The organism is Roseovarius sp. ZX-A-9 (assembly GCF_028369135.1).
Lineage (GTDB): Bacteria > Pseudomonadota > Alphaproteobacteria > Rhodobacterales > Rhodobacteraceae > Roseovarius.
The window spans coordinates 1-112907 of the sequence record NZ_JAPWHW010000012.1 but is presented as its reverse complement, the minus strand read 5'-3'; the positions used below and the strand labels follow the sequence as shown (position 1 = coordinate 112907).

Genomic DNA, 112907 nt, shown 5'->3' with positions numbered 1-112907 from the left:
CGCGGCCGCCGCCATCGTGGACTATGCCGAAATGCACGCGAACAGCGACACCGGCCGCGTGCCGTTCCGTGAATGGCCGCAAGGGGTAAAGGGGCATTTCGTGACCCGCCACCCGCCCCTGCCGAATGCCGACGACGCCTGACCGATGAGCGTCTTTGCCTGCCTTTTCCTCGCGCTCGCGCTTGACGCCGCACTGGGCGAGCCGCGCTGGCTGTGGTCGAGGGTGCCGCATCCGGCGGTCCTGATGGGGCGCGCCATCGCAACGCTTGACCGGACCTGCAACACTGGCGCCGCGCGCCGCGCAAAGGGGATCGCGGCGCTGGCGGTGCTGTGCGCCGGTGCCGTGGTTGTCGGTCTGGTGCTGGGCGCACCGGGCGGGATCGTCAGCGCTTTGGTGGTTGCTGTTCTGGTGGCGCAACGCTCGCTGATGGATCATGTCGGTGCCGTTGCCGACGGCCTGCGCGTGTCGCTGGGCGATGGGCGGCGCGCCGTGGGCCAGATTGTCGGGCGTGATACGGCGCAGATGGGGCGCGAGGATGTCAGCCGCGCCGCCATCGAATCGGCGGCAGAGAATTTCAGCGATGGGGTGATCGCCCCGATCTTCTGGTTCCTGGTCGCGGGGGTGCCGGGCATCGTCCTTTACAAGATGGTCAACACTGCCGACAGCATGATCGGCCACCGCACCGAGCGGTATCGCGAATTCGGCTGGGCGGCGGCGCGGCTGGATGATGTGCTGAACTGGGTTCCCGCGCGGCTGACTGCCTTGTTGATCGCGGCGCTTAGCGGCGGGATGGCGGCATGGGCGCAGATCGCGGCAGATGCGCGGCGGCACCGTTCGCCCAATGCAGGCTGGCCCGAGGCGGCGCTGGCGCGGGCGCTGGGCGTGGCACTGGCCGGTCCGCGATCCTATGACGGGGTGCTGCGCGATTACCCTTATGTCCATCCGCACGGGGCGCGGCAGGTTGGTCCGACAGAGATCGACGCAGCGACCGGGCTGCTCTGGCGGATCTGGGGCGCGGTGCTGGCGCTGGCACTGGTTGGCGCGCTGCTGGGCTGAGGCGTTTTCTGCATATGGGGCGCTGACGCTGCGCGATCCCAAAGAGGCAGGCCACCGCACGCCCGTAAGGTGTTTTCCGGTTTTGCCTTTTTCTTTGATTCAAATGTAGCGCGAAACCCTCTAGGCTGCCTCTCGTACACTATATGACGAGGCCCCAATGCGTTTTTTCAAATGTCTTTCCACCGCTCTTCTCATCGGCGCCGCCGCACCCGCGCTGGCCGCCACGCCCTGCGGCGGCTCTTTCAGCGGCTTCGTGAACTCCATGGCAAGCGAGGCCGTCGCGCGCGGGCATGATGCCGGGACGGTGAAGCAGTTCTTTGGCGCGGTGCGGCAGGACCGCAAGGTGCTGAACGCGGACCGCGCGCAAGGCGTGTTTCAGAAGCCCTTTATCGAATTTGCCCAGCGCCTTATCAGCTCGAACCGACTGAACACGGGCCGCGCCAAGGCCAAGCAATACAACAGCGTTTTCCGCCGGATCGAGCAGCAATACGGCGTCAGTCGCGGTGTCTTGCTGGCATTCTGGGCGTTCGAGACGGATTTTGGCGGCTTCCAGGGCGATTTCAACACGCTGAATGCGCTGGTCACGCTGGCGCATGACTGCCGCCGGCCGCATCTGTTCCGGCCGCAGGTCTTTGCGGCGCTGGAGCTCTTTGAAAAGGGCGATTTCGATCCGCGCCGCACCACCGGTGCCTGGGCGGGCGAGATCGGCATGGTGCAGATGCTGCCCCGCGACATTCTGGAAAATGGCGTAGATGGCGACGGCGACGGTCATGTGTCGCTCAAGACGTCGGCCCCGGATGCGCTGATGTCAGGGGGCAAGATGCTGTCCAGCCTGGGCTGGCGCAAGGGCGAGCCGTGGCTGCAGGAGGTCGCGGTTCCGGCAAATCTGGATTGGTCACAGACCGGGTTGCGCACCACCAAACGCGCCTCGGAATGGGCCGCGATGGGCGTAAAGCCACGCCACGGCAAGATCGCAGGAAACCTGCCTGCCAGCATCCTTCTGCCGCAGGGGCGCAAGGGGCCAGCCTTCCTCGCCTATCCGAATTTCAGGGTCTATTTCGAATGGAATCAGAGCTATACCTATGTTCTGACCGCCGCCTATTTTGCCAACCGGCTGGAAGGCGCGCCGGTGATGACCCATGGCAACCCCGAGCGGGGGCTGAGCAGTGCGCAGATGAAAGAGTTGCAACGCAAGCTGGCCGCGCGCGGCTACAGCGTGGGCAAGATCGACGGCATTCTGGGCGCCGGGACACGCGCCGCCGTTCAGGATGCGCAACAAAAGCTTGGCCTGCCCGCCGATGCCTGGCCGACGACTGCGCTGCTCTCAAGGCTTTGATTTCGGCCCGTGACCCTGACCTGCCGCGCGGCCTGCGCGGCAGACACCCCGGCATTGCAGAAATCGCGGTGCCGGGGCCTTTCACGGCAACGTGATCCTGCATTACCGCCTCATTTGAAACTTTCCGCACGCCCCATCCGTATCTCTGAGCACCACGCTTGAAACGGCAGTCCTGCCGCAAGCGCGAACCGGAAAGAGAGATCGATGCGCGATGCAATCCAGATTGGGCCGCTTGCCCCCGCTGCCCCTGCCCGCGCATTTGGCGTGCGCCTGTCGCCCGCCGCCTTCGGCGCGCTGCTGGCCTGGGGCGCAGTGTTGATCTATGCCGCCTCGAACTCGATCGTCGCACTGCTGGTCGAGATCGGCGCGGCCAACACGCTGCCCGGTGGGCGCAATGCCATCACTTATGCGAACCTGCTGGTGCTCGGGTCGATCATTTCGCTGGCCCCCATCGCACTGCTTTACCGGCGTGATCTGACCCGCGCCAACCTGCGCCGTCTGACCCGGCACGACTGGCGCATCCTGTTGCTGTCGGCGGTGCTGTCATCGGCGCTGACGCCGGGCCTGTTCTTTTATGCGCTGGAGCATACGAGCGTCACCAACGTGGTGCTGATCGGCCGGATCGAGCCGCCGCTCTTTCTGCTGGCCACCTGGGTTTTCCTCAAGGAACGGCTGAACCCCTACGCGTTGCTGGCCGGGCTGGTGGCACTTGGCGGGGCAGCCCTGATCATCGGGGCGGGCCATCAGGGCGGGTTCACCTTTGGCAAGGGCGAGGTCGCCACGGTTGCCGCCACGCTGTCGTTCATTGCCTCGACGCTGGTCACGCGCACCGGCCTGCGCGCTGTGCCGGTCGGCATCTTTTCAACCTTCCGCACAGTGATCGGCACCGCCATCTACGTGCTGCTGACGGTGTGGTTGCGCGGCAGCGCGCCGTTTCAGGACATTCTGTCGCCGGTATTGTGGAGCTGGGTCTGGCTTTATGCCGGGGTGGTTATCGTCGCGGGGCAACTGATCTGGACGCTGGCACTGAAACATGCGCGGGCCGAGGATGTCTCACTGGCCACGTCCTTCTCGCCGCTGGCCGCGATCGTGTTTGCGATGGTGCTGCTGGGCGAGGCCCCCGGCCCCGGCCTGCTGCCCGGCGCGGCGATCATCCTGCTGGCAATCGTGATCGGCCAGCGTGGCAGGCAGGACGCGCCCGAGCCCCTGTGCCCGCAGCTCTGTGCCTCGCAACCCGAAAGCCCCCGGCCAGCGCTCCGGCCCCCCGTGGCGCAGATCGAGCAGGGCCCGGACACACTGCCCCGCATTGCCGCCTGGCCGACATGGCGCGGCGGGACATCTGACGCGGGGGGCGCCCCGCCAACGCAGCAAACCCGCCGGGCAAGATGGCGTCGCAGGGAGGAATGAGTATTGCATCCCGCATGACTGAATTCGATGACGGCGGCCTTGCCCCAGACGTGAGGCTACGCGGCGCCGGCTTAGCAGGATCTCTAATTGGCGGTGCCGCCGGTCGCGCGCAATCTAGCAGTGTCAGGCAACCATCGCCGCAGCCTTGCGCAGGTCCACAGACACCAGTTGCGAGACGCCCTGTTCGGCCATCGTAACGCCAAAGAGCCGGTCCATCCGGCTCATTGTCACGGCGTTGTGGGTGATGGTCAGGAACCGGGTTTCGGTCCGGCGGCACATCTCGTCCAGCATATCGCAGAATCGCGCCACGTTGGCATCATCCAGCGGTGCATCGACCTCGTCGAGCACGCAGATCGGTGCGGGGTTGGCAAGGAACACGGCAAAGATCAGCGCCAGCGCGGTCAGGGTCTGTTCGCCCCCCGACAGCAGGCTGAGCACGCTGAGCTTCTTGCCCGGTGGCTGGCACATGATTTCCAGCCCGGCATCAAGCGGATCGTCGCTCTCGACCAGCACCAGATTGGCCTCGCCGCCGCCAAACAGATGCTTGTACAGCAGCGAAAAGTTGCTGTTGACCTGTTCGAATGCCGTCAGCAAACGTTCGCGGCCCTCGCGGTTGAGCCCGGCGATGCCACCGCGCAGCGCCTTGATCGCCTCTTCGAGATCGATCTTTTCGGCCACCAGCGTGCTGTGCTCTTCCTCGACTTCCTTGGCGTCTTCCTCTGCGCGCAGGTTGACCGCGCCCAGCGAATCGCGCTGGCGCTTGAGCCGATTCACATCGGCCTCAAGCGTGTCCGACGCGCGCATGTTGTCGGGGTCTGCATCCAGCGTTTCCAGCAGCGCCTCGGGCGTGCATTGCTGGTCCTCTTCGATCCGGGCGGTGGCGGCGGCGCGCGCCTCACGGGCGGCATCGGTGCGGGCCTCGGCGCGGGCGCGGGCCTCGCGCGCCTCGGAGGCCGCGCGCTCGGCGTCGCGTTCGGCAAGGCTGGCAGCGCGGGCGGCGGATTCGCCCGCCGAAAGCGCATCGGCGGCGGCGGCGCGGCGCGCACTTGCGGTGCTGATATTGCCCGCCATCTCGGCCCGGCTTTCGGCGATCTGCGCTGGCACGGCCATCGCTTCGCTCAGTTCCGCCTCGGCGGCCACCTTACGCTCGGCCAGTTCGGTGCTGCGCTTTTCCGCAGTTTCCAGCCGGTGCTTCCAGCCGCTGGTTTCCTTGGCCACTTCCTGCGTGCGGCGCAGACGCGCTTCGCCCTCGCGGCGCAATTCGTCATGGGCGGAGCGGCGCGATATCATGGTGATGCGCGCGGCTTCGACCGTCATCTTGAAATCCTCGACGCGGGCGCGCATCGCGTCCAGATCGCCCAGATCCGCCAGCCCCTTTTCGGCCTCGGCGCGTTGCTTGCGGGCGGCCATCGCCTCTTCTTCATGGCGAGTCACCGCCAGCCCCAGCGCTTCGAGCTTGGACGCCGCCAGATTGCGGTCGGCCTCGGCCCGGCTGAGGGCGCGGTTTGCCTCGTTCACGGCCGTATCGGCGGCGCGGCGGGCGGCGCGCGCGTCCTTGTCTGCCTGGGTGCGTTGGGCCAGTTGCGCGCCCAGCAATTCGTGGGCACCGCGCGCGCCGTCGGCACGGGCCGTGGCATGTTCCAGCAGTTGTTTCAGTTCTTCCAGCCGATTGAGCTGCTCCAGCCGGAGGGCGGCAGCGGTCGGGGCATCCTCGGCCCAGGCGCGGAACCCGTCCCAGCGCCAGAGATCGCCCGCCAGCGACACCAGCCGCTGACCGGGCCGCAAATCCGGCTGAAGATGCGGGCCATCCTCGGCCTCGATCAGGCCGATCTGCCCCATCCTGCGCGCCAGCACGCCGGGTGCCGTGACGTGACGCGACAGCGGTGTGACCCCGCCCGGCAGCGGCTGCGGCGTCTCGTAATCGGGTAGGACCGCCCAGCCCGAAGGGCCGCTGTCGTCCACCTCGGGGGCGCGCAGATCATCCGACAGGGCAGCACCCAGCGCCTTTTCGAAACCCGGTTCGACCTGAAGCCGGTCGAGGATCTGACCACCATCGCCGGTGTCGCGATCCACCAGCCGGGCCAGTGCTGACACTTCGGCACTGAGCGCGTTCACCTCGCCCTCGGCCTCGGACCGCTCGGCGCGGGCATCGGCCTCGCGCGCCTGGGTTTCGGCGCGGGCCTCATCGGCGGCGATCAGCGCAGCTTCTGCCGCCTCGGCGGCCTGCATCGCTGCGGCTTCGGCGGCGCCTGCGGCTGCGTGCTCGGCGCCAGCGTGCTCCAGCGCCTCGCGCTGGGTGGCGGCGGCGGCGCGGGCGCGCTCGGCCTCGGCCTCGCTGCGGGCCAGCAAAGTTTGACTGTCCGACAACAGGCGCTGCGCCGACTGGTGGCGCGCGGCAAGGCGGGCCACATCCTCGGTCAGGGCGCTGAGATCGCTTTCGCGCTCTTGCAAGATGGCGGCGGCATCCCGCGCTTCCTCAGCGGCGGCCTCCAGCCGTTCGTCGTGACCTTCGCTGGCGCGGGCCAGTTCGCGCGCTTCCCATTCGAGCCGCTCGATGGTTTCGCCCGCGTCGCGGTTGAGGCCGCTTTCGCGGTCGATATCCCGGGCCAGTTGCTCGATCCGCGAGGTGAGCGTGTCGATGCGGGCACGGGCGGCTTTCTCCTGATCGTCGAGCGCGCCGCGTTGCACTTCGAGCCGTTGCAGCACGGCGGCGGCAATCGCCTCTTCCTCGCGCAGGGCGGGCAGTGCATCATCGGCTGCGGCACGCGCCTTGGCTGCCTCGCGGGCCGCGCTTTCGGCGCGAGAGGTGGCGGTCGTCCGTTCGCGCAACTCGGCCTGTGCTGCCGCCAGCGCTTCGTCCGCCTCTTTCCAGCGACGATAGAGCAACATCCCCTCGGCCTGGCGCAACTCTTCACCGATGGCGCGATACCGGGCGGCCTGCCGCGCCTGCCGCGCCAGTTGTGCCAATTGCGCGGCCAACTGTTCGATCACGTCATCGACGCGGGTCAGGTTGGTCTCGGCGCCGCGCAGCTTCAGTTCGGCCTCGTGACGCCGCTGGTAAAGGCCCGAGATACCTGCCGCCTCTTCGAGGATGCGGCGGCGCGATTTCGGCTTGGCGTTGATCAGCTCGGAGATCTGCCCCTGCCGCACCAGCGCGGGCGAATGCGCACCGGTGGACGCATCGGCAAAGAGCATCTGCACATCCCGCGCGCGCACATCCTTGCCGTTGACCTGATAGGCGCTACCCACGTCGCGGGTGATGCGGCGGGTGATCTCGATGTGATCGGAATCGTTGAACCCCGCCGGGGCGAGCCGGTCCATGTTGTCGATATGGATCGTGACCTCGGCAAAGTTGCGCGCCGGGCGCGAAGCGGCACCGGCAAAGATCACGTCCTCCATGCCCCCGCCGCGCATCGCGGTCGGGCGATTCTCGCCCATCACCCAGCGCAGCGCCTCCAGCAGGTTGGATTTGCCGCAGCCGTTCGGCCCCACGATACCCGTCCGCCCATCGGCGATGACCAGGTCGGTGGGGTCAACGAAGCTCTTGAAGCCCGTCAGTCTGAGTTTCGAAAAGCGCAATTCGGCTGCCAGCCCGTCTTCGGGCGCCCCTAGGTTACATCAGGATTGGCGCTTAATGTGGCGATCCACCCGCAGGCATGTCAACGGCAAACCCCACGATATGGCCATTTCGCGCCACTTATCCACAAGATATTGCGCAAATCAGGCCGCCTACCGCTGGATATCGCTACCGGGTCGCTCCCTGCCGCGCCAGTTCGGCACCGAGCGCCGCATTTACCGTCCCGAGAAGGCCTCGGAAAGCGCCGAATTGTCGCGCCGGGCAGCGCCACATGCTTGTGGTTGCGCGGCGATATGCGCATGCTATGGGCAACACCTAAAGGAGACCGTCATAGATGAAAATCATCGTTATGGGCGCAGGCGTCATTGGCGTGACCACAGCGTATTATCTGGCCAAGCAGGGTGCCGAGGTTGTCGTGCTGGATCGCCAGGACGGGCCGGGGCTGGAGACCAGCTATGCCAATGCCGGACAGCTAAGCTATGGCATGACATCGCCCTGGGCCGCGCCGGGCATTCCGATGAAGGCCGTGAAGTGGATGTTCATGAAGCGCCGCCCGCTCTTCATATGGCCGCTGATCAGCCCGACCATGTGGAAATGGTGCGTGCAGATGGTCCGCAACTGCAACGATGCCAGCTATCGCACCAACAAGGGGCGCATGGTGCGTGTCTCCAGCTATTCGCGCGACGTGATGCCCGACCTGATCGCCGAGACCGGCATCGAATATGACGGGCGCGAGCAGGGAACGTTGCAGTTGTTCCGCACCCAAAAGCAGGTGAAGGCGTCTAAGGCAGACCAGGACATCCTTGCAGAATATGATTCGCCCTACGAGGTGCTGGACCGCGATGGCTGCATCGCCGCAGAACCCGCCCTGGCCGAGGTGAAGGACAAGTTCGTGGGCGGCCTACGACTGAGCGCCGATCGCACCGGCGACTGTCGGCTCTTTACCATCGCGCTGACCAAGAAATGCGTCGAGATGGGGGTCTCGTTTCAGTACGGGCAACCGATCAGGTCGATCGCCATCGAGGATGGAAAAGTCGCGGGCGTGGATACCGAGATCGCCGGGCGGATCACCGGGGATGCCTATGTGTGCGCCATGGGCAGCTATGCGGTGAACGTGCTGAATCCGATCGGGATCAGGCTGCCGGTCTATCCGGTCAAAGGCTATTCGGTGACGCTGCCGGTGACAGATGACGCCTATGCACCGCAATCCACCATCATGGACGAGACCCACAAGGTCGCGATCACCCGTCTGGGGGACCGTATCCGCGTGGCTGGCACGGCCGAGATTGCGGGCTATTCCAACCGTCTGGGCCCGCATGCGACCGACACCGTGAAACACGTGATCAGCGATCTCTTTCCGCGCGGCGGGGACATCACCCAAGCCGAAGGCTGGACCGGCCTGCGGCCAATGACCCCTGACGGAACGCCGGTTCTTGGGCCGTCGAAATACAGCAACCTCTTCCTCAATACCGGGCACGGAACGCTGGGCTGGACAATGGCCTGCGGCTCGGGGCGGGCAGTGGCCGATGTGGTGCTGGGCAAGACACCGGAAATCTCCTTTGACGGGCTGACGGCCGAGCGCTACGCCCGCTGATCCGTGACGCGCCGCGCGCCCGATATGCCGGAATCGTTCTTGACGCATTGCGGGCGGCGGGTCATACCGAAGAAGCTAAGGTTCCCCAAGGGCGCAAAGCGCCTGGGGATGAATTGGGAATGAAGTGACGGTGGACCCATGCAGGGCACCCAGTCTTCAGCCGCCCCCGCGACTGTCAGCGGTGAGCCCCTGCCACATGCCACTGGGCCGATTTCGGTCCGGGAAGGCGGCAGTAAGGTGATGACCCGTGAGCCAGGAGACCAGCCCTAGCTTGGTTCAAACGCGCCTCGGGTGAGAGGCGAGAAGGAGACGACAACATGACTGCACTGGTTCAATCCACCGCAAAATCTGCCCTGCTGCCCGCCATCATGGCGCTGGGTCTTGGCTTGGGAATCATCATGATTTCGGGTCACGTTCAGGCATCGGCGCTGCATGACGCGGCCCATGATGTGCGCCACGCTACCGGCTTTCCCTGCCACTGAGATCAGAATCCATTGCATCTGGCGACAGATGCAATGGACGCTGCGATACAACGTCTGAGCCGCGCGGTGGTCTTGCCGCGCGCCAGCTGCCTCAGTTCGTCATGGGACTTTAATTAATGTTTTCAAAAATCGTGACCAGCGCGCTGTTCGCTGGTTTCTGCGCGGGGCTGATTGCGGCCTTGTTGCAGATCGTTTTCGTGCAGCCTGTGCTGCTGCATGCCGAGCTCTACGAGGGTGGCAAGCTGGTGCATTTCGGCGCCGATCCGGTCAGCGCGCATCCCGACCTTGGCGGCTTTGATGTCATGCGCAGCGGGCTGTCGGTGTTGTTCATGGCGCTGACCTATGTGGGCTATGCGTTCATTCTCGTCGCAGCGATGAGCCTTGCGGCGGATCGCGGCGCGCAGATCAATGCGCGCACCGGCCTGATCTGGGGCATCGCGGGCTTTGTCACCTGGCATTTCGCACCGGCCTTTTCGCTACCGCCCGAAGTGCCGGGCGTGGCAGCGGCGGATGTATTCGCGCGCCAGATCTGGTGGTGGGGCACGGCGGCGGCAACCGGCATCGCGCTGGCGCTTATTGCCTTTGGTCGCACTCCGGTCGCCTGGGGCGCTGCGATTGCCCTGCTGGTCGCACCGCATATCATCGGCGCTCCGCATCCCGACAGCTTTACCGGCCCGGTCCCGCCAGAGATCGCCGCGCTCTTTGCCGCGCGCGCGCTGGGGTTCGGCTTTGCCACATGGGTGGTGCTGGGGGGCCTGTGCGGCTATTTTTGGCAGCGCGAAAACGCTGACGCCTGAGCCAACCGCCCCGACCGGCCGCATGGTCGGGGCATATCCACGACGGAGAGCGCCATGCCCAAAACCCTCATGTTCGCGATCATCGGCCTGTTTTTCGGCACCGGGTTCGGGTTTTTGCTGGCCGCCACAACTGGTGCGGAACTGGTGGGGCACGACCACGGCACGGACGCTGCCCACGATCACGCCGCGCATGACCACGGTGACGGGATGGCGGGCCATGACATGCACGACCAGTTGGTCGAAGCCGAAGCCCCCCTGCCCAGCCTGATGCTGCATGTCCTTCCCGACGGACCGCAGAGCCGCAACCTGCACATCATGGTCAGCAATTTCACCTTTGCGCCGCAAAACGTGAACGGCGATCATGTTCCGGGCCAAGGCCACGCGCATGTCTATGTGGACGGTGTGAAACAGCCGCGGGCCTACAGCCCCTATGTGCATCTTCAGGCCCTGCCCAAAGGCACCCACGAAATTCGCGTCACGCTCAATGCCAACACGCACGGTCAATTGGCGATCAATGGCACGCCGATCGAGGCGACAACGCAGATTACAATCGAATGACCGCTCAGGCAGGCACCCGCCCCACAAGGCAATGGCGCAACCGCCCGGCGCCGCGCGCATCCTCGATCCAGCCATCGGGGCTGGCGGCATACATGCGGGCAAAAGCGGTCAGGTCTGCCAGATCGGTTGCCGGCACCACATCGCCAAACAGATACGTCGCCTTGCCCGTGGCCCGGAACGCCACGCTGAGCGGGCGCGCGCAGTTGGACATGCAGTCCCAATCGCCCACGTCATATTCCAGCCCCGCCGCCGCCAGCGCATCGCGCACCGCAGCGGCAAACGCCTTGCCATCCGCGCCGTCGCACGTAGAACAGATCACGATCCGGTGCGTCATCGCCGCCTCCCTTGCGGAATCCGGCCTAGGCGATCCCCCAAACCCGCGCAAGCCCCTCTGAGGAGCCATCCCATGCACGCAAAAATTCCCGCCACAGTCGTTACCGGTTTTCTCGGCGCCGGCAAGACCACGCTGATCCGCCACCTGTTGGAACATGCCAAGGGCCGCCGAATCGCGCTGATTATCAACGAGTTCGGCGATCTTGGGGTCGATGGCGACCTGCTCAAGGGCTGCGGCGACGAGACCTGCAGCGAGGACGATATCATGGAGCTGAGCAACGGCTGCATCTGCTGCACCGTCGCGGATGATTTCATCCCCACCATGCAAAAGCTGCTGGACCGCGAGAACGCCCCCGATCACATCGTGATCGAAACCTCTGGTCTGGCGCTGCCGCAGCCGCTGGTGCGCGCCTTCAACTGGCCCGAGATTTCGACCCGAGTCACCGTCGATGGTGTCGTCACCGTGGTGGATGGCAAGGCAGTCAGCGAGGGCCGGTTCGCCCATAACACCGCCGCCGTCGACGCCCAGCGCAAGCTTGACGAAAACCTTGACCATGAGACGCCCCTGTCCGAGCTGTTCGAGGATCAGATCGCCTGCGCGGACATGATCGTCGTCAACAAGGCCGATCTGCTGTGCGCGGATGAGGCCGATGCGCTGGTCGCCCGCCTGCGCGGCGCGGCCCGCGACGGCGTGCAGGTGGTCAAATCCACCATGGGTGCGCTGCCGGTCGATGTGCTGCTGGGCCAGGGGATCGGCGCCGAGGCCGATCTCGATGCGCGTCACGAGGTCTACCACCATCATCACCATGATGACGATGATCATGACGACGATCACCATGATGAGAACCACGAACACAGCCATGGCCACGACGAGTTCGAGAGCTTTGTCGTCACCCGCCCCGAGATCAGCGACCCGGCGCAGTTCGCAGCACAGGTGGCGGATGTGATCCGCGCCCATGACATCCTGCGCCTCAAGGGCTTTGCCGCCGTCACTGGCAAACCGATGCGCCTGACGTTGCAGGCGGTCGGACCGCGCGTTGATACGTATTTCGACCAGCCCTTCGGCAATGCCCCCCGGCAGACGCGTCTGGTGGTGATCGGCCAGTCCGGCCTTGACCGGGCGGCCATCGAAACAGCTCTCTGTGCCTGACGCCATGCTGATCGTTGAACCCGGCCACCCACTGGACCCAGGCCCCCGCGCCCTGCTGGAGCAGAGCCACGCCCTGATGACCACGCTGTTCACGCCCGAAGAAAACTATTTTCTCGGTTTCGAAGCCCTTTGCGCGCCCGAGGTACATTTCCTGATCGCACGCGAGGGCGCGGAAATTCTCGGCACTGCGGCCCTGGTGGACAAGGGCACCTATGGCGAATTGAAATCCATGTTCACCAGTCCCGCCGCACGCGGCAAAGGCGTCGGCGCGGCGCTGATGCGCGCGATCGAGGATCACGCCCGCGCCGCCAAGCTGCCGGTACTGAAGCTCGAAACCGCGCAGAGACTGGCCGAGGCGGTCCGCCTCTATGAGCGGCACGGTTTTACCGAATGTGATCGCTTTGGCGACTACGTGCCCAATGATGCCTCCTACTTCATGCAGAAACGGCTTGACTGATGCATTTGCTCGCCGCCACTCCCGGCGCCATCGACGACGGCAAGGAACCGGTCGATCTGGGCCAGAGTCCCGCCGATCTGGTGGTGATCTCGGCTGCCGACACCGAACTGGCCGCCCTGAGTGCGGCGCGGGGAGAAATGGACGCGCCCCCCACCCTGCGGCTGGCAAACCTCACGCATTTGCAGCACCCGATGTCGGTCGATCTGCATATCGACAATTGCGCCGCCAAATCACGGCTGGTGGTCGCCCGCGTCCTTGGCGGCACCGGCTACTGGCGCTACGGCACCGAACAATACGCGGCACGGCTGCACGCGGCTGGCGTGCCACTTGCGCTGCTGCCCGGCGATGACAAACCCGATGGCGAATTGCGCAGTCTCTCGACCGTGCCCGACCGCGATTACGACGCGCTCTGGTCCTACCTGGTCGAGGGCGGTCCGGAAAATTCGCAGAATTTCCTGCACTACACGCAGATGATGCTGGATGGCGGCGCGCCGCCCCCGGCCCCCGCGCCGCTGCTGCGCGCCGGGGTCTACTGGCCCGGTGCAGGCCTTTCGGATCTGGATGCCGCGCGCGCGGCCTGGACGGATGGTGCGCCGGTCGTTCCGCTGGTCTTTTACCGGGCGCTGGTTCAGGGCGCGGGCCTCAATCCGATCAACCGTCTGGTCAAATCGCTTTTGCGCGAGGGTTTGAACCCGCTACCCGTCTTCGTCGCCTCTCTCAAGGATCCCGTTTCGGTCGCCACGCTGGAACATCTCTTTGCCGAAGCACCACCTGCGGTGATCCTGAACTGCACCGCCTTCGCCGTCGGCTCACCGCATGACGGAGATGACAGCCCGCGCAACCCGCTGACGATGGCGGCGGCAAATGCCGCACCGGTGTTTCAGGTCGTGCTGGCCGGCTCATCAGAAGAGGCGTGGGCCACCGGCCTGAACGGCCTGTCGGGGCGCGATATCGCGATGAACGTGGCCCTGCCCGAGGTCGATGGCCGCATCCTGAGCCGCGCGGTCAGCTTCAAGGGCGAAGCCTTCTTTGACGAGGCCACCGAATGCCCCATCGCCGCCTATCGCGCGCAAGGCGACCGCATCGCCTTCGTCGCGCAGCTCGCCGCGAACTGGGCGCGGCTACGCACCACGCCCGCGCCAGAGCGCAAGGTCGCGCTGGTGCTTGCCAACTATCCCAACAAGGACGGGCGGCTGGCCAACGGTGTCGGCCTTGATACACCTGCGGCGACAGTTCATGTGCTCGGCCTGTTGCAGCAGGCGGGCTACCGGATCGAAGACGCGCCCGAAGACAGTGACGTGCTGATGCAGGCGATCATGGCCGGGCCGACCAACTGGCTGACCGACCGCGCGGACAGAGAGGGCGGCGAGACCCTGCCGCTCGATATCTACCGCAGCCATTACGACGCGCTCCCATGGGCGCTCAAGCAGCAGATCACCGACCGCTGGGGCGCGCCCGAAGACGATCCTTTCTTCGTGGCTCAGAACGCCACGGCAACCGCCACAGCGGGGTTCAAGCTGTCGATCCTGCGCTACGGCAACGCCGTTGTCGGCCTCCAGCCTGCGCGCGGCTACAACATCGACCCGACCGATACCTATCATTCGCCCGACCTTGTGCCGCCACATCACTACCTGGCGTTCTATTTCTGGCTGCGGCACGCCTACGGCGCGCAGGCCATCGTGCATATGGGCAAGCACGGCAATCTGGAATGGCTGCCGGGCAAGGCGCTGGCGCTGAGCGCGGAATGCTGGCCCGAAGCGGTGCTGGGGCCGATGCCGCATGTCTATCCCTTCATCGTCAACGACCCCGGCGAAGGCACTCAGGCCAAGCGGCGCGCGCAGGCGGTGATCGTCGATCACCTGACCCCGCCGCTGACCCGTGCTGAAACCTACGGCCCGCTGCGCGACCTCGAAGCGCTGGTGGATGAATATTACGAGGCGGCAGGCGTCGATCCGCGGCGCATCGCACATCTGCGGCGCGAGATCCTGTCGCTGAGTGCGGCCACCGGCCTGGACAAGGACGTGGGCTTTACCGGCGCTGACGAAGATGGCGATCTGGCTAAGCTCGACGCGTATCTGTGCGAATTGAAAGAGGCACAGATCCGCGACGGGCTGCATATCTTTGGCCAATCCCCGACCGGGCAGCAAGAGATCGACCTCGCCATCGCGCTGGCACGGGTGCCGCGCGGGCAGGCCAAGGGTGGCGATGCCTCGCTGATCCGGGCGCTGGCGGCGGATGCGGGGCTCGACTTCGATCCGCTGGATTGCGACATGGCCGCCCCTGCAACCGAGAAACCAAAAGCCCTGCAAGCGCTTTCAACCGATCCCTGGCGCAGCAACGGTGACACGGTGGAACGGCTGGAGCTGCTGGCGCAACAGCTATTGCGGGACGGCGGGTGGGGCGACGCGGGCCCTAGCCCGCAAGCGACCGCCGTCCTGCACGAGATCGAAACGCGCATCCGCCCCACCCTCGCCGCCTGCGGGCCGGACGAAGGAGCGGGCCTTCTCACCGCCCTTGCCGGGCAGTTCGTCGCCCCGGCGCCATCCGGCGCCCCCACACGCGGACGTCTGGACACCCTTCCCACCGGGCGCAATTTCTACTCGGTTGACAGCCGCGCCGTGCCCACCCCCACTGCCTGGGCGCTGGGGTGGAAATCGGCCAACCTGCTGATCGAGAAACACCTGCAAACCCATGGCGACTGGCCGCGCAGCCTGCTGATCACCGCCTGGGGCACCGCCAACATGCGCACCGGTGGCGATGATATCGCACAGGCGCTGGCTCTGATGGGGGTCAAGCCCACATGGGACGCCGCCAACCGCCGCGTGACCGGGTTCGACATCCTCCCCCAAGGGGTTCTGGGCCGCCCGCGGGTCGATGTCACCCTGCGCATCTCGGGGTTTTTCCGCGACGCCTTTCCGCAACTCATCGCGCTGGTGGACAGCGCCGCCCGTGCGGTGCAGGCACTGGATGAACCCGCAGACCTGAACCCTGCCGCGGCGCGCGCGCAAAACGGCGAGACACGGACCCGCGTCTACGGCTCCAAGCCCGGCGCTTACGGGGCGGGCCTGCAGGCGATGATCGACGAACGGCTCTGGGCGGAAAAATCCGATCTGGCGGACGCCTACCTTACCTGGGGCAGCTACGCCTACGGCGCAGGCAGCGAGGGGGCCGCCGATCGTGCGGGATTCGAGGCGCGGCTCAGCCAGGCGGACGCCATCGTGCAGAATCAGGACAACCGCGAACACGACCTTCTGGACAGCGACGACTACTACCAGTTCGAAGGGGGGGCCGCGGCCGCGGTCAGCACGCTTCAGGGCCGCGACCGCCCGATCTATCACAACGACCATTCCCGCCCCGAACGCCCGCTGATCCGCACGCTGGAAGACGAGATCGGCCGCGTCATACGGTCCCGCGTGGTCAATCCCAAATGGATCGAAGGCGTCAAGCGCCACGGCTACAAGGGTGCGTTCGAGATCGCCGCGACGGTCGATTACATGTTTGCCTTCGCGGCGACCACGGGGGCGGTCAAGGGCCACCATTTCGATCTGGTCGAAGCCGCGTTTCTGGAAGACCCGGACACGCGTACCTTCATCGAACAGCATAACCCCCCTGCCCTGCGCGAGATCGCTGAGAGGCTGCAAGAGGCAATTGACCGGGGGCTGTGGGCACCACGCTCCAATTCGGCGCGCGCCCGGATCGACGCCCTGCGCACGGGGGCCCCTGCGCCCTGATGCCCGGGCGCGGCCTGTCTCAGTAGACCGGCACGCAAATCAGATCAGCATGGGCATCCTCCAGATCGAGCAGCCCGCAATCAAGATATTGCGGCGCGGGCTCCGGCAACGGCCGAAGCGTGCCACCACAATCAAGATCGGCGGTCATTATCACCTGATCGCCGCGCAACCTGCGCACCTTGCAGCCCGACGCGGCCTCGATCGCAGCCACGCCACGCGGCGCTGTGGCGGCCAGTCGCGGCGCCCATTCGGAATTGACCCGGATCGCCTCGGCGCGGCTTTCGGTCATGCGCACGTCAAAGAGGCTTTGCCCGACCTTCACGCGCACCGGGGGAACTCCGTGAAATTCGAGCGCGGGCGTGTCGCACGCCGCCAGCAACATTGCCAACGCCAAGGGGCCAAACCTGATCATCCACGCACCATCGCCCGGCCTTGGTTAACAAATGGTTGCGCCCTCCACCGCTTGCACCTTGCCCGCCGCGCGCCCTATGCTCGCGCCGAACAATCAAGGGGTGCCAGACATGAGCGAAGATGCCGACCGCCACGCAATAAAAATGGCCAAGAAGAAGGCCGCACGCGACAAGATCATGGCGACCAAGACCGACAAGAAGGGCTTGATCATCGTGCATACCGGCAAGGGCAAGGGCAAATCCTCGGCCGCGTTCGGGATGATTTTCCGCTGCATCGCCCATGACATGCAATGCGCCGTGGTGCAGTTCATCAAGGGCGGAATGAGCACCGGCGAACGGGACATGATCCTGTCCAAGTTCTCGGATATCTGCGCCTTTCACACCATGGGCGAAGGTTTCACCTGGGAGACACAGGACAAGACCCGTGACACCGAGATGGCGCAGGCCGCGTGGGACAAGGCCAAGGAACTGATCCGCGACCCGGCCAATACCATGGTGCTGCTGGACGAGATCAACATTGCGCTGCGCTACGACTACATCGACATCAATGACGTGGTGACATTCCTCAGCACGGAAAAACCCGAGATGAATCATGTCGTCCTCACCGGGCGCAATGCCAAGGAGGAGTTGATCGAGATCGCAGATCTGGTCACCGAGATGGAGCTGATCAAGCACCCGTTCCGATCCGGCATCAAGGCCCAGATCGGGGTGGAGTTCTGAGCCCCGGCCCGCGCATCTTCTGGCCGAGACAACAACGTCGGGGGCAGAGCCCCAAGCTTTAGGACCAATCAAATGCCAAGACACCGCGTTTTGACTGAATTCGGCATGGGCACCTCGCTACGGCGACAGGACTATACCCAAGCCGCGCGGCGCGCCCTTCAAGACGCGCTGTGGCACAATTCGATCAACATGGCAGAGCTTTTCGGCCAGCCCAAGGAGGCGATGCTGATCGATGTCGAAATCGCCGTTCAGCAGCCCGAGCGCGTCGATACCGCCGCGCTGGCCGATGTGTTTCCCTACGGCCAGATCAGCATCACCTGCGGCTTTGGCGGGCTCGACATCCCGCGCCCGGACGGCGCGCCCACGGTGATCGCCAATGCCGCCATTTCCGTCAGCTTTGACATGGAGCGCCGCCCATGACCGACCAGCGTTTCATCATCGAAATGGGCATGGGCAACGATCTGCACGGCATGGATTACCAAAAGGCCGCCCGCCGCGCGATCGAGGATGCGATCCGCCATTCCACCCTGCCGATCTTTGGCAGCACCGGGCTGGAGCCGGGCCAGATGCGGGTCGCGGTGACGGTCGGGGTTCAGGATCCGGCCAAGCTTGATACCGATGCACTGGCCGAAGGTCTGCCGCGCGAGCGCGCCACGGTGCGCGCGGTCAAGGGCGGGCAGAACGTCACCAACCCCGAGACCGGCGAAACGCTGGTGATCGCCACGGCGGCGGTCGAGGCCTTTCTGCCCTATCAAGGGGATCGCTGGACCAGCGGCTGAGCCCTTGCACGGGACGCAGCGCGCTTGCCCGTCATGCAATCCGGTCATATGATCTGACCAATTCACGCGAGCGCCCTGATGCCCTTTCGACCCGTAATCCCGGAAAAACTGTCGACTGCCGTGACCCGGCAGATCGAACAACTGATCCTGCGCGGCATCCTGCGCCCCGGCGAACGTCTGCCGCCCGAACGCGAACTGGCCGAACGTCTGGGGGTGTCGCGCCCCTCGTTGCGCGGGGCGGTGGCGGCCCTGTCGGCCAAAGGGTTGCTGACCACCCGCGCCGGTGCGGGCATATTCGTCGCGGATGTTCTGGGAAATGCTTTCTCGGATGCCTTGATCCGTCTTTTTGCCGAGCATGACGAGGCGGTATTCGACTACATCGCCTTTCGCCGCGATCTGGAGGGGCTGGCCGCCGAGCGCGCGGCGCGGCGCGCCTCGGACACTGATCTGAAGATCATCCAGACCCTGATGGACAAGATGGAGCGCGCCCATCTGCGGCCTGATGCGCAGGACGAGGCGCGGCTGGATGCCGAATTTCACCTGTCGATCATCGAGGCGAGCCACAACGTGATCATGCTGCACATGATGCGCTCGATGTTCCAGTTGCTGCGCGAGGGAGTTTTCTACAACCGTCAGATCATGTTCCGCCAGCACAGCACCCGCGCCATGCTGCTGGACCAGCACCGCGCGATCAACGCCGCACTTCAGGCCCGCGATCCTGCCGCGGCCCGCGCTGCGGTCGAGGCACATCTGGGCTTCGTCGAAGCCGCCCTTGCCGATCACAACAAGGCCGCCGCCAATGAGGCTGTCGCGCAACAGCGGTTTGAGCACGAAAAGCAGCGCTGAACTCTCTGGCGGTCGGGACATCACCTGCCGAAGTGCGGCAGGTGATGCGGAGAGCGCTTAACTTGTGGGGTGTTGGCCCGGATTTGTCGCCTTTTTTGCTTCCACAGTCGCCTTGGCCTTGGCTTGGACAACCGCCTTGGCATGTGCCTCGGCAATGGCCTGTGCCTGTGACTTTGGCTGAGTGAAATCAGCATGCACAGGATTCGGCAGGTGATCCAACGTCGCCCCGGTCGAGGCGTCAACGGCAACACCAATGATCCCGCCAGCGATAACATTGGCCGCCCCTGTCGCTACGCCCGCACCACCGAGCTTGCTTGCGACATTGATCGTGCGCGTCTCACGCCCATGCTGGAACACGGCCGTAAAGGCCTTCTTGCGCTTGATGTCGATAGTACAAGGAGTGGTGCAGCCCACCCCCATGGATGTCGTCATATGCGCGCCGTTGGGCTCCGAGGTGAAGACGACGTCTTCTGAATTGCCACGGGTAACGGTGGAGCAGGCACTGGTGGTGAGCGCTGCCGCCATCAAAGCGGCAACGATGGGGAATCGGGACATAGGGGAACTCCAGGAAGAAAAATATAAAAGCAACAATAGCTTGGCCATGGCGGCTCACCCGTCGATTAGACATCCCGGCTCGCGAGCGCAACCACAGCCTGTGCGAAATATCCGTGAGCGCACTCGTTTTCGTTGCGTAAACTCGCCAATGCGAGGCAAGGATTTTGGCCTCTCAAAATTTTACCAATTGATAAAATATTTTTCTGTGAGATACTGATTCGACATTATCCAGTAGCCAGAGGATCACTCCCGTGACAGATAACGCCCTTACCCCCGGAATCGTTTCGGGGCGTCTGACGCCCGAGGACTACGCCGAAAACTTCTCGGATCTGCATCCGCGGCTCGACGATCACGAAGCGCTGGTGGCCGCCGATCGGTGCTATTTCTGCCATGACGCACCCTGCATCACGGCATGCCCCACCGATATCGACATTCCGCTGTTCATCCGCCAGATCGCCACCGGCACGCCAGAGGCGGCAGCCCGGACCATCTTCAGCCAGAACATCATGGGCGGCATGTGCGCCCGGGTCTGCCCCACCGAGACACTCTGCGAAGAGGTCTGCGTGCGCGAGGTGGCCGAAGGCAAACCGGTCCTGATCGGTCAGTTGCAACGCTACGCCACCGACACGCTGATGGAAGAGGGCGTGCACCCGTTCACCCGCGCAGCCGCCACCGGTAAATCCGTGGCCGTGGTTGGCGCGGGCCCTGCGGGCCTGTCCTGTGCACACCGCCTGGCGATGCATGGCCATGACATCACGCTATACGATGCGCGCCCCAAGCCGGGCGGGCTGAACGAATACGGCATCGCGACCTACAAGACGGTCGATGGTTTCGCCGCGCGCGAAGTGGACTGGCTCTTGCAGATTGGTGGCATCACCGTCGAGACCGGCAAGGCACTGGGCCGCGATCTCACACTCGATGCCCTGCGCGAAAGCCATGACGCGGTGTTTCTCGGGATCGGTCTGGGCGGTGTGAACGCGCTGGGGCTGGAGGGCGAGGACAAGGGCGGCCTGCAAGATGCGGTCGATTTCATCTCTGACCTGCGGCAGGCCAGCGACGTGGCAAACGTCCCCGTGGGCCGCGATGTGGTGGTGATCGGCGGTGGCATGACCGCGGTGGATGCCGCCGTGCAGGCCAAGCTTCTGGGCGCGCTCAATGTCAGTCTGGTTTACCGGCGGGGCCGCGAACGGATGAACGCCAGCGCGTTCGAGCAGGACCTGGCCGCCTCCAAGGGTGTGCGAATCATCACCAATGCCAGCCCGCGCGCGGTGATCGGCAATGGCGCGGTGCGCGAGATCGAGTTCGAATACACCGATGACGACCTGTCCCCCACTGGCCAGACCTTCCGCCTGGCGGCCGATCAGGTGTTCAAGGCCATCGGTCAAACATTGCAGGGCACCGACCTGCCGGCCCTAGAGGGAGGCAAGATCGCCGTGAACGAGGCGGGCCGCACCAGCGTGGCGGGCGTCTGGGCAGGCGGCGATTGCGCCACGGGCGGCGAGGACCTGACAGTCACGGCCGTTGCCGAGGGGCGCGACGCGGCAATGGATATTCATGCCAGCCTGACGGAAGCGGCGGGCTGAAGCCCGCCCTACGCAGTACGCAAGGGAGCAAGACAATGGCCGATCTGACCAGTACCTTCATCGGAATCAAATCTCCAAACCCGTTCTGGCTGGCTTCCGCGCCGCCAACGGACAAGGAATACAACGTACGCCGGGCGTTCGAAGCAGGCTGGGGCGGCGTGGTGTGGAAAACGCTTGGCGAGGCCGGCCCGCCGGTCGTCAACGTGAACGGGCCGCGCTACGGCGCGATCTGGGGCGCGGACCGGCGGCTGCTGGGGCTCAACAATATCGAGCTGATCACCGACCGGCCGCTGGAAGTGAACCTGGAAGAAATGAAGCGCGTCAAACGCGACTATCCCGACCGCGCGATCATCGCGTCGCTCATGGTGCCGGTGAACGAAGATGCCTGGAAAGAGATCCTGCACCGGGTCGAGGATACCGGCTGCGACGGGGTTGAGTTGAACTTCGGCTGCCCGCACGGGATGAGCGAACGCGGCATGGGCAGCGCCGTGGGCCAGGTGCCCGAATATGTCGGCCAGGTCGCGCATTGGTGCAAGAAACACAGCGACCTGCCCGTGATCGTCAAGCTGACACCCAACATCACCGATATCCGCAAGCCGGCGCAGGCCGCCAAGGAAGGCGGCGCGGATGCGGTTTCGCTGATCAACACGATCAACTCGATCACCTCCGTGGATCTTGATCTGTTCTCGCCCGAACCGACGATTGACGGTCAGGGCGCGCATGGCGGCTATTGCGGCCCGGCGGTCAAACCCATCGCGCTGAACATGGTGGCCGAGATTGCCCGCGATCCGGCAACACGCGGCTTGCCGATCAGCGGCATCGGCGGGGTCACTACCTGGCGCGACGCGGCGGAATTCATGACGCTGGGGGCGGGCAACGTACAGGTCTGCACCGCTGCGATGACCTACGGGTTCAAGATCGTGCAAGAGATGATTTCGGGCCTCAGCCAGTGGATGGATGAGAAAGGCATGCAAAGCACGTCCGAGATCGTGGGGCGCGCGGTGCCCAACGTGGTCAACTGGCAGGATCTGAATCTCAATTACATTGCCAAGGCAGTGATCGACCAGGATGCATGCATCAATTGCGGGCGGTGCTATGCGGCCTGCGAGGACACCTCACACCAAGCGATCTCTATGTCGGAAAACCGTGTTTTCGAAGTGATCGACGAAGAATGCGTGGCCTGCAACCTCTGCGTCAATGTCTGCCCCGTTGAAGGGTGCATCACGATGCAGCAGATGGCCCCCGGCACCACCGATCCGCGCACCGGGAAAGTGGTGGAGAAAGACTATGCCAACTGGACCACGCACCCGAACAACCCCGGCAGTTGCGCCGCCGAGTAGCACCTGAGACTTTTCGCGAAAAATCTTGAGCAAAGAAAATTCACGAATTTTCTTAGAATAGAATGCGGATCAGTTCATTGTGACAGATCACGATGAGCCGATCTGCGGCTTCGATCATGTGAAAGCCGCGCCGTCGCACTTCCAGCTCAACCCGGCCATAGCCGACTTCCCGTTCAATCCATGCGCGCGATCTGCGCAGCACGCCACCCGATTGCGCAGCGCGCGCTGCGAACATCTGGTCGAGCCAAAAATCGGCATCCGTGATACGGGTCATATTCTGCATCCAGGCCGCCCGCACCGATCGTGTTTAGCACGGGGTTAAGGCGTCAGCATCCTTCGGAACAACGCATCGAGATGCGCGCGCGCGCCTGAATGCACCTCCGTGCTGTCCATCAGCACCCCCACCTGCGCCTCGAAATCCGCGTAATGCTGGGTGGTGGCCCAGATCGAAAAGATCAGGTGACGCGGATCCACCGGTGCCAGCGCACCGGCATCGATCCAACGCTGGATCAGTGCCGCAGTCCGTTCGACCAGTGGATGCAGATCGCGCTTCAGGTGCGGACCGATACGCGGCGCGCCTTGCAATATCTCATTGGCGAACAAGCGGCTTTCGCGCGGGAACTCCTGGCTCATCTCCAGCTTGCGATGCACATAGCGCATCAACTCTTCCAGCGGATCGCCCTCGGGGTCGACCTCCCGCAGCGGCGCCAGCCAGCGATCCATCAACTGGTCCAGCAGCGTGACGTGGATATCTTCCTTGCCCTCAAAGTAGTAGAGGATATTGGGCTTGCTCAATCCCGCTTCGTCCGCGATCTGATCAAGTGTGGCCCCGCGAAACCCATGTTTCGAGAAGACTTCCAGCGCGGCATCCAGAATCCGCCCACGATTGCGCAGTTGAATGCGGCTCATCGTGATATCCTCTGTGGGCGCTGCATCGCCCGGAATATGCTGCATGATCTGCGCCTCCCCGGCTCTTGCGCGGGCTACGGGCCCCGGAAACGACCAAAATATGGGCCGCAAGGTTCAACCTAGCCAGAAGCCTGCTGTTCCCCAAGACTATTCTTGACACTCTGGGGCTGCTCCGCAATCGTATCTTTACCAATTGGTAAAAAAGCATACGGCCAATTTGGCGATAACGCGACGAAGACAGCAAGGAGGTAGGGGCATGCCCGCACCCGGTGAGAATCTTAGGATCAATGGCGATCGGCTGTGGGACAGCCTGATGGAAATGGCCAAGATCGGTCCCGGTGTGGCAGGTGGCAACAACCGCCAGACCCTCACCGATGCGGACGCCGAAGGGCGCGCGCTGTTCCAGAAATGGTGCGATGATGCGGGCCTGACGATGGGTGTCGATACGATGGGCACCATGTTCGCACGCCGCGAAGGCACCGACCCCGACGCGCTGCCGGTCTATGTGGGCAGCCACCTCGACACGCAACCGACGGGCGGCAAATATGATGGCGTTCTGGGCGTTCTGGCCGGGCTGGAGTTGATCCGCACGCTGAATGATCTGGACATCAAGACGCGCCATCCGATCGTCGTGACCAACTGGACCAACGAAGAGGGCACGCGTTTCGCCCCCGCCATGCTCGCCTCGGGCGTCTTTGCCGGGGTCCATACCGAAGACTGGGCCAAGGCCCGCGAGGATGCAGAGGGCAAGAGTTTCGGCGCGGAGCTGGAGCGGATCGGCTGGAAAGGCGACGAACCGGTAGGCGCCCGCAAGATGCACGCGTTTTTCGAGCTGCACATTGAACAGGGCCCGATCCTGGAGGCCGAAGGCAAGGATATCGGCGTCGTCACCCACGGTCAGGGCCTGAGCTGGACCCAGGTTACGATCACCGGCAAGGACAGCCATACCGGATCGACGCCGATGCCGATGCGCAAGAACGCCGGCCTCGGCATGGCGCGGGTTCTGGAAAAGGTCGAGGAAATCGCGCTGGCACACGGGCCACACGCGGTGGGTGCTGCAGGCCATATCGATATCTACCCCAACTCGCGCAACGTGATCCCCGGCAAGGCAGTCTTTACCGTCGATTTCCGCTCGCCCGATCTGGACACCATCAACGAAATGGTCAGCCAGATGAAGGAAGCGACACAAAAGATCTGCGATGACATGGGGCTCGGCGTCGAATTCGAAGTCGCTGGCGGCTTCGACCCCGTGACCTTCGACGAGGGCTGCGTCACTGCCATCCGCAACGCCGCCGAACGGCTGGGCTATTCGCACCGCGACCTGATCTCGGGCGCGGGCCACGACGCCTGCTGGATCAACCGTGTCGCCCCCACGGCCATGGTGATGTGCCCCTGCGTGGACGGGTTGAGTCACAATGAGGCCGAAGAGATATCGAAGGAATGGGCCACCGCTGGCGCGGATGTGCTGATGCATGCTGTGGTAGAGACGGCGCAAATCGTGGATTAATGGGGGCCAGCCCCCCAAACCCCCGGGAAATTTCCGGCCAGAAGATAAAACCGGGAACAGCAATGAAGGGAGAGTCGCCATGACCACCAAAGTCATCAAGAACGGCACCGTCTGCACCGCAGATCGCACGTGGAAAGCCGACGTGCTGATCGAGGGAGAGACGATCAAACAGATCGGTGAGGACCTGAAAGGCGACGAGTATATCGACGCCGAAGGCGCCTATGTCATCCCCGGCGGGATCGACCCGCACACCCATCTGGAAATGCCCTTCATGGGCACCACCGCCGCCGAGACCTTCGAGACCGGCACATGGGCGGCGGCCTGCGGTGGCACCACGATGCTGGTGGATTTCTGCCTGCCGGGCGCTGATGGCTCCATCAAGAACGCGATCAACGAATGGCACCGCAAATCCGCGCCGCAGATCTGCAGCGACATCGGCTATCACATGGCGATCACCGGCTGGAACGAGGATGTCTTCAACGAGATGAAGGATGCCGTCGAGATGGGCGTCAATTCCTTCAAGCATTTCATGGCCTACAAAGGCGCGCTGATGATCGAGGATGACGAGATGTTCGCCTCGTTCAAACGCTGCGCCGAACTGGGCGCGCTGCCGATGGTGCATGCCGAGAACGGCAACCTGGTCGCCGACATGCAGCAGAAATACTTTGACGAGGGCATCACCGGGCCCGAAGGCCATGCCTACAGCCGCCCGCCCGAATTCGAGGGCGAGGCCGCCAACCGCGCCATCTGCATCGCCGATGCAGCGGGCGTGCCGCTCTATATCGTGCATGTCAGTTGCGAGCAGGCGCATGAGGCGATCCGGCGCGCGCGGCAAAAGGGCATGCGCGTCTATGGCGAGCCGCTGGCGCAGTTCCTGACACTGGACGAGAGCGTCTATTTCAACACTGACTGGGACTATGCCGCGCAGCGCGTCATGTCGCCGCCCTTCCGCAACAAGTCACATCAGGACAGCCTTTGGGCCGGGCTGCAATCGGGATCACTGCAAGTGGTCGCCACCGATCACGCGGCGTTCTCCTCTGCGCAGAAACGCGCCGGGCGTGATGATTTCCGCATCATCCCCAACGGCTCCAACGGGCTGGAGGAACGTATGCCGGTGCTGTGGACGCATGGGGTGGAGACCGGGCGGCTCACGCCGAATGAATTCGTCGCGGTAACCTCCACCAACGTGGCCAAGATCCTGAATATCTATCCCCGGAAAGGGGCCATCGTCGAAGGTGCGGATGCCGATATCGTCGTCTGGGACCCCAAGATATCCAAGACGATCTCGCATTCCAATCACCACTCGATCCTTGATTACAACGTGTTCGAAGGCTTCGAAGTGACGGCCAATTCGCGCTACACGATCAGCCGCGGAGAAGTCATCTGGGGCTGGGGCCAGAACAGCCAGCCGCAACCCGGCCGCGGCAAGTTCATCCCGCGCCCGGCCTTTCCGTCGGCGCATCAGGCGCTGTCGAAATGGAAGGCGCTCACCGCACCGAAAATGATCCAGCGCGATCCACTGAACATTCCGGCGGGGATTTAATGGTCAACGCATTGCAGGAGGCCACCGGAGACCTTCTTCATCTGGGTGGCCCAAAGGTCATTTCCGCCAAGGATCTGTCGCTGACCTTTCAAACCAACGACGGTCCGGTTCACGCGCTCAAGGACGTGAGCCTTGATGTGCACAAGGGAGAATTCGTCAGCTTCATCGGGCCGTCAGGCTGTGGCAAGACGACATTCCTGCGGGTCATGGCCGATCTGGAGCAGCCCACCGCCGGGACAATCACGGTCAACGGCACCAGCCCCGAGGAAGCGCGCCGCGCGCGCGCCTATGGCTACGTCTTTCAGGCCGCCGGTCTCTATCCGTGGCGCACCATCGGCGGCAACGTCCGCCTGCCGTTGGAGATCATGGGCTATGACAAGGCGGCGCAGGCCGAGCGCGTGAAACGCGTGCTGGAACTGGTCGAACTGGCCGGGTTCGAGAAGAAATTCCCCTGGCAGTTGTCGGGCGGCATGCAGCAACGTGCCTCGATCGCCCGCGCGCTCGCCTTTGATGCCGATATCCTGCTGATGGACGAACCTTTCGGCGCGCTGGACGAGATCGTGCGTGATCACCTCAATGAGCAGCTTCTGCAGCTTTGGGCCAATACGCAAAAGACCATCTGTTTTGTCACCCACTCGATCCCCGAGGCGGTTTACCTCAGCACAAAGATCGTGGTCATGTCGCCGCGCCCGGGCCGTATCGCCGATGTCATCGACAGCCCGTTGCCACGGACACGCCCGCTCGATATCCGCGACACGCCGGAGTTCATCGAAGTCGCCCACCGCGTTCGCGACGGGCTGCGTGCGGGGCATGAAGATGACTGATCACCGCCCTGCCCCGCCTGCCCCTGCCCTTTCAACCAGGCGGGGGACTTTCACCTTTCACGGTCATCGGCTCCTCAGCCTGTACCGTGCAATCAGTACAACCCAAAATCCTTTCATCTTTCTAAAAATACCTGAGAACTTCGCCTGCTTCAGGCCGAGCGATTCAGGTATTTGCGGAAAGATGAAATTAGAGACAGCGTGATGCGCAACCTTCTGCCTATCCTGACGGTCGTGGCCACGATCTTTGCACTTTGGTATGGCGCGGCGATCGCGCTCAATGCGCCCTGGGCCAAGGACAAGGCCACGCGGGCCGGGGTCGAGCTGAGTTTTTCAGAGCTGGTGGCCGACACCTGGAGCCAGAAAAAGCCGAAGCTGCCCGCGCCGCATCAGGTCGGGGCAGAGATCTGGAAGACCACCGGCGCGATGGTGCTCAAGGGGCGCGGTTTTTCCAAGCGATCCTTGTTCTATCACAGCTGGGTCACTTTCAGCGCGACGGCTTTGGGGTTCTTGCTGGGCACCATCCTGGGGACCTTGCTGGCCATCGGGATCGTCTATAACCGCACCATGGACATGAGCGTGATGCCCTGGGTGATCGCCAGCCAGACCATCCCGATCATTGCCATCGCACCGATGATCATCGTGGTCCTCAATGCTGTCGGCATCTCGGGGTTGCTGCCCAAGGCGATGATCTCGATGTATCTGTCATTTTTCCCGGTCGTGGTCGGCATGGTCAAGGGGCTGCGCAGCCCCAGCGCGATGCAGCTTGACCAGGTGCGCACCTGGAATGCCAGCGCGGCGCAGACCTTTTGGTACCTGCGCCTGCCATCGTCGATGCCGTATCTCTTTACTTCGCTCAAGATCGGGATTGCCGCCAGTCTGGTGGGGGCCATCGTGGGCGAGTTGCCGACGGGGGCCGTGGCCGGGCTGGGCGCGCGACTGCTGGCAGGCAGTTACTATGGCCAGACCATCCAGATCTGGAGCGCCCTGCTGATGGCCGCCGCGCTGGCCGCGCTGATGGTGGGTATCATCGGGATGGTTCAACGCTATACTCTGCGCCGCATGGGGATGGCATGATGGGCTGGTTGTTGTCAGGGCTGATAGCGTGGATCGCAGGCTGGAGCCTGAATGTGTGGTTGGCGCGCCGTCCATCCTGGCGTGTGTCGCAGGTGGCGGTGCCGATCATTTTCGGGCTGACATTGATCGTGGTCTGGGAATGTGCGGTGCGCGGGCTCGGTCTATCTAAGGTTCTGCTACCCGCGCCGTCACTGATCGCACAGACATTCATCGCCTCGACCGGGCTCTTGTGGCGGGATTTCGTGCAAACGGTCATCAAGGGCGCGCTGTCGGGTTATATCATGGGCTGCTGCGCTGCATTCGTGATGGCGATCGCCGTGGACCGGTTTCCGTTTCTCAAGCGCGGGCTGTTGCCCGTCGGCAATTTCGCCGCCGCCCTGCCGATCATCGGCATGGCGCCGATCATGGTCATGTGGTTCGGCTTTGGCTGGGAATCCAAGGCTGCCGTGGTGGTGGTGATGGTGTTCTTTCCCATGCTGGTGAACACCGTGCAGGGGTTGGAGGATACCGACTCGATGCAACGCGATCTCATGCGCACCTACGCGGCCGGCTATTGGAAAACCCTGTTCAAACTGCGCCTGCCCGCCGCGATGCCGTTCATCTTCAATGGGCTGAAGATTGGCACCACGCTGGCGCTTATCGGCGCGATCATCGCCGAGTTTTTCGGCTCGCCGACACTGGGCATGGGCTTTCGCATCTCGATCTCGGTCGGGCAGTTGGCAATCGATCTGGTCTGGGCCGAGATCGTCGTCGCCGCACTGGCGGGCAGCGCGTTCTACGGCGGGGTTGCTTTGATCGAGAAAGCAGTGACATTCTGGCATCCGTCACAACGGGGTCGCTGACCGCCTCTTTTCAACGATTACGACAGTTACAATAGGGAGAAAAAAGATGAACAAACTCACAGCCACGTTCGGGATCGCCGCGCTCGGCATCTGGGGGGCTGCCGCCGCGCAGGCCGCCGATGACGTCACGCTGCAACTGAAATGGGTCACACAATCGCAGTTCGCGGGCTACTATGTTGCCCAGGACAAGGGCTTTTATGACGAGGAAGACCTCAACGTCACGATCAAGCCCGGTGGGCCGGACATCGCGCCCGCGCAGGTGATTGCAGGGGGCGGCGCCGATGTCGTCATCGACTGGATGCCGTCGGCCATGGCCAGCCGCGAAAAGGGGCTGGAACTGGTCAATATCGCGCAGCCCTTCAAGTCCTCGGGGATGATGCTGACCTGTCGCAAGGATGCAGGTATCGAAAGCCCGGCAGATTTCGCGGACAAGACGCTGGGCGTCTGGTTCGGCGGCAACGAATACCCATTTCTGAGCTGGATGAGCAAACTGGGCCTGGCCACCGACGGCTCGGCTGGTGGTGTGACCGTGCTCAAGCAGGGGTTCAACGTCGATCCTCTGTTGCAGGGTCAGGCGGCCTGTGTCTCGACCATGACGTATAATGAATACGGGCAGATCATCGATGCCGGCCTTACACCGGAGGAGCTGGTGGTGTTCAAATACGAGGATCAGGGCGTCGCGACGCTTGAGGATGGCATGTATGTGCTGGCCAAAAACCTCGAAGATCCCGAGTTCGTCGATCGTATGGTTCGGTTTGTCCGCGCCTCGATGAAGGGCTGGAAATGGGCAGAGGAGCACCCCGAAGACGCGGCGATGATCGTTCTGGACAATGACGCCTCGGGCGCACAGACCGAAGAGCATCAGATCCGCATGATGAGCGAGATTGCCAAGCTGACCGCAGGCAGCAATGGCGCGCTCGACCCCGCCGATTTCGAGCGCACGATCCAGTCGCTGCTGTCGGGCGGGTCCGATCCGGTGATCACCGCGCATCCGGGTGATGCGGCGTGGACCCATGCCATCACGGACAAGGCGCTGAACTAAGCAGCAAACGCCTGAAACCACCGGGGCCGCCCATCCAACAAGGATTGGCGGCCCTTTTCATGTCCGGGGATGAGAAGTTTCGCGAAGACAGAGGGCCCAGTTTTCCCAGATCACACCCTGCGCCCTGCCTACCCCGTAGCGGGCCGCCCCGCATGCAGCTTGCCAACTCAACATGCCTCCACATAAGATGGGTCCTGTCCCAGATCCCTTTCCGGTGACGAACATGCTTCTTGAACTGCCCGTATCCATGCGGCGTGTCGGCTCTGCCCTTGCATTGTCTCTTGCCAGCATTCTGACGATGACCTGCAGCGTCCATGCGGATGGGCATGACCATTCGGTTGTGCTCTGTGGTACGGATGCGGGGTTTGACCTGCAATCGCTGAATATCCTCAGCGGCACGGGGACGCCTTCCATCGACCAAGCGCTGGTGCAAGAGCTTCAGGCGCAGTCACGGTTCTTCCGGCTGCGCCCGGCATTTTTCGTCTATTCGGGCGGGATACAGAACGCGATGGCCACGCCAGAGGTTTTCCCCCAGACGCCGGGGACGGATGGCACCGTGCTCTACCAGCTGGACCTTTTGACCGAACATCTGAATTCGGCCTATTACGGCGGCTCGATCGTGGCGGGCGTCATCGCGCATGAATTCGCGCATATCATCCAGTTTTCCGACCCCGCCCTCTATCGCCGCCTATCCAAGGCGCATTCGACGGTGAAGTTCCTGGAGCTGCACGCTGATTTCATCGCCGGCTATTACATGGGGACCAAGTTCGGCCACAAGCCCGAGGATCTTGAAACCCTCGCGCGCAAGATTTTCGAACTGGGCGACAACAATTTCACCAATGTCGGCCACCACGGCACGCCCCAAGAGCGCCATGTCGCTTTGCGCGCGGGCTTTCGATTTTACACCACGAACCCAGATAGCGACATTTCCGCCGCGCTGACCGAGGGTGAAGCCTTTGTGACCAGCGTTTTCCCAGATTTCTAGAATGTGAGAGCCATGAGATATTCAATCGCCTTGTTCGCCATCCTTTTCATGTCCGCAGCGACCGCCCAGACCGGGGATGATTGTTATCCCGGCCTTGGCCTGTGCGAGGATCAGGTGACGGCCCAGATGCCACTTCCCAACAGGATCAATATCGGCACGCCCGAAGACAACGCCACGACGAACCAGGGAGGCCAATCGAACCAGAGCGGTCAGTCAAACCAGACGGGTCAATCGAACCAGAGTGGCCAGACGACGCAGGTGCCGGCCAAGCCCGCGAACCCAATCTGCGTTGTCTACGATGTGCGCCCGCCTGACGCCTGGCTGGCGCTCCGGACCGAGCCGAGTTCCAAAAGCGGCACGCGGCTCTACAAACTACCATCGGGCACGCGCATCGAGATGCTGGGCCCAAAGGAACGGGCGTGGCACCTCGTCCGGGTGCCTGACGGCACTATCGGCTGGGTATCGTGGCAGACCAAGCGTTGGATCGCGTGCTGAACCCCAGCAGCGCCGCTGCGATGTCTACGCTTGTTCGGTCCGGCTGATCCTTGCGCCCAGACCGGCCATCAGCGGTTCGAAAATCGGGAATGATGTGGCGATCGGGCTGCCGTCATCGACGCTGACCGGGGCCTGCGTTGCCATGCCCAGCACCATGAACGCCATGGCGATGCGGTGGTCCAGATGGCTGGCACAGGTGGCGCCGCCGGGGACATTGCCGTGGCCGCGCCCGTGCACGATCCACCAATCCTCGCCTTCTTCCACCTCAACGCCATTGGCGCGCAGGCCGACCGCCATAGCGTCGATCCGGTCGCTTTCCTTGACGCGCAGTTCCTTGACCCCGCGCATGACGGTCGGGCCGTCGGCAAAGGCGGCAACAACCGACAGAACCGGGTATTCGTCGATCATGCTGGCGGCACGGGCCGGGTCAACTTCGATCCCCTTGAGATCCGGCGAGAAACGCGCGCGCAGATCGGCCACCGGCTCGCCGCCTTCAAGGCGCTCGTTCTCATAGCTGAGGTCCGCGCCCATCTCGCGCAGCGTCGTGAAGAGGCCCGCGCGCGTTGGATTGAGGCCGATGCCAGGCACCAGCACGTCAGAGCCTTCGACGATCAGCGCGGCACAGACGGGAAAGGCCGCCGATGACGGGTCGCGCGGCACGGCAATGGTCTGCGGCTGCAACTCTGGCTGGCCGGTGAGGGTGATCACCCGGCCGGCTTCTGTTTCTTCGGTGCTAATCTGCGCGCCAAAGCCCGCCAGCATACGCTCGCTGTGGTCGCGGGTTGCTTCGCGTTCGATCACCACGGTCTGTCCGGGCGCGTTCAGCCCCGCCAGAAGCACCGCGGATTTGACCTGAGCTGACGGTACCGGCACCTCGTAGCGCACCGGCACCGGGTCCGCCGCGCCAACGATGGTCATTGGCAACCGCCCGCCCTCACGCCCCACGCTGCGTGCGCCAAACAGCGCCAGCGGGCCAGTGACCCGCGCCATCGGGCGCCCGTTAAGCGAGGCGTCGCCGGTAAACGTCACGGTGATCGGCGAGGTCGCCATGGCGCCCATGATCAGCCGCACACCGGTGCCCGAATTGCCACAGTCGATAACGTGATCGGGTTCGGCAAATCCCCCCGTGCCGACGCCATGCACCGACCATGTGCCGCCGCCATGATCGATGACCTCGGCACCGAAGGCGCGCATGGCGCGGGCCGTGTCCAGCACGTCCTCGCCCTCGAGCAGACCCGTGATGCGGGTCTCACCCAATGCCATCGCCCCCAGGATCAGCGACCGGTGCGAGATGGATTTGTCGCCCGGCACCTCCGCAGTGCCCGTAAGCGGGCCGCATTTCGCGGAAGACATGGGGATGGGGCTGCCGTGACCAGACATTTGCGCGTGCCTTTCGAAAAACGGAGGAGGCAGGCCGGGGCGGAACCCCGGCCATTGGTCGTTATGTCGCTTAGCGGCCGCCCGCTTGCGAACCGTCACAGGCCGCGACGATGATTACTTCGACCAGATATTCCGGCGTGGCCAGCTTGGCTTCGCCGCAGGCGCGGGTCGGAGCGTTGCCCTCGGGCACCCAGGCATCCCAAACTTCGTTCATCTCGGCGAAATCAGCCATGTCGGCCATCCAGATGGTGGCCTGCAGGATGCGGGTCTTGTCACTTCCGGCCTCGGCCAGCAGAGCTTCCACATTCGCCAGGCAGGTGCGGGTCTGATCGGCGACGCTGTCACCGGCATTGCCCACCTGCCCCGCCAGATAGACGACATCGCCATGCTTGACGATCTGGCTCATGCGTTGGTTGGTGTGGCTGCGGGTAATCATGGTCATATTATTTTTCCTTTGTTGAGGTTGGGTTGTTCTTGCCCAGCGATAGAGTGTGTTCGCGCAGCCAGGTCATGAAACCGCGCGGATCGTTATCGAGCATCTTCATGCGCTCGGCGCTGATCGGCGCACCGACGACCGGCTTCTGCGGGCGGTTACAGCTGTGCACCACCTCGTGCAAGAGCAATCCCTGCCGCAGCGTCGCCGATATGCGATTGGCAATCTGGTACCAGCGGCTGTTGCAACCGGGAAAATAGATCGGCACCACCGTGGCGCCTGACCGGCGAATCATCTGCGCGGTAAAGACGTTCCATTCCCGCTCGATCGCGGGGCCGAGAAACGTGTCCGAATTGGCCACGACACCCGAGGGAAAGACACTGATCAGCCCGCCTTCCTTCAGGTGGGCCATTGCCTTGGCGCGCATTTCGACTGATTTGCGCTGCGCGTCCGGCTCGTGCGGGAACGGGACCGAAATCATGTAGCTGGCCGCGACCTCGTCAATGCCTGTCAGCAGGGCGCGCGTCAGGATCTTGTAATCGGTACGGCGCCGGCCAATCAGATCGGCCAGGATCATGCCGTCCACCAGCCCATGCGGATGGTTGGCAACCGCCACCACCGGCCCCTCAAGCGGGATGTTCAGCAGCTCGCTGTCCGGGGTGAGCAGGTCAATGCCCATGGTGCCCAACGCAGCGCGCCAGAACGGCTGGCCGGTGGGCGCGCCGCGTTTCTCGAAAGTGCGGATCATCCGCAGGATCGTCAGCTTGCCGGTGAACAGCTCGATCGCGCGGATCGCAAAGGCCGTCAGAGGTTTATCAAAGGAATTGGCATAGGTCAGGCTGCGACGGTCATACTTGGTAAATTTCACCGTCCCGGCAGGCACCTCGCCCTTCCGATCATCACTTTGCTTCTCCACTAGGACAGTCCCACCTCGTCCGGCGCCAGTCAGCGCTTACATATCTTCTCCGAAGCGACTCGCGACCAGCGTCGTGATGGCATCCACCAGCGCCCCGGCATCGGGGCCGCGCGTTTCAAGTTCAATAGTGGTTCCATTGGCGGCTGCCAACATCAAAAGCCCCATAATGCTGTCACCACTAGCCGATTGACCATCGTGGAAAACTTCGGCAGTGGCATCGAAACCTTCGACCACTTCCACGAATTTGGCGGCCGCACGGGCGTGCAGGCCTTTCACGTTCACGATTTCCAGCGGACGTCTGATTGCGTCGGACATGGTTATTTCACCGATATGTTCTGGCTGTCTAAATATTTGCGCCCGGCATTGAGCGCCTGGCGTACGGCTTCGGGCAATGGCTTATCCCGACTTTTCGCCAATTTTATCAGTAATGGCAAGTTTGCCCCGTAAACAATCCGGCGGCCCTTTGGCTGGCAGGCCTTGAGCGACAGGTTCGATGGCGATCCACCGAACATGTCGGTGACGACCACGACCCCGGTCCCAGTGTCCACATCTTCTGCGGCGGCGCATATTTCAGCTTGCTTGGCACCACGATCATGGTCGGCTTCGATGGTGATCGCGCGCATTCCGGGCTGCGGGCCGACAACATGCTCTATTGCAGCCATATACTCACGCGCGAGGCCGCCGTGCGCCACGATGACGATCCCGATCAAGGCTTACACCCCTTTACCGTCCGCCGGTATCTTTCGGATTGTCCGAAGTTCCGGCGGCGCGACGTTCCAATTCCCGATGCCTAGTTGACACCTGCCAGCCCGCCTCTGCAAGGGCCGCAGTCAAAGATTCTGCGATTGCAACCGACCGGTGCTGACCGCCGGTGCATCCAAGCGCGATCGAGAGGTAGGATTTGCCCTCGGCCTCGTAAGCGGGCAGCAACAATTGCACCAGGTCGAGCAATTTTGCCTTGAACGGCTCGCAGAGCGGATCACCGGCCACATAGGCGGCCACCTCGGGGTCGCGCCCGTCAAGCGCGCGCAGCGACGGCTGCCAGTAGGGATTGCGCAGGAACCGGCAATCCAGCACGAGGTCGGCACTGCGCGGCAGGCCACGCTTGTAAGAAAACGAATGCACCGAAACCGCGAGGGCGCGCCCGGTGGTTGGGCCGAACCAATCGGTCAACGCCGCGCGCAATTCATGCGGGCTGAGTTCGGAGGTATCGATCAGCAGGTCGGCCCGTGCCCGGATCGGGCCAAGCAGATCGAATTCGCGCTCGATGCCGGCCCGCGCGCTTTCGTCAGGGGCCAGCGGATGGCGTCGGCGCGTCTCTGAAAAGCGGCGCAGCAGGACTTCGGCACTACAATCAATATAGAGCAGTTGCATCTTTCTGTCCGCGATCCGGTCCAACTGGTCGATCGCCTCGATCAGGGCGTGGGTGGAAAAATCGCGGTTGCGCGCGTCCACACCCAGCGCCAGCGGCCGTGTCGGGATCGGATCGCCCATCAGGCGCGGCAACAGCGACAACGGCAGGTTGTCGATCGCCTCATAGCCCATATCCTCCAACGCGCGAATCGCCGTGGTGCGGCCCGCGCCGGACGGGCCGGTCACTAATACAAGGGATGGCGCGCTCTGCGTTTGCGACATTTGAGATGCTCCATCAAAGCAATAGGTGACGCTTAAACGTCACTCATATCACGCCCGGCGAAACATGCATCAACAGGTTACGCCGAACGTCCCTCTATAAGGTATAGCTTGAGCGCGGCGGGAAAATGGGCCGCATCGATTTTTCGCACAACAGGAAGCGAAATCCCGCAAATGTGATCGGTGTGAAACTGTGGCAGGCGTTCGGTCTCATCGTGATCCATGTCGACGATCAGCGCCACCGCGCATGGCGGGGCGACGGGCGCCTTCAGAATACCGACGCCGCGCGCCTCAATCTGGCCCAGGATCGCCTCTGGTCCGGCGGCCATCAGCCTCGTCCCTGCCCGCCACAGGCACGTCCGGTCATCCGCGACCAATCGGGCGCCAAGCCCGATCATTTTCAGCGCAAGTGACGACTTCCCGCTCCCGCTCCGGCCCCGGATCAACAGCGCCCGCCCCTCCAGCGCAATGCAGCTTGCGTGCACGGTGATGGCATTCGGGGGGATGGTGCGTTTGGGCGCGCCCATATCGTTTGTCAGACAGGCAGGCCGACGACGAACCGCGCGCCGAGCGGGTCCGAGGTGATATCCGCGTCGGTCGGGCGAATGTTTTCGGCCCAGATCACGCCGCCATGCGCCTCGACGATCTGCTTGGAGATCGCCAAGCCCAGCCCTGAATTATTGCCGAAATCCTTGGCATCGCGATGCGAATAGAACCGCTGGAAAATCTTGGTCAGCGCCTGATCGGGAATGCCCGGCCCGGTATCCTCGACCACGACCAGCACCCGGTTTTCGCGGCGCCGTGCCCAGATGCGGATCGCATCGCCATCTTCGCAAAAGCTTGTCGCGTTCGAGATCAGGTTGACGAACACCTGTGCCAGCCGCGCTTCCAATCCGCTGATCACGATCGCTTCCTTGGGGAAATCGGTGATGAAATCGATGCCCTTACCCCGTGCCTCTTCGCCCAGATATTGGCCAAGGTTGCGCAGCATGGTCAGCAGATCGAAGGCTTCCTCCTCTTCCTTGACCAACTCGCTGTCAAGGCGCGAGGCGTTCGATATGTCGCTGACCAGCCGATCAAGGCGGCGCACGTCATGTTCGATCACATCCAGCAGTTTCTCGCGCTGATCCTCGCGCTTGGCGACGCGCATGGTGCCCACGGCAGAGCGTAGCGAGGCGAGCGGGTTCTTGATCTCGTGCGCCACGTCGGCGGCAAATTGTTCGTTGCTGTCGATCCGGTTGTAGAGCGCCCCGACCATGCCGCGCAATGCGCCGCTGAGACGACCGATCTCATCGGGACGCGCGGTCAGGTCGGGAATGCGAATACGCCCCTGCCCGTGTTTGCCGCGATTGCGCGCGCCGCCGATCTCGGCAGCGGCGGCCAGATCGGCCAACGGATGTGCAATGGTCGATGCCAGGATCAGGCTGAGGCCGATGGAGACCAGCGTCGCGATGATGAACATCTGCAACACGCGCTCGCGCTCGGCCATCACCAGCTTGTCAATCTCGCCCGTCGGGCTGACCAGAGCAACCATGCCGATGGCCCGCCCGTCATGTTCGATCGGCGTGGCAACGGAAAAGACCGTTCCCCCGGCAACTTCGCCCGATGAAACCTGCGTTCCGGCTGTCAGAACCAGCGGCACCTGGGCGCGCACGGTGTTCTCGAGGCTCTGCCTCGGTGGGGGATTGCGCGAGATGAACGGAGCGGACACCCAGCCCCAGACCTTGCTCAGCGCATCGGTGATAAGCGTGGGATGCTCGACCGCGCGGTCGTCGGTGCGCGCCTGCTTGCCCACCACATGCCCGGCCAGATTGCCACCTGCGTCGAACACGAACACTTCGGCGCCCTTAAGGATATCGAGCCCTGCCAGCGTCTCTTGTACGTCGATGCCGTCGCCGGTCACCAGATTCACCGGCGCGGATGAGGGCAATTGCGCCTCGAACACGTCGGCCACCAGTTCGGCCTCGCCCCTCAGGCCGTTGGCGCGTTGCTGCGCCAGCCCGTCGCGCGAGGAATTGAGGTAGAGAATGCCCGCGACCAGGATATTGAGCGCGATCAGGTTGAAGGTGATGATCTTGCGCGTCAGGGGCGAAGAGCGGAGCGAGGTCATCCCGCGCCGCGCGCGCCGCGCGCGCACTTCTTCCTCTACGCTGTCCGGGGCGACAAAATCTTCGCCCAGAACCACATCTCCATCCCGGCCTTTGGCAGGTCGGTGTGCCGTGTCACGCACGTTGATCCCCTCGACCAGAGCCACGGTTATTCTTCGTTATATCTGTAGCCTATACCGTAGAGTGTCTCAATTGCCGAGAATTCGCTATCGACCGAGCGCAGCTTCTTGCGCAGGCGCTTGATGTGGCTGTCGATGGTACGGTCATCCACGTAAACCTGATCGTCATAGGCCACGTCCATCAGCTGATCGCGGGATTTTACGAAACCAGGGCGCTGCGCGAGGGCCTGAAGCAAAAGGAATTCGGTCACGGTAAGCGACACGTCCTGGTTTTTCCAGCTGACCGCGTGGCGCAGCGGGTCCATCCGCAATTCGCCGCGTTCGATGACCTTGCCCTCTTCGGCTTCGCTGGCAGGCAGGGTGCCGTCGATCGCATCCTTACGGCGCAGCAATGCGCGAATGCGCTCGACCAGAAGCCGTTGCGAGAACGGCTTTTTCACGTAATCGTCCGCGCCCATGCGCAGACCGAGAACTTCGTCGATCTCGTCATCCTTGGAGGTGAGAAAGATCACCGGCATCGAGGATTTCTGCCGCAGGCGCTGCAACAGGTCCATCCCGTCCATCCGCGGCATCTTGATATCAAGAACCGCCATATCGGGGAGTTTCTTGCTAAATGCGTCAAAGGCCTGCTGGCCATCATTGTAGGTTTCAACCTCGAAACCTTCGGCTTCAAGGGTCATGGAAACCGATGTCAGAATATTCCTGTCATCGTCCACAAGGGCGATCTTCGACATTGGTGCTGTCCTTGTACTGCTCGGGTTATTGTTGTTTTTTTCACTATATGGGCCGGTTTCTTCTTTACAATCAATCCAAAACTGCGAATCAGGCCACATTCCCTCCACATTTGGGCCATAAAATCGTGAAGGATGGCTAAAATGCCGCGCCCGAATAGGTCGCATTTGCCACAATCCGGCGTCGCTCCGCCGATGCGGCGCACTGGTTGCGCTAACGTCATCTTGGTTGCGCTAACTGCGTAAAAGCGGCCTGTTCATTTGCAGAAACGTCATGTTAAGACGCGGCCAACCGGGTGCAGAACACCGTACATTACGACGGGCCAACCTGTACCCCCGATAGCCGCCGAACTCGGCGATGACCCAAATTGGAGACATACGGGATGACTATGGGACGGGTAAATCCGAGCTTTCGACTTGAGGATCAGGGCATCAGCGGACTTGCTGAAGTACACTACAACCTGATCGAAGCGGCGCTGGTAGAAGCCGCGCTGAAAAACGGCGAAGGCACGCTGGGCCGTGGCGGCGCCTTCCTAGTTTCGACTGGTAAGTTCACCGGACGCTCTCCCAAGGACAAGCATGTTGTCGTGACCGATGGCGTCAAGGACACCATCTGGTGGGACAACAATGCCCCGATGTCTACTGAAGGGTTCGATGCACTTTTCAACGACATGATCGCGCACATGCAAGGCGGTCGCCTTTACGTGCAGGATCTGGTCGGTGGTGCCGATCCCGCACATTCGATCAAGGTTCGCATGGTGACCGAACTGGCTTGGCACGGCCTTTTCAGCCGTCACTTGCTGCGCCGTCCTGATCGCGACACGCTAGAGCATTTCATCGCCGACTATACCGTCATCAACTGCCCCAGCTTCAAAGCGGACCCGAAAAAGCACGATTGCCGCTCTGATACGGTGATTGCGATGAATTTCGAGCGCAAGATCATCCTGATCGGCGGCACGGAATACGCGGGCGAGAACAAGAAATCGGTCTTTTCGCTGCTCAACTACCTGTTGCCCGAAAAAGGCATCATGCCGATGCACTGCTCGGCCAACCACGCCAAGGGCAACCCGGTCGATACCGCGATCTTCTTTGGCCTGTCGGGCACCGGCAAGACGACCCTGTCGGCAGACCCTGACCGCACGTTGATCGGCGACGACGAACATGGCTGGTCAGATCGTGGAACCTTCAACTTCGAGGGTGGCTGCTATGCCAAGACGATCAACCTCAACCCCGAGGCCGAACCCGAGATTTATGCGACCACCAGCAAGTTCAGCACGGTGATCGAGAACATGGTGTTCGACGAGGAAACGAGGGAACTCGATTTCGAGGATGACAGCCTGACAGCCAACACGCGCTGCGCCTATCCGCTGGAATACATCTCGAACGCATCCAGCACGGCCATCGGCGGGCACCCCAAGAACATCATCATGCTGACCTGCGATGCTTTCGGCGTATTGCCCCCCATCGCGCGGCTGACCCCGGCACAGGCGATGTATCACTTCCTGTCTGGCTTCACCTCCAAGGTAGCCGGCACCGAGCGCGGCGTGACCGAGCCGGAGCCGACATTCTCGACCTGCTTCGGTGCGCCCTTCATGCCGCGCCGCCCCGAGGTCTACGGCAACCTGCTGCGCGCCAAGATCGCCAAGCACGGCGCAACCTGCTGGCTGGTCAACACCGGCTGGACCGGCGGCGCCTACGGCACTGGTTCGCGTATGCCGATCAAGGCCACCCGTGCGCTGCTGACCGCAGCCCTCGACGGGTCGCTCAACACCGTGGAATTCCGCAAGGACCCGAATTTCGGCTTCGAGGTGCCAAAGGACGCTCCGGGCGTACCAACCGTACTGCTGGACCCGCGCCGGACATGGGACAAGCCGGACTCGTATGATCGTCAGGCGGCCAAGCTGGTCGACATGTTCTCGAAGAATTTCGAGCAGTATGTTCCCTATATCGACGACGACGTGAAAGCAGCCGCCATCGGCTAAGTCACTTCTCGATCTTTCGGGCCAAAGCCGACCGGTTTTGGCCCGAAAGTCAGGGCGTCAGATCATTTCGCCCATTTGCTGAATGTCGCCACGGCGGTCACCGAGATGCAGAAGAGCGGCACCGCCGCCAACTGATCGGTACGCCCCCCCCGGCACACGCGATCTAGGCTCGGACCTGCTCGCGCCTCAGCCCATCAGCCAGAAACCCAAATAGAGCGCCCCGCCCCCGGCAAGGACGGACCCGATCACGCTGCGGGTTTTCCACGCGACCACCGTGGCGGCCAGCGCGGCCATCAGGCGCGGCGGATCGATCTGCCCGCCCGTCGCGGGCGGCCACAGAACCAGCGGTGCAATCAGCGCCGGAAGCACGGCTACGGCAGTATAGCGCAGGTGCCTCAGCAGCCACACGGGCAAGGACCGGTTGCCGACCAACCCGATAAAGACGAAGCGAAGCAGGAAACTGCCGAAGCCCAATGCCAGGATCACGGTCCACAGGGAAAACTTGTCGATCATGACAATTCTATCCTTCGTTCGATTTCAGCGCCGACGGCCATGCCGATCATTCCTGAAACGATGATCCCCAGCGAATAGGGCAACCACGTCAGCAATAGCGACGCAACGATCCCCGTCAATGCGGCGGCGCGGTGCGCACCGGTGCGCATCATCGGCACGACCAAAGCAATGAACGTGATGGGGACCGCGAAATCCAGCGCCAGTTCAGGCGGGATTGCCTCGCCCACCAGCGCGCCGACACCGGTGAAAACGATCCAGTTCGGCATGATCGGGGTCGCCGCGCCAAAGTAGAAGGCCAGTCGCTGGCGCAGTGTCCAATGCGGATTCTCCTCGAAGGCAGAAACCGAGCAGGCATAGGTCTGATCGACGACGCAATACGCCACCGCCAACCGCACCGGCAGGGATGCAGACCCCAGATGCGGTGTCAGGGCCGCCGAATACATTGCCAGCCGCAGGTTCACCGTCAGGGCTGCCGCAACCACGATCACCGTCGGTACATGCTCGGTGAGCAATTGCAGCGCAGTGAATTGTGCCGCCCCGGCGAGGGCGAGCGTAGACATTACCAGCGCCTCAACGATGTCCAGCCCGGCCTCGGTGGCGACGACACCGAAAAGCACGCCGAAGGGGGCAAGGATAATGATAAACGGAAGCCCGGCCGCGATGCCTTGCCTGTAGGGAGATTTGGTGCTTTGCATGTGGAGGGTCCGTTCCAGCCGAGTTCCCACCGCCTACCCTGAAACCGAAGGAGGCACAATTGCCGCCCCGCCCCAAATCTGACGCCAATACCGCCGCCTATCTCATCGCCCCAAATCCCGCCGCGCCGGGGTTGACGCGGGCGGTTCAGGGCACCGATCACGAGGGGCTGACCCAGACGATCAACGTGATCGAGGAACGCCCGCTGACGATCTTTCTCAATGCGCAGGAAATCGTGACGGCGATGACCATCGGCGACTATCCCGAATATCTGGCACTGGGGTTCCTGCGCAACCAGGGCATGCTGCAGGACGACGAAGCGGTGTTGCGTGTCGATTACGACGAAGAGCTGGAGACCGTGGTGGTGCGCACTGATGGGAAGACCACCTACGAGGAGAAGCTGAAGAAGAAGACCCGCACCAGCGGCTGTGCTGTCGGCACCGTCTTTGGCGACATGATGGAGGGATTGGAAGGGGTGCAATTGCCCGACTCGCGCGTGAAAACCTCTGATCTCTACGCGCTGGCGCATCTCATCAACCGAACCCCGTCACTCTATCTGGAAGCGGGCGCGATCCACGGCACCGTGCTCTGCGAAGGGGCGCGGCCACTGGTCTATATGGAGGATGTCGGGCGGCATAACGCGGTGGACAAGATCGCCGGATGGATGCTGTCCGAAGGTGTGAGCGCGCAAGACAAGCTGCTCTATACCACCGGGCGACTGACCTCCGAAATGGTGATCAAGACCGCGTTGATGGGCATCCCGGTACTCGCCTCGCGCTCGGGCTTTACCGCATGGGGGGTCGAGATTGCGCAACAGGTCGGTTTGACATTGATCGGGCGGATGCGTGGCCAGCGGTTCATCTGCCTGAGCGGCGAGTCCCGGCTGGTCCGCGACGCCGATCCTGCGCATGTTGTGGAGGAAGACCGCAAACATCGACGCAAGGGGGCGGACCAATGACAGCAGATTCCGCAAATCTCTGCACGATAAGCCACCGGGACAGCGTTTGTTTTTCTGCGCCCTGTGTAGAGGTGGCGCGATGAAACAGCCACTTGCGATCATTCTGGCGGGCGGGTTGGCCACGCGCATGGGCGGGGGCGACAAGGGGCTGCTGCCTTTGGGCGAGGGCACGCTGCTGAGCCATGTCATCGACCGCATCGCGCCGCAGGTTGCGGGGCTGGCGCTCAACGCCAATGGCGATCCGGCACGGTTCGCCGCGCTTGGCCTGCCGGTTCTGCCCGATCCGGTGGGCGGCTTCGTCGGCCCGTTGGCGGGTGTTCTGGCGGGGCTCGACTGGGCCGCCGGACAAGGGGCAGAAACGGTGGTGAGCGTTGCTGCCGATACGCCGTTTTTTCCCTGCGACCTCGTCCCGCGCCTGATGATGGCCGCCCAGGGGATGCAGGTACCGCTGGCACTTGCCGCGACGCCCGATGGCCGCCAGCCGACCTTCGGCCTCTGGCCGGTCGCGCTGCGAGACGATCTGCGCGCGGCGCTGCAGGACGGGCTGCGCAAGGTGGTGCTGTGGACGGATCAGCACGACGCCCGGACAGCGCAGTTCGATGCGCAAGGCGACCCCTTTTTCAACGTCAACACCCCCGAGGATCTGGCCCGCGCGCAGGCCATCCTGGAGGGCGCAGCATGAAGCTCTACGGTGTCACCGGATGGAAGAATGCCGGCAAGACCGGCCTGATGGAGCGGTTGGTGGCGGATATCACCGCGCGCGGATTTACGGTATCGACGGTCAAGCACGCACATCACAGCTTTGACGTTGATCATCCGGGCAAGGACAGCCATCGCCACCGCACCGCGGGCGCGACCGAGGTGCTGCTGGCCTCGAAAAGCCGCATCGCCCTGATGCACGAATTGCGCGACGCAGCCGAGCCGCCACTCAAGACGCTATTGGCGCGGCTCTCGCCGGTCGATCTGGTGTTGGTGGAGGGCTACAAGCGCGACGCCCACCCCAAGATCGAAGCCTATCGCGCCGTTACCGGCAACCCGTTGATCGCACCCGGCGATCCGACCATCCGCGCTGTCGCCAGCGACACGCCGCTTGAGCTGGACCGCCCGCTGTTCGATCTGGATGACACGACCGCAATCGCCGATTTCATCCTTGCCGAGGTCGGGCTTTGACGGGGTTTGACGTCACGGTCGTGGTCGATTGGTCCGCGCGCTCTGCCCCCAGCCCGGCGCGGCCCAGTCCGGACGCGATCTGGATCGCGGTGGCGCGGGATGGCAATGTGACCTGCCACTATCACCGCACCCGCGATGCGGCCTTCACCGCGCTCTGCGCCCTGTTCGATGCAGCCATCGCGGCGGGTGAGCGTGTGCTGGCCGGGTTCGACTTTCCCTTTGGCTATCCGGCGGGTTTCGCCGAGGCCGTGACAGGCAGCGATGATCCATTTGCCGTCTGGGCAATGCTGGCCGACCGCATCGAGGACGGCCCGGACAATGCCAACAACCGGTTCGAGGTCGCCCGCGCCCTCAACGCCGCCCTGCCCGGTGTCGGCCCGTTTTGGGGCTGCCCCGCCGCGCTGTCGGATGCTGTTCTGCCCGCGCGGGGCAACACGCGGCATGGGCACGGCCTGCCCGAACGCCGCGCGGTCGAGGCCCGCATCCTCTCGGCCCAGCCCTGCTGGAAGCTCTACACGACAGGCTCCGTCGGATCGCAGGCACTGGTCGGCCTGCCGCATCTGCACCGCCTGCGCAGTCGCTACCGCGCGGCCTTGTCAGTCGCCCCCTTCGAGCCGCCGGAGACCCAGATCGTTCTGGCCGAAGTCTACCCGTCTCTGCTGGCCGATGAGATCGAGCTGCGCCGCGCGCCGGACGAGATCAAGGACCGCGCGCAGGTTCGGGTGCTTGCCAACGCGTTGAGCCAGATCGACCCGTCGCATCTGGACGCCATGCTGCGCGAAGGCGACACGCGCGAGGGCTGGATCCTCGGCATCGGCCATGAAGACGCCCTCTGCGCTGCCCTTCCCGCGCGCGTGCCGCTCGCACCTCCACCGCTGCGTGACGATTGTTTTGCGATGCCCGCCGGGGTGCACTGGACGCCGGTGGACGAAGCGCTGGATGCGCTGCGAGCCCGGCTGCGCCCGGTGGTGGGGCGCAGTATGGTGGCGCTGGTGGATGCGGCGGGCCGCGTGCTGGCCGAACCGGTCAAGGCACTGCGATCCAATCCGCCTGCGCCCAACACAGCGGTAGACGGCTACGGGTTTGCCCACGCCAGCCTGCCACCCGGCGATCCGGTCCTGCCCCTCTGCGAGGGCCGCGCCGCAGCCGGCGTGCCCTTTACCGGGCGGGTCCCGCCCGGCAGCGCGATCCGCATCCTGACGGGGGCGATCCTGCCCGAGGGCGTCGATACTGTCATCCTCGAAGAGGATGTGCGCAGCGATGGCCAACGAATCGCCTTCCGGGGCGGGATCCGGCCCGGTGCGAATACCCGCCGCGCGGGCGAGGATGTTCGCGAAGGCGCTGAGCTTCTGCCTGCGGGCCGAGTCCTGACCCCCGCCGACCTGGCCTTACTGGCTGCCACGGGCACGGCGCGCGTGCCGGTGCATGACCGGCTGCGGGTGGCGATCCTGTCAACGGGGGACGAACTATGCGAGCCCGGCGAGGCGACGGGGCCGGGCCAGATCTACGACGCGAACCGCCCCATGCTGCGGGCGCTGATGGCGCAGATGGGGTTTGCCGTACATGATCTGGGCCGCGCCCCCGATGACCGCGCTGCACTGCGCGCCGCGTTCGACCGAGCCGCCGACATGAGCGATGCAATCCTCACCTCTGGCGGCGCTTCGGCGGGGGATGAGGATCACGTTTCGGCGCTTCTGAAAGAGGACGGCGCACTGGACCATTGGCGAATCGCGCTGAAACCCGGCCGCCCGCTGGCATTGGGCATGTGGCGGGGCACGCCGGTGTTTGGGCTGCCGGGCAATCCGGTCGCGGCGCTGGTCTGTACGCTGGTCTTTGCGCGTCCGGCACTGGGACTGCTGGCGGGAACGGACTGGAGCGCGCCACAGGGGTTCGACGTGCCCGCAGGCTTTGCCAAGCGCAAGAAAGCCGGGCGGCGCGAGTTCCTGCGCGCGCGGATCCGCGACGGCCGGGCGGAGGTGTTTGCCTCTGAAGGGTCAGGCCGAATCAGCGGGCTGAGCTGGGCCGAAGGGCTGGTGGAATTGCCCGATGATGCGCTTGAGATCACGCCAGGGGATATGGTGCGCTACATCCCCTATGGCAGTTTCGGGCTGTAGCCCTCGGATTTTTGAGTATTTTTGGCAAAATGAAGGGGGGACGGCTGTGCCCGCCCTGCCCGGTCAGTCGAAAGTGCCTGCGATCCGCCCCAGCAGCATGAAGGCCCGGGCGGTACGGGTATCGGAAAGCTCGGAAATCTCCGCATCGGTGGCGGTTTCGGCGAAACTGGCAAACATCCTGTCGAAACGACGCAGGAAATGATGCGCAGCATCGCGGAAGATCGGGTCTTTTTTCATCCGCGCGGCGCTGAGCGCCAGGCAGGACCGGTCACGGATGCCGCCCAGTGCCGCAATCTCGCGGCCCCGTGCACCGGCGCCGAAGCGACGCCAGATTTCGGGGCGCGCCATGTCGGGGCGAAGGTCGTCCATGTAGATGCCATCCTGGCTGAGCAGCGTGAGAATATCCTGCGCCGCCTGGATCAGCAGGGCGGTGGGGCGATCCTTCAGCGCCTTGCGCAGGGAATCAAAACCGGCCTTGTCGTCGACCGTCTCGGGGAAATTGAGCGCGCGGATGAAATCGGCCGTGGCGAGCGGCGGCCGAATCTCGTCGGCAGATGTGCCCAGCGGCAGTGCCACCTGATCACCGTCCCCCGCCGGGGGGGTAGTGGCCGCAGGGGCGACGCGCGGCGGTGGTGCGTGACGCGAGGTCGAGAATGTCGCGAGCGCGGTCTCGGTCTTGCGCTGTGCCGCCGCGATCTCGTCGAGCTTGCGCGCCACGGATGCGCCGTCGGGGCCGCGTGCCCCGCCCGACTGGTTCTGGATCACATAGGCCTGGCGGATCGCATCGATCGCGGCCTGCAGGCGCCGGCTCTCTTCGCGCATCACACGTGACGCGCGCGCGGCTGTCGCCGCCACCCAGATCATTGCGACCGGCAGGAAAATCACGAGCATCGTCAGCAGGAAACCCAGCGCACCGCTGTCGCCGCCCAGGGCACCGTCCGGCACCAGTACCAGGAAGAACAGCGCAGACCCAACCAGCCACAGCCCCGACAGCACAAGGGCCGTCACCTCGATCCCGGTGATCGGCGCTTGCGGTGTCTTGTCATAGATCCCCAGCGACGTGGGGCGGGTCGGCTTGGGGTCAGGCATATCTCGCCACCTTAAAGCGTTTCGAGTTTACGTTGCGGCACAATCTGAGTCCGAATCGCGCTCCGCTCAACGTCGTGGGGATTGCAACACACTGTCATGTTCGGGGAATATGCCGCAACGCCCTGGCTCAGATATATGCGATTTTCAGCACTTCATAGGCCCGGTCCCCACCCGGCGTGCGCACCTCGACGCTGTCGCCTTCTTCCTTGCCGATCAGGGCGCGGGCGATGGGTGACTTGATGTTCAGCAGGCCGTTTTCGATTTTGGCCTCGTATTCACCGACGATCTGATAGGTCTTTTCCTCGTCGGTGTCTTCATCGACCAGCGTGACGGTCGCGCCGAACTTGATGCTGCCGGACAGCTTGGTCGGGTCGATCACTTCGGCAAGGCTGAGCACGCCTTCCAGTTCCTTGATGCGGCCCTCGATGAAGCTCTGCTTTTCCTTGGCGGAATGGTATTCGGCATTCTCCGACAGGTCACCATGTTCGCGCGCCTCGGAAATGGCGCGGATGATCGCCGGACGCTCGACCGACTTGAGCTGCTTCAACTCTGTCTCCAGCGCCACATGACCCTTGTGGGTCATCGGGATTTTTTCCATTCTCGCGTCCCCTTTTCTTGCAGGCACATGATGCGGGCCTGCCGATGTTTTTCCAGGTCGTGCCAGACTGCCCTGACGTGCCACGCCTTTGCAATAGACGAAGCGGCAAAGCGGCGCAATCACGCTTCACCCTGCTGTTTTTTTAACGCTTTCCAGCCGATTTCACGTCGTGTTTCAATTGACGCCAGCCCGTCCGGCGCGCTACCCACATGCGCAACTTTGTTGCGAGCCGGGTCCGCGTGATCCGAGCCTTTATCGAGAGGATGGACCGATGTCGGACACTGCGCGCGAGACGATGGAATACGATGTGGTGATCGTGGGGGCAGGCCCCGCCGGGCTGAGTGCCGCGATCCGACTCAAGCAGCTAAATCCCGATCGCGAGGTCGTTGTTCTGGAAAAAGGCAGCGAAGTGGGCGCGCATATCCTGTCGGGCGCGGTGCTGGATCCGTGCGGCCTGAACAAGCTGATCCCGGACTGGAAGGAAAAAGGCGCGCCCCTGAACGTGCCGGTAAAGGACGACAACTTTTACATGCTGGGCGAAGCGGGTGGTGTTCGCGTCCCCAACTTCCCCATGCCACCGCTGATGAACAATCACGGCAATTACATCGTCTCCATGGGCAATGTCTGCCGCTGGATGGCCGAACAGGCCGAGGAACTGGGCGTCGAGATCTTTCCCGGCATGGCTTGCTCGGAGCTGGTCTACGGTGACAATGGCGAAGTCAAAGGCGTGGTCGCCGGTGAATTCGGAATCGCACCGGACGGCTCAAAGGGTCCGAACTACGAGCCCGGCATGGAGCTGCATGGCAAATATGTCTTCCTCTCCGAAGGGGTGCGCGGTTCGCTGTCGAAAGAAGTGATCGCGAAATATGACCTCAGCCAAGGCAAGGAGCCGCAGAAATTCGGCCTCGGGATGAAGGAAATCTGGGAAATCGACCCGGCAAAGCACCGCGAGGGTAGCGTCACCCATACGATGGGTTGGCCGCTGGGCAAGAATGCGGGCGGCGGATCGTTCATCTATCACCTAGAAAACAATCAGGTCTATGTCGGTTTCGTGGTTCACCTGAACTACAAGAACCCGCATCTCTACCCCTACATGGAGTTCCAGCGGTTCAAGCATCATCCGATGGTGGCCGAACTGCTCGAGGGTGGCAAACGCGTGGCCTACGGCGCGCGCGCCATTTCCGAGGGCGGGTATCAGTCGATGCCCAAGATGATCGCACCCGGCGTGGCGCTGCTGGGCTGCTCGGTGGGCATGGTCAACGTGCCGCGCATCAAGGGCAACCATAACGCGATGCTCAGCGGCATGGCCGCAGCAGAGGCCGCGCACGCTGCCATCGAAGGCGGGCGCGCCAGCGATGAGCTGAACGATTACGAGACGGAAGTGCGCAAAGGTGCCATCGGCAAGGATCTGAAAAAGGTCCGCAACGTCAAACCGCTGTGGTCGAAATACGGGCTGCTGGCCAGCCTCACGCTGGGCGGGATGGACATGTGGACCAACACGCTGGGCTTTTCGCTATTGGGCACGATCAAGCACGGCAAGACCGACGCCGAGGCGACGGAACCGGCCAACATGCACAAGGAAATCAGCTATCCCAAGCCCGACGGTAAACTCAGCTTTGACCGGTTGACCAATGTCAGCTTTGCGATGACCAACCATGACGAGAACCAGCCTGCGCATCTCAAGCTCAAGGATCCGAACATCCCGGTTGCGGTGAACCTGCCGAAATACGCCGGTCCTTCGGCGCGCTATTGTCCGGCGGGCGTCTATGAGTTCATCCAGGAGGATGGCAAGGAACCGCGCTTTCAGATCAATTTCCAGAACTGCGTGCATTGCAAGACCTGCGACATCAAGGATCCGTCCCAGAATATCAACTGGACCACGCCGCAGGGGGGCGACGGACCGAACTATCCCAACATGTAAAACTTCGGTGAACTTCGCGCTTTGGTCAGGCGGCACCATGCCGCCGACCATTGCCTCTGGATGCCGCGCGGTTTAGGTTATGCGATACTGAGGCAACCAGAACAGGCAAACCCAAGCGTGATTTTCAGATCCCTGACCTTATTCGCCCTGGCCGCCGTGCTGGCGACGCCGCCCCTGCCCGTCCATGCGAACGAACCAGCCGGGGCTTATCTGGCTGCCCGACAAGCGCATTATCTCAATGACTACGAGAACGCCGCGCTTTATTTCACCCGCGCGTTGACCGGAGACCCGTCAAACCCGAACATTCTGGAACATGCCGTCGCAGCACAGCTGTCGCTGGGGCAAGTAGAACGCGCGCTTCCCGTCGCCCGCCGGATGGAAGAGGGGGGCTTCTCCAGCCAGGTCGCGCAAATGGTGCTGATCGCCACCGAGATCAACCGAGGCGATTATGACGCGGTATTGGCCCGGATCGCGGATGAACGCGGCGTCGGACCGCTGGCCGATGGGCTGATCGCCGCCTGGGCAACGCTGGGAAAGGGCGACATGGCGAGCGCGCTGGCGCTCTTTGACGAGGTCGCAGACGAGCGCGGCCTGCGCAGCTTTGCCATTTACCACAAGGCGCTCGCGCTGGCATCCGTGGGCGACTACGAAGCCGCCGATGCGATCTATTCGGGCGAAGCTGACGGGCCGATGCAGACCACGCGGCGCGGTACCATTGCCTGGGCCGAAGTGCTGAGCCAGCTGGAGCGCAACGAAGACGCCATCAAGGTGATCGACGAGGCGTTCGGCAGCGACCAGGACCCCCAGATTGCGTCACTGCGCGAGCGGCTGGAAGCTGGCGAACGGCTGAATTTCAGTCGCATCGACACCGCCCGCGAAGGCGTCGCCGAAGTGTTCTATTCCCTGGGGCGCGCCCTGTTGGCCGATACCAGCGAGGATTACGTTTTATTCTATTCTCGCCTCGCCGAATACCTCAGCGAAACCCATATCGACTCGCGGATCATGTCTGCGGAGTTGCTGGACGAGTTGGGACAGTTTGATCTGGCCACGGAGGCCTACAAACGCGTGCCGCGCGATCATCCTGCCTTTCACGCCGCCGAGCTAGGCCGCGCCGAGGCGTTGCGCCGCGCGGGCAAGACCGATGGCGCGATCGAAGTTCTGGAACAGCTAAGACGCTCGCACCCAGAGTTGCCGATCGCCGCCGCAGCCGCCGGCGACCTCTATCGTCAGATGGAGCAGTTCGACAAGGCCAGCGCCGCTTATGATGAGGCCATCGCGCTCTATGATGCGCGGGAAAATCCGCAATGGTTCGTCCACTATGCCCGCGCCATCACGCTGGAGCGTCAGGGCCTTTGGGACCGGGCAGAAGCAGATTTTCGGCGCTCGCTGGAACTGAATCCCGAGCAGCCGCAGGTCCTGAATTATCTGGGCTACTCTCTGGTCGAGAAAAACACCAAGCTCGATGAGGCGCTGGACATGATCGAGCGTGCGGTGGCGGCACAGCCCGACAGCGGATTCATCGTGGATTCGCTTGGGTGGGTTCTTTACCGTCTGGGCCGCTATGATGAAGCGATCGGACATATGGAACACGCGGCAGAGCTGATGCCCGTCGATCCGGTCGTAAATGACCATCTGGGCGATGTCCTCTGGGCCGTGGGGCGCTTCACCGAAGCGCGTTTCCAATGGCGCCGGGCACTGTCCTTCGTGGACAAGGAAAACCCCGCCCCCGACGTGAAACCGGACCGCATCCGGCGCAAGCTTGAAGTGGGGCTGGACAAGGTATTGGCCGAGGAGGGCGCACCGCCCCTTCGTGTCGCAGATGACGAAGGATAGGAAATATGGGTGACACGATGCACCACGCCGCGCTGAACAGGGTCGTCGAAGCCTTTGCTCCGGCCAAGATCAATCTGACGCTGCACGTGACGGGCCGGCGCGAGGACGGGTATCATACACTCGATTCACTGGTGATGTTCGCGGATGTCGGCGACCACGTGCGCGCCTCTGCGGCCTCGAAGACCACCCTGCATGTGGTCGGCCCCACGGGGCACAGCGTTCCCAAAGGCGAGGATAACCTCGTTCTCAGGGCCGCCGCGATGATGGGCGTGTCAGCATCCTTGACGCTGGAAAAAAACCTTCCGGTGGCTGCGGGCATCGGCGGCGGTTCGTCTGATGCGGCGGCCACCTTCCGCGCCCTTTCGGAACTGAGCGGGCGGCCAATTCCGGACGATGTGCTGGCGCTGGGTGCCGATGCACCGGTCTGTGCAGCAGGGGTGGGCGCAGCCCGGATGACAGGGATCGGCGATCTGATTACCCCGGTTCCGGGCCTGCCGACACTGCACGCGGTTCTGGTGAACCCCAAGATACCCGTGCTGACGAACGAAGTGTTCTCGCGGATCAAGAACTGGAACAATCCGGCGATGCCCGACACGATGCCGGTCGGAGTGGATGCTGCGGGCCTGATCTCTTGGCTTGCCGACATGCGCAACGACCTCCAGGAAGCGGCAATCGAATGCGAGCCGATCATCAGGCAGGTCTTTGCTTCGCTCGAAGTGACGCCGGGCTGTCTGCTGACGCGGATGTCGGGCTCTGGCGGGACATGCTTTGGCCTGTACGGCGACGAAGAAACCGCCGCGTCCGCCGCTGGCCGCCTGAGCCAAGCCTTCCCCAGCTGGTGGGTCACGGCAACGCAGTTGAACAGCTAGAACGCCTCGCGAAACGCCTTATAGACGAATTTCTGCAATACTCCGGCGCGCGCGGCGTGCCGGACACCTTGATCGGCGCAGGTCCGGCACGGGCAAATCAGGCATGGGCGCGTTGAGCGCCTGCGTCAGTTGACCCGCGCGACGACGTAATCGGCCAGATCCGCCAGCATCCGGCGCACCGGGTGTTCGGGCAATGTTGCAAGCGCGTCTTTGGCCTGCGTGATCCATGCTTGCGCATCGGCCTGCGTGGCCTCCAGCGTTCCGTGGGCGTGCATCAGGGCAATCGCCTGTTCCAGATCGCCATCGCGCTGATCGCCCTTTTCGATGGTGCGCTGCCAGAACGCGCGTTCGGATGCGTCCGCCACCGCCACCGCCTTGATGATCGGCAGGGTCAGCTTGCGCTCGCGGAAATCGTCGCCAATATTCTTGCCCGTCGCCGCCGCGTCACCTCGGAAATCCAACAGGTCATCGACGATCTGAAACCCGATCCCCAGCGCATCACCATAATCAAACAACGCACGGGTCCATTCATCTGGCGCGCCCGCGATCACGCCGCCGACTTCGGTTGCGGCAGAGAACAGTGCCGCCGTCTTGCCGCGCACCACTTGCAGGTAGGTCTCCTCGGTGGTGGCCAGATCGCGCGCGGCGGTCAGTTGCAGCACCTCGCCCTCTGCGATCGTCGCCGAAGCATTCGCCAGGATATCGAGCACACGCAGCGATCCGGTCTCAACCATCAGCTGGAAAGCGCGGGAGAACAGGTAATCGCCCACCAGAACGCTGGACTTGTTGTCCCATAACAGGTTCGCGGTGGCACGTCCCCGGCGCTGCGCGCTCTCGTCCACCACGTCGTCATGCAACAATGTCGCGGTATGGATGAACTCGACCGTCGCCGCCAAGCGGACGTCATGCTCACCGACATAGCCGCTCAGCTCCGCCGCTGCGAGGGTCAGCATCGGGCGCAGGCGCTTGCCTCCCGCCTCGACCAGATGCGCGGTCACTTCGGGGATGCGCGGCGCGTGCCGCGAGGCCATACGCTGAGCGATCAGGGCATTGACGTCAGCCAGCTTGGCTTCGAAACGCTCGGCCAGTTGCTCGTGCGGTTTTGTGGCAGCGTGATCCAGTCCCATCCCTCTCCCCACGGACGGCTCGACATTGCGTGCCGCAATCCTTAAGTCAAATTCATGAAACAGCTCTTGCGTACCTCCGACATGTCGATCATCGCGTTCGCGCAGGCCTTGCTTCAGGGCGAGGGTATAGACTGCTTTGAAATGGACGTAAACATGAGCGTTCTCGAAGGCGGCATCGGCATTTTCCCCCGCCGCCTGATGGTACGCCCCGATGATTACACGGCAGCCGCACGGGCGATGCGAGATAACGGGATCGAGGTTTATGACCACCCGTGACCTGAGCCATGATGCGTTTCTGGGGGGACGACTGCACCTTTATCAGCCACGCACGGGCTATCGTGCAGGGGTGGACCCTGTTTTGCTGGCCGCCTCGGTCGATGCACGGCCCGGCCAGACGGTGCTGGAACTGGGCTGTGGCGTGGGGGCCGCGATCCTTTGCCTGGGCGCCAGGGTGCCAGGACTGCGCCTGACCGGGCTGGAGGTGCAGGCCGAATACGCCGCGCTGGCCCAGCGCAACGCCGAAGAGAACGATATTGATCTCGAAGTTGTGACCGGCGATCTGGCCGCCATGCCCGCCGAGATCGCGCAGCGCCGCTTCGATCATGTCATCGCCAATCCGCCCTATTTCGACCGCAGCGCAGGCAAGGCTGCCCATGATCCGGGGCGCGAGACCGCGTTGGGCGAGGTCACGCCGCTGGCGGCATGGCTGCAAGCCGCGTCGCGACGGACCGCGCCGGGCGGCTATGTGCATATCATCCACCGAATCGAGCGGCTGCCCGACCTGCTGACCCATGCCGCCGCCCATCTGGGCAGTCTCCAGATTCTGCCACTGACACCGCGCAATGGGCGCGCCGCGACGCGGGTACTGATGTGCGGCCGCAAGGGTGGCCGGGGGGCGTTTCGCCTGCATGCGCCATGGGTTCTGCACGCCGGAGATTCTCATGACGGGGATCGCGAAAACTATACCGAACACACCGCGCGGATCCTCCGGCACGGGGCTGCATTGCCGATCGGGGCGTGATTTCACCAAATTATCGGCACTTTACCACCGACTATTGCGCACGCAGCGTGACAGAACCATTTATTTGTGGTGCACTCATCTAGTTAGTTGAAACCAACCAGAGAGGAGAACCCACATGAGCTTGAGTTCGCATGTCGAGGAGTTGAAGAAGAAACACCAGGCACTCTCGATCCAGGTCGATGAGGCGCAGCGCGCGCCTGCCGTCGACGATCTGCATATCGCCAACCTGAAGAAGCAGAAGCTGCGCCTGAAAGAAGAGATCACTCGCCTTTCGGCAGAGGCCTGACATCAATTAGGCCAGACCACGGGCATCGCTTCGGCGGCGCCCGCCCCGACAGTGGACACCATAGTTCGTCAAATGCCACAGTCATAGATGGAACGCCCTGACGAGGGCCTGCCCTCTGCGCCACGGGCGCGGAGGGATGCAAATCTACCGGCCATACTAGGCACCCGCGACTGGCCGCGCTACAACCTGTCTCACTTCGTCCCGCCTGCCCTGGCCGCCAAGAGCGCGCCACCGGCGATCAGCACTGCCGCAATCAGCAAGATCGCGCTAGGTGCAGCGACGCCAGCAAGGATCAATACCAAGGTAGACAGCAGAGGAGCGGCATAGGACGCCACACCCAACAGCTGGATATCGCCGCGTTTCACCCCGATATCCCAGACGTAAAAGGCCAGCCCGACCGGCCCCAAGCCCAGCGCCGCAACCGAGGCCCAGCCCAGCGCATCTGCGGGCCAGACCGTCGTCTCGAACGCCAGATGCGCGATCAGCGACAGCAGGGCGGTGCCAGCACAGAATACCGCGACGCTGTTCGTGGGCACATCTCCCAGCCGCCGCGACAGCACCGAGTAACTGGACCAGGTCAAGGCGCAGAGCGCCGCCGCGCCGTAACCGGGCAAGGCGCTGGCCTCGAAACTGGCCCCGCCCCGCGCGATGATCAAGGCCGCCCCGGCAAAGGCTGCAAGCGCACCGATCAGATGCCCCGGGCGCAACTGCTCGCCCGGCAGCAGGCCCGAGAACAACACGATCAGTAGCGGCCAGAGATAGGCGATCAATCCCGCCTCGGCAGGCGGGGCCAGACGCAGTGCGGTGAAATACAGCAGATGATAGCCAAAGAGCCCCGCCGTCCCGAAAACATAGACGCGCCAGGACACCTTGCGCAGATCGGCCATCCTGCCGCTACGGGCGACCCAGACAAAGCCGATCAGGGTAGCGATAGCGAAACACATCGCGTTCAGTTGCAGCGGCGGAACCGGCGCGGAGCCGACGGTAAAGAGGGCCAGCAACGACCACAGCAGCACTGCCGCGAATCCGATTGCCGTTGCCTTGTTTCGTGTCATCGCTCCCCCACCCTTCCGAGCGTCAGGCTGAATGCCCAACACCTTGAACGAAAACGGCTGCCCCATTGGGACAGCCGCCGCACGCTATGGCGCTGTTTCTCATGCGTCAAACAAAGAATTGCGCACCGTTCGCCGAAATGGTCGAGCCGTTGATAAAGCCCGCATCGTCCGAGGCCAGGAAGACCACGCAGCGTGCGATCTCTTCCGGCTCGCCCAGACGGCCCGCTGGGATCTGGCTGATGATCGATTCGCGCACCTTTTCAGGCACGGCCATGACCATCTCGGTCGCGATATAACCCGGGCAGACGGCGTTGGCGGTGATGCCTGCGCGCGCGCCTTCCTGGGCCAGGCTTTTCACGATGCCCAGATCGCCTGCCTTGGTCGCGGCATAATTGACTTGGGCGAACTGGCCCTTTTGACCGTTGATCGAGCTGATGACGATCACGCGGCCAAACTTGCGCTCGCGCATGCCGGGCCAGATCGGGTGCACAGTGTTGAAGACGCCTGTGAGGTTGGTGTCGATCACCTGATGCCATTGCTCCGGCGTCATCTTGTGAAAAGGTGCGTCGCGGGTGATGCCAGCATTGGCCACGACGATATCAATCGGGCCAAGATCCGCTTCCACCTGGGCGATGCCCGCCTTGCTGGCGTCATAGTCGGCGACGTTCCATTTATAGGTCTTGATGCCGGTTTCGGCGGTGAAAGCAGCGGCGGCTTCGTCATTGCCTGCATAGGTCGCAGCGACGTTGCAGCCCTGCTCCTTGAGGGCCTTGGAAATGGCCGCGCCGATACCGCGCGAGCCGCCGGTGACGAGTGCTGTTCGTGCCATGATGTCTCTCCTTCATATCCGTGTCTTGAGTGAGTGATGTAAGTTGGACTAGTAACTCTGTTACTATTTTGACCTCCGGTGCGCAATATTATTACTCTTCCGATTTGCCCTTTCGCCCGACTTATTTGGCAATGCTGGGCCGCGCTCCCAAAAAAGGGCGCCGAAATCGGCGCCCTTTTTTATGCTCTATACCCTCGGCCGCCGCGTCAGTCCCGCTCGACGCACATGGCGACTCCCATGCCGCCACCGATGCAGAGTGTCGCGAGGCCCTTCTTGGCCCCCCGGCGCTTCATCTCGAAGAGCAGGGTGTTCAAAATCCGGCAGCCCGAGGCACCGATCGGGTGGCCGATGGCGATCGCGCCGCCGTTCACGTTCACGATGGCCGGATCCCAGCCCATCTCCTTGTTGACGGCACATGCCTGCGCGGCAAAGGCTTCGTTGGCCTCGACCAGATCAAGGTCGTTCACGGACCATCCCGCCTTTTCCAGCGCCTTGCGGCTGGCATAGATCGGGCCGACGCCCATGATCGACGGGTCGACCCCCGCAGTGGCGTAGCTGGCGATGCGCGCCAGCGGTTCAATGCCACGATTGTTGGCTTCGTCAGCGCTCATCAACAGGGTTGCGGCGGCGCCATCGTTGAGGCCCGAAGCGTTGGCAGCAGTCACGCTGCCGTCCTTGGTAAAGGCCGGGCGCATCTTCTGCATGGCTTCGATATTCGCGCCGTGGCGGATATATTCGTCCTTGTCCACGACGATATCGCCCTTGCGGGTCTTGACGGTGAACGCGATCACTTCGTCGTCGAATTTCCCTGCCTTCTGCGCCGCTTCGGCCTTGTTCTGGCTGGCGACGGCGAATTCGTCCTGCATCTCGCGGCTGATCTGCCATTGCTCGGCGACGTTTTCAGCGGTCTGACCCATGTGGTAGCCGTTGAACGCATCCCACAGGCCATCGCGGATCATCGTGTCGATGTATTTCATATCGCCCATCTTGTGCCCGGCGCGCAGATTCGCGGCATGGGGGCTGAGCGTCATGTTTTCCTGCCCGCCCGCACAGATGATCGAGGCATCACCCAACTGGATATTTTGCGCGCCCAACGCGACGGCACGCAGGCCAGAGCCACACACCTGGTTGAGACCCCAAGCGGAGCTTTCGATCGGCAGACCGGCGTTGATATGTGCCTGACGCGCAGGGTTCTGGCCCTGGGCCGCGGTCAGAACCTGACCGAGAATTGTTTCGGACACTTCGGATTTGTCGATCCCGGCACGTTCCACGACGGCCTCAAGTACGGCGGCGCCCAGATCATGCGCAGGCGTGTTTGCGAACGCGCCCCCGAAAGAGCCGACAGCCGTGCGGGCTGCGGATGCAATAACAACGTTGGTCATGTATACGTCTCTCCACCAGAAAAATTTCCCGGTTGGCAGTGATTGCGACACGCGACGGCTCAGCGCCGCGCCCGGCGGCATCCCCACCCTCCTGCCTCACCACATATCGCATGCACGGGGTCGCTTCAACGGTCGCATTGTCACATCTGGTGGAGAACGCTCAGGCGCTGGCACAGGCCGCCCCCGCATTCAGCCACGTCGGGTTGACCGTCGGCGCGCCAAAGATATGGCCCTGCAGACAGTCAATTCCGATAGAGGTCAGGTAGGCGGCATCCTCGGCCAGCTCGACGCTCTCTGCGACGGTGAACATGTCGAACTGCCGCGCGATGGTGGCCAGCGCGGTGGTCAGCACCTGATTGTCCGGGTCCTGCGCGATGCCGCGAATGAACTGGCCATCGATCTTGAGGATGTCGAAGTAAAACTGCTTGAGATACCGGAACGAGGTGAAGCCAGCCCCGAAATCATCCAGCGCGAAACTGATCCCGTTTTTCTGCGCCTCTTCCATGAAGCTCACCACCAGTTCTGGCACGATCATCGCCGAGCTTTCGGTGATTTCCAGGATAAGGCGCTCACCCACGCTCGGATGGGCCCCGAGGCCGTTTCGCAGGGTCTGCATCCACGGCTCGCACCCGATCGAGCGTGCCGACATGTTGATCGCCAGCCGCAGGTCGTCATGCCGTGCCAGCCTGCGCAGCCCATTTTCCAGGGCCAGGCAGTCAATCACGCGCCCCGTTTCGGTGGATTCGATCACATCTATGAAATCCCTTGCCGGGATGATCCGCCCGGTTTCGTCCAGAACGCGGATCAACCCCTCGTAAAACGCGACGCGGGTGGCCCGGCCTGCCGCCACGACCGGCTGAAAGGCCAGCACGACCTGTTTGTGCCGCACCACCTGATCCACCATGGAAATCACCGACCGGTCCCGGGCAGAGACGGCATATGACAGCGGATCCATATGGTCCGCCGGAACGTCAGCCCATTTGCGTTTGATATGCGCGCTCATCAGCCTCTCCGAATTTTCCTCGCCCAGCCTCCTCCTTTGGAGATAAGGAACAGTTAAGGTGACAATTTGAACGAACTGACGGAGGCCGGGATGAGCCAGCGATGCGATTGGGTGGGGCACGAGGCAATTTACATGACCTATCACGACACCGAATGGGGCGTGCCGGAATATGACAGCCGCGCCCTATGGGAGAAGCTGATTCTTGACGGGTTCCAGGCCGGATTGAGCTGGATTACCATATTGAAAAAGCGCGATAATTTTCGCGCGGCATTTGCCGGGTTCGACCCCGATGTGATTGCCCTTTGGGGCGAGCCCGAGGTCAACCGCCTGCTGGCTGATCCGGGCATCATACGGCACCGCGGCAAGATCGAGGCGACGATCAAGAATGCGCGCGCCTGGCAGCGCATCGAAGCCGAACAGGGGTTCGACAACTATCTCTGGGGCTATGTCGATGGCGTGCCGATGCAAAACACCTGGGACAGCATGGCCGACGTCCCCGCGCACACACCGCTGTCCACAGCGATTTCGAAGGACCTCAAGAAGCGTGGTTTCACCTTTTGCGGGCCGACCATCGTCTATGCGTTCATGCAGGCATGCGGGCTCGTGAACGATCATCTGGTCACTTGCCACCGGCACGGAGAGGTTGCGAAACTCGTCAGATAGACGGCCGCCGGTGGAGTGCCGCCCTGCGGGAACCCCGCCCGAAACGATACACGCAAGCCCTGCGTGACGGCTGAAAAACCCGCCCCTGCCCCGCCACATTTTCCGCCCGGATTCGCCACAATGCTGCCACATTGGACAGTGTTGTGGGTGGATCTGCACGGCGCCCAACATGTGGATGGCACGTTATGTCAAATGACATTAATTCAATTAAAATGAGGGCTTTATCGAGATTCCTTCATGTGCTAGCCTTCTGAGCATAATAAATGCCAGCCGGAAAACCGGCGGCGCGAGGCAGAAGAAGAGTAGTAGTTCCATGAAGGCTCGGAAAACGCAGCCGATCCGGTGGGGTCTGTTGGCCATCGCCACGATCTGGATGTTCGTGATCGTCCCGCTAAGCGCGGCGGCGGCACCTTACGCGGCGCTGGTTATGGATGCCCGAACGGGCAAGGTGCTGCACGCGGAAAACGCCGATAGCCGGCTCCATCCGGCTTCGCTGACCAAGATGATGACGCTTTATATCGCCTTCGAGGCCATCGAAAACGGCGAGATCAGCCTTGACGACACCGTACTGGTGTCGAGCCATGCCGCGAATGAACCCCCTTCGAAACTGGGCCTCAAGGCCGGGCAGCGGATCAAGCTGCGGTTTCTCATCCGCGCGGCGGCGGTAAAGTCGGCGAATGACGCCGCCACCGCCATCGCCGAAGCCATCGAGGGCTCGGAAGCCAAGTTTGCCCGCCGGATGAACCGCACCGCCAAGGCACTGGGCATGACCCGCACCACCTTCAAGAACGCGCATGGGCTGACGGAATCGGGGCATCTGTCCACCGCGCGGGACATGACCGTGCTGGGGCGGCACCTGTTTTACGACTATCCCGAATATTATAACCTGTTTTCCCGCCGCGAGGCCTATGCCGGCGTGCGCACCGTTCAGCACACCAACCGGCGGCTGCTGAATTCCTACAAGGGCGCAGACGGGATCAAGACCGGCTATACCCGCGCGGCCGGGTTCAACCTCGTGGCCAGCGCCGAACGCGGTAGCGAGCGAGTGATTGCCACTGTCTTCGGCGGGCGCTCCACCGCAACGCGCAACGCGCGGGTGGCAGAGCTACTCGACCTCGGCTTTCGCCGCGCCCCCACGCGCGTGGCCGTCGTAAAGCCAAAGGTACCACCCTACATGGGCAAGGCTGGCACCCCCGGTGGCGTCGGTCGCACCGTTCGGCTGGCCAGTGCCGCCGCCGTCAAGAAGAGCCTCAGACCACATGCGCGCCCGGTCCCCGAAGCGCCCGCCACCACCGCAGAGCCGGTGCTGATTGCATCTCAGTCGGATATCGAAAAGGCCGTGATGGCCGCGCAGGCCGCAACCCTTGCCGCCAAGAGCGCACCGAAACCGGAACCGAAAGTCAGCGTCGAAAAAGTGATGGTCGCCGCATTGCCGACGGACACGGTCAAGCCTGTGACCCGCCCGGCATCACTGGTCTCCGATGCCCAGTCCGACCCGGTGCGCGAGGTCGTCACCCGCATCTCCACTTCGGGCGGGCGCAACTGGGGCGTAAACGTGGGCCGCTATCCCAGCCAGTACAAGGCGCACAAAGTCCTTCTCAAAACCGCGCTGAGCGAAATCAGCACGCTTGACGGGTCCTTGCGCAAGGTCGTGAAACGGTCGAACGGGTTCGACGCCAATTTTATGGGACTGACCCGCGAAACCGCCGATCTGGCCTGCCGTCGACTTCACGCCAAGAAATTCACCTGCTTCATGATTGAACCGGGCTGACCCGACCCGCCCTGCTACGGCAAGGCAAAACGCAGGGTCGCCTGACCGTGATTATGGCGTGCCTGCGGGGGGCTACGCCCCATTTGGATCACAGTTTGATCACTATGCTTTGCGACACTGGCACCAGTCCTTTTACAGGTGTGCCATGCCCGATCCCTATTTCTCTGAATTGAAGTTCCTTGGTGCGGGCAGTCTCGATTTCATCGAAGTGGCCGTGAATCAGGGGCTGGATGTCAGCAACATCCAGGTCATCATCTACCACCCCAACGGTACAGTGCGTTCGGTCAACGATCTGGGGGCAGTGGATGGCACCGTCGCCGGGCGCGATGTCTATGTAATCGACCAAGCCACATCCGCCAGCTTCACCGGAGTGCACAAGGACGGTGCGGCCGCATTGGTCGTCGATGGCATCGTGACGCAATTCGTGTCCTTCGACAGCATCGTGACCGCAACCAACGGCCCGGCCATTGGCATGACCTCCACCGCGCTCGGCCCCACGGGAGCGGGCGAATCTCTGGAATCCAGCGATGGCGGCACCAGCTACGATGTGCAGTCGACACCAAACCCCGACACGGTGCCCTGCTTTGTCAGCGGCACGCCGATCCTGACGGCGCAAGGGCCGCGCCCTGTCGAGACGCTGCGCGCGGGCGATCTGGTCTGGACCGAAGACGCCGGGCTGCAGCCCGTGATCTGGGCCGGGGGGCGGACCCTGCCGCTGAACCACAGCGGCGATCCGGCACTACGCCCGGTGCGCATTCCGGCGGGCGCGTTCGGCCCCGGCACGCCGTTGCAAGATCTCTACCTGTCCCCCAACCACCGCGCCGTGCTGTCGCATCCGCTCTGCGCACTCTATTTCGGGGAAAGAGAAGTCTTCGCTCCGGCCAAGGCTCTCGTGGGGCATCGCGGCATCGGGCATGCCCCCGTTCCCATGCCGGTGTGCTACCATCACATCCTTCTGGCCGGTCACCATGTGCTGCGAGCCGCGGGCCTTGCCTGCGAAAGCTTTCACCCCGAACCTGTCGGGTTGGGGGCGTTTGAGGCTGCCACGCGCGCAGAAATCCACCGCGCGCTCCCGCGCCTTGCGTCGGACCCGCTCAGCTATCGGCCGACGGCGCGCATGGTGATCAAACGGACCGAGGCAGAGCTGGTTCTGCGGCAGGCAGGTGATGACAGCCTTGATCTGGCCGACAGCCCTGACGCACGGAGTGCCGCCTGAGCGGCCACGCGGGCGCCTACGGCTTGGGCCGGTCGTCCCACTCGTCCGACAGGATGCGACGGCTGTCGCCCTCGGGGTCGTCATATTGGTTGCTGCGCACCGTATAGATGAACGCGACCAGCCCGATCCCCCCAAGGAACAGCGAAACCGGGATGAGGTAGACCAGAATATTCATCCCCGCCCCCCGCGCAGCCGCAAGGCATTGAGCGAAACAATGATCGAACTGCTGGACATCGCCAGCGCCGCGATCAACGGCGTCGCCAACCCCGCCACCGCCAGCGGCACCGCGACCAGATTGTAGACGGTGGCGATGCGGAAATTCTCGCGGATCCGTCTGGTGGCGGATTTGGCGATGGTACTGGCCTCGGCCAGCACGCCCAGATCAGACCCCAGCAGCACCATGTCCGACGCCACGCGCGCCGCATCAAGCGCGCTGGCAGGCGAAATCGACACATGTGCCGCCGCCAGTGCGGCGGTGTCGTTCAGCCCATCCCCGACCATCAGCACGCGGCGGCCCGCTTCGCCCAGCGCCGCCACCCGCGCGGCCTTGTCCGCAGGCAGCGTCTCGGCCATCCAACGGGTGATCCCGAGCCGTTCAGCCATCGCCTCGACGCTGGGAGCGCTGTCGCCGGAAATCAGGTAGACTTCGAACCCGCGAGCGATGAACTGCGCAACCGTGTCAGCTGCGCCGTCCCGCAACCGGTCTTCGAATTGCAGGGAGATCGGAGCGCACTCGCCCACCTGCAGGTAACTCGCAGTGACCGCCAGCGGCACGGCGCCCACCCAGGACGCGCGACCAAGCCGGACGACCTGCCCCTGCCAGATACCGCGGGTCCCGTAGCCCGGCACCTCCTCGATCTCGCTGACCGACGCAGGCGCAATACCTGCCGCCTGCCCCGCCTGCACGATCGCCCGCGACAGCGGATGCGCCGACCCCATCGCCAGCGCCAGCGCAATGCCTGCCTCGCGCGTGTCGATCTGGTCCAACCCCATCAGCACAGGCGTGCCCGTGGTCAGCGTGCCGGTCTTGTCGAATACCACGGTATCGACCTCTGCCAGCCGCTCCAGCGCTGTCCCATCCTTGATCAGCATGCCGCGCCGAAAGAGCCGCCCGCTGGCCGCTGTCGTCACCGCAGGCACCGCAAGGCCCAGCGCGCAGGGGCAGGTGATGATCAGAACGGCGGCGGCAATGTTGAGCGCGGTCCGCATGTCGAACGTGGCCAGATACCAGCCAAGGAATGCCAGCGCCGACAGGATATGCACCCCCGGCGCATAGAGCTTGGCCGCCTTGTCAGCCAGTGATGTGTAATTGGCGCGCCCGGATTCGGCCACCGCGACCAGATCAGCCATGCGGTGCAGCGACGTATCACGTCCCACGGCGGTGGCGCGGACGGTCAGCGGCCCGGTCAGGTTCAACTCGCCCGCCGACACCGCCTGCCCCGGCCCGGCAAATACCGGCAGGGTTTCGCCCGTCAGCAAGGCGCGGTCGAGTTCGGACACTCCGGCCTCAATCTCACCGTCGACCGGCATCCGCCCGCCGGGCCGCACCACGATCAGATCGCCGGCCCGTAATTGTGCCACCGGCACTTCGCGCTCGGTGCCGTCCTCTAACAGCCACGCGCGCGGCACTTCGAGCGCGGTCAGCTCTTCGGCGGCAGAGCGCGCAATGGCCCGCGTGCGATGGTCAAGATAGCGCCCGGCCAGCAGGAAGAAGGTCAGCGTGAGCGCCGCGTCGAAATAGGCGTGGTGGCCGCTCAGCGCGGTTTCCCAAAGCGATGTGCCGATCGCCAGCAGGATCGCCAGCGTGATCGGAACATCCATGTTCAGCCGCCCCGCCCGCAGCGCAGCCCATGCGTTGCGGAAAAACGGCTGACCGGAAAAGGCGATGGCAGGCAGCGCAATGGCCGCCGAGATCCAGTGGAACATGTCGCGCGTCGCGTCCTCGGCCCCGGACCAGACCGCGACCGACAGCAGCATCACATTCATGCTGGCAAAACCCGCAACGGCAAGGCGCATCAGCAGGTCACGACCCGCCCGGTCCGTCGCCGTGGCGCTCAGCGCGCCGGCGTCCAATTCATGTGCTTCATAGCCCAGTGCGGCCAGCGCTTCGATCATGTCGGAGGCAGTCACGTCGGGTGCCGCGTCGATCGTGGCGCGCTTGAGTGTCAGGTTCACCCGCACGGCGTTGACGCCTTCATGCCGGGCCAGCCCGCCCTCGACCTTTGCGATGCAGGCCGCGCAGTGGATCGTCGGAAGCGAGAGGACTATCTCGCCGGGCTGTGCCTCTTGCGCGCCTGCCACCTCCAGCGCGGCCGGGGCAACAGCGCAGGCCGGACAGGCCGAAGCCGGAGGATGCAGCGCGACGGTCATCTCTTGATCAGCACAACGCGCTGGCGAAATTCGGTCCCGTCCTCAGCCGTGGCCAGCATGCGAATGTTCCAATTGCCCGCGCCCAGATCGAGCGGAGCGGTGTAGGCCTGCCCGTCAAAAGTGAAATCGGGCGTCACATCATCCCGCACATTGGTCGCGCGCCCAAGAACCGCGTCGAGTGTTGCCACCTCTACCGGGGCGCCGTCCTCCCCAGTGATGGCCAGTGTCAGAATGCCCGCATGATGCGAAGCCTCGACCTGCCAGCCCAACCCCTCCTGCGCCGTGCGGCGGATATCAAACTGCTGACTCGCGACATAGGAATTGGCGACCTCAAGCCCCGGAAAGGTCCGCACCGCGTTATAGGCCAACGCGAGGTTGACAGCGATGATGACACCGAACGCGGCAGAAAAACCGAAGAATACCTGCCGCCCGGTAATTTGCCGCTCAGTCATCTCTGTGCCTTTCCGTTGAACACGGTGCTCTTGCTGGCGCGTTCGCCATTCGCCTCGTCCTCGACCCACAGCCGCACATCGGTGCGCGCGCTCTGCGCCGCTTGCGATCCGGCTGGCGCCTCCAGATAAACCCGCTGATTGGTGGTGTCGTCTGCGGGCACGGTGATTGTATCACCCTCGATCCCCTCCAGCGACAGCCGAATTGCCGCATCGCCCGTGACCGACAGGACGAAGGGGCGCGCTTCACCATGTTTGTTCAGCAGCCGCACCTCATAAGTGTTGCGGATCGTGCCGTCGGACATGGTCACGAAGGTGGGGTTACGCACCGGGGCCACGGTCATTTCTATGTCGGACCGGATAAACAGCGCAAAGACCAAGCCGACGCCGACCAGCGCCCACAACCCGCTATACATCAGCGTGCGCGGGCGCAGGATATGCTTGATGATCGGGCGCGGAGGCTTGCCCGCACGCTCGTTCTGCTCGTCGGTGAGCGCCATGTAGTCGATCAACCCGCGCGGCTTGCCGATCTTGGCCATGATGTCGTCGCAGGCATCAATACACAGCGCGCAGGTGATGCACTCCATCTGCTGCCCGTCGCGGATGTCGATCCCCATCGGGCAGACGTTGACGCAGGCCATGCAGTCGATGCAATCGCCCGGCTCCTCCTTGGCGGCGGCAATAGCGGTGGGATCGTTCAGCGGCACGCCCGGATAAGGGGTGGGCGCATATTTCGCGCCCCCCGGCCCTGCCGCCCGCGACGCAGCCTCGGCTGCGGCGGCCTTTGCGGCGTCGCGCCGGCGCACGTTGCTCTTGCCACGGGGTTCGCCGCGCCATTCGCGATAGGCAACGGTCAGCGTGTCCTCGTCCAGCATCGCCGCCTGAATGCGCGGCCAGGGGCAGGCATAGATGCAGATCTGTTCACGCGCGAACCCACCAAAGACAAAGGTCGTCGCGGTCAGGATCGCCACGGTGGTATAGGCCACCGGGTGGGCGTTCAGAGTAAAGAGATCAACAAGCAGCGTCGGCGCATCTGCAAAATAGAAGATCCACGCGCCGCCCGTCGCCACGGCGATCAGCAGCCATGTGATCCATTTCGTCAGCCGAAGACGCGCCTTGCGGAAATCCCATTTGCTCTGCCGATGCAGCCGCAGGCGGGCGTTGCGATCCCCTTCGATCCAGCGTTCCACCAGGATGAACAGGTCGGTCCAGACGGTCTGCGGGCAGGCATAGCCGCACCAGACCCGCCCGAGCGCCGAAGTGAACAGGAACAGGCCAAGCCCCGCCATCACCAGCAGGCCCGCGACGAAATAGAACTCGTGCGGCCATATCTCGATCCAGAAGAAGTAGAACCGGCGGTTTGCCAAATCGATCAGCACCGCCTGATCCGGCAGGTTCGGGCCACGATCCCAACGAATCCAGGGCGTTATGTAGTAAATGCCCAGCGTGATGGCCATGATCGCCCATTTGAGGTTACGGAATTTACCGTAGACCTTCTTGGGGAAGATCGGCTCGCGGGCGGCATAGAGGTTGGGAGGGGCGGTATCAGGGGCATCGGCCACGGGGAATCACTCCGATCTTGCGGGCATTATTGGCCCTTTGTCGCAGCGTGCACAGAGCACAGCATTGACCTGCATCAAATTCCGAGTCTCAAATTGATGATTTATGCAGCGCGCCCCGGTAATCAACCTCACATCATGTGGGCTAAGGTCATTTGCGACCGCATTGTCATGAGCGGGAGCGCCGGTTTTACTCCGGGACCACGCCATCTTCCCGGTGGCGACGCAGCCAGCGCACGAAAGTCCGGGCGGGCGGACGCAGCACATCAGCGCGCGTCACGATGTAATAGCCCGTTTCGCCCTTGTCGCGGAAAAGGATGCGCAGCCTGCCTTCGGCCACGTCGCGCTCCACCCATTTCGCGGTCAGCACGGCAATGCCCTGACCGTCGCGCGCGCCTTCCAGCATCAGGTTGCCGGGCAGCATCGTCACCGACTTCGCACGCCCCTCGGTCACGCCCGCGCTATAGAGCCAGTCCTGCGCCTGCAGCGCCTCCAGCTCGTCAAGCCAGGGAAACTCCAGCAAATCACTTGCCTGCTCGAACACCCGGTCGCCGACCAACGATGGCGCCGCCACCACGACGATGTCGGTGGGCACCAGCAATTCCGCCTCCAGCCCCGGCCAAGACCCGGCGCCGAACCGCACGGCCAGATCAATACCGCCGGGCGTGGGATCGGCGCGCACTGGCGACGGGTTGACCATCAGATCGATGCCCGGATGGAAGGTTTGGAAATCGCGCAAGCGCGGCATCAGCCAGTTGGCGGCGAATTGCGGCGTCGTCGAGATCTGCAACGGTCGCTCGGCATCCGCACCTGTTAGCTGTGCCACACATAGCGCAATCGCGCCAAACCCCTCGGCCAGCGATACCGCCAGCATCTCGCCTTCGGTCGTGAGCGACAACGCCCGGCCCGACCGATCCACCAGCGACAGCCCCATATGCGCCTCCAGCGCCTTGACCTGCTGGCTGATCGCGGCATGGCTGACATTGAGCCGCGCGCCCGCCGCGCTGGCCGATCCAGTCTCGGCCAGTGCGGCGAAGGCGCGCAATGCCGTCAGAGGCGGGAGCGATTGCCAATCCATGATGTTAGATTTCCTTACACATCAGAAATGTTCCTGAATGGCATCATGACAGGACATGCCCCATATTCAAGTCATCAACACAGCAGTCGAAAGGACATCCCATGCTGAGTATCTTCGCAAAATCTTTCTTGACCGCTACCCGCTCTGAAACGACCAACCATTGGGGCGATTATCAACGCTTTGACACCCGCAAGGACGCAGAGGTCGAGGCGCATACCGTCGCGCGTCGGCGTGATTGATCCCGAAACCCAGCGCACCCTCGCCAGGTTCGGCGGTCACTCCCGCCGCTGGCCCTGGCGAGGCAGCCGCTGGGTACAGCCTGTGACGGGCAACGCATGCCGCTAGAAACAATCAAGGCTTAGCACCCCGGTGCTGAGCCTTTTACGTTATGCGGTGCGGGTGGCGCCAAGGTCTGGCCAACGTGATAGCTTTTCTCCAACAGAGCCTGCCTGCGATTTTCTGACCCTTTCGAGCCATGAAGCACCTCCAGCCTTCGTGGAGAAAACCCGAAATACCCAAATGTCCCCTTCATCCACGCTGTATCCAACGCGGCGAGGTAACCAGCATCCTCCACTTCGTCCGATCGCGCAGCAGCAGGTACCAAAAGAACGCCGGACCGGGACGGTTGAAGGGACCCTTCCGGATCATCCATCTGATCGTAGGCCCATCCCCAAGACCACACGCGATCAACCCAGCCTTTCATCATGGATGGCATGCCCCACCAATACAGCGGGAAAACAAGGCATATCGCATCTGCGCGCGCGATCCGTTCTTGTTCTTTGGCCACGTCCGACGGTGTGGTTTCGCCGCGATCTGCGGCAATGTCTTCCATCGTCCAACGCGGGTCGAAACCTTCGGCATGCAGATCCGCAAGCTCGACGGAATGGCCAGCCGATTTGCCGCCAGCCATGAATTGCCGGGCAACAGCCGCGCTGAACGAGGATGGGTCGGGGTGATCTAGGACAGTCAATACATGCATGGGCGACTTTCATAAAAATGACTGTTCTGCGAATGCGCAAGCCTATCCTGTTCGCCAAGCAAGATTAATCTCTTGGCGCGGCAAGGACTCTCTCTGATCCTTGTGAGTAAGTTCTATAAAGGTTCAAGGCGCCTTCAGGTCATGGGCAACCGTGCCGCATCGCCTCATCAACATATGATGGGGGTTTGGCTCATTCACTGAGCATTTTCTTGTATTTTCAGGGGAAATTGGCACCGGCCCTCCCTGAAACGCGCGAACAGGACGGGAGGCCGGTGCCTCCCCGCGGGCCGAAACCGGCCTGCGGGTATTTGACCGCCCAAAGGGGCTATTCGCCGCCGCCCAACTGGTGGACATAGGCTGCAACCGCGCGCACTTCGGCATCGGTCAGGCGTCCGCTCCACGCCGGCATGACGCCAAAGCGGCTATAGGTCACGGTGGTCTTCACGGTGTCATAATCCCCACCATAGAGCCAGATCGCGTCCTTCAGGTTCGGCGCGCCCTGCATCTGATCGCCACTGGCATCCTCGCCATGGCAGGCGGCGCAATTGTCGGCAAAGACGGTTTCGCCCGCACTGACAAGGCTCTCATCGCGCGGTGTGCCCGACAGCGACATCACGTAGTTCACCACCTGTTCAATCTCGTCGCGCGACAGAATCTCACCAAAGGCGGGCATCTCGGAATAATGCGCATCCGCGTCTTCCTCGTTGCGGACACCATGCGCGATGGTGGTGTAAATCGACTCGATGTCACCGCCCCAGAGCCAGTCATTGTCCAGCAGGTTGGGATACCCTTTGGCGCCTGCGGCCCCCGATCCGTGGCATTGTGCGCACCAGGTCTTGAACACTGACGCACCCGCCTTCGTGGCATAGTCGTTCAGCTCGGGATTCTCGGCCAGCCGTGTCAGATCGACCGCCGCCAACTGCTCCCAGTTCTCGGCATTGGCCTCTTCGACGGCTGCAATCTCGGTGATCACGTTTGCGCGTGTCGACCAGCCCAGAACGCCCGCGGTGGCACTGTTGATCATCGGCCATGCTGGATAAGCGATAGAGTAGCCGATGGCCCAGACGATACAGGCATAAAAGGTCCACAGCCACCAGCGCGGCAGCGGGTTGTTGAACTCTTCGATCCCGTCCCAGGAATGGCCTGTCGTGCTGGGATCATCGTCCATTTTCTTGGGTGTTTTCTTGGCCATGATCTCAACCCTCCTTGGCATCAATGGGTTTGCGGAGCGGCGCGGGCTTGTCTTCGTGACGGAACGGAATGTTGCGCGGTTCCTCGTAGCTCTTGGTGCCGCCCGGGCGGAACACCCAGAGGATCACACCGACGAAAAAGGCGAAGAGAACCAGGAGCATCCAGCTGTCGGCAAATTCGCGCAAGAGTGAATAGGTTTCCATATCGCTCCCCTTTCCCTAGCGGCTGGCGTCGGGCGTGAAGGTCGAGAAATCGACCAGCGTGCCCAACATCTGCAGATAGGCGATCAGCGCATCCATCTCTGAAATACCCGGCTTGCCGTCAAAGTTACGGATCTGCGCGCCCGGATACCGCTCCAGCATGGCATCGTAATCGCCAAACGGGTCGATCTGCACCTTGAAGTCAGCCGCCGCGTTCTCGATCATCTCGTCGGTATAGGGCACCCCGACCAGCTTGTGCGTCTTCAGCAGGTCCGTGATGTGCGTCGGTTCGATCATCACCCTTTCGAGATAGCCATATTTCGGCATCACCGATTCCGGCACGACCGATTGCGGGTTGCGCAGGTGGTCTACGTGCCATTCATCCGAGTAGCGCCCGCCGACACGGGCAAGATCCGGCCCGGTCCGCTTGGACCCCCATTGAAACGGGTGATCGTATTTCGACTCTGCCGCAAGGCTGTAGTGTCCATAGCGCTCGACCTCGTCGCGCATCGGACGGATCATCTGGCTGTGGCAGGTGTAGCAGCCTTCGCGCACGTAGATGTCGCGCCCGGTCAGCTCCAGCGGGGAGTAGGGGCGCATGCCCTCCACGTCCTCGATGGTATTTTCCAGCCAGAAGAGCGGCGTGATCTGCACGAGCCCCCCGATCGTGACCACCAGGAAGGCGAAGATCGCCAGAAGGGTCACGTTCTTTTCCAGGATTGCGTGTTTGTCCAGGATTGCCATTTACCGGTCCCCTTTCTTATTCAGCCGGGACAGCGGAGTTTTCTGCTGTCACAGCAGGGCTCCGTCTGACGGTCATGTAAAGGTTGTAGCACATGATGATGCCACCCAGCAGGAACAGCACCCCGCCAAGACCGCGCACCACCAGCATCGGGAACTTGGCCGCCACAGTGTCGGCGAAAGAGTTCACGAGGAAGCCATTGGCATCCACTTCGCGCCACATCAGGCCCTCCATGATGCCGGTCACCCACATGGATGCCGCGTAGAGGATGATCCCGATGGTGGCCAACCAGAAGTGCCAGCTGACCAGACTCAGGCTATAGAGCCGCTCGCGGTTCCACAGCTTCGGCACCAGGAAATAAAGCGCGCCAAAGGTGATCATGCCGTTCCAGCCCAATGCGCCGGAATGAACGTGGCCGATGGTCCAGTCGGTGTAATGTGACAAGGAGTTGACCGCACGGATCGACATCATCGGACCCTCGAACGTGGACATGCCGTAAAAGCCGATGGAAATCACCATCATCCTGATGATCGGATCGGTACGCAGCTTGTCCCAAGCCCCGCTGAGCGTCATCAGGCCGTTGATCATGCCGCCCCAGCTGGGCATCCACAGGATGATAGAGAACACCATGCCAAGGGTCGAGGCCCAGTCAGGCAGCGCCGTGTAGTGCAAGTGGTGCGGACCGGCCCAGATATACAGGAAGATCAGCGCCCAGAAGTGGATGATCGACAACTTGTACGAAAAGACCGGACGTTCCGCCTGCTTCGGCACGAAGTAGTACATCATACCCAGAAAGCCGGCCGTCAGGAAAAAGCCCACGGCGTTATGCCCGTACCACCACTGCACCATGGCGTCCTGCACACCCGAGAAGACCTGCACGGATTTCGAGCCGAAGATGCTGACCGGGATGCTGAGGTTGTTGAACACATGCAGCATGGCCACGGTGATGATGAACGACATGTAGAACCAGTTTGCCACGTAGATATGCGGCTCGCGGCGCTTGACCAGCGTGCCGATGAAAACCGCCAGATACGCCAGCCAGACAACGGTCAGCCACCAGTCCACATACCATTCCGGCTCTGCGTATTCCTTGGATTGGGTGGCGCCCAAAAGATAGCCGGTTGCCGCCAAAACGATGAACAGCTGGTAGCCCCAGAAAACGAACCATGCCAGATTTCCGCCCCAGAGCCGTGCGGCGCTGGTGCGTTGGACCACGTAGAACGATGTCGCAATCAGGGCGTTGCCGCCGAACGCAAAGATCACCGCCGAGGTGTGAAGCGGCCGCAGTCGCCCGAAATTCGCATAGCCTTCAGCCCATTCGAAATTGAGCTGCGGAAACGCCAATTGAAAGGCGATAAACGTGCCCGCCAGGAAACCGACCACACCCCATAATGCGGTTGCGATCACCCCGGCGCGGATCACGCCATCCATGTATTCCCCTGACAGATCAACAGTTTCCTGCGGCTCATCAGTGTTACGCAGCACCCACAGGAACATCCCTGCGGAGACCAGCGCAACTGTGAGAGCGTTGACAAGATAGGCCAGATCGCGCGCGTAATTTGCTGCGATCAACGCCAGAAACGTGATCAGGCCAAGCACGATCAGCTTGAAATAATTCGACATGTTACGTCCCTTCGTCCTGTTTCACACGATTCGACCAGAACCGCGCGTGCGCATTTAGACATTTGCGTTCTTGCCGCGCTGCGGCACCACCTGCTTTGATCTGCATCAAGGAATTGAATCCAAATTCTAGGCACATATCTGATGTATCGTGTCGCGCGCCTTGACACCAGCCTGTGGACACTATCACCGGCGGGGCAGATGCCCCGCTTCCCCCTTTTTGCACGGAGCATATCATGGCCTATAAATCGATCGTCTCCATCCTCACCGATGAAAGCCTCATGGCCCCCGCGCTTGATTGCGCGATGAACGCGGCGCGTGCGTATGATGCGCATCTCGATGTTCTGACGCTGGGGGTCGACCGATCTTCAACCGGGTATTACTACGCCGGGGCTTCGGCGCTTGTGCTGGAACAGTCGATCGCGCACGCCGACGAAGAAGCGCACAAGATCATGGCCGCCGCGCGATCGCGTCTGACCAAGAGCGAACTGCGCTGGTCCTGCGATTCCGATGTGGCGCAACTTGTCGAATTGCCGCGGCGGGTGGCCCAGCGCGCGCGGTTCGCTGATCTGGCGATCCTGCCGCAACCCTACGGCGAAGGGCGCGGTACAGAGCTGGAGCCAGTGACAGAAGCCTGCCTCTTTGACGCCCAGGTGCCAGTCCTTATCGTGCCCGACGACGTAAAGCCTGCAGTCAAACCCCAGCGAATCGCCATCGGCTGGAATGAAAGCGCCGAAGCGATGACAGCGGTGCGTGCGGCGTTGCCGTTCCTGCAAGGCGCCGAGAAGGTGCATGTGGTCATCGTCGATCCGCCCGCCCACGGTGCAGGCCGCTCGGACCCCGGCGGGCTCTTGTCGCAGTTTCTGGCGCGGCACGGCGTGCGGGTCGAGATTGATGTGCTGTCCAAGACGCTACCGCGCGTGTCGGATGTTCTGATGCGGCATGCTGCGGATATGGATGCGGACCTGATGGTGCTCGGCGCTTATGGGCATTCGCGGTTCCGCGAGGCCGTCTTTGGCGGCGCAACCCGCAATCTGCTGGAACACGCCACCCTTCCATTGTTCATGGCCCACTAAAGCAGCTCACATAGCTTTCACTTGACTACCTGCGCTGCCGCGTCTCACCCTAGATTGCAGGGAGAGGCGCGGCAGAATGCGGAAATGGGCAAGGCATATCGTCAGTGCGGTCGCGATCTGACCGACTTTTTTTCACGGCGATGTCATCTGCGGTCCGCGGTTTATTCATACATTGCCGGAGAGGTCAGGCGGGCTGCTGTCGGCGCGATGCCTGCAGATGGCCGGGCCAGCCGCGTGTGGACGCCCCATGATGGTTGATTTCTCTACCCGAGCGGTCAGACCAGCATCCCGCCATCGCTGTCATCGCCGGCCTCGGCCAGCAGTCCTTCAAAATCCGGAACCGTGACGCGGCGTTTGCCTTCAAGCTGGATGACGCCCTCGCGCTTGAGCGCGGAAATCTGGCGGCTCACGGTCTCCAGCGTCAGCCCGAGATAATCGGCCATCGCTTCTCGGGTCAGCGGCAGTTCGAACACCAGCGTGCTGTTCCCGTCGACCATGTTGAGTGCCGCACTGCGCCGCCCGATGATCGACAGCAGCGAAGCGATCTTTTCGCGGGCCGTCTTGCGCCCCAGCACAAGCATCCATTCGCGGGCCGCGTCCAGCTCATCAAGGGTCATCTCCAGCAGGCGCTGCGACACGGCAGGTGTCCGGCCCAACAGGTCTTCGAAGGGTTTCTTGCGGAAGCAGCACATCACCAGATCGCTGGTCGCGACAACATCATAGGCCGCGACAGCGCGTCCGGGGCGCCCGACGAAATCACTGGGCAGAAGCAATCCGACCATCTGCCGCCGCCCGTCCTCCATTGTCTGCGTCAACGTGGCGATTCCGGACACCACGGACCCGACAAAATCCATCCTGTCGCCCGACCAGACGACCGTCTGGCCCGCCTGGAAGTTCCGGTAATACTTGATTTGATCGAGTTGCTCCAACTCGTCTGCCTCGCACCGCGCGCAGACGGCGCGATGCCGAATCGGGCACGCTCCACAATCCTGCGGTAGCGTCCGGATAGATGGAATTCCCATGTTTTCGGATCCGATTCTGGTAATCTTGATCTGGGTCAACGTTAGTGGATATCGGCGTGCATTAACTAGGCGCATGGACAACAAAGCACAACTGGACAGGCTTGGCCTTTTTGACGCCAAGGTTCCGCGTTATACCAGCTATCCGACCGCCACGCAATTTTCTTGCGGGGTCGGACCGCAACGTCATTCGGAATGGATCAGGGGCATTCCGGAAGGCAGTGAAATCTCGCTATACGTGCATGTTCCCTTCTGCCGCAGGCTGTGCTGGTTCTGCGCCTGCCGCACGCAAGGCACGCAAAGCGACCGCCCGGTTGCCGCCTATCTTGAGGTCTTGAAAGCCGAACTCGCGCTGCTCAGCGCCGATTTGCCGCAGGGGGTCACCCTCTCGAGATTGCATTGGGGCGGCGGCACGCCGACATTGCTGAACCCGGCGATGATGGACGAGTTGGCAGGCGCGATTCGCGAGGTCGTGCCATTTTCGGGAAATACCGAATTCTCGGTCGAGATCGACCCGAACGAGATCGATGCCCCGCGCCTTGACGCGCTGGCACGTGCCGGCATGACGCGCGCCTCGATCGGGGTGCAAGATTTCGATCCGATGATCCAGGAAAGCATCGGGCGTATCCAAAGCTTTGAATCCACCCGTGATGCGGCGCTGGAACTGCGCGCGCGCGGGGTGCAGAGCCTCAATGCCGATATCCTCTTTGGCCTGCCGCATCAGACCCAAAAGCGCATCACGACAAGCGTGCAGAAACTGCTGTCGCTCAGCCCGGACCGGATCGCGCTCTATGGCTACGCCCATGTGCCCTGGATGGCCAAGCGCCAACAATTGATCCCCTCGGCGGACCTGCCGACGCCGAAAGAGCGTCTGGCGCTCTTCGAGGCTGCACAAAAGCTCTTTGTCTGGGATGGCTATGCCGAGATCGGAATCGATCACTTCTCTGCCCCCGGTGACGGGTTGCAACAGGCGCAGCGCAGCGGGCGGTTGCGGCGCAATTTCCAGGGATACACGGACGATCAGGCGGATGTGCTGATCGGTCTGGGCGCTTCGTCAATCTCGCGTTTTCCGCAAGGCTACGCGCAGAACGCAGCCGCAACCGGGCTGCATACCGGCTGCATCCGGGCCGGGACATATTCGACCCACCGAGGGCATGTTTTTCAAGATGACGACCTGATGCGCGGGCGCATCATTGAGGCGCTGATGTGCGATTTCGCCGTGCGCAGCGCCGAGATCACCGCACGGTTCGACATCACGGCCAACGCGTTGCACACGATGCTGTCGGATGTTGCCGCGCAGTTCCCCGGCTTGCTGCAACTTAGCGAAGAAGGTCTGGCCATTCCGCCCCCCGCGCGCCCCCTGACACGTATGATCGCGCAGCGTTTCGACAGCTACGAGATGCGCAGTACCGGGCACAGTTCGGCGATCTGACGCGCCTGCTCGTTCAGCCCTTGCCGACTGTCTTTTCCCCCGTCAGCGCCGCCTGAACCGCGCCGCCGCCGCCAGCGCGGCCTCGGTCACGAAATGGCGCAGCCTGTCTTCCAGCGCATCTATCGTGGCCGGCCTCTATGCAGCGTCACCCGCTGCGCCCAGCCTTCAGGTCCAGTGCCGCGCGCAGCAGGGTTTGTGCGTATTCGGTCTGAGGCGCGTCAAACAGCGCCTGCGCCTCGCCGGTCTCGATGATGTCACCGTTGCGCATCACCACGACACGATGGCTCATCGCGCGCACCACATTCAGATCGTGACTGATGAAGAGATAGGCCAGCCCATGCTTGACCTGTAACCGCCGCAAAAGCTCCACGATCTGCACCTGAACCGTCATGTCGAGCGCGCTGGTCGGCTCGTCCAGCACCAGCAGCTTGGGCCGCAGGATCATCGCGCGGGCGATGGCGATACGCTGGCGCTGACCGCCGGAAAACTCGTGCGGATAGCGATCCATCGCGCTGGCAGGCAGTTCGACCTCCTCCAGCACTTCGGCCACCAGATCCCGCACAGGCCGTCCGTCTGGGGCGCCATGCACGCCCAGCCCCTCGGCAATGATCTGCTCGCATGTCATCCGCGGGCTGAGGCTGCCGAACGGATCCTGAAACACGATCTGCATATCGGCGCGATGGCGGCGCAGCTCGCGGGTGGACCAGCCATGCACATCCTCACCCATGAAGGTGATCTTCCCCTCCGAAGCGATGAGCCGCATGATCGCCAGCGCCAGCGTCGTCTTGCCCGAGCCACTCTCGCCGACGATGCCCAGCGTCTCGCCTGCGCGCACCTCGATGCTGGCGTCGTTCACGGCCTTCACATGCCCCACGGTGCGTTTCAGGAAACCTGTGGTGATCGGGAACCAGACCCGCAGGTTTTCCGTTTTCGCCACCACCGGCGCGTCATCCGGTATCGGCGCCGGCACACCGACGGCACGCGCCCCCAGCAGTTTGCGGGTATATGCGTGCTGTGGGTTGTTGAATATCTCGGCCGTCGGGCCGGCCTCAACGATGCGGCCATCCTTCATCACGCAGACCTTGTCGGCGATGCGCTGAACCACGCCCAGGTCATGGGTGATGAACAACAGGCCCATGTTCTCGCGCGCCTTCAAGTCCGCCAGAAGCTCCAGTATCTGCGCCTGGATGGTCACGTCGAGCGCGGTCGTCGGTTCGTCCGCGATCAGGATATCGGGCTTGTTCGCAAGCGCCATGGCAATCATCACCCGCTGCCGCTGGCCACCTGACAGCTCGTGCGGATAGGCACTCAGCCGGGATTCCGGGTCGCGGATGCCGACCTTCTCCATCAGTTCGATGACCGTGCCACGCGCCGGGCTGCTCATGATCCAGCCGCGCGACGTGCCCCCCAACAGCACCCGCCCCAGCCACAGCAACAGCGTCAGACCGACCGCCCAGATCAAGGCCTTGCCGGTCCGTGGGCCCAGATCGGCCAGGTACGCACCCATGAAATCCAGGCTTGGCTCGTCCGGCGAGGTCACCACGAAAGACACGTAGGCCGCGACGGCAGCAAAGACCACGGCGCACCAGAGGAAGCACTTGACCGGGTTGAAATTCAGCCAGCTTTCCAGCAGCCGCTTGGCGCCGCTGCGCCCCTGCAGGTTCTGGTGCAGCTCCAGCGATTCCGACAGCTGCTTTTCGATCGTGTGCAGCGGGTTGAGCGACGTCATCGGCTCCTGAAAGATGAAACTGATGTCGTTGCCGCGCACCTTGCGCAGCATCTTGTCATCCGCACCGATCATCTGCTGGCCGTCATAGGTCACGCTGCCGGTCACTTCGGCCGATGATCCCAGCAACGACACGGTGCTCAGCGCGGTGATCGACTTGCCCGACCCGGACTCGCCCACCAGCGCCACGGTCTCGCCGCGGTCCACGGTGAACGAAACACCATGCACACACGGCACGACCTGCCCGTCCTGGCGGAAACTGATCCCCAGATCCCTGACTTCGAGCAGGCTCATTCAAACGTCTTTCTGGGGTCGAACGCGTCGCGCACACCCTCAAAGATGAAAACCAGCAACGACAGCATGATCGCAAAGGCAAAGAACGCGGTGAACGCCAGCCACGGCGCCTGCAGGTTTCGTTTTGCCTGCAGGGTCAATTCGCCCAATGACGGCGCAGAGGACGGCAGACCGAAGCCCAGAAAATCCAACTGTGCCAATAGCGAAATGGTGCCGGTGATCAGGAAGGGCAGCATGGTCAGCGTCGCCACCATCGCGTTGGGCAGCATGTGGCGGAACATGATCTTGAGGTTGCTCACGCCAAGCGCCTTGGCCGCGCGGACATATTCCAGGTTGCGCGCGCGAAGGAACTCGGCCCGCACCACACCCACCAGCGCCATCCAGCCGAAAAACACCGTGATCGCCACCAGCAGCCAGAAACTGCGCGGCAGCACCGCAAAGAGGATGATGATCACATAGAGCTGCGGCGTGGCGCTCCAGATCTCGATGATGCGCTGAAAGATGAGATCGGTCAGCCCACCGAAATAGCCCTGCACCGCCCCGGCGACGATCCCGATGATCGACGCCGTCGCGGTCACGATGAGCGTGAACAGAACCGACAGGCGGAAACCGTAAATCACCCGCGCCATCACATCGCGCTTGGTATCATCGGTGCCCAGCCAGTTCTGCGCATTAGGCGGCAGGGGCGCTGCGCCGGGCCGGTCAACGGCGGTGTTGAAGCTATAGGGAATGATCGGCCAGAGTGCCCAGCCCTTCTCGATCGCCTCTCCCTCGACGATACCGTCGGCGGCGTCCGCAATGACGGCCTCGGGATCGTCAAAACAGATATCCAACCCGCCCGACACGATCAGGCAGTTCACCTCCGGATCGCGGTAGACGGCCTCGGTCTCGAAATCGCCACCAAAGGCGGTTTCCGGATAGAAGCGGAAAATCGGCGCGTAATAATCGCCCCGATACTGGATCAGGATCGGTTTGTCATTGGCCACGAATTCAGCACAGGCGGTTATGCCGAATACGATAGTGAACAGGATCAGCGACCAGAACGCCCGCTTGTTGCGCCGGAAATTGCGCCAGCGACGCTGGTTGAGCGGAGACAGAGCCATCAGACACGCCCCCTTGCATCTTCTGGCCGGAAACATCCCGGTGTCCGGGGCAGCGCCCCGGGCCTTCTATCCGGGTTGGCCCGGGTCTTGTGATTATTCGCGCGCATCCCGTCAGCCCTCGCGCTTTTCAAAGTCGATCCGTGGATCGACCAACACATACATCAGGTCCGAGACGATGCCGACCAGCAGACCGATCAGGCCAAACAAAAACAGCGTCCCGAACATCACCGGGTAATCGCGCCCCACTGCGGCCTCGAAACCCAACCGCCCCAAACCATCGAGCGAGAAAATCGTCTCGATCAGGACCGAGCCGCCAAAGAACACGCCGATAAAGACCGCCGGAAACCCCGCGATCACGATCAGCATCGCGTTGCGAAAGACATGGCCGTAGAGCACGCGCTTTTCGCTCAGCCCCTTGGCGCGGGCGGTCATCACGTAGTGTTTCTTGACCTCGTCGAGAAAGCTGTTCTTGGTCAGCAAGGTCAGCGTCGCAAAGGCCGAAATGGTGCTCGCCATCACCGGCAGCGTGATGTGCCACAGGTAATCCGCCGCCTTGCCCAGCGCGCTCAACTGGTCGAAATTATCCGATGTAAGCCCGCGCAGCGGGAACCATTTCCAGTATGATCCGCCCGCGAACAGAACCAGCAGCATGATCGCAAAGAGAAACGCGGGGATCGCGTAGGCGATGATGATCGCGCCACTGGTCCAGGTGTCAAACGCGCTGCCGTCACGCACCGCCTTGGAGATGCCCAGCGGGATCGAGATGAGATAGGCGATCACCGTTGACCACAGCCCAAGGGTAATCGACACCGGCATCTTTTCCAGCACCAGGTCTGTCACCGCGATCTTGCGAAAATAGCTCTCTCCGAAATCGAACCGGGCATAATCCCACATCATGCCGGCGAACCGCTCCAACGGGGGCTTGTCCAGGCCGAACTGTTTTTCCAGTTCCTTGATCAACTCGGGCGGCAGGCCCCGCGCGCCGACATATTTCTCGTTGCCCTGGCTCAGCATCTGGCCGCCCGCATCCGCGCCGCCGCCCGAGAACCCCTCGAACACGTCACCCTCGCCCTGCATCTTGGCGATGATCTGTTCGACCGGGCCACCGGGCACGAACTGTACCAGCGCAAAGTTGATGATCATGATCCCCACAAGCGTGGGAATGATCAGCAAGAGCCGCCGCAGGATATAGGCGCCCATTTCCGGACTACCTCAGCACGCCAGCCGCCTTGAGCGCGGCGGCCTTTTCCGCGTCATACCACCAGAAATCAAGCACGCCGAGTTGGTAAGGCGGCTGCTTTTCGGGATGGTCGTATACGTCCCAATAGGCGACCCAATGCTTGTCATTGTACCACACCGGCACCATCGCGAACTCGTAGCGCAGCGCCCGGTCAAGCGCGCGCAACGCCGCGTCCTCCTCGGCCTGGCTTTCCGTCGCCAGCGAGGCGTCGATGATCGCATCCACCAGCGGGCTGGCAATGCCTGCGGGGTTGAATACCGAATAGGCCGCCGCCTCGGACCCATACATCTGGCGCAGCCCGGTGCCCGCCCCTGTCAACGGGTAATAGGACGCGAACAGCATGTCATAGTCGCGCTCGCGCCGCCGCAGGGTAAATTGCGACACATCAATCGTCTCATACTGGGTCGTGATTCCCAGCTGACTGACGTTGCTCATGAAATTCTCGACAATTCCGCCCAGTGTCGCGGCACTCGGGGCTGGGATCGGGAAGTTCAGCGTCAACAGCTCGCCATCGGCATTGCGCCGCTTGCCATCGGCACCCACCAGCCAGCCGGCTTCGTCGAGCAGCTTGGACGCCTTGGCGCGGTTGCGCCGGTCGGACAGTTTCTTGCCGTTCGAACTGTGCGCGGTGACCGCCGGTTCGGTCAGCATCTCGCTCGGGACAAGATCGCCCAGCGACTTGAGCAGCTCCAGCTCCAGCCCTTCGGGCGGGCCCTTGGCCTCCAGTTCGGTGCCCTGCGCAAATGAATTGCGCTGCTTGAACAGGCTGTGCTGCAACGAGGCATTGGTCCACTCGAAGTTGAACGCAAGCGCGATGGCCTGACGCACCCGCTTGTCCTTCAGCTTCTCGCGCCCGAGGTTGAACACGAATCCCGACGCGCCGGGGGGCGAGCCGTCGGGCAGTTCCTCAAGCACGACATGTCCGTTCTGGACCGCCGGAAAATCATAGGCCGTCGCCCATTTTTTCGAGCTGGTTTCCGAGCGGAACAGGTATTCACCCGCCTTGAACGATTCGAACGTCGCAGCGTCATCGAGGAAATATTCGATGCGGATACGGTCAAAGTTGAACCGCCCCTTGTTGACCGGCAAATCCCAGCCCCAGTAATCGGGATTGCGGCGATAGACGATCTGGCGACCGACATCGTAGCTCTCCAGAACATAGGGCCCCGACCCGATGGCCGGATCGAGCCGCGATTCGTTCAGCATGGCGCCCGTGCGCTCGTACCACGCCTTGGAAAATACCGGGGTCGAGCCGACCTGATCGATCATCGAGCGCCGCGAGGGGTCTTCTGCAAAGGTGAATTTTACCCGGTGATCATCCAGTGCCTCGGCCGTCAGAACACGCTTCTTGACCGCTTCGGCATAAGACGGAATGCCTTGCTCCAGAAACAGGTTATGCGAGAACACCACGTCATGCGCGGTCACCGGCGTGCCATCTGAAAAGCGCGCTTCGGGGCGCAGGTGAAAGATCACCCAGGTCTTGCCCTCGTCATATTCCAGGCTCTCGGCCAGCAGCCCGTAGCTTTCGCCATAAGCGTCGGCGGGCACCCAGCTGGTGTTGCTCAGCGGATCCTCGGCCAGCAGCGACTCGTAGAGCAGCGACGTGCCCGAACCCGGTACGCCCTTCAGCGCATAGGGGTTGAGCGTGTCGAAGGTGCCGGACGCCGCCAGCGAGATTTCACCGCCCTTGGGCGCGTCGGGGTTCACATAGTTGAAATGCGGATAATCGGCAGGATAGCTGAGATCGCCGAAATAAGAATAGCCGTGGCTGCGGATGATCTTGTCTTCGGCCAGAGCCGCCTGTGCCATAAGTGCGGCGATACCCAGCCCCAGAAGCGCGGTCCAGACCAACCGCTTTCCCGCACGGTTTCTCGTGGCCGCGATGGCGCGGCTCTTTGCGGTGCGTGCCTGCTGGTGGTCTGCTTGGTGATCTGAGCGCCTGATCATCCCGTCCTCCATGTTGCTGCCCCATTCATCTGGGGTGCATATTGTCCGCTGCAAGCTAATGGAGGCTCGTGGCGATGTTCAAGCGCTGATCGGCAAGCGCGCGGCGAAACATGACGCGCCCTTGCAGCGCGCAGCAAAAAGCCGCCGGGCCTTCGCAGGTCTGGCGGCTTTTGATTTTTCAAACGAAGAGAAATCAGTCGTCGAGACTGTCGAGGAACGCAATCACGTTCGCACGGTCTTCGGCTTTGCCGAGGCCCGAAAAGCCCATCGTCGTGCCCGGCGCATAACCGCCCGGATTGGTCAGGAAGCCGTTCAGATGCTCGGGCGTCCAGACATCGGCGACCTTCTCCAGCGCGCCGGAATAAGTATAGCCCTCGGCACTGTCGACCGGGCGACCGACCACACCGTAGAGATACGGCCCGGTGGAATTCGCGCCTTTTTCCAGCTTGTGGCACGCCTTGCACTTGTTGAAGACGCGCTCGCCCTTGCCGATATCAGCCGAAGCCAACAACTCTTCGATGCTCGGGCCTTCCTCGGCCACGGCATTGTCGTCGCCGCTGCTGATCTCGATCACATAACCCTGCGCATGGGCATCACCATGCCCACCACCACCGTGGTAGATCGTTTCGGCGGCAAATTTGCCCAACAGGAACACCAAAAACGCCCCGCAAAAGCCGCCCAGCAGCTTGGTCAGTGTCATCGTATCGAACATAGGCCAATTTCCATTTGAGTTTTTTTAGGTCTCTTGGCCGCGTATCTATCCGCTTCCCCTAGGCGTGCGCAAGGTATAGTTTCCGCGACTAAATGCCCGAGGGGCAAGCATCGACGACAGGATAACGACATCATGACGAAGCGTATTGCCTTTCAGGGCGAGCCGGGGGCCTATTCGCATCAGGCTTGCGTGGATACTTACCCCGATCTCGATCCCTTGCCGTGCCGCACTTTTGAGGATGCGATGGAGGCGGTGCGCAGCGGGGACGCCGCGTTGGCGATGCTGCCGGTCGAAAATTCGACCTTTGGTCGGGTGGCGGATATTCACCACCTGATGCCGGCCAGCGGGCTGCATATCGTGAACGAGGCTTTCGTGCGGGTGCATATAAATCTGCTCGTGCTGCCCGGCACGAAGCTGGCGGATGTGAAACAGGCGATGAGCCACACCATGCTGCTGGGGCAGTGTCGCGCCTACCTGGAAGAGCACGGCATCCGCCGCGTGACCGGCGCGGACACCGCTGGATCGGCCCGACAGGTGGCACAGGATGGCGACCCCACCACTGCCGCACTGGCCAGTGAACTGGCGGGCGAGATCTATGGGCTGGATGTTCTGGCGCGCCATATCGAGGACGAAGGCAACAACACCACCCGTTTTCTGGTCATGTCGCCGGAGCCGGACATGTCACGGCGCGGCACCGACGGGATGCTCACCAGCTTTGTCTTTACCGTGCGCAACATTCCCGCCGCGCTCTACAAGGCGATGGGTGGTTTTGCCACCAACGGCGTGAACATGACCAAGCTTGAATCCTACATGGTCGGCGGCTCGTTCTCGGCCACCCAGTTCTATGCCGATATCGAAGGCCACCCTGATGATCCAAACGTCAAGCTGGCGCTTGATGAACTGCGCTACTTCACATCGCAGCTCGACATTCTGGGCGTCTACCCGCGCGATCCGGCCCGAGATTGACGCAGGCCATGATCTCGACAGGCTCTCTCCTGTCCGCTGATCATAAATCATCATAAATTTCAACATCTTGACTTGGATCAACCCGCCAGCGGGTCGATGCCGCGCAAGGCTGTTCACGCCTGTTGCGATCACGCGCCATCACGCCGCGATACTTCCCCGGTAACAGCTTCGCGCGTTCCGGAGAGCGGTTATTCACGACGCCGAGACCGCCTATTTCCCGGCGCGGAAAACACCCCAGATGGTTGGTCATGCAAGGCACACAACCTGCCTGCCAACACTATCTGACACCAAAGGAGCATATCATGCGAACTCTCACCATAATCGCCCTCATCGCCGCCACCGCTTCACCTGCCCTGGCCAGCATTCCGGCAACCGACGTCGCACAGCCCGCGCCCTACAGCGCCCTCGATACCGGCGATCGTCAGGAACGGGCCAAGATTTTTGACACCAGCGAGCTTTCCGGCAGCGAACGCAACGGTCTTACCCGGACCGGCGCCCTTGATCCCGGTGACCGCAAAGAGCGCGAGAAGATCTTTCAACTCAGCGAGTTGAGCGCGGCCGAGCGTCAGCCCGGCCTCTGATCCCGGCCCTTATCCCGGACACTGGCGCGGCATGACATCCCGTCCCCCATATGCCGCCCAGACGAAAGCCGCCCGGCCAAATTGACCGGGCGGCTTTTTTCGACCTAACGATGCCGGCGGATCAAGCCCGGCGGCTATACTTGTCTTCCAGATCGCGCGCATAGGAAGCCGCGCGCATCTCGTACCGCTTGAACATGCTCGACCGGGCCAGTTTCAGCGATTGCACCAGCAGCCGCGCCGACAGGTTCTGGGCTTTCAGTTCCATCTCGATGGACATCCGTGTGCGCCCGCGTGACAGCGCCACAAGGTCCAGCACCAGATCGCAATGAAGCGACGGCGATGTCGCGATAAAACACATCCCGCTGGGCGGGTCATATTCGGTCAGCTCCAGCCGCATTTCGCGCCGCTTGCCGCGCACCTCGAACGCGGTGTCCCACATCATTCCCACACCATTCTGTGGCTTGTCGTCGATCCGCTGTACCTCGGCGCCACGCCGCAGCGCCGACCGCTCCAGCGCCGCGAAATCCGAGACCTGATCGAATACGAACTCGATGGGGGCCTCGATGTCTTCTCTGGTGGAGAATTTCATTGCTCAGCCTCTTTCGTGCCTTTTGCGGCATTGTCGCCTCAATCCAGCGTATCCGCAAGCCAGTTACGCAGCAAGAATTGAGCAATCGCGCCCTTTCGCGCGGGTGCCAGACGCGGATGCTCTCCGGCGAAGGCCTGCGCGATCTCCTCTCGCGTGACCCATACCGCGTCTTCGATTTCGACCGGATCAATAGTGATCTCGTCACTCAGGGCGATCCCCTCGCAGCCCATCATCAGAGATGTCGGAAAGGCCCAGGGCTGGCTGGCCAGATAGCGAACCGCGCCGACACGTACCCCCGCTTCCTCGTATACTTCACGGCGCACCGCGGCTTCGATCGTTTCGCCCGGCTCGACAAACCCGGCCAGCAGCGAATACATCCCCTCCGGCCAGCCAGGCGAGCGGCCCATCAGCACCGAATTGCCACGAAGGATCAGCATGATCACAACCGGGTCCGTGCGCGGGAAATGCCCTGCCCCACAGGCGGGGCAGAAACGCTGCCACCCGGCCTGGCAGATTTCGCTGGCCGTGCCGCAACAGGCGCAGAACCCGTGGCTCGCATGCCAAGAATAAAGCGCCTTGGCGGTCGCTGACAGCTCTGCATCGCGCACGTCCAGATGCGTCATGATCCGCCGCAACTCTGCAAAGACCGCGTCTTGCGGCAAATCCGGGTGCTGCTGCTCCGAGGCATCGAGAAAGGTGTTCAGCGGCGCATCCTCTGCCCCCGCCGGGGTCCAGCCCGAAATGTCATGGGCAAAGATCAATGTACCAGTCTCGTCACGACCAAGCAGGATCGGATCCTTGGCGTGGATGTCATCGCCGCCCGAGATGACTGGATGATCCATTGGCAGCCGAACCAGCCTGTCCAGCGTGCCGGCGCGCACCAGCGGTTTGCCCCGCCACAGCAAGATGCTGCATGCCGCACCGTCCTGCCGGGCTCTGTCCCAAAGGTCTGCGCGCCCACGCAGCTCCGCCGCGCGATCCAGACCCGAACCGCCGAACGTCACCGTCTCTGCGTGCCGCATTCCTGCCCTCTCTCGATTTGTTGCTCAGGTGCCACGATCCAAGGGCAAGAGCAAGCTGCGGGTCAAGCAGCAGGTCGCAAAACTTGCGGCTCGGAAAAAAATCAACCTAGATTTGTGCTGAATGCAACCACTTAATCCTCAGGGCGTAGCCACTACCCGTCAGCTCGCATAATCAATTCCCCCCCCGCACGCCCATGACAACACATGACCCTTCACTGCAACCATCGCCGCACTTGCGGCCCAACGATCTGAGCGCCACGCTGCGCCTGCTGGCCACGACTGACCTGCACGCCAATCTGCTGCCCTATGATTACTATGCAGACAAGGGCGATCAGCCTTACGGGCTGGCGCGCACGGCAACCTTGATCCGTGCCGCACGGGCCGAAGCGGCAAATGTCATGCTCTTCGACAATGGCGACGCTTTGCAGGGCGCACCGCTGAGCGACATCACCGCGCAGGCTGACAGCGGCTGGTCGGGGGCGCACCCGATGATCACGGCGATGAACCATCTGGGCTATGATGCGGCGGGGTTGGGCAACCACGAGTTCAACTTCGGCCTCGACTGGTTGATGCGGTCCCTGGCGGCGGCACGGTTTCTGATCACCTGCGGCAATGTCCATTCCGGCCCGGACGTGCCGGGGCCGCCGCTGCTGTCCCCCTACCTGCTGCTGGCCCGGCAAATCACCGATCGCCAGGGGGGCTGCCACCCGCTGACCGTCGGCGTTCTGGGGCTGGTGCCGACCCAGATCACTGTCTGGGACACCCATCACCTGGCCGGGCAACTGACCGCGCATGACATGGTCCAGACCGCGCGCCGCCTCGTGCCGCAAATGCGCCGCGAGGCGGCCGACCTGGTGATTGTTCTGGCCCATACCGGTATCGACGCAGGCCCCCACCTGCCGGGGATGGAGAACGCGGCGCTGCCGCTGGCAGCGGTGCCGGGTGTCGATGCGATCATTGCCGGGCACAGCCATCAGGTCTTTCCCGAAGTTGGCAACTTGCGGCAGGCAGCGGTTGACCCCGAGGCCGGCACACCCAGCGGAATCCCCGCGGTGATGGCGGGCTTTCGCGGCTCGCATCTGGGCGTGCTGGATCTAGGCCTCGTGCGGCGCGGCGGCAAATGGCGTGTCCAAAGCCACCGGGCCGAGGCACGCCCCGTCGTCCCGGTGCGCAATCAGGCCCCTGTGCCCGCCGATCCTACGCTAGGCGCCGCGCTGAAGACGGCTCATGATGCAACGCTTGCGCTCATCGCGCGGCGCGTCGGCCACAGTGCTGCACCATTGCACACCTATCTGGCGATGGCCCCGTGCTCGACCGTCGTGCGCGTCGTCACCCGAACCCAGCGCGCCGCCCTGTCACGCGCAGTAGCCGGGACAGCGCATGAGGGCCTGCCGATCTTGTCGGCCTCCGCCCCCTTTCAAGACCGGCGGACGTGGCGGGCCGTTGCATTTCACCGACATTCCCGCAGGCCCGCTCAGCCTTCGCCATGCCGCCGATCTCTGCGGTTTTCCCAACACGCTCTGCGGGCTGCGCCTCAGCGGTGCCGAACTGCGCGACTGGCTGGAGCGGGCAGCGGTCTGCTTTCACCAGATCATTCCCGGCGGCACTGACCAGATGCTGTGCGACCTGGGAGTGCCCGGACATGTCTTTGATCTGATCGACGGCCTGAACTACCAGATCGACCTCAGCGTGCCGCCACGCCACTCGGGCGCAGGCGTGCTGGTGAATCCGGATGCCCACCGAATTCGCGATCTGCGCCATGATGGGCGCCCCATCGACGACGACGCGATGTTCCTGCTGGCCACCAACAGCTACCGCGCTTCCGGAGCGGGCTCGTACCGCGCCTGGCCCGACGCGGCGGTGGTGTACCAGGGGCAGACCACCATACGCGAGATTGTGGTGGGCCACCTGCGCAGCACCGGCCCCGTACCCGCCGTCACACCTATGTGGCGCTTTGCCCTGATGCCGGGCACGACGGTCGTGCTGGACACCGGGCCGGGGGTCCGAGATGTGCCCGGCGCGCTGATCCGGGCCGGCGCGATCGATCTGGGCCAGACAGACCGCGGCTTTGCTCGACTTCGCCTCGCACTCTGACCGCAATCGTCACCATTTCACATTGGAACAGCATCGGGCGCCACCGCCATCAGCGCCACCGCCACCGGCCAGCCTGATCCGACCTCAAGCCTTGCGAATCCCCCCGCACCGCCCTATATCGAAATCTGAGAGGTTGGCGCGGGCAGGCACCTCGCCAACCCGGTCAGATCCGGAAGGAAGCAGCCGTAACGAGCCCCGCTTGGGTCGTTGTCCAGCCTCTCACCTTTCCCTCCTTGGTTTTCCTGCGATATTCCTTCGCGGGACTTATTTCATGCCGACCCAACTGCGCGCTTCAGCCTCGTCTGCCGCATCAAACAGGCGCATTTCGAACGGCATCATCGGGCTCACGCCGGCGGTCAGGGCTTTCATCCATGACGGCGCGCCGACGATGGCGTAGCGCCCCACATGAGCGATGGCGTCAATTTTCGACCCCATGAAAGACCCATCCATCAGGATCGCCGGGTCAAACCCACCGTAACTCGTGAACTTGGCAAACAGGTTTATCTTCTTGTCGCCGCGCAGAATCGGCTCCAGGGGGGCCATCACCTTTTGCACGTCTTCGCGGGTGATCAGCCCGTCGATCTCGAAGGCGATCACGCCATCGGACCCATCCGCCAGCAGCCTCATGCCGGAAGCATCGGCACCGGCCTGCGGCGCGGGCAGATCAGAGGCGAAGGCCTCGGCGGCGGCAATGTCGGATGATGGAAAGCTGCGCATGTCGATCATCGGCAGAACCGGATCGATCCATTTCAACAGGGCCGAAAATGCCTGAAGGTCCGTCACGACAGCCAGTTTCGCAATCTTTGTCCACTGGTTCAGCATCCCGAATTCGAACTTGGCATCTTCGATTATCGCGTCGGCGGTCACATCGGCCAAATCTTCGGCGCGCACGATCAGGCCCAGCGGGCCATCGCCTTGCAACACCGGTGTCAATTCGCGCGCCATCGTCTCGATGTCCGTCTTTTCCACGACACCGGACAGCGTCAATTCATAGACATTCCGGCTGAGTTCCCGAACTTTGAGCATGTCGTTTCCTTTCAGTTGCACAGGTTGAGCCGGGGCGTTTCTTTGGCGATCTCACGCCCCAGCCGCTCTTGGGGCAGGCCCAACAGATGGTCGATCACACCCTGGAAAACGTCGGTCACACTTGGGGCCGCGTCCTGACATCCGTGAGCGCACGCCAAGACCACCTGTGTGAAAGGTTTGGTGTCGGACACGTCAAAACAACCTTTGGCGATATAAAATGCGCTCATCTGCCGCAGCGGGGGCCACAAGGTGGCATTCGGATGCACGGATTGACGAACGGGCGAAAATCCCGGACCAGGTCGTGTTGCAGGTTGCTCGCATTGCCCGGATGCGCAGCGCCGGTCAGCCTTTGCGCGTGGTACTCCACCGCGCCGCCGAGGCCGTCGCGGACCGCGCCCAATTGCCCTGCGCCTCTGTCTCGATTGCACAGGGGCGCACCACGCGCAACCGCGCCAGCGCGGCGCCGGGTTCTTCACCCGCCTCGATCATCAAGCGCAGCGCGGCCATGCCCGACCGCCCGCAACCGCCCCGACAATGGATCAGCACCCGGCCACCACCGGCAAGGGCGGCCAGCGCCGCGCGGCTCGCACTGGCCCAGGCCTGATGCTGGTCCGCTCCCGGCGTGCCGAAATCCTTCACTGGCAGATGCACCCAACGCGTTCCCTTGTCCTGCAGATGCTGGCCCAGATTGGTCGCCCCACCTTCCAGCATCTCCAACTCGGTGGTCATGGTGATCACCAGCGCCGGGCGCCAGTCGTGCAAATGCGCAAGGTCCGCCGCATAGTCACCTGACCGGCCCGGCAGCGGTGCCAGCGCGAGGATACCGCCCGCGACAGGAAGCGCGTGGATGACGAAACCTGTCATCTGCTCAGCCGCGCGTCATAGCTTGACCGCGCCGAAGGTGTCGCATTGCTGCACCTGCCCGGTCTCGTATCCGGTGGCGAACCACCGGGCGCGCTGTTTCGACGTGCCATGGGTAAAGGTATGCGGCTGCGGCACCTGACCTGCGCGCTTTTGCAGATGATCGTCGCCGATCTTGCGGGCCGCATTCAGCGCCTCCTCGATATCACCCGGTTCCAGCAGCCCCTCGACCCGCGAGGCCCAGACCCCCGACAGGCAATCGGCCTGTAGTTCCAGCCGCACGGTCAGGGCATTGGCCTCTGTCTGGCCTGCCTGCTGACGCATCGCGCTGACCTCGGGCAGGATGCCCAGCTCGTTCTGGACATGATGGGCGACCTCATGGGCGATCACGTAGGCCGCGGCAAAATCGCCTCGCGCCCCCAGTTGGCGCGACAGCGTGGCAAAGAAATCGGTGTCGAGATAGGCCTTGCCGTCTGCCGGGCAGTAAAACGGCCCCGTGGCGCCAGAGGCCCCGCCGCAGGGGCTGCCTGTGGCAACGGAAAAGAGAACCAGCACCGGCGGAACGTATTCAAGCCCCAGCTGATCGGCAAAAACATCCTCCCAAACCGTTTCCGTGGTCGCCAGAACACGCGAGGCAAACTGTGCCGCCTGCTCTTCTTGCGGGCTCAGCTCGCGCGGGGCGCTGTTTTGCTCCACGGGGACGGCCCCCTGCAGAAGCGGCGTGACGTCTATCCCGGCGAAATAGCCGATGGCCAGAACGACCAGCAGACCGACACCGCCGATCCCGCCCGCCGCACGGCCGCCACCGCGCCGACCCGAGCGGCGACGATCCTCGACATTCCGGCTGCCGCGTATTCCCTTCAAGCGCATCCGTCACCCCTTTGACTGGCCCATCACAGCGACTATAACCCCCCATACATCAAAGACAAAAACAAATGCAGGGATGTTCGCAAATGCCAGTATGAGGCTCGCAACAACCAATCAGAGAGTCGCCCAGCCGACGCTCCCGAATAACTTGTGCCACAACTCCCGCCCCACCCGGCTGCGCCTGTTTGTCATATTCCACTCATCCGGCCAGAAGGTTACGGCAGAGTTTCAGACTCATTTTGGAAAAACGGCAACATGATTGCCCTTCTTCTTCCTCAATAACCCTTTTCGGACAAGCACATGAAACCCAAGATACTCACAACGCTGGCAACCTATGACCGTCAGCAATTCACCGCCGACCTGCTTGCCGGGGTGACGGTGGCGATGGTCGCCCTACCGCTCAGCCTTGCCATCGCCATCGCGTCGGGCGCGGGGCCGGAAAAGGGATTGGTAACCGCCATTGTCGCGGGGTTTCTCATCTCTTTTCTGGGCGGAAGCCGTGTGCAGATCGGTGGCCCGACCGGCGCATTCATCGTCGTCGTATATGGCGTCATCGCGCAACATGGCTATGACGGGCTGGTTCTGGCGACGTTCATGGCCGGGATCATCATGCTGCTCGCGGGGTATTTTCGTGCGGGAAATCTGGTCGCCTATGTGCCAGAGCCTGTGATCAACGGCTTTACCATCGGGATCGGCGTCATCATTGCGACAAGCCAGATCAAGGACCTGCTCGGCCTGTCGATTGCCGACGTACCAGCCGAGTTCATCGCAAAAATCGAGACGCTCTGGGGCGCGCGCGACTCCCTCAACATGCTTGCGTTCGGCATCGGGCTTGCGACGATGGTGGTGATCGTCGGGCTGCGGCGGCTCGCGCCAAGATTCCCCGGATTGCTCATTGCAGTCGCCCTCGCCTCGGCGGTCGTGGCCATGGCCGCAATGCCGGTCGATACCATCTTCTCCCGCTTCGGGGCGCTGCCCAGCACGCTGCCGATGCCCGCCCTGCCCGAGATCAGCTGGGCGCGGATCGTGGAACTGCTGCCCTCGGCCTTGGTCATTGCCTTTCTGGCCAGCATTGAATCGCTGTTGTCGGCAATGGTGGCCGACAGGATGATCGGCGGCCATCACAGGCCAAACGCCGAAGTGCTGGCGCAGGGCTTTGCCAATATCGGCTCGGCCCTCTTCGCGGGCCTTCCAGCGACCGGCGCGATTGCCCGCACCGCCACCAATGTCCGCGCAGGCGGCAAAACTCCGGTTGCCGGGATCGTGCATGCCTTGGCCATCCTGCTGGTCATGATGCTGGCCGCCCCGCTGGCCGGTTATCTGGCCATGCCTGCGCTGGCCGGATTGCTGATTCTGACCGCCTGGAACATGAGCGAGCCGCATAAATGGCGCGGATACATGCAGCAGCGCCGGTCAGATCAGATCCTGTTGATCCTGACGATGGTTCTGACGGTATTTGCGGATCTGACCATCGCCATCGGCGTGGGCGTATCCATCGGCCTTGCGTTGCGGCTGAGGCGGCACAATGTGGAGATGGAGAAGGACTGGACACCGCCGGATCGTTAAACCCAATCCCCTGATCGCCCGGCCGCAGCGGGCATTTCGGCACCGCCACATGCGTTGGTGATCCGCCTTCTTGCAACTGTCGTAGGGTAAAGTCGCCGGGGCGGTGGACCTCACCCTTCAGCACGCTTACTCTGGGGAGCGATCCGAATCCCCGCAAACGCAGGCGCTCATGACTGATACCCCGTCCACCGGATACCGCGTTCTCGCCCGCAAGTACCGGCCCGAAACCTTCGCCGATCTGGTCGGGCAGGATGCCATGGTGCGCACGCTTAAGAACGCGTTCGAGGCGGACCGCATCGCGCAGGCCTTTATCATGACCGGCATCCGCGGCACCGGTAAAACCACCACCGCGCGGATCATCGCCAAGGGCATCAACTGCGTCGGGCCGGACGGCAATGGCGGCCCCACGACCGAACCCTGCGGCGTGTGCGAGCATTGCACCGCGATCATGGAAGGCCGCCATGTCGATGTGCTCGAGATGGACGCGGCCTCGCGCACCGGCGTCGGTGACATTCGCGAGATCATCGACAGCGTCGCCTACCGCGCCGCCTCTGCCCGCTACAAGATCTACATCATCGACGAGGTGCACATGCTCAGCACCTCGGCCTTCAACGCGTTACTGAAAACGCTCGAAGAGCCCCCGGAGCATGTGAAATTCATCTTTGCCACCACCGAGATCCGCAAGGTGCCGGTGACGGTGCTTAGCCGCTGCCAGCGGTTTGATCTGCGCCGGATCGAACCCGAAGTGATGATCGCGCTGATGCGCAAGATCGCAGCCTCGGAAGAGGCCGAAATCACCGATGACGCGCTGGCGCTGATCACCCGCGCCGCCGAAGGCTCGGCCCGCGATGCCACATCGCTTCTGGATCAGGCAATCAGTCACGGCGCGGGCGAGACGACCGCCGAACAGGTGCGCGCCATGCTGGGTCTGGCCGACCGGGGCCGCGTGCTGGACCTGTTTGACCTGATCATGAAGGGCGACGCGGCGGGCGCGCTGACCGAACTGGGCGCGCAATACGCCGAAGGTGCCGATCCGGTGGCAGTTCTACGCGACCTTGCCGAGATCACCCACTGGATCAGCGTGGTCAAGATCACGCCCGAAGCCGCCGAAGACCCCACCGTCAGCCCCGATGAACGCATGCGTGGCACGCAGATGGCGGAGACGCTGCCGATGCGCGTACTGAGCCGCATGTGGCAAATGCTGCTCAAGGCGCTGGAAGAAGTCGCGGCCGCGCCCAACGCGATGATGGCCGCCGAAATGGCGGTGATCCGCCTCACCCATGTGGCCGACCTGCCCAGCCCGGACGAGCTTTTGCGCAAATTGCAGGACACACCGCCCCCACCCGCGCCCGGCCCGGCACCGATGCAGGGTGGCGGCAATGGCGCATCCGGGCCCACGGGCCATGCGGCAGGCCCGTCCTTCGCCCAGCCCAGCCGCCCCGTGAATGGCGCGTCAGGCGTCAGCATGTCCGGGCAAACGCCCGCGCTGGCCACCGATCAGGCGCTGGCGCACTATCCCAGCTTTGCGCATGTGGTCGATCTGATCCGCGCGAACCGCGACGTGAAATTGCTGGTCGAGGTCGAAACCTGCCTGCGCCTCGCCGCCTATCAGCCGGGCCGGATCGAATTCGTGCCCACTGACGATGCGCCCTCCGATCTTGCGCAGCGTCTGGGCAGCGCGCTGCAACGCTGGACCGGCAATCGGTGGGCGGTCAGCATCGTGAACGAAGGCGGAGCCGACACCATTGCCGAAACCCGCGATGCCGCGGATCTCGCGCTCAAGACCGAGGCGCGCGAACATCCGTTGGTGCAAGCCGTGATATCGGTCTTTCCCCGCGCAAAGATCCTCAGCATCCGCACCCCCGAGGAACTGGCGCAAAAGGCCCAAGCAGAGGCCCTGCCCATCGTTGAAGAGGAATGGGACCCATTCGAGGAAGATTAATCACCGCTCTCATGTGCAGCCTGCCGGGCGTCGCGTTCGCCGACGTCTGTCGCTCCCATCGACCGGAATGGAATGGCCAGCCTGTCACCATCTGGGGCGAGGCGCTGGCGCTGTTCTCCAGCCCGGCGGCACTGTTCCTGCTGGCGGCGTCCGCCGTAGCGGTGGCGCTGCGCAGTCAATCGGGCGCGCTGGTCGTCTGCGTGTTGTGGTCGTTTCTGGCCTTGGGCATCATATCATTTGACCCGAAAACCCGTGCGTTGGCCGTAAACGAGGGCTGCGTCGGCTCACCTATCCTGTTCATTGAGGTGATCGCGCTTTTGAGCGGCGCGATGATCGTCTACACCAGCCGCCGGGTACAAAAGGGCTGAGACCTTGTGCGCGCCCCCTGCCGCACGTATCTAAGAAGGCAACGATGACCACCCAACCGGAGGAAGAGCATGTTCAAGGGACTGGGCCAGATGGGCGACATGGCCAAGATGATGAAAGCTGCGCAGGAAATGCAGACCAAGATGGCCGCGCTTCAGGAAGAGATGCACAGCCTCACCGTCACCGGGGTCAGCGGCGCCGGCTTGGTCAAGGCCGTGGCCACCTGCAAGGGCGAGCTCAAGAGCCTCGATATCGACCCGTCCATTTTCTCCAGCGACGACAAGGAAGTGGTCGAGGATCTGATCCTCGCCGCGATCAAGGACGCCCAGGGCAAGGCCTCGGACCGCGCGCAGGAAGAGATGGGCAAGCTGACCGAAGGCATGGGGCTGCCCAAGGATATGAAACTCCCCTTCTAGGGCCGTTTCAAATCCGTTGCGCCAGAGAGCGGAAAATCCAGGATTTTCTGCGGAGTAGCGTCGGCAAAGTCAGGATCCCATGAGCTCCACCCGCGACATCGACGCCCTGATCGAGATGATGGCCAAGCTGCCGGGCCTCGGGCCACGTTCGGCCCGGCGCGCGGTGTTGCACCTGATCCGCAAACGCGAGCTGAAGCTGACCCCGCTGGCCGACCTGATGCAGGCCGTTGCCGCCACCGCGCGCGAATGCACCCGCTGCGGCAATATCGGCAACGCCGAGATCTGCGATATCTGCCTGTCCGAGAAACGCGCCAACGGCATGCTCTGCGTGGTCGAGGACGTGGCCGATCTCTGGGCGATGGAACGCGCGACCGTATTCAAGGGGCGCTACCACGTGCTCGGCGGCACGCTCAGCGCGCTGGACCAAGTGGGGCCGGAGCAGCTTCGCATTCCGCAGTTGATTGCCCGGATCGAGGCAGAAGGGATCGTGGAAGTCATCCTCGCCCTCGGCGCCACCGTCGACGGGCAGACCACCGCGCATTACATCGCCGACCAGATCGAGGACAGCGTCCGCCTGACTTCGCTGGCCCAGGGCGTGCCAATCGGTGGCGAGCTGGACTATCTCGACGAAGGCACGATCACGGCAGCACTAAACGCGCGCAAGGAGATATGAGCGCGGCTTTTCGCATTATCCGTCATTCCGCAATCTACGCAGGATGTGTGTTTTGTGCCGGGTTCGCACTTGGCGTGGTCCGGGTGCTCTGGCTGGCGCCAAGCTTCGGACCTTTGGGGGCGGTTGCGCTGGAATTGCCGATCATGTTGGCGATTTCATGGGCCGTGAGTGCAGCCTTGCTGCGCAAATCCCATGGCGACTGGTCACGCCTACAACGTCTAGCGATGGGCGGATTCGCCTTTGTCTTGCTGATCGCGATGGAATTGGCGCTCGGCGCGGCGTTGACCGGCGATGGTGTGGCGGCCTTTTTCGCGAGGCTGTCCACATTGCACGGCGCGCTGGGATTGGCCGCACAGATCGCTTTCGGGCTGATCCCCTGGGTGCAGAGCCTGTTTGCCCCCCAAAAACCGTGACGACCTGCCGGACCATGACCCTTCGGGACGAGGCAGGCCGTCACTCCTTGAGCTGACCACCCGCGCCTCCCCACGCGAGCGATCAGGTCTCGGACCCGTCAGAGGACGATCACATCCAGTGGCGGGAAACCGTTGAACCCCACAGACGAATAGCTGCTGGTGTAGGCGCCGCAGTTGCGGATCATCACTTTGTCGCCGCATTGCAGCGCCAGCGGCAGCATCACCGGGCGTTGTTCGTAAAGGATATCGGCACTGTCACATGACGGGCCAGCCAGCACGCAGGGGCCGACCTCGCCGCCATCATGCGGGGTTTCGACACGGTAGCGGATCGCCTCGCCCATGGTTTCAGCCAAGCCCGAGAACATGCCGATATCCAGGTAAACCCAGCGGTGCAGGTCATCGTCCGACTTGCGCGACACCAGCATCACTTCGGCCGCGATGTGACCGGATTCCGCCACCAGCCCACGACCCGGCTCTGCCATGATATAGGGCACGTCGCCAAACAGTTCGCCAACCGTCTGCATGACGGCGGCGGCATAGGATGTGGCACCTTCCACGGCGGTGTCATAGCTGGCGGGAAAACCGCCGCCAAGGTTCAGCACGTTCAGGTCATGACCCGCCGCGCGGGCGGCATGCCACAGCTCAGCGATCTGGGCCAGCACCGGGGTCCAGTACTCGGGGCGGCGGGTCTGGCTGCCAACGTGAAACGATAGGCCCGCGACGGTCACGCCCTGCGCCTTTGCATGTTCCAGCAGGCCCGGCAGCGCGGAATGCGCACAGCCGAACTTGCGGCTGAGCGGCCAGTCAGCTGCAGAATTCTCGACGATCACGCGCAGGTAGACGCGCGCCTCGGGAGCATGATCGCGAATCTTGTTGATCTCGGCATCGCTGTCAGAGGCAAAGAGCGTCACACCCGCATCATAGGCAAACGCGATGTCGGCGGGGCGTTTGATGGTATTGCCAAAAGAGATGTCGCGCCCCTTGGCACCCTGGCTGAGGCACAGCTCGATTTCGCCGCGGCTGGCGGCGTCAAAACGCGCGCCCTTCCCGACCAGCATGCGGATGATCTCGGGAGCGGGGTTTGCCTTGACGGCATAGTGGATGCGGGCATGGCCCAGACCAGCGGCCAGCGCGTCATACTGCGCCGCGATACGGGCACGGCTGATCACCAGCGTGGGTTTGTCAAAACTCGATGCGGAAATGAAATCGGCAACATCGTCGAATGCAGCGGGAACGACAGGCGCAAGCGCGCCCGGGAATATAGCGGTCATGGTCATCTCCAAAAGGAACCCCCGGATCGTCCGGGTCAGTACAGCAGTCAGAGACGTTACCGTCGCTACATAAACGCGGGTCAGTCAGAAGGAAGCTGACCGGCCAGAGGCGCGTGCGTTGGCGTCTGAATTGCGCATGTATACCGATTGCAGATTCGCGCAAGTTGAAATCGTATGCGGTATCGAAATTTCTGCGGCCACGAGGATTTTGGCCACCTTTTCACAGGCGCGTAGGCGCAGGCTTGGCGCCGGAGGGCCACCCGATCCGGCAATACCTGCATCGAATCACCCCGCCGGGCTGCGGCGGGCAGACACCATATCTGCACCTGGCTCTGAAAAAATCAGGCGATGATGCAACGAATGGCCCGCAAAACGCCCCTGAGCACGTTATTGTGAATGATACGCCTTGACCTAAATCCTGCCGTAAAGTCGTTAATAAAGTAAGCTACGGACGAAAACGCCAATGATTTCACCGGGAGTACCAGACCAATGTTGACCAGACGGCATTTCATTCAGACCACAGCCGCGCTGTTCTCCACCGCGATTCCAGCAGCATCGCTCGCCACGTCGGCGTCAGCGCAAAGCAGCTGGGCGGCCTGGGACGCGCGGGTGACACCACCTAACTACGACCCTGCCACATCGAACCCATGGGGCTTGCATCCGCGCTTTCTGCCGGTGCTGGTCGAGGCGAATGATGGGCTGACACCGGGGGACATCCACGTGGATGCGGTGGCGCGGTATCTGTATCACATCAACGGTGACGGAACGGCGATGCGCTACGGCGTCGCCATTGCGCGCGGCAACCTCTACGAGCCGGGGACATATACGATCCGGCGCAAGGCGAAATGGCCGAAATGGACCCCCACCGCCGCAATGATCAAACGCGACCCGTACTATGCCAAGTACGAAGACGGTGTGCCGGGTGGTCCGACCAACCCGCTGGGATCACGCGCTTTCTATCTCTATGTGGGCAATCGCGACACCTACCTGCGCATTCACGGAACACCCAGCCCGCGCTCTGTCGGCGGTCGGGCCAGTTCCGGCTGTGTCCGCATGGTGATGGCGCATATCATCGGGCTTTACGATCATGTTGCCATCGGCTCGACCGCGCATCTCTATGCGCCCGAAAGCTATGTAACCGCCACCAGCTAAGGCGGTTCATCTCGGAACAGACCGTAACCGGTTACGGCAGCGGGCGGAATGCCCGCGCCGACCACGCGTGGCTCAGGACGCGACTTTTGTGCAGATCGGCCGCCCGTCGGTGGTCCGCAGCGGCAGCATTGTAGTCTCGACCGGGCCGGCATAGCGATACCAGAGGCATCCGTCCGGCTGCACGCGCACAGTGGCAAGATCCTGCCCTGGTGCCGCCATCTCGACGATGCTTTCAGGTAACTTCACGACGGGTTCCGTGCTCGCGGATGTTCCGGCCTCCATGCAGGCGCCAAGCGCCAAGACTGAAACGAGTGACAAACTGATCTTGAAATTCATCGATACATCCACTGAATGATTGGCGGCTGTTGCCACTTTGCTTGCGCACCCTGCCGGGATACAAGCGCCGCTGCCAAAATCGAATGAAAAATCACGAGTGTGGTGCAGGCTTCAAACAGTCCTGCGCGCTACAATGGCAGATCGGCCTCGACGACAATCCCGGTTTCGGGCCACTTGAAGTCGATCGTGCCACCCGTCGCCCTGATGAGGTCGGACACGATACGCGACCCGTTCCAACGCTCGGGGCGGGTTATTTTCGGGCCGCCCAACTCCACCCACTTGCAGACAACATGCCGCTCAGCGCCATCCGCCCGGAACTGCCAACTGAAATCGACGCCCCCCGTCGGGACACTCAACGCCCCATATTTGACCGAATTTGTCGCCAGTTCATGCAATCCCAACGTCAAGGGCGAGACAAGCCCCGTTGGCAGCGCATCATCCGGCCCGGTCAGCGTGAATTGCCGCACGCCGCCCGGCGCATAGGCGGTCAGGATGGTCCGGGACAGATCGCCCAGCCCCATCCCTTCCGTCCCGACCCCGCCGAAGGTCTGAAAGTGAACATTGCCCAACGCCGCGAGCCGTTCACTTATGACGGCGCCCAGCTGGGTCGCATCGGCTTCCTCGCGGGCAGACATCTTGATGATGACATTCATCACATTCATGATGTTCCGCAAACGATGCACCAATTCCTCGTCCGCCAGCCTGCGCGCCTCGATCTCCATGTTGCGCTTGGCCGTCACATCCAGCTGCGATCCGAAATAGAAGACGGTTTTTCCCGCGTTGTCGGTGATCGGCCCGATTTGCAGGGCATTGACGAAACTGGTCCCGTTCTTGCGATAGTTCAGGATCTCTACGGTATCGACACGCTGTTCCTCTACGACCCGCTGGATGGATCGCACGCTGGCCAGCGTGGTGTCCGGCCCCTGCAGAAACCTGCAATTACGCCCGATGACGTCTTCCAGATCATAACCGGTCAGATTGCTAAACGCGGCGTTTGCATAAACGATCGGATTGTCGGGCAATGTCGGATCGGTAATGCACAACGGGACGCGCGCCTGCCGCACGGCCTGAGCCATTGCCGTATCGCTTTCAATATCCCAGCGCGCCTGGGCCAAGTCCTTGGTCAAAAGTCCCTCCGAACATACTGCAACCGCAACGGCTCTCCTGACAGCATAAGTCTTGCCACCGATCAGAGCCAAGGGAATTGGCGATGCACGACGACGCGGCAACCGCATGGATTGCCTGTCGCCCTGTTCGCAGGGGCCAAACCAAGCCCCCTGCCCCCGCCCGTTTCATCCCGGCGGGAGCGGATCTTGATCTTAACGTTCGTCTTCGTCGTCCTCGTCCGGATTGTCGGGCAGGTTGAAAAGGCTTTCCGCGTCGAATTTCTTTTCCGTCTCTTCGGGCTCCGATTCGCTGAGCGTGAACGTCTCCAGCCCTTCGATGGCTGTCGGGATTTTGGTCTCGGCATCCATCCCGAGGCTCTGCTCCGTGCTCAGCAGCTTGCGGCGCTCATCGTCGGTCATCGCCTCGCCTTCGCGGGCTTTCTTGGCGGCGGCCTTCTGGACGGCGGCGTCAAGCTCGGACTGCTTGCACAGGCCCAGCGCCACCGGGTCGATCGGCTGGATGTTGGCGATGTTCCAGTGGGTGCGCTCGCGGATCGCCTGGATGGTCGGCTTGGTGGTGCCTACCAGCTTGGAAATCTGGCTGTCGGCCAGCTCGGGGTGAAACTTGACCAGCCACAGGATCGACGCCGGGCGGTCCTGGCGTTTGCTCAGCGGCGTATAGCGCGGGCCGCGACGCTTTTCTTCGCCCACCGCAGAGGCGTTGAATTTCAGTTTCAGCTTGTGCTGCGGGTTCTTTTCGGCGGCGTCGATCTCTTCCTGCGTCAGCTGGTTATTGGCGACGGGATCGAACCCCTTGACGCCCGCAGCCACATCGCCATCGGCGATGCCCTGCACTTCAAGCTCGTGCATTTCGGTGAAATCCGCGATCTGCTTGAACGTGAGCGTGGTATTGTCCACCAGCCAGACGGCGGTGGCTTTGGCCATGAGCGGTTTTGCCATTGTCTTGTCTCCTTGGTCTTTGGGGCGCACACACTTCTTCCCTGTCTCCTGTCTCCAGGAGGCCCGGGCCAGGGCCGGGGCGGGTTTCCGTTGTGGGGGAACTTGGGCGCTGTATAGTGACCTCCGGAAAAAAAAGAAAGACCAAAGAATGCGCGCCTTCATCGCCTTTTTGTTCTACGCCACGGCGGCGCTCGCGGGCGAGGACCGCCCCGGAGAGTTCGATTACTACGTTCTGGCCATGAGCTGGTCGCCCACCTGGTGCGCTCTGGAGGGCGACGCGCGCGGCGCGGCGCAATGCCACAAGGCCGCCGATTCCGGCTGGATTCTGCACGGACTCTGGCCGCAATACCACCGTGGCTGGCCCGAACATTGCCAAACAACCGAACGCCCGCCCTCGCGGTCCATGACGCAGGCAATGGCCGATATCATGGGCAGTTCCGGCCAGGCCTGGTACCAGTGGAAAAAGCACGGGCGTTGTTCTGGGCTGAGCGCGCCGGCCTATTACGCATTGGCGCGCGAAGCCTACAACAAGGTGAACCGCCCCGAGGTCTTCCGCAAGCTGACAAAACCGGTGAAGCTGCCTGCCGCAGTGGTCGAAGAGGCGTTTCTGAAGGCCAACCCGGGTTGGGAGCGCGACATGCTGACCATCACCTGCCGTCAGGGGCGCATCCAGGAGGCGCGGCTGTGCCTGTCAAAAACGCTGGACCCGGTGCCTTGCGGGCGCGACGTGGTGCGCGATTGCCCCGCGAAGGATGCGCTGTTTGCGCCCATTCGCTGAAGCCACGCCTGAAACCGCGGAAGGAATTTGAGTATTTTTGGCAAAATGAAGCCCAAGGGGTGGGCGTGTCAGAGCGCCCGCGTGATCAGCACGATGACGAGGATGGGAACCAGCATTGCATGGCTTACCTCGTCAAACCAGTTGCTGCTGCTCCAGCCCAAGGCCCAGACCGCCTGCCCCAGCACGGCAACCAATGGCACGAAAAGGCTGCTGGTCAGCGCGCCGTAGCAGCAGAGAGCCAGCACCATGAGCGCAACCGGGATTGGCGCATAGCCCCAGCGGTATAGATCGACCGGGATCGCCCCTGTCGCGGCGGCGAGGAACGCGGTGTAGAGGATCAGTAACACCAGAAGTTCGGTTGTTGAAAATGGCTGTACCGGCAGGCCCAGCGCGGCCGCCGTGTGGCGCAGCGCCAGCGCGGGCAGCAGCACGCCGAACGGGGCGAGCAATGCGATGAGCGCGCCCAGCGCAAGGCTGCCGTGAAAGAGCAGCACCGCGCCAAGGCCCAGAACAGCGCCCAGTGCCGCCGCCAGCGGTGGCGTCAGCGTCAGCCCCGCCAGCGCGAAGGCGACCCAGCCGATCATCACCGCCAGCGCGGCATTTGTGACCAGCGCGTTCATAATGTCTCCAGCCATGCCGCGTTGAACACATGCGCCTTGATGCCGCGCTTGGTGCCCTGCGAATAGGTCAGCGCGAAATCGCCGTCCGGCAACTGCCGCAGCATCGGGTAGCGCAGGGCGCCGTCCTCGGGGGCAATGACATGCAGCAAACGCCAATGCGCGCCGCCATCCTCGCTGAGCGACAGGCGCAAATCCTGGGGGCGGGCGGGATCGTCGTTCATCGCGATGAGGATACGCGCGCCGCCCAGCGACAAGGCCGCGACCGGCGCGCTGGGATTGGCGATGTCGGTCTGGCGGACGCGGCTCCAGCTCTGGCCGCCATCCTCGGTGTGACTGATCAGCAGGCGGCCCCGGGCAGTGTCGAAATCGCGCAGGAATGCCACCGCGCGGCGCGCGCCCAGCGGCACCACCATCGGCTGGATCGGTTGCAGCCCGCGCGCATCCATGCGGGCTGTGTCGCGCACCCTGCCCTGCCCGTCTGTCCGCACCAGAAGCCCGTGCATCTGCCCCATCTCGAAATAGGCGGGCAGAGCATATGAGCCGTCGGCATAGGCCACCATCGGGGATTTCACCAGGTGCGAGCGGTTCAGCAGCGGCGACAGGTTCAGCTTGCGCGCGTGCTGCGGGCCATCCGCGCCCATGCGGATATCCGCGACCGAGGCCATTGCCCAGCCGCCCACCGACACCGTCGTGGCATAGAGCCCGCCCGGCACCGCCTCGTTCTCGATCGTGTTGCCCAGCGTCACCACCAGTTGTCCCGGCGCCATCGCCGCGCCCAGCGCACGGCGCGTCACATGGCGGCGAGGGGCAGCGGCGGTCCAGCCCTCGGGGTCGCGCGTCAATCGCGCGGCGAAGATGTCGACATCGGCGCGCGCCTCTTCGGAGCCCTGAAACCACAGGACATCAAAGCCATCGTCGGTCAGCGCAATGGCTGGGGAATGCGCCTGACCACTGGGCGCGGTATGGTCCAGCACCGTTTCGAAAAAGGGTGCGCCCTGCGCTTCGATCCGGGGCGGCACATCAAAGCGCCACTCGAGCGGCACATCACGGCGGATGGTCCACAGGCTGAGGCAGAGGCTGAGCGCGGCCAGCCCGAGGATCGCGACATGCACGGCGCCCAACACAGGCTCAGACCGCCAGAACGATCTTGCCGATATGGGTGCTGCCCTCCATATGCGCATGCGCGGCGGCAGCCTCGGCCAGCGGGTAGCAGCTATCCATCACCGGGGCGACGCGGCCCGCTTCCAGCAGCGGCCAGACATGGGTGCGCAACTCATCGGCGATCCGGGCCTTGGCCAGGTCGCTTTGCGGGCGCAGGGTGCTGCCGGTGATCGTCAGGCGGCGCATCATGACATGGGCGAAGTTGAGTTCGACCTTGGAGCCCTGCAGGAACGCGATCTGCATCAGGCGCCCGTCATCGGCGAGGGATTTGACGTTGCGCGGGAGGTAGTCGCCGCCGACCATATCCAGGATCAGGTTTGCCCCGCCCTCGGCGCGCAGTACATCGACGAAATCTCGCGCGCGGTAATTGATCGCCTGTTCCGCGCCCAGATCCAGGCACACCTGGCATTTCTCGTCCGATCCGGCGGTGGTGAAAACCCGAGCGCCGAACGCGGCACCCAGCTGGATTGCCGTGGTGCCGATACCGGACGAGCCGCCATGCACCAGGAACCGCTCGCCCGCCTTCAGGCCGCCGCGTTGGAACACGTTGGACCAGACAGTATAGAATGTCTCGGGCAGGCAGGCGGCCTCTTTCAGCGCCATGCCCTGCGGGATCGGCAGGCAATGTGCTGCTGGCGTTGCCACGTATTCGGCATAGCCGCCACCGGGCAGCAGCGCGCAAACCGCATCGCCCACCGCCCAGTCAGCAACGCCCGCACCGATCGCGGCAATCTCGCCCGAGGCCTCAAGCCCCGGCAGATCGCTGGCCCCCGCCGGCGGATTATAAAGGCCCGCGCGTTGCAACGCATCGGGGCGGTTCACCCCGGCAAAGGCCACCCGGATCACCACCTCGCCCGCGCGGGGCCGGGGCATCGGGCGCTTGGCCATTTGCAGAACTTCCGGCCCGCCGGGCTGGGTGATTTCCACGGCGTTCATCATCTCGGTCATCGTGTTCTCCTATGTCTGATCCTGCGGGCCACGATCTGGCCGGGCCGCGCCCCAATGGCCGGGCATGTCGGCCCTCGGCCCGGGCTGCGGCGCGCGTATCCGCGACAGCAAGTCAAGCGGCCCGGCCAGAGCGCGGCTCAGCAATGGGTTTTCGCGCATCTTCGCCTTGGTTTTTTCGATCTGCATCACGTTGTCGATGCGCCGGTCCAGAAATTCCCAGGTCGCGCTGTGTTCCTGGCTCTCATCCCCCAGCCAATAAAGCACGGTACTGCCATAGACACCCGAAAGCGTCGCGCGCTTGGTGTACCAGTTCACGTCATCCGAGGTATCGCCCAACGCGCTCCAGATATGATCGCAGGTCTGCCATATCGCACGCGCACCGTCCGCTGCGTGATGCGGCAGCGCAAAGAGCGCCATGCCCCGGCGCACCATCTCGCGATCCTCGACCGCCTCCAGCCGGAAACGCACGGCGGCGGCGATCCGATCCCGAAACCGCATTTCGGACAGATCCGCCTCTTCCAGCCGTGCCAGCATCACGGCATCGCCCGCCGCATGATAGGCCAGCGCCAGATCGACCGCGCCGCGCGGAAATAGCGCGCGCGCGACACCCGGCGCGACACCCGCATCACGTACCGCGGCGTCAAAACCGGCCTGGCTCCAGCCATCGAACGGCACATGCATGGCGGCAGCCTTCAGCAGCGCGGTAGTCAGCTCCGGATCGGTCATTTTTGCTCTCCCGGTTCTCTCTATCCTGGCTTGGCCCGCACCCTAGACAAATCTCGAAGGCTTTGCTATAGACCCGCCTCCTGCAATCACTTGCAACTCAAACTTAGAAAGGTGGTGAAAACCACATGCAGGTTAGTGTACGCGACAACAACGTCGATCAGGCGCTCCGCGCCCTGAAGAAAAAGCTACAGCGCGAAGGTGTGTTTCGCGAAATGAAGCTCAAGCAACATTTCGAGAAACCGTCCGAGAAAAAAGCGCGCGAAAAGGCTGAAGCTATCCGTCGTGCCCGTAAACTGGCACGTAAGAAAGCCCAGCGCGAAGGTATGCTCTGAGCAGCCCTTGATAGCTTGATCCGCACTGCAAAAGCGCATCCCGGAAACCGGTTTTCGGACCAGATGTGCAAAAGTTAGAACTGACGACCCCCGAGGCCCGGCCGCGGGGGTTTGTCGTTTCTGGCGTCAGGCGATTCGCGCATCAGCGTGACGCCAGCCCATTCCCACCCGCGACCGGCGGCGGTTTGCCGCTTTGGTGATAGCCCTTGATGGAGCGGGACCGCTCGCATATCTCAGCGTCAGAACCTGTTTGCCCGGAAAGAGACCCAAATGACCGTCCTGACCCAGATTGACCGCGCCCTGATGGCGCTGATTGCGGCGGTTCTGGCCGCGTCGGTGGTGATCTATTTCGTCAATCCCACCTATTTCTGGGCCACCTTCGCCGCCGAAGACAAACTGGTGGAATATGGCACCGCATTCTTCCTGCTCGTCTCCAGCATGGTTCTGCTGGCAAACGCGCGCCACCTCTCGGGGCGGGGCCTGCGCCTGGCCGCCGTTATGACACTGCTCTATGCGCTGATGTTCTTCCTTGCCGCGGGCGAAGAAGTATCATGGGGCCAGCGGATATTCGGCTGGGAATCCGGCGAATTCTTCCAGGAAAACAACAAACAGTTCGAAACCAACTTTCACAACCTCATCGTTGGTGACGTCCACCTGACCAAGACGCTCTTTGGCCCGATCCTGACAGCCTGCATCCTTGCCTATCTGCTGGTGTTGCCGCTGCTCTATACCCGCAGCCCCCGCATCGCGGCGCTGGCGGATCGGCTGGCGGTGCCGGTGCCGTGGCTGCGCCACGGCCTGATCGCGGTCGCAGCCAGCATCATCATCGCGCTGATCGACGTCGAGCGGAAATGGGAGGTTTACGAACTGGTGTTCAGCCTGCTGACCGTTTCGATATTCCTGTTGCCGCAGAACCGCGACAAGGTCGCGTAGTCCCGTCACCTGCCTACCGCTGTCACGCCCCCCACGAAGGGCAGTCCGGTTGCATCGCGTTTGGCCTCGATCCGCCAAGACGGGCGGCTCATCGGGACCTATGCCGATAGCCTCTGACCTCGTCCGATCAGATGATCTCGTCCTCGTCATAGAGCGGCGCCGCGTCGAGATGCGCGGTCACGCCTTCTGCCGCGGCCTCGGCGCGCGCGGTTTCGGCGATGTGAAACAGCGCCTCCCCCTCGTAGACCACTGGCATGTTGGTGCGCCCGATGATGATCCCCTCCGCATCCGCGACCACCTCGGTCTCAACCTCGCCGAACGGGTCGGAGACCGCGCCCAGCACCGTGCCGGGCACCACCGTGTCGCCGATCGACAGATACCCGCGGAACAACCCGCCCGCAGGCGCTCGGTACCAGTTCGACCCGCCGCACATCACGGTGCGGGTCTTGGTGCGTGGCACCGCGCGACGGGCCAGCATCCCCATTTCGTGCATCACCCGCAGGATGCCCGACACGCCCGCCCGCGCCGCCAGTTCATCGAACCGCAGCCCCTCGCCGCCCTCGTATAGCAGCACATCTATGCCCGCCGCCTCGGCGGCCATCCGCAAAGAGCCTTCGCGCAGTTTCGAATTCAGCATCACCGGCGCGCCGAAACTTGCCCCAAGCGCCGCAAGCCGGTCATTGTCGGGCGTCAGCCGGATCTGCGGCAGGTTGGTCCGGTGGATCGCCGCCGAATGCAGATCGATCCCCAATTCAGAGCGCATCACGACTTCGCTCATGAAGATATGCGCCAGCCGCGAGGCCATCGACCCTGTCGGCCCACCCGGAAAGCAGCGATTCAGGTCGCGCCGGTCGGGCAGGTAGCGGGCGTTGTTGAGAAATCCGTAAGTATTGACGATGGGCACGGCCAACAGCGTGCCGGACATGGATTTCAGCGCATTGGCTTTCAGAAGGCGACGCACGATCTCGACCCCGATCACCTCGTCGCCATGCACGGCAGCCGAGACGAACATGACCGGCCCGGGTTTGCGCCCGTGGACCACATGCACCGACAGGTTGACCGGCGTGTGATCCGAAAGCGTACTGACCGGAATATCGACAGTCATCCTCGTTCCCGGCGCAATCCGCTGCCCGCCGATGTCAAATGCCTCACGCTTTACCATGCCGTGCCTTTTCCGGTTCCGGAAGGCGAAGAGATAAGTACATTTCACGCTCCTGTCCATCCAGACATGGCTGCGCCGACGGGAATGGCTCGGGTTCACACCGCTGGCAGGCCGCATCGCGCAAACATCTCTTGCAGGGCAAAAAGCCTGACGATCCCCGATTGACCTCCCGCGTCATTCGTGTAGAAGCGCCGTGTTGCGCAGCCAGGGCCAAGATCGCGCCTGTGCCGGGCAACATGCCGGTGTAGCTCAGCTGGTAGAGCACGTCATTCGTAATTAGCGGGTCCCCGCGAAAATGACTTGCGAAACCAACGAGTTCGCGGCAAAGGAGTAGAACTAGTAGGGCCATAGTAGGGTCCGGAAAGCCGCTGTAGCTCAGCTGGTAGAGCACGTCATTCGTAATGATGGGGTCGGGGGTTCGAGTCCCTTCAGCGGCACCACTTCTCTTTAAAAATCAGACACTTACAGAAGCGATTGACAATGGTGCCTGGCGCCTAAGCACCTGCAGCAATGATGCTTTCGACATTCAAAAAAATTGGAGCAAAGCTCGCAAAATGTTCTGCTTCAACATGCGGCACGATGTTGTTTGCAAAGTGCACCTTGTCACCGATGAACCGGGTAAAACGCTCGGGGCGCGACTGGTCGACTGCGAAGTGTGCCTCCAACCATGTCCTTTAGACCAAGGTCAGGTCGATGATGCCGTCGGCGCGCGCAAAAGGCGTCCAAATAGGTCGGCAGAGAGCGCGGACCAAGAGCGGTCTGCCCCGCCATAGCGTCAATAAGAAACCGGTACCGATTACCATCATTGACCAAGCGGGCATTATGAGACCATTTTTGGAATGTTAATGCGGGAGTGAGGCGTGGCAGAAATAGACCAGCAGGTAATCATTGAGCGGATTAGAAAAACGCCAAACTACGACAAGCTGCGGAACCTTGAGACGAACATCGCCAACAACGATGCGATGACACCTGAGATAGAGGCGGCGATAAAGGCGCACTATGGGTCACTCGCGCGACAGGTAGTAGCCGACAAGACCGGCATCGACCTGACCAACCTGACACCAGCCGAAGAAAAGATCGTCCTGGCTGTTGCCGAATACGTCGGCCTCATGAAGCGAGACCACAAGACTACGTCTCGAACGTTTCAGCAATTGAAAAACCGCGGCCTGATCGGAGCCGCAGAAACCGCAGTCTCAAGGGCCAAGCCAACCCAAGGTTTCACGGTCTTGAGCGATGCGGATCGCGCTGACCTATCCTATGAGCAGATCATCATCGATCATCCCGAGGAGTTCTCGGAGCGGGCCCTTTGGTATGCCCATAGAGCGCTAGGGTTGCCAAATGCCACAGCCAAGCCCCCCACGAACGAAGATGCATCAACTCAGACCCGAACCGAGTTGCTCTTAGATTGGCTCAAGGTGCGCCGGACGTCCTCGCCTGGGACGATCACACCCTACAGCAATGCCGAGGCAGCAGTGGCCATGGGCATCGGGGACATGGCGAAGTTCGGCCGCACACATGGCAACATACAATCGCGGCTTGATTTCGCGTGTTATCGGCTGCGCCTGCCGCCTTTGGGCATGACGGCGAAGCAGTGGTTTTCGCGCGCGTGGAACTGGGGTGAGACAGGGTGGGACTTCCCGCGCGACGATATGCAGAAAGCCGCGCAGAGCAGGGTTTGGTCAGACGACGATTTCGAACGCGTTCTGCATATGACGCGCACTTTGCCCGGTGGATCGTCGAAGCTCTGGAAGGACGAGGCGGCACAACATCCGGAGGCCATCCAGTCTTGGGCAAGCGGCCTTGCACCCGCCGAGGAAGAGTCTTTCTGGGTGCTCGTATGCAACCCGCAAAAATGGGCGATCGATGAATTCCTAGTGCGAGGTATTGAGGTGGCCTCATGGGGAGTTCGCCGCTCTGATCGTGGCAAAATCAAGCCTGGTCAGCTGGCCATCATCCGAGTTGGACAGGATAGGCGCAGCAAGTCAGAACGGGATGGACGGCCTCAGCTTGACCCCGGAATCTACGCCATCTGTCAGGTTCTGACTGACCCGTACGAAGCTACTGGCGCGAGTGATGAGTTCTGGTCTCCGGGGAGTGAACGAGAAGCAGGTTGGCCGACAGTCGGTATTCGCTACTTGAAGACATTCCTGGATAGCCCGCTGCGTATCGAGACCCTGCAGGAAAAGGCACCGGTCGTGTCAAAGCTTTTACTGGAAGGGTTTCAGGGCTCCACCTTTCCGATTTCTGGCGATGACTTTCGGGCGGTTGCAGCCCTTCTAGGCATGCGGATTGATGATCTTCCAAAACCCCAAGATGCGCCCGATCTGGCGAAGGTGCTGCAGAATATCGAGGATAAGTACAAGGATGCCGCGCCTGAGGTAAAGCAGCGGCAAAGCCAGTACATCGAACGCGGGCCTGTGGGCGCAAAGGTGAAGAAACTCAACGGCTTCAAGTGCCAAATCTGCGAGGCTCTTGGCTGGGCTCCAATCGCGTTTAGAAAGCCCAGTGGCGAGCCTTATGTTGAAGCCCATCACGTCATGCCAGTGTCAAAGCTCGAAAAGGGTTCCTTGCATGCAGCGAATATCATGACGGTTTGTGCCAACCACCACCGACAACTGCACTACGGCGGAATCGATGTCAGCATCGGAGATGAGAAGTTTGGGCTAAAGATCGAAGGCCACCAGATCAGCATTCTGAGACCAACGGTCTGAACAATCAAATTGAAGGCCGACATAACGATTCCCCCTTGCGCTCAAACCAGGTCCAGTGGAGCGGGCCGATTGGGCTTGCGGTAAGAAGACCCGTGCACGGGGTGGGGTACCAGCGCCGACGGCAGTTAGCTGGATTCGCTCCGGGGAAAGTGCTGCACGAGTCTGAGCCGCTGCATATTCGCGAAGAAGGTCTTGCCGTGAGTAGTGCCCACCGAGGCGCAGCGCGCCTTCAGAAAATATGTAACATGCCGCCTTGACTCCAGAAAAGCATATATGTAACACATGTCCTAGCTGATGATTGGATCGAACGGAGAAGAACATGATGCCCGTAGTAAGATTAAACGATGCGACGTTTTCCGACCTGAAGACGTTGGCGACATGGCTAAGCACGGAGACGCCATCGCAAACGATCGATGCGATCGTCGCGCAAACAATGAGAAAGCTCGACCTGGAAAGGGATGTTGATGAGGTTGCCAGCGAAAATAACGACAGCGACTTACTGGAGTTCAAAGCGGCGCCTGGTTTGGCATTCACACGTGTGCTGAGTGCTACCGTCGATGGTCAGCCGCTTCCCAAGGCGAATTGGGCGTCGCTCCTTCTTGCGGTCGTTGCAGCCATCAAGAACCAGGGGCTCTCGGCGGATGAGCTTGTAAAGGCGCTCGATATCCCAGCTAGCCGATCGAGGCTGAACACCCAAGGTTACACCTATTACCAGCACCTCGGGATTTCGGTTCAAGGGCAGTCAGCCCAGGATGCTTGGAAGGAATGCGAGAGGTTGGCGACTAAATTCCAAGTTCCTGTCGAGGTTCACTTCCAATGGAGGGACAATCCGAAGGCGCAGCACCCTGGGCGCCAGGGAGCCCTACGGACGGGGCTTGGCGCTGCTTAGGACCTAGTTGGCCTCAATCGTTCGCAGGCTTTACAAACGCGAAGCGAGCCTTGAGGCCATTCATATCCGTCATGCACGGAAGCTCGGAGTGTCAGCCTGAAGCACGACCGCAACTTGGTCGCCAAAAGGAACTTTTGAGATCGAGTTACTCCAGATAGAAGTTCAGCCGACGAGGGCGAGAATGAATCTGGTAGATATTTTTCCAAAGGACGGACGCCCACAGGGTCTCTATTGCGAGACCTGCGGATCGAGCATGGACCTCCGCTGTGATGAATTTAAGGGTAAGGCTCCGGCGGCGGCCGTCTGATCTCGGGATCGATCCGATGGTAAGTCCGGCCTTATGTCCGACTTCATTAAC

At 62.8% G+C, this 112907-nt stretch carries 112 protein-coding genes, 1 tRNA gene, 1 other RNA gene, 1 pseudogene and 1 riboswitch (1 of these 116 running past the window's edge); of the genes and pseudogenes, 59 read left to right on the top strand and 56 right to left on the bottom strand.

Annotated features, from left to right (window positions below):
* The 4 genes from O3306_RS13350 to O3306_RS13335 all read left to right on the top strand — a co-directional run.
* Window positions 1-142 carry the 3' portion of a DUF1636 domain-containing protein gene (locus O3306_RS13350; RefSeq protein WP_272008131.1) on the top strand. The gene continues 236 nt to the left of window position 1, outside the view, so only the last 142 of its 378 coding nucleotides appear in the window; the start codon falls outside the window, past its left edge; it ends in the stop codon at window positions 140-142.
* A 3-nt stretch (window positions 143-145) separates the two neighbouring features.
* The gene (gene cbiB / locus O3306_RS13345; protein WP_272008130.1) at window positions 146-1057 is read left to right on the top strand and encodes an adenosylcobinamide-phosphate synthase CbiB; all 912 of its coding nucleotides are present in this window, start codon (window positions 146-148) and stop codon (window positions 1055-1057) included.
* 157 nt (window positions 1058-1214) lie between these two features.
* On the top strand, window positions 1215-2393 hold the full coding sequence (locus O3306_RS13340) for a lytic murein transglycosylase (protein ID WP_272008128.1): 1179 nt from the start codon (window positions 1215-1217) through the stop codon (window positions 2391-2393).
* A gap of 204 nt (window positions 2394-2597) precedes the next feature.
* Window positions 2598-3800, top strand: coding sequence for a DMT family transporter (locus O3306_RS13335; protein WP_272008126.1), 1203 nt, complete (start codon window positions 2598-2600; stop codon window positions 3798-3800).
* 123 nt (window positions 3801-3923) lie between these two features.
* Here O3306_RS13335 and smc read toward each other — a convergent pair whose 3' ends face one another.
* A complete protein-coding gene (gene smc / locus O3306_RS13330) occupies window positions 3924-7379 on the bottom strand; it encodes a chromosome segregation protein SMC (protein ID WP_272008124.1) in 3456 nt (1151 codons plus the stop codon).
* Between the two features lie 332 nt (window positions 7380-7711).
* Here smc and O3306_RS13325 point away from each other — a divergent pair, with 332 nt between their 5' ends.
* From O3306_RS13325 to O3306_RS13310, 4 genes are all read left to right on the top strand, one after another.
* Window positions 7712-8971 (top strand): D-amino acid dehydrogenase, encoded by a 1260-nt coding sequence (locus tag O3306_RS13325; protein WP_272008122.1) that lies wholly within the window; start codon window positions 7712-7714, stop codon window positions 8969-8971.
* Between the two features lie 61 nt (window positions 8972-9032).
* Window positions 9033-9254, top strand: a riboswitch (cobalamin riboswitch).
* Between the two features lie 34 nt (window positions 9255-9288).
* Window positions 9289-9453: a CbtB domain-containing protein gene (locus O3306_RS13320; RefSeq protein WP_272008121.1), complete on the top strand. Its 165-nt coding sequence runs from the start codon at window positions 9289-9291 to the stop codon at window positions 9451-9453.
* Window positions 9454-9569: 116 nt separating this feature from the next.
* The gene (locus O3306_RS13315) at window positions 9570-10250 is read left to right on the top strand and encodes a CbtA family protein (protein ID WP_272008120.1); all 681 of its coding nucleotides are present in this window, start codon (window positions 9570-9572) and stop codon (window positions 10248-10250) included.
* A gap of 54 nt (window positions 10251-10304) precedes the next feature.
* Window positions 10305-10808: a hypothetical protein gene (locus O3306_RS13310; protein WP_272008118.1), complete on the top strand. Its 504-nt coding sequence runs from the start codon at window positions 10305-10307 to the stop codon at window positions 10806-10808.
* Window positions 10809-10812: 4 nt separating this feature from the next.
* Here the strand turns inward: O3306_RS13310 and O3306_RS13305 are convergent, their stop codons facing one another.
* Window positions 10813-11142, bottom strand: coding sequence for a DUF1636 domain-containing protein (locus O3306_RS13305; RefSeq protein WP_272008116.1), 330 nt, complete (start codon window positions 11140-11142; stop codon window positions 10813-10815).
* A 72-nt stretch (window positions 11143-11214) separates the two neighbouring features.
* On the opposite strand from O3306_RS13305, the gene cobW reads away from it, so the two are divergent.
* Genes cobW through cobN form a run of 3 tightly spaced genes read left to right on the top strand, consistent with a single transcriptional unit; the run spans window position 11215 to window position 16479 of the window.
* On the top strand, window positions 11215-12291 hold the full coding sequence (gene cobW / locus O3306_RS13300; protein ID WP_272008114.1) for a cobalamin biosynthesis protein CobW: 1077 nt from the start codon (window positions 11215-11217) through the stop codon (window positions 12289-12291).
* The gene (locus O3306_RS13295) at window positions 12284-12748 is read left to right on the top strand and encodes a GNAT family N-acetyltransferase (RefSeq protein ID WP_334312354.1); all 465 of its coding nucleotides are present in this window, start codon (window positions 12284-12286) and stop codon (window positions 12746-12748) included. Before cobW ends, O3306_RS13295 begins: the two co-directional genes overlap by 8 nt.
* Window positions 12748-16479, top strand: a complete 3732-nt coding sequence (gene cobN / locus O3306_RS13290; protein ID WP_272008112.1) for a cobaltochelatase subunit CobN — start codon at window positions 12748-12750, stop codon at window positions 16477-16479. The genes O3306_RS13295 and cobN overlap by 1 nt, the downstream gene beginning before the upstream one ends.
* Window positions 16480-16498: 19 nt before the next feature.
* On the opposite strand, the gene O3306_RS13285 is transcribed toward cobN, so the two are convergent.
* The gene (locus tag O3306_RS13285; RefSeq protein ID WP_272008111.1) at window positions 16499-16891 is read right to left on the bottom strand and encodes a hypothetical protein; all 393 of its coding nucleotides are present in this window, start codon (window positions 16889-16891) and stop codon (window positions 16499-16501) included.
* A gap of 109 nt (window positions 16892-17000) precedes the next feature.
* Between O3306_RS13285 and cobO the strand changes: the two genes are divergently transcribed.
* From cobO to O3306_RS13265, 4 genes are all read left to right on the top strand, one after another.
* Entirely contained in the window at window positions 17001-17609 is a 609-nt protein-coding gene (cobO, locus tag O3306_RS13280; RefSeq protein WP_272008109.1) for a cob(I)yrinic acid a,c-diamide adenosyltransferase, read from the top strand.
* A gap of 72 nt (window positions 17610-17681) precedes the next feature.
* Window positions 17682-18029, top strand: coding sequence for a Lin0512 family protein (locus O3306_RS13275; RefSeq protein ID WP_272008107.1), 348 nt, complete (start codon window positions 17682-17684; stop codon window positions 18027-18029).
* Window positions 18026-18388, top strand: a complete 363-nt coding sequence (locus O3306_RS13270; protein ID WP_272008105.1) for a Lin0512 family protein — start codon at window positions 18026-18028, stop codon at window positions 18386-18388. The genes O3306_RS13275 and O3306_RS13270 overlap by 4 nt, the downstream gene beginning before the upstream one ends.
* Window positions 18389-18466: 78 nt before the next feature.
* Window positions 18467-19234: an FCD domain-containing protein gene (locus O3306_RS13265; protein WP_272008104.1), complete on the top strand. Its 768-nt coding sequence runs from the start codon at window positions 18467-18469 to the stop codon at window positions 19232-19234.
* Window positions 19235-19291: 57 nt separating this feature from the next.
* Here the strand turns inward: O3306_RS13265 and O3306_RS13260 are convergent, their stop codons facing one another.
* Window positions 19292-19837, bottom strand: coding sequence for a hypothetical protein (locus O3306_RS13260; RefSeq protein ID WP_272008101.1), 546 nt, complete (start codon window positions 19835-19837; stop codon window positions 19292-19294).
* A 203-nt stretch (window positions 19838-20040) separates the two neighbouring features.
* Here O3306_RS13260 and O3306_RS13255 point away from each other — a divergent pair, with 203 nt between their 5' ends.
* Window positions 20041-21372, top strand: coding sequence for an NAD(P)-dependent oxidoreductase (locus O3306_RS13255; protein WP_272008099.1), 1332 nt, complete (start codon window positions 20041-20043; stop codon window positions 21370-21372).
* Window positions 21373-21407: 35 nt separating this feature from the next.
* Window positions 21408-22712: an NAD-dependent dihydropyrimidine dehydrogenase subunit PreA gene (gene preA / locus O3306_RS13250; protein WP_272008097.1), complete on the top strand. Its 1305-nt coding sequence runs from the start codon at window positions 21408-21410 to the stop codon at window positions 22710-22712.
* Window positions 22713-22764: 52 nt separating this feature from the next.
* Here the strand turns inward: preA and O3306_RS13245 are convergent, their stop codons facing one another.
* Both O3306_RS13245 and O3306_RS13240 read right to left on the bottom strand, forming a co-directional pair.
* The gene (locus tag O3306_RS13245) at window positions 22765-22986 is read right to left on the bottom strand and encodes an N-(5'-phosphoribosyl)anthranilate isomerase (RefSeq protein WP_272008095.1); all 222 of its coding nucleotides are present in this window, start codon (window positions 22984-22986) and stop codon (window positions 22765-22767) included.
* 44 nt (window positions 22987-23030) lie between these two features.
* On the bottom strand, window positions 23031-23666 hold the full coding sequence (locus tag O3306_RS13240; RefSeq protein ID WP_272008093.1) for a TetR family transcriptional regulator C-terminal domain-containing protein: 636 nt from the start codon (window positions 23664-23666) through the stop codon (window positions 23031-23033).
* A gap of 211 nt (window positions 23667-23877) precedes the next feature.
* Between O3306_RS13240 and O3306_RS13235 the strand changes: the two genes are divergently transcribed.
* From O3306_RS13235 to O3306_RS13200, 8 genes are all read left to right on the top strand, one after another.
* The gene (locus O3306_RS13235) at window positions 23878-25128 is read left to right on the top strand and encodes a Zn-dependent hydrolase (RefSeq protein ID WP_272008091.1); all 1251 of its coding nucleotides are present in this window, start codon (window positions 23878-23880) and stop codon (window positions 25126-25128) included.
* Between the two features lie 79 nt (window positions 25129-25207).
* A complete protein-coding gene (hydA, locus tag O3306_RS13230; RefSeq protein WP_272008089.1) occupies window positions 25208-26671 on the top strand; it encodes a dihydropyrimidinase in 1464 nt (487 codons plus the stop codon).
* Entirely contained in the window at window positions 26671-27495 is an 825-nt protein-coding gene (locus O3306_RS13225; RefSeq protein WP_272008087.1) for an ABC transporter ATP-binding protein, read from the top strand. Before hydA ends, O3306_RS13225 begins: the two co-directional genes overlap by 1 nt.
* Before the next feature lie 201 nt (window positions 27496-27696).
* On the top strand, window positions 27697-28569 hold the full coding sequence (locus O3306_RS13220; protein ID WP_442970001.1) for an ABC transporter permease: 873 nt from the start codon (window positions 27697-27699) through the stop codon (window positions 28567-28569).
* Complete coding sequence (locus O3306_RS13215; protein ID WP_272008203.1) at window positions 28569-29411, top strand: ABC transporter permease; 843 nt, start codon at window positions 28569-28571, stop codon at window positions 29409-29411. The genes O3306_RS13220 and O3306_RS13215 overlap by 1 nt, the downstream gene beginning before the upstream one ends.
* A 46-nt stretch (window positions 29412-29457) precedes the next feature.
* On the top strand, window positions 29458-30453 hold the full coding sequence (locus O3306_RS13210) for an ABC transporter substrate-binding protein (protein ID WP_272008083.1): 996 nt from the start codon (window positions 29458-29460) through the stop codon (window positions 30451-30453).
* Between the two features lie 223 nt (window positions 30454-30676).
* On the top strand, window positions 30677-31438 hold the full coding sequence (locus tag O3306_RS13205; protein WP_272008081.1) for a hypothetical protein: 762 nt from the start codon (window positions 30677-30679) through the stop codon (window positions 31436-31438).
* Window positions 31439-31450: 12 nt separating this feature from the next.
* Window positions 31451-31933, top strand: coding sequence for an SH3 domain-containing protein (locus tag O3306_RS13200; protein ID WP_272008079.1), 483 nt, complete (start codon window positions 31451-31453; stop codon window positions 31931-31933).
* Window positions 31934-31957: 24 nt separating this feature from the next.
* On the opposite strand, the gene aroA is transcribed toward O3306_RS13200, so the two are convergent.
* The 9 genes from aroA to O3306_RS13155 all read right to left on the bottom strand — a co-directional run bounded on the left by aroA (window position 31958) and on the right by O3306_RS13155 (window position 39255).
* Window positions 31958-33313 carry a 3-phosphoshikimate 1-carboxyvinyltransferase gene (gene aroA, locus O3306_RS13195; RefSeq protein WP_272008077.1) on the bottom strand — a complete coding sequence of 452 codons (1356 nt, stop codon included), beginning with the start codon at window positions 33311-33313 and terminating at the stop codon, window positions 31958-31960.
* 70 nt (window positions 33314-33383) lie between these two features.
* The gene (locus O3306_RS13190; protein ID WP_272008075.1) at window positions 33384-33755 is read right to left on the bottom strand and encodes a RidA family protein; all 372 of its coding nucleotides are present in this window, start codon (window positions 33753-33755) and stop codon (window positions 33384-33386) included.
* Between the two features lies 1 nt (window position 33756).
* Window positions 33757-34662: a lysophospholipid acyltransferase family protein gene (locus O3306_RS13185; RefSeq protein WP_272008073.1), complete on the bottom strand. Its 906-nt coding sequence runs from the start codon at window positions 34660-34662 to the stop codon at window positions 33757-33759.
* Window positions 34663-34698: 36 nt separating this feature from the next.
* Window positions 34699-34977 (bottom strand): HPr family phosphocarrier protein, encoded by a 279-nt coding sequence (locus O3306_RS13180; RefSeq protein WP_272008071.1) that lies wholly within the window; start codon window positions 34975-34977, stop codon window positions 34699-34701.
* 2 nt (window positions 34978-34979) lie between these two features.
* Entirely contained in the window at window positions 34980-35372 is a 393-nt protein-coding gene (locus O3306_RS13175) for a PTS sugar transporter subunit IIA (protein WP_272008069.1), read from the bottom strand.
* Between the two features lie 13 nt (window positions 35373-35385).
* Window positions 35386-36297, bottom strand: coding sequence for an RNase adapter RapZ (rapZ, locus tag O3306_RS13170; protein WP_272008067.1), 912 nt, complete (start codon window positions 36295-36297; stop codon window positions 35386-35388).
* Between the two features lie 77 nt (window positions 36298-36374).
* On the bottom strand, window positions 36375-36821 hold the full coding sequence (locus tag O3306_RS13165; protein ID WP_272008065.1) for an HPr kinase/phosphorylase: 447 nt from the start codon (window positions 36819-36821) through the stop codon (window positions 36375-36377).
* Between the two features lie 8 nt (window positions 36822-36829).
* Window positions 36830-38548 (bottom strand): sensor histidine kinase, encoded by a 1719-nt coding sequence (locus tag O3306_RS13160; protein WP_272008063.1) that lies wholly within the window; start codon window positions 38546-38548, stop codon window positions 36830-36832.
* Window positions 38549-38550: 2 nt separating this feature from the next.
* Window positions 38551-39255 (bottom strand): response regulator transcription factor, encoded by a 705-nt coding sequence (locus O3306_RS13155; protein ID WP_272008061.1) that lies wholly within the window; start codon window positions 39253-39255, stop codon window positions 38551-38553.
* A 380-nt stretch (window positions 39256-39635) separates the two neighbouring features.
* On the opposite strand from O3306_RS13155, the gene O3306_RS13150 reads away from it, so the two are divergent.
* Window positions 39636-41234, top strand: coding sequence for a phosphoenolpyruvate carboxykinase (locus O3306_RS13150; RefSeq protein ID WP_272008059.1), 1599 nt, complete (start codon window positions 39636-39638; stop codon window positions 41232-41234).
* 186 nt (window positions 41235-41420) lie between these two features.
* Here O3306_RS13150 and O3306_RS13145 read toward each other — a convergent pair whose 3' ends face one another.
* Complete coding sequence (locus O3306_RS13145; RefSeq protein ID WP_272008057.1) at window positions 41421-41747, bottom strand: AzlD domain-containing protein; 327 nt, start codon at window positions 41745-41747, stop codon at window positions 41421-41423.
* Complete coding sequence (locus O3306_RS13140; protein WP_272008055.1) at window positions 41744-42442, bottom strand: AzlC family ABC transporter permease; 699 nt, start codon at window positions 42440-42442, stop codon at window positions 41744-41746. The genes O3306_RS13145 and O3306_RS13140 overlap by 4 nt, the downstream gene beginning before the upstream one ends.
* A 59-nt stretch (window positions 42443-42501) precedes the next feature.
* Here O3306_RS13140 and O3306_RS13135 point away from each other — a divergent pair, with 59 nt between their 5' ends.
* The 4 genes from O3306_RS13135 to O3306_RS13120 all read left to right on the top strand — a co-directional run bounded on the left by O3306_RS13135 (window position 42502) and on the right by O3306_RS13120 (window position 46682).
* A complete protein-coding gene (locus tag O3306_RS13135; protein WP_272008053.1) occupies window positions 42502-43398 on the top strand; it encodes a formate dehydrogenase accessory sulfurtransferase FdhD in 897 nt (298 codons plus the stop codon).
* Between the two features lie 79 nt (window positions 43399-43477).
* Entirely contained in the window at window positions 43478-44080 is a 603-nt protein-coding gene (gene mobA / locus O3306_RS13130; protein WP_272008052.1) for a molybdenum cofactor guanylyltransferase MobA, read from the top strand.
* Window positions 44077-44568, top strand: a complete 492-nt coding sequence (gene mobB, locus O3306_RS13125) for a molybdopterin-guanine dinucleotide biosynthesis protein B (RefSeq protein WP_272008050.1) — start codon at window positions 44077-44079, stop codon at window positions 44566-44568. Before mobA ends, mobB begins: the two co-directional genes overlap by 4 nt.
* A complete protein-coding gene (locus O3306_RS13120) occupies window positions 44565-46682 on the top strand; it encodes a molybdopterin-binding protein (protein WP_272008048.1) in 2118 nt (705 codons plus the stop codon). The genes mobB and O3306_RS13120 overlap by 4 nt, the downstream gene beginning before the upstream one ends.
* 63 nt (window positions 46683-46745) lie before the next feature.
* Here the strand turns inward: O3306_RS13120 and O3306_RS13115 are convergent, their stop codons facing one another.
* Together O3306_RS13115 and greA are read right to left on the bottom strand one after the other, a co-directional pair.
* Window positions 46746-47771, bottom strand: a complete 1026-nt coding sequence (locus tag O3306_RS13115) for a hypothetical protein (RefSeq protein WP_272008046.1) — start codon at window positions 47769-47771, stop codon at window positions 46746-46748.
* A gap of 127 nt (window positions 47772-47898) precedes the next feature.
* Window positions 47899-48369 (bottom strand): transcription elongation factor GreA, encoded by a 471-nt coding sequence (gene greA / locus O3306_RS13110; RefSeq protein WP_272008044.1) that lies wholly within the window; start codon window positions 48367-48369, stop codon window positions 47899-47901.
* A gap of 271 nt (window positions 48370-48640) precedes the next feature.
* Here greA and O3306_RS13105 point away from each other — a divergent pair, with 271 nt between their 5' ends.
* The 3 genes from O3306_RS13105 to O3306_RS13095 are packed head-to-tail and all read left to right on the top strand — an operon-like array spanning window position 48641 to window position 52992.
* Window positions 48641-50290, top strand: coding sequence for an electron transfer flavoprotein-ubiquinone oxidoreductase (locus tag O3306_RS13105; RefSeq protein ID WP_272008043.1), 1650 nt, complete (start codon window positions 48641-48643; stop codon window positions 50288-50290).
* 60 nt (window positions 50291-50350) lie between these two features.
* Window positions 50351-52123 carry a tetratricopeptide repeat protein gene (locus O3306_RS13100; RefSeq protein ID WP_442970000.1) on the top strand — a complete coding sequence of 591 codons (1773 nt, stop codon included), beginning with the start codon at window positions 50351-50353 and terminating at the stop codon, window positions 52121-52123.
* 5 nt (window positions 52124-52128) lie between these two features.
* On the top strand, window positions 52129-52992 hold the full coding sequence (locus O3306_RS13095; protein ID WP_272008041.1) for a 4-(cytidine 5'-diphospho)-2-C-methyl-D-erythritol kinase: 864 nt from the start codon (window positions 52129-52131) through the stop codon (window positions 52990-52992).
* Between the two features lie 125 nt (window positions 52993-53117).
* On the opposite strand, the gene O3306_RS13090 is transcribed toward O3306_RS13095, so the two are convergent.
* Window positions 53118-54119: a polyprenyl synthetase family protein gene (locus tag O3306_RS13090; RefSeq protein ID WP_272008039.1), complete on the bottom strand. Its 1002-nt coding sequence runs from the start codon at window positions 54117-54119 to the stop codon at window positions 53118-53120.
* 54 nt (window positions 54120-54173) lie between these two features.
* Between O3306_RS13090 and O3306_RS13085 the strand changes: the two genes are divergently transcribed.
* The 3 genes from O3306_RS13085 (at window position 54174) to O3306_RS13075 (ending at window position 55426) form a co-directional block, all read left to right on the top strand.
* Window positions 54174-54395 (top strand): putative signal transducing protein, encoded by a 222-nt coding sequence (locus O3306_RS13085; protein WP_272008037.1) that lies wholly within the window; start codon window positions 54174-54176, stop codon window positions 54393-54395.
* The gene (locus tag O3306_RS13080) at window positions 54382-55140 is read left to right on the top strand and encodes a tRNA1(Val) (adenine(37)-N6)-methyltransferase (RefSeq protein WP_272008035.1); all 759 of its coding nucleotides are present in this window, start codon (window positions 54382-54384) and stop codon (window positions 55138-55140) included. The genes O3306_RS13085 and O3306_RS13080 overlap by 14 nt, the downstream gene beginning before the upstream one ends.
* A 115-nt stretch (window positions 55141-55255) precedes the next feature.
* Entirely contained in the window at window positions 55256-55426 is a 171-nt protein-coding gene (locus O3306_RS13075; protein ID WP_272008033.1) for a YdcH family protein, read from the top strand.
* 191 nt (window positions 55427-55617) lie between these two features.
* Here O3306_RS13075 and yddG read toward each other — a convergent pair whose 3' ends face one another.
* From yddG to O3306_RS13055, 4 genes are all read right to left on the bottom strand, one after another.
* On the bottom strand, window positions 55618-56481 hold the full coding sequence (gene yddG, locus O3306_RS13070; RefSeq protein WP_272008031.1) for an aromatic amino acid exporter YddG: 864 nt from the start codon (window positions 56479-56481) through the stop codon (window positions 55618-55620).
* Between the two features lie 106 nt (window positions 56482-56587).
* Window positions 56588-57310, bottom strand: a complete 723-nt coding sequence (gene phbB / locus O3306_RS13065) for an acetoacetyl-CoA reductase (RefSeq protein ID WP_272008029.1) — start codon at window positions 57308-57310, stop codon at window positions 56588-56590.
* 206 nt (window positions 57311-57516) lie between these two features.
* Window positions 57517-58692, bottom strand: coding sequence for an acetyl-CoA C-acetyltransferase (locus O3306_RS13060; protein WP_272008027.1), 1176 nt, complete (start codon window positions 58690-58692; stop codon window positions 57517-57519).
* A 160-nt stretch (window positions 58693-58852) separates the two neighbouring features.
* Window positions 58853-59695 carry an EAL domain-containing protein gene (locus O3306_RS13055; RefSeq protein ID WP_272008025.1) on the bottom strand — a complete coding sequence of 281 codons (843 nt, stop codon included), beginning with the start codon at window positions 59693-59695 and terminating at the stop codon, window positions 58853-58855.
* Between the two features lie 90 nt (window positions 59696-59785).
* Here O3306_RS13055 and O3306_RS13050 point away from each other — a divergent pair, with 90 nt between their 5' ends.
* From O3306_RS13050 to O3306_RS13040, 3 genes are all read left to right on the top strand, one after another.
* Window positions 59786-60358, top strand: a complete 573-nt coding sequence (locus O3306_RS13050; RefSeq protein ID WP_272008199.1) for a DNA-3-methyladenine glycosylase I — start codon at window positions 59786-59788, stop codon at window positions 60356-60358.
* A gap of 313 nt (window positions 60359-60671) precedes the next feature.
* A complete protein-coding gene (locus O3306_RS13045; RefSeq protein WP_272008023.1) occupies window positions 60672-62129 on the top strand; it encodes a D-alanyl-D-alanine carboxypeptidase family protein in 1458 nt (485 codons plus the stop codon).
* A 145-nt stretch (window positions 62130-62274) separates the two neighbouring features.
* Entirely contained in the window at window positions 62275-63345 is a 1071-nt protein-coding gene (locus O3306_RS13040; protein ID WP_272008022.1) for a Hint domain-containing protein, read from the top strand.
* A gap of 16 nt (window positions 63346-63361) precedes the next feature.
* On the opposite strand, the gene ccoS is transcribed toward O3306_RS13040, so the two are convergent.
* The 10 genes from ccoS to ccoN all read right to left on the bottom strand — a co-directional run bounded on the left by ccoS (window position 63362) and on the right by ccoN (window position 73536).
* A complete protein-coding gene (gene ccoS / locus O3306_RS13035) occupies window positions 63362-63520 on the bottom strand; it encodes a cbb3-type cytochrome oxidase assembly protein CcoS (RefSeq protein ID WP_272008020.1) in 159 nt (52 codons plus the stop codon).
* Window positions 63517-65715, bottom strand: a complete 2199-nt coding sequence (locus O3306_RS13030; RefSeq protein ID WP_272008018.1) for a heavy metal translocating P-type ATPase — start codon at window positions 65713-65715, stop codon at window positions 63517-63519. Before O3306_RS13030 ends, ccoS begins: the two co-directional genes overlap by 4 nt.
* Window positions 65712-66167, bottom strand: a complete 456-nt coding sequence (locus tag O3306_RS13025; RefSeq protein WP_272008016.1) for a FixH family protein — start codon at window positions 66165-66167, stop codon at window positions 65712-65714. Before O3306_RS13025 ends, O3306_RS13030 begins: the two co-directional genes overlap by 4 nt.
* Window positions 66164-67726 (bottom strand): cytochrome c oxidase accessory protein CcoG, encoded by a 1563-nt coding sequence (gene ccoG, locus O3306_RS13020; RefSeq protein WP_272008014.1) that lies wholly within the window; start codon window positions 67724-67726, stop codon window positions 66164-66166. Before ccoG ends, O3306_RS13025 begins: the two co-directional genes overlap by 4 nt.
* 187 nt (window positions 67727-67913) lie before the next feature.
* On the bottom strand, window positions 67914-68801 hold the full coding sequence (locus tag O3306_RS13015) for a LysR family transcriptional regulator (RefSeq protein ID WP_272008012.1): 888 nt from the start codon (window positions 68799-68801) through the stop codon (window positions 67914-67916).
* A gap of 358 nt (window positions 68802-69159) precedes the next feature.
* Window positions 69160-69780 (bottom strand): NAD(P)H-dependent oxidoreductase, encoded by a 621-nt coding sequence (locus O3306_RS13010; RefSeq protein ID WP_272008010.1) that lies wholly within the window; start codon window positions 69778-69780, stop codon window positions 69160-69162.
* A gap of 325 nt (window positions 69781-70105) precedes the next feature.
* A complete protein-coding gene (gene ccoP / locus O3306_RS13005; RefSeq protein WP_272008008.1) occupies window positions 70106-70972 on the bottom strand; it encodes a cytochrome-c oxidase, cbb3-type subunit III in 867 nt (288 codons plus the stop codon).
* 4 nt (window positions 70973-70976) lie between these two features.
* Window positions 70977-71174, bottom strand: a complete 198-nt coding sequence (locus O3306_RS13000; RefSeq protein WP_272008006.1) for a cbb3-type cytochrome c oxidase subunit 3 — start codon at window positions 71172-71174, stop codon at window positions 70977-70979.
* Window positions 71175-71189: 15 nt separating this feature from the next.
* Complete coding sequence (ccoO, locus tag O3306_RS12995) at window positions 71190-71915, bottom strand: cytochrome-c oxidase, cbb3-type subunit II (RefSeq protein WP_272008004.1); 726 nt, start codon at window positions 71913-71915, stop codon at window positions 71190-71192.
* Window positions 71916-71931: 16 nt separating this feature from the next.
* Window positions 71932-73536 carry a cytochrome-c oxidase, cbb3-type subunit I gene (gene ccoN / locus O3306_RS12990; RefSeq protein WP_272008002.1) on the bottom strand — a complete coding sequence of 535 codons (1605 nt, stop codon included), beginning with the start codon at window positions 73534-73536 and terminating at the stop codon, window positions 71932-71934.
* Window positions 73537-73769: 233 nt separating this feature from the next.
* On the opposite strand from ccoN, the gene O3306_RS12985 reads away from it, so the two are divergent.
* Window positions 73770-74609: a universal stress protein gene (locus tag O3306_RS12985; RefSeq protein ID WP_272008000.1), complete on the top strand. Its 840-nt coding sequence runs from the start codon at window positions 73770-73772 to the stop codon at window positions 74607-74609.
* Window positions 74610-74884: 275 nt separating this feature from the next.
* Here O3306_RS12985 and fnrL read toward each other — a convergent pair whose 3' ends face one another.
* Complete coding sequence (fnrL, locus tag O3306_RS12980) at window positions 74885-75631, bottom strand: transcriptional regulator FnrL (RefSeq protein ID WP_272007999.1); 747 nt, start codon at window positions 75629-75631, stop codon at window positions 74885-74887.
* A 73-nt stretch (window positions 75632-75704) separates the two neighbouring features.
* On the opposite strand from fnrL, the gene hemN reads away from it, so the two are divergent.
* Window positions 75705-77060 (top strand): oxygen-independent coproporphyrinogen III oxidase, encoded by a 1356-nt coding sequence (hemN, locus tag O3306_RS12975; protein WP_272007998.1) that lies wholly within the window; start codon window positions 75705-75707, stop codon window positions 77058-77060.
* A 145-nt stretch (window positions 77061-77205) separates the two neighbouring features.
* Here the strand turns inward: hemN and O3306_RS12970 are convergent, their stop codons facing one another.
* The 5 genes from O3306_RS12970 to O3306_RS12950 form a co-directional block, all read right to left on the bottom strand.
* Window positions 77206-79080 carry an ABC transporter ATP-binding protein gene (locus tag O3306_RS12970; protein ID WP_272007996.1) on the bottom strand — a complete coding sequence of 625 codons (1875 nt, stop codon included), beginning with the start codon at window positions 79078-79080 and terminating at the stop codon, window positions 77206-77208.
* The gene (locus O3306_RS12965) at window positions 79077-80183 is read right to left on the bottom strand and encodes an ABC transporter permease (protein ID WP_272007994.1); all 1107 of its coding nucleotides are present in this window, start codon (window positions 80181-80183) and stop codon (window positions 79077-79079) included. The genes O3306_RS12970 and O3306_RS12965 overlap by 4 nt, the downstream gene beginning before the upstream one ends.
* Window positions 80184-80294: 111 nt before the next feature.
* Window positions 80295-81383, bottom strand: coding sequence for a microcin C ABC transporter permease YejB (locus O3306_RS12960; RefSeq protein ID WP_272007992.1), 1089 nt, complete (start codon window positions 81381-81383; stop codon window positions 80295-80297).
* Between the two features lie 7 nt (window positions 81384-81390).
* On the bottom strand, window positions 81391-83370 hold the full coding sequence (locus tag O3306_RS12955) for an extracellular solute-binding protein (RefSeq protein WP_272007990.1): 1980 nt from the start codon (window positions 83368-83370) through the stop codon (window positions 81391-81393).
* A gap of 193 nt (window positions 83371-83563) precedes the next feature.
* The gene (locus tag O3306_RS12950) at window positions 83564-84082 is read right to left on the bottom strand and encodes a c-type cytochrome (protein WP_272007987.1); all 519 of its coding nucleotides are present in this window, start codon (window positions 84080-84082) and stop codon (window positions 83564-83566) included.
* A gap of 132 nt (window positions 84083-84214) precedes the next feature.
* On the opposite strand from O3306_RS12950, the gene O3306_RS12945 reads away from it, so the two are divergent.
* Window positions 84215-85048 carry a prephenate dehydratase gene (locus O3306_RS12945; protein WP_272007983.1) on the top strand — a complete coding sequence of 278 codons (834 nt, stop codon included), beginning with the start codon at window positions 84215-84217 and terminating at the stop codon, window positions 85046-85048.
* Between the two features lie 40 nt (window positions 85049-85088).
* On the opposite strand, the gene O3306_RS12940 is transcribed toward O3306_RS12945, so the two are convergent.
* Entirely contained in the window at window positions 85089-85298 is a 210-nt protein-coding gene (locus O3306_RS12940) for a hypothetical protein (protein ID WP_272007981.1), read from the bottom strand.
* Between the two features lie 52 nt (window positions 85299-85350).
* Here O3306_RS12940 and O3306_RS12935 point away from each other — a divergent pair, with 52 nt between their 5' ends.
* Window positions 85351-85629 carry a hypothetical protein gene (locus O3306_RS12935; protein WP_272007978.1) on the top strand — a complete coding sequence of 93 codons (279 nt, stop codon included), beginning with the start codon at window positions 85351-85353 and terminating at the stop codon, window positions 85627-85629.
* Between the two features lie 121 nt (window positions 85630-85750).
* On the opposite strand, the gene O3306_RS12930 is transcribed toward O3306_RS12935, so the two are convergent.
* Together O3306_RS12930 and nudC are read right to left on the bottom strand one after the other, a co-directional pair.
* Window positions 85751-86218 carry an SRPBCC family protein gene (locus O3306_RS12930; RefSeq protein ID WP_272007976.1) on the bottom strand — a complete coding sequence of 156 codons (468 nt, stop codon included), beginning with the start codon at window positions 86216-86218 and terminating at the stop codon, window positions 85751-85753.
* A gap of 38 nt (window positions 86219-86256) precedes the next feature.
* Window positions 86257-87240 (bottom strand): NAD(+) diphosphatase, encoded by a 984-nt coding sequence (gene nudC, locus O3306_RS12925; protein ID WP_272007973.1) that lies wholly within the window; start codon window positions 87238-87240, stop codon window positions 86257-86259.
* Window positions 87241-87434: 194 nt separating this feature from the next.
* On the opposite strand from nudC, the pseudogene O3306_RS12920 reads away from it, so the two are divergent.
* The 3 genes and pseudogenes from O3306_RS12920 to ffs all read left to right on the top strand — a co-directional run.
* Window positions 87435-88205, top strand: a pseudogene (locus tag O3306_RS12920) (metallophosphoesterase); the annotation flags it as partial.
* 415 nt (window positions 88206-88620) lie between these two features.
* The gene (locus O3306_RS12915; RefSeq protein WP_272007971.1) at window positions 88621-89334 is read left to right on the top strand and encodes a 5'-nucleotidase C-terminal domain-containing protein; all 714 of its coding nucleotides are present in this window, start codon (window positions 88621-88623) and stop codon (window positions 89332-89334) included.
* Between the two features lie 126 nt (window positions 89335-89460).
* An RNA gene (gene ffs, locus O3306_RS12910) (signal recognition particle sRNA small type) lies at window positions 89461-89559 on the top strand.
* Between the two features lie 39 nt (window positions 89560-89598).
* Here the strand turns inward: ffs and O3306_RS12905 are convergent.
* From O3306_RS12905 to ypfJ, 3 genes are all read right to left on the bottom strand, one after another.
* Window positions 89599-90360 carry an STAS/SEC14 domain-containing protein gene (locus tag O3306_RS12905; protein WP_272007968.1) on the bottom strand — a complete coding sequence of 254 codons (762 nt, stop codon included), beginning with the start codon at window positions 90358-90360 and terminating at the stop codon, window positions 89599-89601.
* A gap of 342 nt (window positions 90361-90702) precedes the next feature.
* On the bottom strand, window positions 90703-91224 hold the full coding sequence (locus O3306_RS12900) for a protein-tyrosine phosphatase family protein (RefSeq protein WP_272007966.1): 522 nt from the start codon (window positions 91222-91224) through the stop codon (window positions 90703-90705).
* A gap of 15 nt (window positions 91225-91239) precedes the next feature.
* Entirely contained in the window at window positions 91240-92091 is an 852-nt protein-coding gene (ypfJ, locus tag O3306_RS12895; RefSeq protein ID WP_272007962.1) for a KPN_02809 family neutral zinc metallopeptidase, read from the bottom strand.
* Window positions 92092-92388: 297 nt separating this feature from the next.
* Between ypfJ and O3306_RS12890 the strand changes: the two genes are divergently transcribed.
* The 6 genes from O3306_RS12890 to O3306_RS12865 all read left to right on the top strand — a co-directional run bounded on the left by O3306_RS12890 (window position 92389) and on the right by O3306_RS12865 (window position 97464).
* A complete protein-coding gene (locus tag O3306_RS12890) occupies window positions 92389-93654 on the top strand; it encodes a SulP family inorganic anion transporter (protein WP_272007960.1) in 1266 nt (421 codons plus the stop codon).
* Between the two features lie 169 nt (window positions 93655-93823).
* Complete coding sequence (locus O3306_RS12885; protein ID WP_442969999.1) at window positions 93824-95596, top strand: DNA polymerase III subunit gamma/tau; 1773 nt, start codon at window positions 93824-93826, stop codon at window positions 95594-95596.
* Window positions 95597-95607: 11 nt separating this feature from the next.
* On the top strand, window positions 95608-95964 hold the full coding sequence (locus O3306_RS12880) for a hypothetical protein (protein ID WP_272007955.1): 357 nt from the start codon (window positions 95608-95610) through the stop codon (window positions 95962-95964).
* A gap of 69 nt (window positions 95965-96033) precedes the next feature.
* Complete coding sequence (locus tag O3306_RS12875) at window positions 96034-96378, top strand: YbaB/EbfC family nucleoid-associated protein (RefSeq protein WP_272007952.1); 345 nt, start codon at window positions 96034-96036, stop codon at window positions 96376-96378.
* A 79-nt stretch (window positions 96379-96457) separates the two neighbouring features.
* The gene (recR, locus tag O3306_RS12870) at window positions 96458-97051 is read left to right on the top strand and encodes a recombination mediator RecR (RefSeq protein ID WP_272007949.1); all 594 of its coding nucleotides are present in this window, start codon (window positions 96458-96460) and stop codon (window positions 97049-97051) included.
* Window positions 97048-97464 (top strand): hypothetical protein, encoded by a 417-nt coding sequence (locus tag O3306_RS12865; protein ID WP_272007948.1) that lies wholly within the window; start codon window positions 97048-97050, stop codon window positions 97462-97464. Before recR ends, O3306_RS12865 begins: the two co-directional genes overlap by 4 nt.
* A gap of 98 nt (window positions 97465-97562) precedes the next feature.
* Here the strand turns inward: O3306_RS12865 and O3306_RS12860 are convergent, their stop codons facing one another.
* On the bottom strand, window positions 97563-98741 hold the full coding sequence (locus O3306_RS12860; RefSeq protein ID WP_272007945.1) for a type III PLP-dependent enzyme: 1179 nt from the start codon (window positions 98739-98741) through the stop codon (window positions 97563-97565).
* Between the two features lie 483 nt (window positions 98742-99224).
* Here O3306_RS12860 and O3306_RS12855 point away from each other — a divergent pair, with 483 nt between their 5' ends.
* Window positions 99225-99887, top strand: coding sequence for a L,D-transpeptidase (locus O3306_RS12855; RefSeq protein WP_272007943.1), 663 nt, complete (start codon window positions 99225-99227; stop codon window positions 99885-99887).
* A 72-nt stretch (window positions 99888-99959) separates the two neighbouring features.
* Here the strand turns inward: O3306_RS12855 and O3306_RS12850 are convergent, their stop codons facing one another.
* The 3 genes from O3306_RS12850 to O3306_RS12840 all read right to left on the bottom strand — a co-directional run bounded on the left by O3306_RS12850 (window position 99960) and on the right by O3306_RS12840 (window position 102289).
* Window positions 99960-100223, bottom strand: a complete 264-nt coding sequence (locus tag O3306_RS12850) for a hypothetical protein (RefSeq protein ID WP_272007940.1) — start codon at window positions 100221-100223, stop codon at window positions 99960-99962.
* Between the two features lie 128 nt (window positions 100224-100351).
* The gene (locus O3306_RS12845) at window positions 100352-101338 is read right to left on the bottom strand and encodes a PAS domain-containing protein (RefSeq protein ID WP_272007937.1); all 987 of its coding nucleotides are present in this window, start codon (window positions 101336-101338) and stop codon (window positions 100352-100354) included.
* A gap of 204 nt (window positions 101339-101542) precedes the next feature.
* Window positions 101543-102289, bottom strand: a complete 747-nt coding sequence (locus O3306_RS12840) for a DUF1013 domain-containing protein (protein WP_272007934.1) — start codon at window positions 102287-102289, stop codon at window positions 101543-101545.
* A 148-nt stretch (window positions 102290-102437) separates the two neighbouring features.
* Between O3306_RS12840 and O3306_RS12835 the strand changes: the two genes are divergently transcribed.
* The gene (locus O3306_RS12835) at window positions 102438-103067 is read left to right on the top strand and encodes a ribonuclease T2 (protein WP_272007931.1); all 630 of its coding nucleotides are present in this window, start codon (window positions 102438-102440) and stop codon (window positions 103065-103067) included.
* A 68-nt stretch (window positions 103068-103135) separates the two neighbouring features.
* Here O3306_RS12835 and O3306_RS12830 read toward each other — a convergent pair whose 3' ends face one another.
* The 4 genes from O3306_RS12830 to O3306_RS12815 are packed head-to-tail and all read right to left on the bottom strand — an operon-like array spanning window position 103136 to window position 106522.
* Window positions 103136-103702, bottom strand: coding sequence for a hypothetical protein (locus tag O3306_RS12830; RefSeq protein WP_272007929.1), 567 nt, complete (start codon window positions 103700-103702; stop codon window positions 103136-103138).
* The gene (locus O3306_RS12825) at window positions 103684-104811 is read right to left on the bottom strand and encodes an exo-alpha-sialidase (RefSeq protein ID WP_272007926.1); all 1128 of its coding nucleotides are present in this window, start codon (window positions 104809-104811) and stop codon (window positions 103684-103686) included. Before O3306_RS12825 ends, O3306_RS12830 begins: the two co-directional genes overlap by 19 nt.
* A gap of 4 nt (window positions 104812-104815) precedes the next feature.
* Complete coding sequence (locus O3306_RS12820) at window positions 104816-105796, bottom strand: NAD(P)H-quinone oxidoreductase (protein ID WP_272007923.1); 981 nt, start codon at window positions 105794-105796, stop codon at window positions 104816-104818.
* A gap of 9 nt (window positions 105797-105805) precedes the next feature.
* Window positions 105806-106522, bottom strand: a complete 717-nt coding sequence (locus O3306_RS12815; protein ID WP_272007921.1) for a COQ9 family protein — start codon at window positions 106520-106522, stop codon at window positions 105806-105808.
* A gap of 125 nt (window positions 106523-106647) precedes the next feature.
* Between O3306_RS12815 and rpsU the strand changes: the two genes are divergently transcribed.
* The gene (gene rpsU / locus O3306_RS12810; protein ID WP_008207378.1) at window positions 106648-106854 is read left to right on the top strand and encodes a 30S ribosomal protein S21; all 207 of its coding nucleotides are present in this window, start codon (window positions 106648-106650) and stop codon (window positions 106852-106854) included.
* Between the two features lie 270 nt (window positions 106855-107124).
* A complete protein-coding gene (locus O3306_RS12805) occupies window positions 107125-107787 on the top strand; it encodes a hypothetical protein (protein WP_272007917.1) in 663 nt (220 codons plus the stop codon).
* A 127-nt stretch (window positions 107788-107914) separates the two neighbouring features.
* Here the strand turns inward: O3306_RS12805 and O3306_RS12800 are convergent, their stop codons facing one another.
* Window positions 107915-108949 (bottom strand): succinylglutamate desuccinylase/aspartoacylase family protein, encoded by a 1035-nt coding sequence (locus O3306_RS12800; protein ID WP_272007914.1) that lies wholly within the window; start codon window positions 108947-108949, stop codon window positions 107915-107917.
* A gap of 364 nt (window positions 108950-109313) precedes the next feature.
* Between O3306_RS12800 and O3306_RS12795 the strand changes: the two genes are divergently transcribed.
* Window positions 109314-109389, top strand: a tRNA-Thr gene (locus O3306_RS12795).
* A gap of 54 nt (window positions 109390-109443) precedes the next feature.
* Here O3306_RS12795 and O3306_RS12790 read toward each other — a convergent pair.
* Window positions 109444-109614, bottom strand: coding sequence for a hypothetical protein (locus O3306_RS12790; protein WP_272007911.1), 171 nt, complete (start codon window positions 109612-109614; stop codon window positions 109444-109446).
* Window positions 109615-109809: 195 nt separating this feature from the next.
* Between O3306_RS12790 and O3306_RS12785 the strand changes: the two genes are divergently transcribed.
* Together O3306_RS12785 and O3306_RS12780 are read left to right on the top strand one after the other, a co-directional pair.
* Window positions 109810-111660, top strand: a complete 1851-nt coding sequence (locus O3306_RS12785) for an EVE domain-containing protein (protein WP_272007908.1) — start codon at window positions 109810-109812, stop codon at window positions 111658-111660.
* A 319-nt stretch (window positions 111661-111979) separates the two neighbouring features.
* Window positions 111980-112549: a T4SS efffector SepA family protein gene (locus tag O3306_RS12780; protein ID WP_272007906.1), complete on the top strand. Its 570-nt coding sequence runs from the start codon at window positions 111980-111982 to the stop codon at window positions 112547-112549.
* Window positions 112550-112907: the final 358 nt, after the last annotated feature.

Excerpts from the sequence above, each read along its gene's own strand:
- O3306_RS12930 (WP_272007976.1), bottom strand. The coding sequence starts at position 86,218 with ATGAAATTCTCCACCAGAGAAGACATCGAGGCCCCCATCGAGTTCGTA.
- cobO (WP_272008109.1), top strand. The coding sequence starts at position 17,001 with ATGAGCGAAGATGCCGACCGCCACGCAATAAAAATGGCCAAGAAGAAG.
- O3306_RS13150 (WP_272008059.1), top strand. The coding sequence starts at position 39,636 with ATGACTATGGGACGGGTAAATCCGAGCTTTCGACTTGAGGATCAGGGC.
- O3306_RS13210 (WP_272008083.1), top strand. The coding sequence starts at position 29,458 with ATGAACAAACTCACAGCCACGTTCGGGATCGCCGCGCTCGGCATCTGG.
- O3306_RS13025 (WP_272008016.1), bottom strand. The coding sequence starts at position 66,167 with ATGACTGAGCGGCAAATTACCGGGCGGCAGGTATTCTTCGGTTTTTCT.
- O3306_RS13245 (WP_272008095.1), bottom strand. The coding sequence starts at position 22,986 with ATGACCCGTATCACGGATGCCGATTTTTGGCTCGACCAGATGTTCGCA.
- O3306_RS13100 (WP_442970000.1), top strand. The coding sequence starts at position 50,351 with ATGCCGCGCGGTTTAGGTTATGCGATACTGAGGCAACCAGAACAGGCA.
- mobB (WP_272008050.1), top strand. The coding sequence starts at position 44,077 with ATGAAGCTCTACGGTGTCACCGGATGGAAGAATGCCGGCAAGACCGGC.
- O3306_RS13200 (WP_272008079.1), top strand. The coding sequence starts at position 31,451 with ATGAGATATTCAATCGCCTTGTTCGCCATCCTTTTCATGTCCGCAGCG.
- O3306_RS13305 (WP_272008116.1), bottom strand. The coding sequence starts at position 11,142 with ATGACGCACCGGATCGTGATCTGTTCTACGTGCGACGGCGCGGATGGC.
- O3306_RS13010 (WP_272008010.1), bottom strand. The coding sequence starts at position 69,780 with ATGCATGTATTGACTGTCCTAGATCACCCCGACCCATCCTCGTTCAGC.
- preA (WP_272008097.1), top strand. The coding sequence starts at position 21,408 with ATGGCCGATCTGACCAGTACCTTCATCGGAATCAAATCTCCAAACCCG.
- O3306_RS13050 (WP_272008199.1), top strand. The coding sequence starts at position 59,786 with ATGAGCCAGCGATGCGATTGGGTGGGGCACGAGGCAATTTACATGACC.
- O3306_RS13340 (WP_272008128.1), top strand. The coding sequence starts at position 1,215 with ATGCGTTTTTTCAAATGTCTTTCCACCGCTCTTCTCATCGGCGCCGCC.
- O3306_RS12840 (WP_272007934.1), bottom strand. The coding sequence starts at position 102,289 with ATGGCAAAACCGCTCATGGCCAAAGCCACCGCCGTCTGGCTGGTGGAC.
- O3306_RS13275 (WP_272008107.1), top strand. The coding sequence starts at position 17,682 with ATGCCAAGACACCGCGTTTTGACTGAATTCGGCATGGGCACCTCGCTA.
- O3306_RS12965 (WP_272007994.1), bottom strand. The coding sequence starts at position 80,183 with ATGGCTCTGTCTCCGCTCAACCAGCGTCGCTGGCGCAATTTCCGGCGC.
- mobA (WP_272008052.1), top strand. The coding sequence starts at position 43,478 with ATGAAACAGCCACTTGCGATCATTCTGGCGGGCGGGTTGGCCACGCGC.
- ccoS (WP_272008020.1), bottom strand. The coding sequence starts at position 63,520 with ATGAATATTCTGGTCTACCTCATCCCGGTTTCGCTGTTCCTTGGGGGG.
- O3306_RS12850 (WP_272007940.1), bottom strand. The coding sequence starts at position 100,223 with ATGAATTTCAAGATCAGTTTGTCACTCGTTTCAGTCTTGGCGCTTGGC.
- O3306_RS12800 (WP_272007914.1), bottom strand. The coding sequence starts at position 108,949 with ATGGTAAAGCGTGAGGCATTTGACATCGGCGGGCAGCGGATTGCGCCG.
- O3306_RS13190 (WP_272008075.1), bottom strand. The coding sequence starts at position 33,755 with ATGACCATGATTACCCGCAGCCACACCAACCAACGCATGAGCCAGATC.
- recR (WP_272007949.1), top strand. The coding sequence starts at position 96,458 with ATGAGCTCCACCCGCGACATCGACGCCCTGATCGAGATGATGGCCAAG.
- O3306_RS13270 (WP_272008105.1), top strand. The coding sequence starts at position 18,026 with ATGACCGACCAGCGTTTCATCATCGAAATGGGCATGGGCAACGATCTG.
- O3306_RS12815 (WP_272007921.1), bottom strand. The coding sequence starts at position 106,522 with ATGACCGATCCGGAGCTGACTACCGCGCTGCTGAAGGCTGCCGCCATG.
- O3306_RS13055 (WP_272008025.1), bottom strand. The coding sequence starts at position 59,695 with ATGAGCGCGCATATCAAACGCAAATGGGCTGACGTTCCGGCGGACCAT.
- O3306_RS13220 (WP_442970001.1), top strand. The coding sequence starts at position 27,697 with ATGCGCAACCTTCTGCCTATCCTGACGGTCGTGGCCACGATCTTTGCA.
- O3306_RS12955 (WP_272007990.1), bottom strand. The coding sequence starts at position 83,370 with ATGATCAGGCGCTCAGATCACCAAGCAGACCACCAGCAGGCACGCACC.
- ccoO (WP_272008004.1), bottom strand. The coding sequence starts at position 71,915 with ATGGCAATCCTGGACAAACACGCAATCCTGGAAAAGAACGTGACCCTT.
- aroA (WP_272008077.1), bottom strand. The coding sequence starts at position 33,313 with ATGTCTGGTCACGGCAGCCCCATCCCCATGTCTTCCGCGAAATGCGGC.
- hydA (WP_272008089.1), top strand. The coding sequence starts at position 25,208 with ATGACCACCAAAGTCATCAAGAACGGCACCGTCTGCACCGCAGATCGC.
- O3306_RS13015 (WP_272008012.1), bottom strand. The coding sequence starts at position 68,801 with ATGGATTGGCAATCGCTCCCGCCTCTGACGGCATTGCGCGCCTTCGCC.
- O3306_RS12915 (WP_272007971.1), top strand. The coding sequence starts at position 88,621 with ATGAGGGCCTGCCGATCTTGTCGGCCTCCGCCCCCTTTCAAGACCGGC.
- O3306_RS13325 (WP_272008122.1), top strand. The coding sequence starts at position 7,712 with ATGAAAATCATCGTTATGGGCGCAGGCGTCATTGGCGTGACCACAGCG.
- O3306_RS12950 (WP_272007987.1), bottom strand. The coding sequence starts at position 84,082 with ATGTTCGATACGATGACACTGACCAAGCTGCTGGGCGGCTTTTGCGGG.
- O3306_RS12945 (WP_272007983.1), top strand. The coding sequence starts at position 84,215 with ATGACGAAGCGTATTGCCTTTCAGGGCGAGCCGGGGGCCTATTCGCAT.
- O3306_RS12780 (WP_272007906.1), top strand. The coding sequence starts at position 111,980 with ATGATGCCCGTAGTAAGATTAAACGATGCGACGTTTTCCGACCTGAAG.
- O3306_RS13105 (WP_272008043.1), top strand. The coding sequence starts at position 48,641 with ATGTCGGACACTGCGCGCGAGACGATGGAATACGATGTGGTGATCGTG.
- O3306_RS12880 (WP_272007955.1), top strand. The coding sequence starts at position 95,608 with ATGTGCAGCCTGCCGGGCGTCGCGTTCGCCGACGTCTGTCGCTCCCAT.
- O3306_RS12940 (WP_272007981.1), bottom strand. The coding sequence starts at position 85,298 with ATGACCAACCATCTGGGGTGTTTTCCGCGCCGGGAAATAGGCGGTCTC.
- O3306_RS12860 (WP_272007945.1), bottom strand. The coding sequence starts at position 98,741 with ATGACCATGACCGCTATATTCCCGGGCGCGCTTGCGCCTGTCGTTCCC.
- O3306_RS12885 (WP_442969999.1), top strand. The coding sequence starts at position 93,824 with ATGACTGATACCCCGTCCACCGGATACCGCGTTCTCGCCCGCAAGTAC.
- O3306_RS12935 (WP_272007978.1), top strand. The coding sequence starts at position 85,351 with ATGCGAACTCTCACCATAATCGCCCTCATCGCCGCCACCGCTTCACCT.
- yddG (WP_272008031.1), bottom strand. The coding sequence starts at position 56,481 with ATGACACGAAACAAGGCAACGGCAATCGGATTCGCGGCAGTGCTGCTG.
- O3306_RS12970 (WP_272007996.1), bottom strand. The coding sequence starts at position 79,080 with ATGAGCCTGCTCGAAGTCAGGGATCTGGGGATCAGTTTCCGCCAGGAC.
- ccoN (WP_272008002.1), bottom strand. The coding sequence starts at position 73,536 with ATGTCGAATTATTTCAAGCTGATCGTGCTTGGCCTGATCACGTTTCTG.
- O3306_RS13080 (WP_272008035.1), top strand. The coding sequence starts at position 54,382 with ATGACCACCCGTGACCTGAGCCATGATGCGTTTCTGGGGGGACGACTG.
- O3306_RS13315 (WP_272008120.1), top strand. The coding sequence starts at position 9,570 with ATGTTTTCAAAAATCGTGACCAGCGCGCTGTTCGCTGGTTTCTGCGCG.
- O3306_RS13075 (WP_272008033.1), top strand. The coding sequence starts at position 55,256 with ATGAGCTTGAGTTCGCATGTCGAGGAGTTGAAGAAGAAACACCAGGCA.
- O3306_RS13225 (WP_272008087.1), top strand. The coding sequence starts at position 26,671 with ATGGTCAACGCATTGCAGGAGGCCACCGGAGACCTTCTTCATCTGGGT.
- O3306_RS13235 (WP_272008091.1), top strand. The coding sequence starts at position 23,878 with ATGCCCGCACCCGGTGAGAATCTTAGGATCAATGGCGATCGGCTGTGG.
- hemN (WP_272007998.1), top strand. The coding sequence starts at position 75,705 with ATGGACAACAAAGCACAACTGGACAGGCTTGGCCTTTTTGACGCCAAG.
- O3306_RS13265 (WP_272008104.1), top strand. The coding sequence starts at position 18,467 with ATGCCCTTTCGACCCGTAATCCCGGAAAAACTGTCGACTGCCGTGACC.
- O3306_RS13145 (WP_272008057.1), bottom strand. The coding sequence starts at position 41,747 with ATGATCGACAAGTTTTCCCTGTGGACCGTGATCCTGGCATTGGGCTTC.
- O3306_RS13085 (WP_272008037.1), top strand. The coding sequence starts at position 54,174 with ATGAAACAGCTCTTGCGTACCTCCGACATGTCGATCATCGCGTTCGCG.
- nudC (WP_272007973.1), bottom strand. The coding sequence starts at position 87,240 with ATGCGGCACGCAGAGACGGTGACGTTCGGCGGTTCGGGTCTGGATCGC.
- O3306_RS12900 (WP_272007966.1), bottom strand. The coding sequence starts at position 91,224 with ATGACAGGTTTCGTCATCCACGCGCTTCCTGTCGCGGGCGGTATCCTC.
- O3306_RS13095 (WP_272008041.1), top strand. The coding sequence starts at position 52,129 with ATGGGTGACACGATGCACCACGCCGCGCTGAACAGGGTCGTCGAAGCC.
- O3306_RS13205 (WP_272008081.1), top strand. The coding sequence starts at position 30,677 with ATGCTTCTTGAACTGCCCGTATCCATGCGGCGTGTCGGCTCTGCCCTT.
- O3306_RS13260 (WP_272008101.1), bottom strand. The coding sequence starts at position 19,837 with ATGGCCAAGCTATTGTTGCTTTTATATTTTTCTTCCTGGAGTTCCCCT.
- O3306_RS13140 (WP_272008055.1), bottom strand. The coding sequence starts at position 42,442 with ATGCAAAGCACCAAATCTCCCTACAGGCAAGGCATCGCGGCCGGGCTT.
- O3306_RS13115 (WP_272008046.1), bottom strand. The coding sequence starts at position 47,771 with ATGCCTGACCCCAAGCCGACCCGCCCCACGTCGCTGGGGATCTATGAC.
- O3306_RS12835 (WP_272007931.1), top strand. The coding sequence starts at position 102,438 with ATGCGCGCCTTCATCGCCTTTTTGTTCTACGCCACGGCGGCGCTCGCG.
- cobW (WP_272008114.1), top strand. The coding sequence starts at position 11,215 with ATGCACGCAAAAATTCCCGCCACAGTCGTTACCGGTTTTCTCGGCGCC.
- O3306_RS12985 (WP_272008000.1), top strand. The coding sequence starts at position 73,770 with ATGGCCTATAAATCGATCGTCTCCATCCTCACCGATGAAAGCCTCATG.
- O3306_RS13090 (WP_272008039.1), bottom strand. The coding sequence starts at position 54,119 with ATGGGACTGGATCACGCTGCCACAAAACCGCACGAGCAACTGGCCGAG.
- O3306_RS12875 (WP_272007952.1), top strand. The coding sequence starts at position 96,034 with ATGTTCAAGGGACTGGGCCAGATGGGCGACATGGCCAAGATGATGAAA.
- O3306_RS12855 (WP_272007943.1), top strand. The coding sequence starts at position 99,225 with ATGTTGACCAGACGGCATTTCATTCAGACCACAGCCGCGCTGTTCTCC.
- O3306_RS12805 (WP_272007917.1), top strand. The coding sequence starts at position 107,125 with ATGACCGTCCTGACCCAGATTGACCGCGCCCTGATGGCGCTGATTGCG.
- O3306_RS13045 (WP_272008023.1), top strand. The coding sequence starts at position 60,672 with ATGAAGGCTCGGAAAACGCAGCCGATCCGGTGGGGTCTGTTGGCCATC.
- O3306_RS12830 (WP_272007929.1), bottom strand. The coding sequence starts at position 103,702 with ATGGCTGGAGACATTATGAACGCGCTGGTCACAAATGCCGCGCTGGCG.
- O3306_RS13040 (WP_272008022.1), top strand. The coding sequence starts at position 62,275 with ATGCCCGATCCCTATTTCTCTGAATTGAAGTTCCTTGGTGCGGGCAGT.
- rpsU (WP_008207378.1), top strand. The coding sequence starts at position 106,648 with ATGCAGGTTAGTGTACGCGACAACAACGTCGATCAGGCGCTCCGCGCC.
- fnrL (WP_272007999.1), bottom strand. The coding sequence starts at position 75,631 with ATGGGAATTCCATCTATCCGGACGCTACCGCAGGATTGTGGAGCGTGC.
- O3306_RS12820 (WP_272007923.1), bottom strand. The coding sequence starts at position 105,796 with ATGACCGAGATGATGAACGCCGTGGAAATCACCCAGCCCGGCGGGCCG.
- O3306_RS13320 (WP_272008121.1), top strand. The coding sequence starts at position 9,289 with ATGACTGCACTGGTTCAATCCACCGCAAAATCTGCCCTGCTGCCCGCC.
- ccoP (WP_272008008.1), bottom strand. The coding sequence starts at position 70,972 with ATGGCCAAGAAAACACCCAAGAAAATGGACGATGATCCCAGCACGACA.
- greA (WP_272008044.1), bottom strand. The coding sequence starts at position 48,369 with ATGGAAAAAATCCCGATGACCCACAAGGGTCATGTGGCGCTGGAGACA.
- phbB (WP_272008029.1), bottom strand. The coding sequence starts at position 57,310 with ATGGCACGAACAGCACTCGTCACCGGCGGCTCGCGCGGTATCGGCGCG.
- O3306_RS13240 (WP_272008093.1), bottom strand. The coding sequence starts at position 23,666 with ATGCAGCATATTCCGGGCGATGCAGCGCCCACAGAGGATATCACGATG.
- O3306_RS13180 (WP_272008071.1), bottom strand. The coding sequence starts at position 34,977 with ATGTCCGACGCAATCAGACGTCCGCTGGAAATCGTGAACGTGAAAGGC.
- O3306_RS13310 (WP_272008118.1), top strand. The coding sequence starts at position 10,305 with ATGCCCAAAACCCTCATGTTCGCGATCATCGGCCTGTTTTTCGGCACC.
- O3306_RS13335 (WP_272008126.1), top strand. The coding sequence starts at position 2,598 with ATGCGCGATGCAATCCAGATTGGGCCGCTTGCCCCCGCTGCCCCTGCC.
- O3306_RS13215 (WP_272008203.1), top strand. The coding sequence starts at position 28,569 with ATGGGCTGGTTGTTGTCAGGGCTGATAGCGTGGATCGCAGGCTGGAGC.
- O3306_RS12890 (WP_272007960.1), top strand. The coding sequence starts at position 92,389 with ATGAAACCCAAGATACTCACAACGCTGGCAACCTATGACCGTCAGCAA.
- rapZ (WP_272008067.1), bottom strand. The coding sequence starts at position 36,297 with ATGTCGCAAACGCAGAGCGCGCCATCCCTTGTATTAGTGACCGGCCCG.
- cbiB (WP_272008130.1), top strand. The coding sequence starts at position 146 with ATGAGCGTCTTTGCCTGCCTTTTCCTCGCGCTCGCGCTTGACGCCGCA.
- O3306_RS13060 (WP_272008027.1), bottom strand. The coding sequence starts at position 58,692 with ATGACCAACGTTGTTATTGCATCCGCAGCCCGCACGGCTGTCGGCTCT.
- cobN (WP_272008112.1), top strand. The coding sequence starts at position 12,748 with ATGCATTTGCTCGCCGCCACTCCCGGCGCCATCGACGACGGCAAGGAA.
- O3306_RS13000 (WP_272008006.1), bottom strand. The coding sequence starts at position 71,174 with ATGGAAACCTATTCACTCTTGCGCGAATTTGCCGACAGCTGGATGCTC.
- O3306_RS13155 (WP_272008061.1), bottom strand. The coding sequence starts at position 39,255 with ATGTCGAAGATCGCCCTTGTGGACGATGACAGGAATATTCTGACATCG.
- O3306_RS13165 (WP_272008065.1), bottom strand. The coding sequence starts at position 36,821 with ATGGGCGCGCCCAAACGCACCATCCCCCCGAATGCCATCACCGTGCAC.
- O3306_RS12905 (WP_272007968.1), bottom strand. The coding sequence starts at position 90,360 with ATGCTCAAAGTTCGGGAACTCAGCCGGAATGTCTATGAATTGACGCTG.
- O3306_RS13285 (WP_272008111.1), bottom strand. The coding sequence starts at position 16,891 with ATGATCAGGTTTGGCCCCTTGGCGTTGGCAATGTTGCTGGCGGCGTGC.
- O3306_RS13030 (WP_272008018.1), bottom strand. The coding sequence starts at position 65,715 with ATGACCGTCGCGCTGCATCCTCCGGCTTCGGCCTGTCCGGCCTGCGCT.
- ypfJ (WP_272007962.1), bottom strand. The coding sequence starts at position 92,091 with ATGCGCTTGAAGGGAATACGCGGCAGCCGGAATGTCGAGGATCGTCGC.
- O3306_RS12865 (WP_272007948.1), top strand. The coding sequence starts at position 97,048 with ATGAGCGCGGCTTTTCGCATTATCCGTCATTCCGCAATCTACGCAGGA.
- O3306_RS12960 (WP_272007992.1), bottom strand. The coding sequence starts at position 81,383 with ATGGGCGCCTATATCCTGCGGCGGCTCTTGCTGATCATTCCCACGCTT.